At 42.8% G+C, this 100701-nt stretch carries 76 protein-coding genes, 1 tRNA gene and 1 pseudogene (1 of these 78 cut by a window edge); 40 read left to right on the top strand and 38 right to left on the bottom strand.

Features of this window, described 5'->3' with window-relative positions; translation table 11 throughout:
- Positions 1-428: 428 nt before the first annotated feature.
- From V7K30_RS23225 to psbZ, 5 genes are all read right to left on the bottom strand, one after another.
- Positions 429-1694: a glutamate-5-semialdehyde dehydrogenase gene (locus V7K30_RS23225; RefSeq protein ID WP_335003272.1), complete on the bottom strand. Its 1266-nt coding sequence runs from the start codon at positions 1692-1694 to the stop codon at positions 429-431.
- A 4-nt stretch (positions 1695-1698) separates the two neighbouring features.
- Entirely contained in the window at positions 1699-2106 is a 408-nt protein-coding gene (locus V7K30_RS23220; protein ID WP_094348002.1) for a hypothetical protein, read from the bottom strand.
- Positions 2107-3003: 897 nt separating this feature from the next.
- Positions 3004-3075 (bottom strand) — tRNA-Gly (locus V7K30_RS23215).
- A gap of 115 nt (positions 3076-3190) precedes the next feature.
- A complete protein-coding gene (gene ribH / locus V7K30_RS23210) occupies positions 3191-3769 on the bottom strand; it encodes a 6,7-dimethyl-8-ribityllumazine synthase (protein ID WP_335003270.1) in 579 nt (192 codons plus the stop codon).
- Positions 3770-3958: 189 nt separating this feature from the next.
- Positions 3959-4147, bottom strand: coding sequence for a photosystem II reaction center protein PsbZ (psbZ, locus tag V7K30_RS23205; protein ID WP_179068007.1), 189 nt, complete (start codon positions 4145-4147; stop codon positions 3959-3961).
- Positions 4148-4354: 207 nt separating this feature from the next.
- On the opposite strand from psbZ, the gene V7K30_RS23200 reads away from it, so the two are divergent.
- Together V7K30_RS23200 and V7K30_RS23195 are read left to right on the top strand one after the other, a co-directional pair.
- Positions 4355-4588, top strand: coding sequence for a hypothetical protein (locus V7K30_RS23200; protein ID WP_335003268.1), 234 nt, complete (start codon positions 4355-4357; stop codon positions 4586-4588).
- A gap of 438 nt (positions 4589-5026) precedes the next feature.
- On the top strand, positions 5027-7735 hold the full coding sequence (locus tag V7K30_RS23195) for a CBS domain-containing protein (protein WP_335003266.1): 2709 nt from the start codon (positions 5027-5029) through the stop codon (positions 7733-7735).
- Between the two features lie 44 nt (positions 7736-7779).
- Here the strand turns inward: V7K30_RS23195 and V7K30_RS23190 are convergent, their stop codons facing one another.
- Positions 7780-7965, bottom strand: a complete 186-nt coding sequence (locus V7K30_RS23190) for a hypothetical protein (protein ID WP_335003264.1) — start codon at positions 7963-7965, stop codon at positions 7780-7782.
- A 109-nt stretch (positions 7966-8074) separates the two neighbouring features.
- Between V7K30_RS23190 and V7K30_RS23185 the strand changes: the two genes are divergently transcribed.
- The 5 genes from V7K30_RS23185 to V7K30_RS23165 all read left to right on the top strand — a co-directional run bounded on the left by V7K30_RS23185 (position 8075) and on the right by V7K30_RS23165 (position 12417).
- Positions 8075-8254 carry a hypothetical protein gene (locus V7K30_RS23185; RefSeq protein ID WP_335003262.1) on the top strand — a complete coding sequence of 60 codons (180 nt, stop codon included), beginning with the start codon at positions 8075-8077 and terminating at the stop codon, positions 8252-8254.
- A gap of 50 nt (positions 8255-8304) precedes the next feature.
- A complete protein-coding gene (locus V7K30_RS23180) occupies positions 8305-8631 on the top strand; it encodes a DUF6825 family protein (RefSeq protein WP_335003260.1) in 327 nt (108 codons plus the stop codon).
- Positions 8632-8749: 118 nt separating this feature from the next.
- Positions 8750-10435, top strand: a complete 1686-nt coding sequence (locus V7K30_RS23175) for an ABC1 kinase family protein (protein ID WP_335003291.1) — start codon at positions 8750-8752, stop codon at positions 10433-10435.
- 17 nt (positions 10436-10452) lie between these two features.
- Positions 10453-11178 carry a Stp1/IreP family PP2C-type Ser/Thr phosphatase gene (locus V7K30_RS23170; protein WP_335003258.1) on the top strand — a complete coding sequence of 242 codons (726 nt, stop codon included), beginning with the start codon at positions 10453-10455 and terminating at the stop codon, positions 11176-11178.
- Positions 11179-12219: 1041 nt separating this feature from the next.
- On the top strand, positions 12220-12417 hold the full coding sequence (locus tag V7K30_RS23165; protein ID WP_041565841.1) for an NblA/ycf18 family protein: 198 nt from the start codon (positions 12220-12222) through the stop codon (positions 12415-12417).
- Between the two features lie 475 nt (positions 12418-12892).
- Here the strand turns inward: V7K30_RS23165 and V7K30_RS23160 are convergent, their stop codons facing one another.
- From V7K30_RS23160 to V7K30_RS23145, 4 genes are all read right to left on the bottom strand, one after another.
- A complete protein-coding gene (locus V7K30_RS23160; protein WP_335003256.1) occupies positions 12893-14446 on the bottom strand; it encodes a serine/threonine-protein kinase in 1554 nt (517 codons plus the stop codon).
- 887 nt (positions 14447-15333) lie between these two features.
- Positions 15334-16347, bottom strand: coding sequence for a glycosyltransferase family 2 protein (locus tag V7K30_RS23155; protein WP_335003254.1), 1014 nt, complete (start codon positions 16345-16347; stop codon positions 15334-15336).
- Between the two features lie 310 nt (positions 16348-16657).
- Positions 16658-17104 (bottom strand): hypothetical protein, encoded by a 447-nt coding sequence (locus tag V7K30_RS23150; RefSeq protein ID WP_335003252.1) that lies wholly within the window; start codon positions 17102-17104, stop codon positions 16658-16660.
- A gap of 64 nt (positions 17105-17168) precedes the next feature.
- Positions 17169-18491: an anhydro-N-acetylmuramic acid kinase gene (locus V7K30_RS23145; RefSeq protein WP_335003250.1), complete on the bottom strand. Its 1323-nt coding sequence runs from the start codon at positions 18489-18491 to the stop codon at positions 17169-17171.
- Positions 18492-18982: 491 nt separating this feature from the next.
- On the opposite strand from V7K30_RS23145, the gene V7K30_RS23140 reads away from it, so the two are divergent.
- The 3 genes from V7K30_RS23140 (at position 18983) to V7K30_RS23130 (ending at position 23279) form a co-directional block, all read left to right on the top strand.
- On the top strand, positions 18983-19747 hold the full coding sequence (locus tag V7K30_RS23140) for an Npun_F0296 family exosortase-dependent surface protein (RefSeq protein WP_335003249.1): 765 nt from the start codon (positions 18983-18985) through the stop codon (positions 19745-19747).
- 364 nt (positions 19748-20111) lie between these two features.
- Positions 20112-21527: a folate/biopterin family MFS transporter gene (locus V7K30_RS23135; RefSeq protein ID WP_335003247.1), complete on the top strand. Its 1416-nt coding sequence runs from the start codon at positions 20112-20114 to the stop codon at positions 21525-21527.
- A gap of 252 nt (positions 21528-21779) precedes the next feature.
- Positions 21780-23279: a carotenoid oxygenase family protein gene (locus V7K30_RS23130; protein ID WP_335003245.1), complete on the top strand. Its 1500-nt coding sequence runs from the start codon at positions 21780-21782 to the stop codon at positions 23277-23279.
- Positions 23280-23283: 4 nt separating this feature from the next.
- Here the strand turns inward: V7K30_RS23130 and V7K30_RS23125 are convergent, their stop codons facing one another.
- From V7K30_RS23125 to kdpA, 5 genes are all read right to left on the bottom strand, one after another.
- On the bottom strand, positions 23284-24441 hold the full coding sequence (locus tag V7K30_RS23125) for a universal stress protein (protein WP_335003243.1): 1158 nt from the start codon (positions 24439-24441) through the stop codon (positions 23284-23286).
- Between the two features lie 265 nt (positions 24442-24706).
- Positions 24707-25309, bottom strand: coding sequence for a K(+)-transporting ATPase subunit C (gene kdpC / locus V7K30_RS23120; RefSeq protein WP_335003241.1), 603 nt, complete (start codon positions 25307-25309; stop codon positions 24707-24709).
- A gap of 61 nt (positions 25310-25370) precedes the next feature.
- Positions 25371-25511, bottom strand: coding sequence for a hypothetical protein (locus V7K30_RS23115; RefSeq protein ID WP_335003240.1), 141 nt, complete (start codon positions 25509-25511; stop codon positions 25371-25373).
- 148 nt (positions 25512-25659) lie between these two features.
- A complete protein-coding gene (gene kdpB / locus V7K30_RS23110) occupies positions 25660-27765 on the bottom strand; it encodes a potassium-transporting ATPase subunit KdpB (protein ID WP_335003239.1) in 2106 nt (701 codons plus the stop codon).
- A 363-nt stretch (positions 27766-28128) separates the two neighbouring features.
- Positions 28129-29814 carry a potassium-transporting ATPase subunit KdpA gene (gene kdpA, locus V7K30_RS23105; protein WP_335003237.1) on the bottom strand — a complete coding sequence of 562 codons (1686 nt, stop codon included), beginning with the start codon at positions 29812-29814 and terminating at the stop codon, positions 28129-28131.
- Positions 29815-30383: 569 nt separating this feature from the next.
- Here kdpA and V7K30_RS23100 point away from each other — a divergent pair.
- The 3 genes from V7K30_RS23100 (at position 30384) to V7K30_RS23090 (ending at position 38117) form a co-directional block, all read left to right on the top strand.
- On the top strand, positions 30384-31487 hold the full coding sequence (locus V7K30_RS23100) for a sensor histidine kinase (protein WP_442941094.1): 1104 nt from the start codon (positions 30384-30386) through the stop codon (positions 31485-31487).
- An 85-nt stretch (positions 31488-31572) separates the two neighbouring features.
- Positions 31573-32247, top strand: a complete 675-nt coding sequence (locus V7K30_RS23095) for a response regulator transcription factor (protein ID WP_335003235.1) — start codon at positions 31573-31575, stop codon at positions 32245-32247.
- Positions 32248-32717: 470 nt separating this feature from the next.
- A complete protein-coding gene (locus V7K30_RS23090) occupies positions 32718-38117 on the top strand; it encodes a Calx-beta domain-containing protein (protein ID WP_335003233.1) in 5400 nt (1799 codons plus the stop codon).
- A 1-nt stretch (position 38118) separates the two neighbouring features.
- Here V7K30_RS23090 and priA read toward each other — a convergent pair whose 3' ends face one another.
- A complete protein-coding gene (priA, locus tag V7K30_RS23085) occupies positions 38119-40710 on the bottom strand; it encodes a primosomal protein N' (RefSeq protein ID WP_335003231.1) in 2592 nt (863 codons plus the stop codon).
- An 801-nt stretch (positions 40711-41511) separates the two neighbouring features.
- Between priA and V7K30_RS23080 the strand changes: the two genes are divergently transcribed.
- The 4 genes from V7K30_RS23080 to V7K30_RS23065 all read left to right on the top strand — a co-directional run bounded on the left by V7K30_RS23080 (position 41512) and on the right by V7K30_RS23065 (position 45316).
- Complete coding sequence (locus V7K30_RS23080) at positions 41512-42684, top strand: RpoD/SigA family RNA polymerase sigma factor (RefSeq protein ID WP_335003229.1); 1173 nt, start codon at positions 41512-41514, stop codon at positions 42682-42684.
- Positions 42685-43051: 367 nt separating this feature from the next.
- Positions 43052-43546 (top strand): GNAT family N-acetyltransferase, encoded by a 495-nt coding sequence (locus V7K30_RS23075; RefSeq protein ID WP_335003227.1) that lies wholly within the window; start codon positions 43052-43054, stop codon positions 43544-43546.
- A 341-nt stretch (positions 43547-43887) separates the two neighbouring features.
- Positions 43888-44223 (top strand): cytochrome c6 PetJ, encoded by a 336-nt coding sequence (gene petJ, locus V7K30_RS23070; RefSeq protein WP_335003287.1) that lies wholly within the window; start codon positions 43888-43890, stop codon positions 44221-44223.
- A gap of 169 nt (positions 44224-44392) precedes the next feature.
- Positions 44393-45316 (top strand): tetratricopeptide repeat protein, encoded by a 924-nt coding sequence (locus tag V7K30_RS23065; RefSeq protein WP_335003225.1) that lies wholly within the window; start codon positions 44393-44395, stop codon positions 45314-45316.
- 11 nt (positions 45317-45327) lie between these two features.
- Here V7K30_RS23065 and V7K30_RS23060 read toward each other — a convergent pair whose 3' ends face one another.
- Positions 45328-45954 (bottom strand): Uma2 family endonuclease, encoded by a 627-nt coding sequence (locus V7K30_RS23060; protein WP_335003223.1) that lies wholly within the window; start codon positions 45952-45954, stop codon positions 45328-45330.
- A gap of 413 nt (positions 45955-46367) precedes the next feature.
- Here V7K30_RS23060 and V7K30_RS23055 point away from each other — a divergent pair, with 413 nt between their 5' ends.
- Positions 46368-47240, top strand: a complete 873-nt coding sequence (locus tag V7K30_RS23055) for a hypothetical protein (protein WP_335003221.1) — start codon at positions 46368-46370, stop codon at positions 47238-47240.
- 12 nt (positions 47241-47252) lie between these two features.
- Positions 47253-47828, top strand: a complete 576-nt coding sequence (locus V7K30_RS23050; protein WP_335003219.1) for a hypothetical protein — start codon at positions 47253-47255, stop codon at positions 47826-47828.
- A 262-nt stretch (positions 47829-48090) separates the two neighbouring features.
- On the opposite strand, the gene glgX is transcribed toward V7K30_RS23050, so the two are convergent.
- Positions 48091-50217 carry a glycogen debranching protein GlgX gene (gene glgX / locus V7K30_RS23045; RefSeq protein ID WP_335003218.1) on the bottom strand — a complete coding sequence of 709 codons (2127 nt, stop codon included), beginning with the start codon at positions 50215-50217 and terminating at the stop codon, positions 48091-48093.
- A gap of 455 nt (positions 50218-50672) precedes the next feature.
- On the opposite strand from glgX, the gene V7K30_RS23040 reads away from it, so the two are divergent.
- The 3 genes from V7K30_RS23040 (at position 50673) to V7K30_RS23030 (ending at position 54378) form a co-directional block, all read left to right on the top strand.
- Entirely contained in the window at positions 50673-52754 is a 2082-nt protein-coding gene (locus tag V7K30_RS23040; RefSeq protein ID WP_335003216.1) for a TonB-dependent receptor plug domain-containing protein, read from the top strand.
- Positions 52755-53232: 478 nt separating this feature from the next.
- Positions 53233-53529 carry a hypothetical protein gene (locus tag V7K30_RS23035; RefSeq protein ID WP_335003214.1) on the top strand — a complete coding sequence of 99 codons (297 nt, stop codon included), beginning with the start codon at positions 53233-53235 and terminating at the stop codon, positions 53527-53529.
- A 459-nt stretch (positions 53530-53988) separates the two neighbouring features.
- Entirely contained in the window at positions 53989-54378 is a 390-nt protein-coding gene (locus V7K30_RS23030; protein ID WP_335003212.1) for a hypothetical protein, read from the top strand.
- 20 nt (positions 54379-54398) lie between these two features.
- Here V7K30_RS23030 and ptsP read toward each other — a convergent pair whose 3' ends face one another.
- Entirely contained in the window at positions 54399-56909 is a 2511-nt protein-coding gene (gene ptsP, locus V7K30_RS23025) for a phosphoenolpyruvate--protein phosphotransferase (RefSeq protein WP_335003285.1), read from the bottom strand.
- Positions 56910-57003: 94 nt separating this feature from the next.
- On the bottom strand, positions 57004-58200 hold the full coding sequence (locus tag V7K30_RS23020; protein WP_335003210.1) for a hypothetical protein: 1197 nt from the start codon (positions 58198-58200) through the stop codon (positions 57004-57006).
- Between the two features lie 1152 nt (positions 58201-59352).
- Here V7K30_RS23020 and V7K30_RS23015 point away from each other — a divergent pair.
- On the top strand, positions 59353-60531 hold the full coding sequence (locus V7K30_RS23015) for a GNAT family N-acetyltransferase (protein ID WP_335003208.1): 1179 nt from the start codon (positions 59353-59355) through the stop codon (positions 60529-60531).
- 105 nt (positions 60532-60636) lie between these two features.
- Here V7K30_RS23015 and V7K30_RS23010 read toward each other — a convergent pair whose 3' ends face one another.
- Positions 60637-62910, bottom strand: a complete 2274-nt coding sequence (locus V7K30_RS23010) for a cytochrome-c peroxidase (RefSeq protein WP_335003207.1) — start codon at positions 62908-62910, stop codon at positions 60637-60639.
- Between the two features lie 282 nt (positions 62911-63192).
- Between V7K30_RS23010 and V7K30_RS23005 the strand changes: the two genes are divergently transcribed.
- The 8 genes and pseudogenes from V7K30_RS23005 (at position 63193) to V7K30_RS22970 (ending at position 71062) form a co-directional block, all read left to right on the top strand.
- Positions 63193-64116 (top strand): DMT family transporter, encoded by a 924-nt coding sequence (locus tag V7K30_RS23005; protein ID WP_335003206.1) that lies wholly within the window; start codon positions 63193-63195, stop codon positions 64114-64116.
- A gap of 518 nt (positions 64117-64634) precedes the next feature.
- A complete protein-coding gene (locus V7K30_RS23000) occupies positions 64635-66350 on the top strand; it encodes an alpha/beta hydrolase (protein WP_335003204.1) in 1716 nt (571 codons plus the stop codon).
- Between the two features lie 153 nt (positions 66351-66503).
- A pseudogene (locus V7K30_RS22995) lies at positions 66504-66833 on the top strand (histidine kinase dimerization/phospho-acceptor domain-containing protein); the annotation flags it as partial.
- 91 nt (positions 66834-66924) lie between these two features.
- On the top strand, positions 66925-67491 hold the full coding sequence (locus V7K30_RS22990; protein ID WP_335003202.1) for a hypothetical protein: 567 nt from the start codon (positions 66925-66927) through the stop codon (positions 67489-67491).
- Between the two features lie 442 nt (positions 67492-67933).
- Positions 67934-68740: a gamma subclass chorismate mutase AroQ gene (aroQ, locus tag V7K30_RS22985; RefSeq protein WP_335003200.1), complete on the top strand. Its 807-nt coding sequence runs from the start codon at positions 67934-67936 to the stop codon at positions 68738-68740.
- A gap of 172 nt (positions 68741-68912) precedes the next feature.
- Positions 68913-69791, top strand: a complete 879-nt coding sequence (truB, locus tag V7K30_RS22980; protein ID WP_335003198.1) for a tRNA pseudouridine(55) synthase TruB — start codon at positions 68913-68915, stop codon at positions 69789-69791.
- 105 nt (positions 69792-69896) lie between these two features.
- On the top strand, positions 69897-70211 hold the full coding sequence (locus tag V7K30_RS22975; protein ID WP_335003196.1) for a hypothetical protein: 315 nt from the start codon (positions 69897-69899) through the stop codon (positions 70209-70211).
- Positions 70211-71062, top strand: coding sequence for an alpha/beta fold hydrolase (locus tag V7K30_RS22970; protein WP_335003194.1), 852 nt, complete (start codon positions 70211-70213; stop codon positions 71060-71062). Before V7K30_RS22975 ends, V7K30_RS22970 begins: the two co-directional genes overlap by 1 nt.
- Before the next feature lie 92 nt (positions 71063-71154).
- Here the strand turns inward: V7K30_RS22970 and V7K30_RS22965 are convergent, their stop codons facing one another.
- From V7K30_RS22965 to carA, 5 genes are all read right to left on the bottom strand, one after another.
- Positions 71155-71457, bottom strand: coding sequence for a DUF1816 domain-containing protein (locus tag V7K30_RS22965; protein ID WP_335003192.1), 303 nt, complete (start codon positions 71455-71457; stop codon positions 71155-71157).
- An 86-nt stretch (positions 71458-71543) separates the two neighbouring features.
- Positions 71544-72623: a 23S rRNA (guanosine(2251)-2'-O)-methyltransferase RlmB gene (gene rlmB, locus V7K30_RS22960; protein WP_335003190.1), complete on the bottom strand. Its 1080-nt coding sequence runs from the start codon at positions 72621-72623 to the stop codon at positions 71544-71546.
- A gap of 91 nt (positions 72624-72714) precedes the next feature.
- Entirely contained in the window at positions 72715-73194 is a 480-nt protein-coding gene (locus V7K30_RS22955) for a Mini-ribonuclease 3 (protein ID WP_335003188.1), read from the bottom strand.
- Between the two features lie 580 nt (positions 73195-73774).
- Positions 73775-74140, bottom strand: a complete 366-nt coding sequence (locus V7K30_RS22950) for an STAS domain-containing protein (RefSeq protein ID WP_084227153.1) — start codon at positions 74138-74140, stop codon at positions 73775-73777.
- A gap of 168 nt (positions 74141-74308) precedes the next feature.
- Positions 74309-75475, bottom strand: coding sequence for a glutamine-hydrolyzing carbamoyl-phosphate synthase small subunit (carA, locus tag V7K30_RS22945; RefSeq protein ID WP_335003186.1), 1167 nt, complete (start codon positions 75473-75475; stop codon positions 74309-74311).
- Positions 75476-75695: 220 nt separating this feature from the next.
- Here carA and V7K30_RS22940 point away from each other — a divergent pair, with 220 nt between their 5' ends.
- Positions 75696-76745, top strand: a complete 1050-nt coding sequence (locus V7K30_RS22940) for a retropepsin-like aspartic protease family protein (protein WP_335003184.1) — start codon at positions 75696-75698, stop codon at positions 76743-76745.
- Here the strand turns inward: V7K30_RS22940 and trpD are convergent.
- The 3 genes from trpD to V7K30_RS22925 all read right to left on the bottom strand — a co-directional run bounded on the left by trpD (position 76675) and on the right by V7K30_RS22925 (position 79188).
- Positions 76675-77742 carry an anthranilate phosphoribosyltransferase gene (trpD, locus tag V7K30_RS22935; protein ID WP_335003182.1) on the bottom strand — a complete coding sequence of 356 codons (1068 nt, stop codon included), beginning with the start codon at positions 77740-77742 and terminating at the stop codon, positions 76675-76677. The two genes, V7K30_RS22940 and trpD, sit on opposite strands and share 71 nt — an antisense overlap.
- 89 nt (positions 77743-77831) lie before the next feature.
- Positions 77832-78713, bottom strand: a complete 882-nt coding sequence (locus V7K30_RS22930; protein ID WP_335003180.1) for a DNA adenine methylase — start codon at positions 78711-78713, stop codon at positions 77832-77834.
- Between the two features lie 109 nt (positions 78714-78822).
- Complete coding sequence (locus V7K30_RS22925) at positions 78823-79188, bottom strand: hypothetical protein (RefSeq protein ID WP_335003178.1); 366 nt, start codon at positions 79186-79188, stop codon at positions 78823-78825.
- 441 nt (positions 79189-79629) lie between these two features.
- Between V7K30_RS22925 and V7K30_RS22920 the strand changes: the two genes are divergently transcribed.
- Complete coding sequence (locus tag V7K30_RS22920; RefSeq protein WP_335003176.1) at positions 79630-79809, top strand: high light inducible protein; 180 nt, start codon at positions 79630-79632, stop codon at positions 79807-79809.
- Positions 79810-79911: 102 nt separating this feature from the next.
- On the opposite strand, the gene V7K30_RS22915 is transcribed toward V7K30_RS22920, so the two are convergent.
- The 5 genes from V7K30_RS22915 to V7K30_RS22895 form a co-directional block, all read right to left on the bottom strand.
- Positions 79912-81003: a hypothetical protein gene (locus V7K30_RS22915; RefSeq protein ID WP_335003174.1), complete on the bottom strand. Its 1092-nt coding sequence runs from the start codon at positions 81001-81003 to the stop codon at positions 79912-79914.
- 181 nt (positions 81004-81184) lie between these two features.
- Complete coding sequence (locus tag V7K30_RS22910) at positions 81185-84160, bottom strand: molecular chaperone (protein ID WP_335003172.1); 2976 nt, start codon at positions 84158-84160, stop codon at positions 81185-81187.
- Between the two features lie 68 nt (positions 84161-84228).
- Entirely contained in the window at positions 84229-86778 is a 2550-nt protein-coding gene (locus V7K30_RS22905) for a proteasome protein (RefSeq protein ID WP_335003170.1), read from the bottom strand.
- 854 nt (positions 86779-87632) lie between these two features.
- The gene (locus V7K30_RS22900; RefSeq protein ID WP_335003168.1) at positions 87633-88589 is read right to left on the bottom strand and encodes an aldo/keto reductase; all 957 of its coding nucleotides are present in this window, start codon (positions 88587-88589) and stop codon (positions 87633-87635) included.
- A gap of 57 nt (positions 88590-88646) precedes the next feature.
- Positions 88647-88829 (bottom strand): hypothetical protein, encoded by a 183-nt coding sequence (locus V7K30_RS22895; protein WP_335003166.1) that lies wholly within the window; start codon positions 88827-88829, stop codon positions 88647-88649.
- 24 nt (positions 88830-88853) lie between these two features.
- Between V7K30_RS22895 and V7K30_RS22890 the strand changes: the two genes are divergently transcribed.
- On the top strand, positions 88854-89594 hold the full coding sequence (locus tag V7K30_RS22890) for an SDR family oxidoreductase (protein WP_335003164.1): 741 nt from the start codon (positions 88854-88856) through the stop codon (positions 89592-89594).
- Between the two features lie 115 nt (positions 89595-89709).
- On the opposite strand, the gene V7K30_RS22885 is transcribed toward V7K30_RS22890, so the two are convergent.
- From V7K30_RS22885 to V7K30_RS22870, 4 genes are all read right to left on the bottom strand, one after another.
- Entirely contained in the window at positions 89710-90753 is a 1044-nt protein-coding gene (locus V7K30_RS22885; RefSeq protein ID WP_335003160.1) for a cyanophycinase, read from the bottom strand.
- A 535-nt stretch (positions 90754-91288) separates the two neighbouring features.
- A complete protein-coding gene (locus tag V7K30_RS22880) occupies positions 91289-93391 on the bottom strand; it encodes a pentapeptide repeat-containing protein (RefSeq protein ID WP_335003158.1) in 2103 nt (700 codons plus the stop codon).
- 75 nt (positions 93392-93466) lie between these two features.
- Positions 93467-93754: a hypothetical protein gene (locus tag V7K30_RS22875; protein WP_335003156.1), complete on the bottom strand. Its 288-nt coding sequence runs from the start codon at positions 93752-93754 to the stop codon at positions 93467-93469.
- A gap of 100 nt (positions 93755-93854) precedes the next feature.
- Positions 93855-94115, bottom strand: coding sequence for a hypothetical protein (locus V7K30_RS22870; RefSeq protein ID WP_335003154.1), 261 nt, complete (start codon positions 94113-94115; stop codon positions 93855-93857).
- A gap of 115 nt (positions 94116-94230) precedes the next feature.
- On the opposite strand from V7K30_RS22870, the gene V7K30_RS22865 reads away from it, so the two are divergent.
- From V7K30_RS22865 to V7K30_RS22840, 6 genes are all read left to right on the top strand, one after another.
- Entirely contained in the window at positions 94231-94473 is a 243-nt protein-coding gene (locus tag V7K30_RS22865) for a hypothetical protein (RefSeq protein ID WP_335003152.1), read from the top strand.
- A gap of 96 nt (positions 94474-94569) precedes the next feature.
- Positions 94570-94755 carry a hypothetical protein gene (locus tag V7K30_RS22860; RefSeq protein WP_335003150.1) on the top strand — a complete coding sequence of 62 codons (186 nt, stop codon included), beginning with the start codon at positions 94570-94572 and terminating at the stop codon, positions 94753-94755.
- A gap of 344 nt (positions 94756-95099) precedes the next feature.
- On the top strand, positions 95100-96977 hold the full coding sequence (locus tag V7K30_RS22855; protein WP_335003148.1) for an NAD(P)H-quinone oxidoreductase subunit F: 1878 nt from the start codon (positions 95100-95102) through the stop codon (positions 96975-96977).
- 61 nt (positions 96978-97038) lie between these two features.
- Entirely contained in the window at positions 97039-97752 is a 714-nt protein-coding gene (locus tag V7K30_RS22850; RefSeq protein ID WP_335003146.1) for a carbonic anhydrase, read from the top strand.
- 316 nt (positions 97753-98068) lie between these two features.
- Positions 98069-99565 (top strand): NADH-quinone oxidoreductase subunit M, encoded by a 1497-nt coding sequence (locus V7K30_RS22845; RefSeq protein ID WP_335003144.1) that lies wholly within the window; start codon positions 98069-98071, stop codon positions 99563-99565.
- A gap of 134 nt (positions 99566-99699) precedes the next feature.
- Positions 99700-100701, top strand: the 5' portion of a protein-coding gene (locus V7K30_RS22840) for a CO2 hydration protein (protein WP_335003142.1). It continues 306 nt past the right edge of the window; only the first 1002 of its 1308 coding nucleotides appear in the window; its start codon is at positions 99700-99702; the stop codon falls past the right edge of the window.

Here is a 100701-nt window from a genome sequence, read left to right as displayed (position 1 = left end):
AGTTAACACACTGAGTAGCCGTGTGCGGTGAAAGTCGCACGCACGGTTTCGGATGGGAGGGGAAGAGCAGTAACGCTCTCCTCGACCCTACCTTGATACAACGCGGTAGTCACTTTGCCAGCGTTCTGGGGTAAGGTTGCAGCGAACGTATCCCCGGTAAATACCGTCAAAGAATTTAGTATGGGGATTAAAAGAATTTTGTGGGGGATTAGGGGGTGTTTTCAAAGTCTTAGATCCCCCCAACTCCCCTTAAAAAGGCTTGCTCAGAGTCTCTTAAACTCCCTCTTTTTAAGGGGGATTTAGGGGGATCTAAAAACTTAGGAGGCTAAATGAGTAGTATGAAAACCGCCCTACACCCTAACCTAAACAGATCTGCCGCTACAAGCACTCTTGTCAAACCCTTTTCTAATTACGAATTACGAATTAGGTTAAAATCTGCCATTTCCCTGAACAATGTGCTTGACGGTGGTCAAGGTTTCTAGGCTGATAAATCCCCGCCGATGACCTTTTTGGTTAGACATGCCGAGAAATACTGAATCTCCCCGCGAGGGGTTGCGGGAAAAACGCGGGGAAGTGTTGATGTAGGTAGAGGCACTGGTAACTCCCAAGGCAAACTGCCGACTTTCCTGGTAAGATTCAGTAACGATGGAGTCGGCATGACCACTGCTGTGTTCATTAATCCAGGCGATCGCAGCCTCTAAGCTATCCACCAGTTTAAAAGCTACTGTCCTAGTTAAATATGGGTTTGCCCATTCTCTTTCCTTCACCAGCTGCAACTGGGGAAAGGCTTTTACTAGTTCTGCATCCCCTTTAATTTCAAAGCCTTTTTCCATCAAGCTGTTCCACAGAACGGCTATTGATGATGGCAAGGCTTGACGATGAATTAGCACCTTTTCAATGGCGTTGACTTGATCGGGTTCACTTTGATGACTATCAAGAATCATCCAGCGCACCATTTCCAAGCTGCTATTGGGCGACCAGTAGAGATAACAGTTACCCATTGCTGACTTTAAGACTGGGCAAGTTGACTGTCGTACTACCTGCTGCACTAAGCTAGAACGTCCGTAGGGAATCACTAAATTTACGTACTGATCTTGGGTGACTAAATCCCGAATTGAAGCACCATGTTCGGCTGTGATCAGTTCTACACAGCCCGGAGGTAATCCAACTTCCGCGATCGCACTTTGCAGTACCTCAGCGATCACCGCGTTAGAATGGCTAGCTTCAGTACTGCCTTTGAGAATTAGACAATTGCCAGTTTTAATACAAAAACCCGCTGCGATCGCTCCTAAATCGGGAAACGCTTCATAAATAAATCCAATCACTCCCAAGGGCATTAACTGGGTGTAACTTTGGGAATCTTCCAGTTGATAATCAGCGGTTCTGACGCGCCGCAGCGGATCTGATAATTCCCCCAACCGTTGTAAAATGTCCACTGTCATCTCTAGCCTTGTGGGAGTCAGCTTTAGCCAGTCCAATATCAACTCTGGCACTGCCATTTCCCGACTGGCTTCTAAATCCAAGGTATTGGCTTCTAGAATGTCGTCAAATGAGCGCTCAAGAGCCTGTGCCATCGCCAGTACTGCACGACTCCGGTCTGCTCCCTTTGTGATCCCCAACTTTAGGGAAGCTTGATAGGCTCGTTGGGCACTAGTAATCGGTTCGGGGTGGTCATCCAAAACTTCAACAGTCATTGAGTTAACGTCTGTAGGTAAGCCAGACCATTAGTGCTGGTAGGATAGCCAACAGCACCGCCACCATTGCCCAAGCAATAATGCTGGAACCATTTGCCAATCGCAGTGCTAATGGCAGCCATATAATCACTAGCACGAAAATAATGCCAAGTGCTATAGGCAGATAGCTTTCTCCCAAGCGGGGATGGACAACATGCCAACTATTTCCCATCCAACGCCAAGCCCGTTTGTAGGGATAGGTGGTAGAAAGCTGTTCTAGGACATGACCATTATCTTCTACTACAAAGATTTGCTGACAGCGATCGCAACCAAATGCTTCTGTCAGCGTAATCGGAATTAACTGACCCCGGCGACGACAAGGACAGGGGTATTCGGTATTGAAGTCGATTTTTTCGGGTTTTTGAGATTGCACAAGCGTTCTAATAACTTGAGCGTGTTTTACACAAACTGCGAGAATATGATCCCTTAATAAATGCCTTAGAGGCTTCTCTCTTTATGAAGATGGACAGGCAACTCAAACATCGCCATAATTGCAAACAGTTGATGCAGCCGACTATAAATATCCTAATTGCCATATTAGTACGGAGTTCTCTGTTTGTAGTCTTTCCCCGGAACTGGCAATCTTATTTAAAAATTTCCTTCTCTTCATTTGTCGCTTTAAAGGTAATGTGGTTGCGTTTTTGGGCATTTATTGTGCTGACACACCTGGTACAATTTTAAGGATACCTGGCAACCACTCCTAAAACAAATCGTTTGGGAAGGCTACGCTCATAAACAACAGACACCAACAAACCCGCTAATTTTCCTTTGGGTCACTATATATTACTATCCACTTATCAAAGTTAGATCGGGATTACGTCCAATCTTTATTCCTTGCAGTTCCCAAGCGTTTCAAAAGCGGGAATTCCCAAAAAATCCAGAGCGTGTGTCTGACTCTTTGGCCAAATAGATTGTGGCTAACTTCACTGCTAAAAGAGGCTTTGCACCTAACTACACTACTATGTTAACTAGCCACCTTTAGTCAAGTGTAATACACCCTACACAAAATGAATTGATTACACCTATAAAGATTGTAGCCAAGCTAATCCATATCTAGACTACTCTAAAGCTGGGTTTTATATTTCTTAGCAAGTGAGGAACGTGATTTGAGTGGGCGATATTCACATTGGGAGAGTAGACGATTTGTTTGCTCGATCTGTCCACATTGGGAGCGATTCACAACACCGGAGCGCGAATCGAGGAACACTTCAATGCACCTTAAAAATACTAAACCCCCTGGAGTTTTCGACTTCAAGAGGTTTTAGTTGGAAGCGGGTAACGCGATTCGAACGCGCGACATTCACCTTGGCAAGGTGACGCTCTACCACTGAGCTATACCCGCAATCAATCTCCGTATACCAATATCTCAGATTTATTCCTAATTGTCAACCCCTTAATTTAGTTATGAGTGCCGAGTTTTTTAACTCATAACTCAGCACTCATAACTCAGCACTCATCTAGCCCAATTCTTCTGACTCCGCAGTTAAATTGCCTATGCTGGCACTTTGAAAAGAGGCAGGCATTGACTGGCTATTACGAGAATATGGCTCTGCCAGGTTAGAACGCAGTTGCCGCATCAGGCTTGCCATTTCTAGGGCATTCATGGCATAATCCCAGCCATGATTACCTTTGATGCCTGCCCGTTCTAAGGCTTGCTGCATAGTGTCTACTGTCAAAATGCCAAAAATTACTGGTACTCCAGTTTGAAAGCTAGCGGCGGCAATGCCTTTAGAAACTTCTGAGGATACATAATCAAAATGGGGTGTTTGTCCTCGAATGACTGCACCTAGACAAATTACAGCATCATAACGATGGGAAAGTGCTAGTTGGCGAGCTACTAAAGGTACCTCAAAACTTCCCGGAACCCAAACATAGTCTACCTGATTACCTTGGGGGTTAGGGTCTACACCGTGGCGTTTCAAGCAATCTTGACATCCCTCTAGCAGCTTTCCGGTAACTAGGTCATTAAATCGACCAATCACCACTGCAAACCGCAAAGGCTCCGTTTGGGTAAAAGTTCCCTCGAAAACTGCCATGACTGCCTCTTAATCAACTATAGTTCTGGCCAATATACATTTCTTATTTAAATGTAGAGGAGCAGGAAAGCACGGTCAGAAAAAAGGAAATCGGAAAAAATTTCTCCTTTTTTCCTTTGGTCTTTGACCTTGGCTTTTCTGCTCCTCTAGTTCTTATATTATGTGCCTGCGCCAGAGTGAAGCCGTCGTCTACACGACAAAAAAGTTTAACAAACCAACTAAAAATACCAAACCAATCCAGACACCAGAGCCAACCCAGAGCAGTTTTTTAGATTCACCCCAATTTTGGGGAGTGGCGTAAGCAACAGGAACGCCCACTACCAGGACAAAAGACAACAGGACTAGACCTATCAAGGCAAATTGGAATATTATGGTCATTTTTGCTTCTCCCAATACAGCGAAATACTAAGGATAGAATATCGTGACATACTCCTACACTGATAGCAAGCTCTACAGTGTAAGCTTCTCAACCAATCCAGCTATTGCTTAGGAGGCGTTGAGCTTTGTTTTAAGTCCACGGAATGCCCTACCGCAGACTATGAATTTCTTACCTTGTACCCTACAAATTTTACTATCCTGGATGAAATGCTGGCATATTCGCGCTATTGGACAAACCAATCGGTAATTTGTATTAATCAAGATGTGCCGACTTACTTTCATGCTGTGCAACGGAGTCGCTTACCAATAGTCGTTATGCTACTGGACAGAGGCTTATCAGATACCAATGTGGGTGAAGTAAACCACAAGTATTTTACCAGAAAACACTTAGTGAACTACCCCGCCATCTTACGGCGGGGCTTCCCAATTCATCGGGAATAGCCTGTAAAACTCCGTAGCTCTATTGGTCTGACATTCCCTCCAAGGGCAGGAGTCCTGGTTCCCAAGACCCAAATCTTTTTCTTGCAACATCTACCTGTTAGCTTGGTTTTCGCTTGTGGCATTGATGGTCAAGACAGTACATATCTTACCAAAAAATCCTGGGGATTCGTCATGCATCCAAAATTTGTTTTTGCAAAGCAAAAAATCAATTCCAGATGCAATCCTCGTCCCCCGCTCACAATCCCCATCTTAGGGGTACCTTGAAGATGGGGAGTGCGATTCGTTAAATTGGCGAATCGTTGCCTACCCTTTTTCCTCAACGAGTAAGAGTCTTTATTAGTCAGGGGTGGGACTTCTTAACGCCCAAAAATTTATCCTCCGCTGCCCTACGGGTGAGATGTGGGGCAACTTTAAGTTTTAGCTAATGGCTAATGAACTATGGATTTAATTCTTTGCCACACAACAGCAGATTTTGACGCACTAGGAGCAGCAGTAGGGTTAACGCGCCTACTACCGGGAAGTAAGATTGTGCTGACTGGTGGTTCTCACCCTCCTGTACGGGATTTTTTGGCATTGCATCGGGATGAATATCCGCTGATTGAACGCCGTTCGGTGAATCCAGAAAAAATTCGTTCTCTGACTGTGGTGGATACGCAACAGCGCGATCGCTTGGGTAAAGCATCTGAGTGGTTAGATTTGCCCAATCTAAGAGAGATTATAGTTTATGACCATCACTTAGGACAAGAGTCAGATATTCTCGCCACGCGATCGCATATTTCCTCAGTGGGAGCCACTACAACTTTAATTGTGGAGCAATTGCAACAACAGCAAATTTCCCTGACTCCTGCCGAAGCAACTGTGATGGCTTTGGGTATCCATGTTGACACTGGCTCATTGACCTTTGACCAGTCTAAACCACGGGATGCTTTAGCTTTGGCTTGGTTGATGCAACAAGGTGCCAGTTTATCAGTAATTTCTACCTACCGTGACCCTGGCTTGTCTTTGCAATTGCAGCAGCTATTAACTGAGGCGCTGGAAAATTTAGAATATCTCTGTCTACATGGATATACGGTTGCTTGGGTAACTCTGAAAACAGATGGTTTTGTGCCAGGGCTATCGAGTCTGGCTTCGGAACTTGTGGAATTAACCGAAATTGATGCCATACTATTAGCCAATGAATATTCTTTGGGTGAAAGTGATTCCCGCTTAACTGTAATTGGGCGATCGCAAATTCCCAAAACAAATCTCAATCTATTATTCCAACTTCTGGGCGGCGGCGGTCATTCGCAAGCCGCATCGTTGAACCTACGCAAAGTAAATTCGCAGGCAATATTAAAACAACTCCTTGAGGGAGTAAAAGCACAAATTCCCCATCCCCCCACAGCTAGGGATTTGATGTCTTCTCCTGTCCGCACTATTCTGCCTGAAACCACAATTGCCGAAGCCCAGCGTATTTTATTACGCTATGGAAACTCTGGTTTATCTATAGTTGATGCTCAAAAGCAACTGGTAGGTATTATTTCGCGGCGGGATATTGATATCGCCTTGCATCACGGATTTAGTCATGCACCAGTCAAGGGTTACATGACAGTAAATCTTAAAACAATTACACCAGATACGACACTGCCAGAAATTGAAGCGCTAATGGTGACATACGATATTGGACGTTTGCCAGTATTGGAGAACGGTCAGTTAGTTGGTATTGTCAGCCGTACTGATGTATTGAGGGAATTACATCAAGAAAGAGAGGGGGAGAAGGGAAGAGGGAGAGAGAGGGAGACGAGAAGAGGAAGGGAAAGTAATCTTAGTCTCCCTCAATTGGAGAATAAACTTGCTCCGCAACTGTGGCAATTGCTCACCAAAGCATCAGCAGAGGCAGAAAAACGGGGTTGGCATCTTTATCTAGTAGGAGGTGCGGTGCGGGATTTGCTGTTAGCTGACGCCGCAGGCAGCTTGATGATTAAAGATATTGACTTAGTAGTTGATGGCTTTCATAAATCAGCAGATGTTGGTGCTGGTGTGGAACTAGCAAAGGCACTCCAACAACTTTACCCTGCGGCTCGCTTAGAAATCCACGGGGCTTTTCAAACTGCTGCTTTGCTGTGGCACAAAGACCCAGAATTAGATTCTTTATGGGTAGATATTGCCACCGCTAGAACAGAATTCTATCCTTATCCAGCAGCAAATCCAGAAGTTGAGGCGAGTTCTATTCGTCAAGACTTGTATCGTCGAGATTTTACCATCAATGCGATCGCCTTGCGCCTCACTACCCCCCGTGCTGGCGAATTACTTGACTTTTTTGGCGGGTTAATCGATTTACAAGCTAGGCAAATTCGGGTTTTACACGCCAATAGCTTTATCGAAGACCCCACCCGCATTTATCGTGGTGTGCGCTTTGCCGTGCGCTTTGGATTTCAGATTGAACCGCAAACTGAAGAGTTTATCCGCTATGCCATCAACAGTGGTGTTTACGATCGCACTGCTCAAGAGAATAGCAGAACTCCAGCCCTGCAAACTCGACTGAAAACAGAATTAAAGTACATCCTAGAAGCCCCCTACTGGAAATTGGCTTTGCAGTTACTCGATAATTTAGGGGCATTGCAGTGTATCCATCCTACCCTGAAGCTAGACGCAGAACTCCTGCGACAATTACGTTTGCTAGAACGCTGCTTGCGGCGATTTGACCCGCAACCAACCCTTATCCATTGGGAAATGCGCTTAGAAACGTTAATCGCCCACCTAGCAACACAATATCGGGCGAAAGTAGCAAAAAATCTGCAATTGCCAGAGGATAGCATTGCTAGGCTGAAGAACTTAGCTCAAGTGCAAACTGAGGTGATGACATTATTACCCAGTTTGCAACGCCCGAGTCAAGTAGTGCAGTTGCTGCGACACTATGATTTACCAATACTGATTTTAATCGCCGTGCAAAGTCCGCGAGAGATTAGACATCAAATTTGGGAATATTTCACTGTTTGGGCGAATGTGCAGCCACTATTGAATGGCAATGATTTAAAGAAACTTGGTTACAAACCAGGGCCCCAGTATCGGCAAATATTAGATGATGTACTTGCTGCTACCTTGGATGGAGTGATTAAAGATAACAGAGAAACTGAGGAATTTTTAGCCAAGCATTATCCCAAATAAATGCGCCATTTTCTTGGCGTCAAAAAATAAGATAATTTCTATTTTCACAGATAGCGCCTATGGCAACTCGAACCAGCTTGAGCAAAGCAAAACTGCTTTATTACCATCTGTTCCCCTGTATCAACTTTTGATGCTAGCCAAGTAATCCTTCCTCCTTCGCGATTACGTCCCAATTCTCGCAAAATTTGATAGCCGTGTTCGCTGAAATCTGAATAAGGATAGCTATTCATAAGTTCAAGGGCAATAAATAAAAGATGCCAAGTCTTTTGTGTATTACGCAAATACACTTAAATTAGCAGGGGTAAATCAATTAATCAATCTTTTTAAGATTAGTTATAGATGCGACACATCTCTATCCAAATTCCTCCTGAAACTCTTCCCTCTGCGTTCTCTGCGCCTCTGCGGTTAAAAATCTACCACAGAGGCGCAGAAAAAAAAGCGATGCGCGAATTCTATTCACCAAAGCAAAAGTCGCACATCGCCAACCCCAAATGTCTAACTCCCCAGCAGAAGCCGTAAAGCATACGGGCAAGTTATAATTCTCTTGCGGATCAACGTAACAAAAATTTATGAGTAACCCCCTTGTGCAAGCCTTTTTCGTAGGCAGAGCAGTAGCTGAAGTAGTTAATGAGCGTTTAGAGGTCGTCTTGACCGATGCTTTGAGTGATCTGGGCAAATTTGATGCGGAAGCTAGAGAGCAATTGCGCCAGTTTACAGAAGAAGTCCTAGAGCGGGCAAATCGGTCAGCAGAAGCGGCTAATGCTGGTCAACCTACTACAGGTAGTGGGCAAACCAGTTCTGATTCAGGTGACGTACAAGCAGATATTGATGAATTGCGAGCAGAAATTGCCCTGTTACGAACAGAATTGCAACATTATCGCAGAACTTCGGCATAAATTTAGTCATTAGTCATTTGCTCAAAGGACAAATGACACTTGATCAAAAACAGTTTAGGAATCAGAGTGTCTTTTCTTCCAAGTGATTCGGTTGCAAACCAACGGTACACAAAAGTATATGGAACAAGGTTATTCAGATAAGGCATACCGTTGGAATCGGGAAAAATACTCTAGCAGACGGCGTTTTGTGGACATTTGGTCTTTTGTCTTGACCTTATTGTTCAAACTTTGGCTATACAACAAATCTTGGAGTTATCCGGGTGGTGTGACTGAGGTAAAGCAAGCTGCAAGACGCAAAACCCAAGCGGTCTGGATTCGCAATACGCTGCTGGATTTAGGGCCAACCTTTATCAAAGTTGGGCAATTGTTTTCTACCCGTGCTGATATATTCCCTGGTGAATATGTAGAAGAATTAGCCAAGTTACAAGACAAAGTACCGGCATTTAGCTATGAGCAAGTAGAAGCGACCGTTGAGAAAGAACTAGGCAAGAAAATTCCTGAACTATTCCATAATTTTGAACCTATTCCCTTAGCTGCTGCTAGTTTGGGGCAAGTACACAAAGCTGTGCTGCATACTGGGGAATCGGTTGTTGTCAAGGTGCAACGTCCTGGACTAAAAAAGTTATTTGAAATAGATTTACAGATTCTCAAGGGAATTACCCGCTACTTTCAAAACCATCCCAAATGGGGACGGGGGCGAGATTGGTTGGGTATTTACGAAGAGTGTTGCCGCATTCTTTGGGAAGAGATTGATTATCTCAACGAAGGTCGTAATGCTGATACTTTTCGCCGGAACTTTCGCGGCTACGATTGGGTGAACGTCCCAAGAATATACTGGCGTTACGCCACGTCCAGAGTACTCACCTTGGAATATCTCCCTGGAATTAAAATTAGCCAATACGAAGCTTTAGAAGCAGCAGGTTTAGATCGAAAGGCGATCGCTCGTCAAGGCGCTCAAGCCTACTTAATACAGTTACTCAACAGTGGCTTTTTCCACGCCGACCCCCACCCAGGCAATATTGCCGTTAGTGCAAGTGGGGCTTTGATATTCTACGATTTCGGCATGATGGGGCGGATTAAAGCCAACGTGCGTGAAGGACTGATGCAAACCCTGTTTGGTATTGCCCAAAAAGATGGCGATCGCGTTGTTCAGTCTCTGATCGATTTAGGCGCGATCGCCCCAACGGATGACATCGGCCCAGTGCGGCGTTCCGTCCAGTACATGCTGGATCATTTCATGGATAAGCCCTTTGAAAATCAATCGGTCGCGGCAATCAGTGACGATCTTTACGAAATAGCTTATAATCAGCCATTTAGATTTCCAGCAACCTTCACTTTTGTGATGCGAGCCTTTTCTACTCTGGAAGGCGTAGGCAAAGGTTTAGATCCAGAGTTTAACTTTATGGAAGTTGCCAAACCATATGCAATGCAGCTTATGACCGATATGAATGGTTCTGAGGGGAATAGCTTTCTTAACGAATTAAGTCGTCAAGCAGCTCAGGTAAGTAGTACTGCGTTTGGTCTACCACGTAGGTTAGAGGATACGCTAGAGAAGCTAGAACGCGGAGATATGCGCTTGCGCGTTCGGTCTATAGAAACTGAACGGCTGTTGCGGCGGCAGAGCAGTATTCAGCTCTCAATAAGCTATGCTCTGTTAATCAGTGGTTTCACACTTTCAGCTACGATCTTAGTGGTTAACAATTATGTATGGTGGGCACTAGTGCCTGGTTTAATTGCAGCAGGGCTTTCAGTGATCGTGATCCGACTACTTTTACGCCTTGACCGTTACGATCGTATGTATTAATTGTTGCAAAAAAATTTATGAAACTTAATTTCACGGGTTTTAGCGATCCGGGACTTATTCGTTCTAATAATCAGGATGCTTACTATATCGACCCAGAGGGGCGGTTTTTCGTTGTCGCCGATGGTATGGGTGGTCATGCGGGAGGTGAGGAGGCAAGTCGGATTGCCACTAAGGAAATTCAGGCGTATTTGGTGGCAAATTGGCAATCTCCTAAGTCTTCCCAAGAATTGCTAGAGCAAGCTTTGTGGGGTGCCAATGAAGCGATTTTGCAGGATCAGCAAAATCATCCCGAACGCGCCGACATGGGTACAACGGTTGTAGCTGTAATTTTGCGCTCCCCAGAGTCGCCCTGGTGCGCTCATGTTGGCGATTCGCGGCTGTATCGCTTTCGGGAGTCGCAATTAGAACAGGTAACGGAAGACCACACTTGGGTAGCACGGGCAATCAAAATCGGTGACATCACCTTAGATGAAGCCCGATTACATCCTTTTCGTCATGTATTATCGCGCTGTTTGGGGCGTGAAGACTTGCATCAGATTGATGTGCAACCACTGGATGTAAAAGTTGGCGATCGCTTACTGTTATGTAGTGATGGTCTCACAGAAGAACTTGTCGAACAGAAGATTGCTAGCTGCCTCCAAGACACTCCTTGGCTTGATAAAGCCGCCATCTCTCTAGTTGAGGCTGCCAAAGAGCACGGAGGGCACGATAACATCACAGTTGTCATCGTCTCACTCGACTAAAAAGTTATGAGTCATTCAATTTTAGATTTTGAATTTTGGATTTTGGATTTTGGTGAAGCAGCCCGGTCTTCTCCCTACAGCCCTTCTCCTTTAGGAGACGCTCTTGCGTTCGGTCATCCTACGGCAGGCACTAGCCTCTCCCTTTGGAAGAAGGGGAGACGATGCCGCGCATCGCGCAGCGTAAAGCCTTCTCTTCTTAGGCTCCGCCAACGGGACGCTGCGCGAACAAGAGGCTTTTCTGCGACACGCTCTTGCTAGCTTGCTTAAGAGTAGGGGTACGCCAACGGCATAGCAACTCTTAGAGCGAGCCTGTGTCCCTTGCGCGTCTCGTAGAGAGCGTCTGGGGGTTTCCCCCACCAGCGACTGCACCAAGCCGAAGGGATTGAAGGAAAAATCTCAAATCTCAAATTAGCAAAGTTATTAGTTTTTACTCCTAACTCTTATTTGGTAGATATACTCAGCAATTTGTTCAGCGTGAGCATTTTTCCTTTTTACAATTTGATACAAATACTTTTAGCCTCCAAAGTGACTTAAGGAGGCTGAATTTGCATAAATTGATAAATTGACATCTTGCACGTAATAAGGTAAAGCGACTATAATTCACGCTTATTACCATTCATTCTCCAATCTCCTTAAAATCCCCACCCTCTGAAGCTTCCTCAATACTGGGGAAGACAGCATCTTAGTTTTATCTGTTTAAGAAAAAACTATTAGGGTTAAGGATAACACCTAAGCTTCTCCTCAAAGGAGAGTTGTGCAAAGCGGGAAGGAGTCAGGGAGGTAGTTATACTTAATCTGAGTTCAAACAGAACCTATTTTCCAGAATATGGTTCGCCTAACTTGGGTGGTATATCAATAGGGTTAGATGCAAGATATCAGAGCAGAAAAAGTCCCCGCTCAGGGTGTGGGCAATCTGTAAAACAATTGTTATCTTTCTTAATACGGAGGAACAAATGTTGGACAGATATAAGTCCAAATATCATCCCATTTGGACTTCTGTGAGCGATATCATCTTTACGCGTTGTTTTTTCGGAGTTAACTATGAACCAACCAATGAAACTATCCTTGGAACAGCAATTCAGTATCTGCTCATTTGCTACTCAGGTGCAAAATATGAGCCACGATCAAGCTAAAGACTTTTTGGTCAAGCTCTATGAGCAAATGGTAGTGCGCGAGGCAACTTATCAAGAGCTTCTTAAGCACCAGTGGGGCTTAGATTCCGGTTCCACTATGGCATAGAGTCGTTCTACTGTCGCAGTGGGCGACCTCCTTCTCTTGCTTGGTTCCAAGGAGGAAAACAGCTGGGGATGTCGGGGCGTCAACTTCGATAACTAATTCCACAAGAGCGGCACAAAAGTTAAATTCACAAAATTAACTAAGAATGAGTAAACATTATCTATGGCACATCTGCTGGATTCTAGACTTAGCTTTAGCTTTGTAGGCTAAACTAGCTGTTTGCTTTAGCCAAACTTATTTTTGTTCTGTCTAGTGTAAGAATTACACCTGCGTAAATTTGCAATCCCCCAGAATATGTACACAGCAAGACTCACAGAGAATTTAGATCGCCCTATTTTAGGAGTTAGTCATTTCACTCTTTATACATATAACTAGAACTTACATCTTTATATATATTTTGTTTATAAAAGTTTACATTCTTTGAGTGACCACCCCTTAGTTCCATCTAAAACACGTAACATTAATTAAGAAATTATGCCTAACTGGAAAGATCGTATGGAGAATCTGTATCAATACTTTCCAGTTTTGCCAGAATTTGAGGCTTAATCTTTTCGTACTCGCTTTTGAGTAAGCTTTTACTAATTTGCGGGTCGGCAGAGGATATCAACGTATTGCTCATTGCGACCCACTCTTGCAGTCGTTGGCGCTGGGCAGAAGCAACGCTGGAAAGTAAGATATGGGTACAGCGATTTGGTGTTTCTCGTGCAAAGAACAACAGGCGGTAGTAACCTGTATGCTGTAATAACCGGGTAATTTCTTGACCAAGACTGGTTTTGAGATCAAGGTAATAAGGTAACCATTTAGCGCCATATTTGCGGTTGTAGATGACAGTAATCCATAGCAGCATGGGATGAGGAATAGAGATGAAAAGAAATTGGTTATAGCGGGTACAGAGTAAGCGCTTTTGAATTTCTTCTTGCGGTAGCATCACCCACAGAGCTGGTAAAACCTCTCCATTGGCGTTAATGGTCTGCGGAAAGACAATATCGGCAATAGGTTTATTTTGGGGCCAAGAAATGGCACGAGCGATTTCATCGTTTGACCAGGATGCCCGCAAATCGGCTTTTGTCTTTTGTTCAAGCTCAGTGCTAACTGTAGTTGCAGGAACTAGGGCATGGCTGTCCTGCTTAATTTTGCGTGTATGTTCAGGCTTTTCTAGAGATGCTAAAACCTTAAGAATTTCAGTGATGGTTTGGGGGCGATCGCGTGCTACTTTAGCTAGACAACTCATCACCAAATTTTCGATTTTTTTTGGTAGTTCTAATCCCGGCGCAACCTCAGCAAAAGAACGTGGTTTTTGATAATGATGTGTTTTATACCATGCTCCAAAAGAGTGAGTTGGTGCCACCAGTGGCATTTTGCCTGTGAGCATCTCAAACATCATGACGCCCAAACTATAAATATCAGCACGGTTGTCTAATTCTTTACCTTCCATCTGTTCGGGAGAAGAATAAGCCAATGTCCCCAAATAGAATTTTGTATGGTCGCCATCTGACTGTAATAACTTAGCAATACCAAAATCTAGAACCTTGACCAATTCTCCAAAACTGGGATCTTGAATCACCAGCATATTGCTTGGCTTGACATCGCGATGGATAATTGGGCAAATAGTGCCCTCAACTAGAATGCCATCATGAGCGCACTGTAACCCCAGGCTGAGTTGACGCGCCATACTCAGGAATCTTGGTAAAGGCAGTCGTTGCTTGCGAATAATATTGTTCAGGCTTTGTCCTTGTAGGTATTCCATGACGTAGAACGGGGTGTTATTGTCATCTACGCCATAGTCCATAACTCGGACAATGTGGATGCTTTTTTGCCCTAGTAAAGCACAGGTTTTTGCTTCTCGCTCAAAGCGGTCTTGCAATCGCATCTTTTCATTTTGGATTGATAGCGCGAGAAACTTAACCGCAACAGGTACACCTCCCAACAAAGTATCTTTGGCACGATAAACCCGACCCATTGCTCCAGTACCGATTAACTCCTGGAGTTGGTAGCGTTTGCTGAGTAAGCGACCAATGTTGGGGTCTGACATAGAGAATTTGAATCCAAAAGCAGGTTGTAAGTGTTTGGGAGGAAAAGTGCATTCAAACTGATATCTGAATTATTGCGCCCAGAAATGACTTTATAGGCTCGTACCGCAAGGCAGAAGGCGGAAATCAAAAAGCTTATAGGGTAGGCTTTTGGGCGATTTCCAATCGTTGCTCTATTTAGGAAGTGCTGTACTAGCTTTTTTCAGTCCTCTAAAAGAGGATTGAAATCATTCTCTGGCAGTTTGCAAGCGAGACGGTTATTACAACTGGTGCAATATACCAGATTAAACAAGCAGAAAGGGTAGATTTATCATGACGCTTTGTACCATTTTACACTTTCATTGTGGTGTAGTTTTAGTTTGCCCAATTTTGACTAAATAGATAACTCTAGGATCTACCAAAAACCTTAATTAGGCAGTACCACACTCACCACAGAGTTCTGATAACTGAGTAATAGAGTCCGGAGTTTTGAATCTCAATAAAGCCTGAGGGGGCGACATGAAGCCCTACTGGGCAGATTTTATAAGCTCTAAGCCCTCATGCCTCGTAAATAATGCTCTAGCTTATTAGGATTTATAACTGTTATTTTAGTGGTCAATGACCCACAACTAAAGTTTTGCTTGATCAGCAATTTCTTCCTACCTCCAGCAAGACTATCCTTTGCCTTTGTTTTGTAAGTAGGGATAATGACAGATACTTATTGCCTGACCAGTTGTTTAACCTTCTGGCTTATTCTGACTACTAACGAATGTATTATTTCTTGATAATGCTGTGATTTGGGACTCCGGTTTTGTTAATGAAAACTTTTTAAGATCAAAGCCTTATTGGACAAATCTTTTAGTCTCAGTATGTTGATCATTATTAAAGTCTGATTTCTATAGCTATAGTATTAATTGATAGTTTTTCGTTTTGTATGTAGGTTATAAGACATGTCAAAAACTGATTTATTACCCTTTATATAGTATTGAATTCGACGTTCGATAATATTGTTAAATCGGGAAATAAAATCATAAAAAAAGTATGGATTTTTTATAATCTCTGTCAATGCTGTTAACCATTTACCTTGCTTTATAAGCACTACGACTTGAAAGTAAGCTAGATTTTTCTGATAAACTGCAAGATTATGAGACAGTGCACGCATTAAAGCTGGATTATTTTTTACAACGTCTTGTTGAATGAAAGAATTAGTAGCTATACAGCATTGATTTAGACGTGACAATATGCTTTGACGTACAAGAGAAATAGGGCGTGAGCGGTAGAAATAATAGGGTTTTGGCACAAGAAAAAAGCGAGCGCCATTGATTAAGCATTTTAGATCAAGCCAAAAGTCCTCAGCTATGCTGACGGTTTCATCGTACAGAATGCCGTGCTTAACCAGAAATTCTCGTTTGAATATAGGCTTGCTTAAACCAAGACGCAACCCTGCTTGTCCATAGACATCAGTTTCCACAAAAGAAACGAGATCAATTTGGAGAATTTTATCTATATCTTCTCCACTTTCTTGAATCAATGTACTCCAAGCAGATGTTGCACCATCTTTGATTAAATAAAGATCGTCAGCAATCATGTCTGCATTTGTTTCCTCTGCCAGCAACACAAGCTTTTCTAATCTTTCTGGAGCATACCAGTCATCTGAATCAAGAACAGCAATCCATTCTCCTTGGGCTGCTCTGAGGGCACGATTACGCGCAGCAGAAACCCCAAGGTTTTGTTGATTAACTATTACTTTCAGACGTTGGTCAGTAAAACTTTTAGCGACTTCTACAGTTTTATCACTTGAACCATCATCGACGATGATAACTTCAATATCAGTGAGCGTTTGCTCTAAGGCTGACTCTATTGCCTTCGCAATATAAGCTTCAGTATTGTAAGCAGGGATAATTACAGAGACTTTAGGATTCACGAAACTGAACTCCAGATTACATGGTTAGGTAAGAATGCTAAAATCCTGACGATAATTTGATAAATTCTTTTTTACTATAGCAATCCTAAATCATTCCTACAGAGGAAAAATCTGAAAAACTAATAAATACGTATTTTTATCTCCGTATTTTATCACGATTTAATTTAATTCGGATTGCTATATACAACTCAATAGGTCGGTGAGAATAAACGATGACTCCTTAAGGTCAGGCATGAGACATTTAACTTAGGAAACCAGTGCGTTGCCAGAGTTGTTTGAGCGATTGGCTTCCAGTCTAAACACACAGCGCTTAGGTTGACTGGCGCTCTAGGCTAGCTTCCATTGTGTTAGTTAAAAAATGACCAGCCAAGATACCGCTACTGAGATAGTATGTATCTTGCGAAACCCGGTGCAGGGTTTCAAAGCCACTACGACGCTGACGATCGCCTAGTACCCAGTAACGCTGCACAATAGTATCTAGACCAATCCAGCCTTCGCCTTCAACCTGCCCTAAAAGATTATGTTGTAGTAAAAAAGTATACTGACGCTCTCCCTCATGTAATCGCCCCTTGTATTGTAGAGAGATTTCGGAGCGATCGCTACCAGGAAATATCAGTTTTGTGGCCATAGTGAACCAGTTATCTCGATTCCAAGCTACCAAGGTCATACCCTTGACGCTGATTGGCATACCATTACGTTCCAGCCAATTTCCTTGCATTGCCCAGCGTCCTGGTTCTAATAAAAAAGTATGAGCCACCTTATATATTCCCTGTCTTGATCGAGTGCCGCCAAGACTACAGTTATAGCAGTGCTGAGTTCCGTTAGCGGATAGCTATGGTTTGGCCCGTGCTGAATACTGAGTCATAACCTTGGTGAATTTCTCCCAAAAGCACTTCTTGAGGTGCCCCAGTGGCAGTAGGTAGGTTGCCAGGAATACCCAAATGTCGCCAGTAGGCTAAAACTGCAAAGGCGATCGCTTCTTTAAAATCTGCACTCAAGCCGACTTCATCTGTAGTTAAGACTGGTATTGATGTCAACAACAACTCTAATCGACGTTTCAAATAGAGATTGCGACTACCACCGCCACATAATAGTACCCGTTGTGGCATTTCCGGCAAAAAAGTGCGGTAACTATGAACAATTGAAGCAGCTGTAAGTTCCGTGAGAGTTGCCAGCACGTCGGCAGGATTGAGTTGGTATGCTTGGGCATCTTTTAAACACTGACGCAGGTAAGTCACACCAAATAACTCTCGACCAGTAGATTTTGGTGGCGGCAGATGAAAATAGTCTTGGTTGAGCCATTGTTCTACCAATGGATGGCAAGGAGTACCACTCGCTGCCCAATTGCCATCTTCATCGTAAGTTTTAGCACCAGCGCTTAAATGCTCCACCGCCAGATCCAACAGACTATTTCCTGGGCCAGTATCCCAAGCGCGAATTTTTGAGAGCCAGTCGCCATGCCGAGGCGGAATATAAGCAACATTACCAATACCACCAATATTTTGAATACAACGCCCCTCCTGGGGATGACTGAGTAAATAGGCATCTACTCTTGGCACGAGAGGCGCACCATGTCCACCAATAGCGATATCAGCAACGCGGAAGTTGCTCACAGTTGTAATACCCGTAAGATGGACAATTAATGCACCGCGCCCTAGTTGCAGACTATAACCCAAGGGAGTGCTGTTAGCGGATAGCTGTTGTTTAGCCCGTGAGAAGTCAGAAATTAAGATTTCTCTGCTCCCCTGCTCCCCTTGCTCCTCTGCTCCCCTGCTCCCCTTGCTCCTCTGCTCCCCTGTTCGCCCAGGTGGTCGATGATAAACCGTCTGACCGTGGGAGCCAATGAGAGTGGCTGGGGGATGACCAATTTGAATATTTTGGGCGGCTTGAGCAAAGACTTGAGCGATCGCATCATCTATTTCTGCCAATTCTGCCATTGAGATGGCAACGCCTGCACCAATTGCCAATATTCTTTCTCTGAGTTCGGCTGGATAGGGATATGTTGCCCCGGCTAGCAACTCAACTTTGAGATCCAAGTCTGTACCGGAAATCTCTACGAACGCAGCGTCTATGCCATCTACGGATGTGCCACTAATTAAACCGATAACGCGAGTAGGAATAGCAGCTTCTTCAGTCGGATGCATTGATAAAGATTCTTTTGTTGATTGCAAGAGGTAGTTTAATTCATGTTACTACCCATGTCAAAACAAACTAAGGTGGCATCGTTGACTGGGGAAAGATGAATAGGCAGAGCAAGGGAAGAATGTCAAAACCAATAGCAATGACCACGAATCTATTTCTATTTATCAAGAAACAGAATTCTCAAAGACTGTCCGTTATCTTTATTAGTCCTTAACAAGGACAACATCCGAAGATACAAATTCTTAATATGCATGGTCTAACTTTACAACCTTTTTATCTTCAGATAAAGAACAGAAGCTCCATCCACTTTTTCGTCAAGTAAAACTACTTATTTAGCTTATAAATAGAGCAAAATATTTCCCAAGTATATGAATTTATCGGCAAATGCAAATCCAGTAATTTCATCCTGTTATTTCTTCGAGAAGACATTACATAATGAATTCAAATCGCACAACGAATTTATCAACAAGGAAAATTACAGGTTCCCCAAATTATGTCTCTTAAAAAAATTGCTTGCATCGCTGCTCTATCTTTATCTGCAATCTCCTCATTTATCTATGCGGGTTCTGCCCAGGCTATTTCCTTTCAGGTGGACACAGGGATTGCAGGGCCTAATGGAGAAACTAACCAAGGTGCTTTTTCTGAGTTTAGTCAGCTTCCAGGAACGACAACTATTAACTTCAATAATGGTCAAGCACCAACCACTGGTTTCGCTAAGTACTCATTTGAAAACGGTCAAAGCAGCAGTGTTAGGTCAGATGTATGGGCACCTGCCGGGGCAAACGGAGAAGTTAATAACTCCAGCTATCTGGCAGTTTTCAACGGTGATAAAGTCACAATTAGCCTTGACAATTACCTCAATTATTTTGGTATTGACTGGGGAGCTATCAGTGCCAATAACACCTTCTCCTTCTATAATGGCGATGCTCTGATCAAATCATTTTCAACTAAGGATGTAGACTCAGTTGTTCCAATTCATGCGTCACAGCATGGTGGTCAAGGAAATGGCTACCTTCACTTCTACTCCGATAGTAGCAACGATATTTTCAACAAGATTGTCATCTCCCAAGCAAGTACAGATGGTGGTGGATTTGAAAGCGACAACCATTCTTTCCATTTTGGAACTGACAGATTTACAGGTTTTGACCCTAAATCTGTTCCTGAGCCTAGTGTTACTTTAGGTATGCTGGCTGTAGGTGGGATGTTTCTCCGCAAGCGTAAGAACGAGAAGTTGCAAAGCGTAAAGCAATCTTATTAAAGACACCAATTCTAGCTCGGTAAGATTTGCCTGATTTTCTCTATGCCCTACTTCCAGGCTCCACGTTCGCGTAGTATGCCGTAGGCGGATTTTAAAAGTTCTAGTGAAAAGTCAACATAAAATACAATTTAGGGCGAGTTTACCTAAGTAAGCTCGCCCTAATTCATTTGCCATTTATTTTATGATTCAGCCGCTCTACAAGACTTGGATAAAGTTGGACAATGGCCGGATTGCCTCCTGCTTCAGCTTGGAGATGTTGGCATTACCCAGTTCACAGGCTTTTGGGATAGAGCTGATCTTAAAGTCCAGGTCTGAAGAATCGGTATGATAGAAAAGTAGATAAAATTTAAAAAATATTTATCGAATGGTGCTTCAATCATCTGGCTTATCCAAGGTCAAAGACTCATTAACACAAAAAATCTTCTTGGGTAATGAACCCAATGCGGAGTTAATTGCAATTCTCACCGTTTACTTTGTCCAAGGAATTTTAGGGTTATCGCGTCTAGCCGTTAGCTTTTTCCTCAAAGATGAACTGCTGCTAAGTCCAGTCCAGGTGTCGGCGCTATTGGGAATTGTCTTTCTACCTTGGATGATTAAGCCGGTGTTTGGCTTTATCTCTGATGGCTTGCCGATATTTGGCTATCGTCGGCGTCCTTACTTGATTTTATCCGGGATACTGGGATCTGTTTCTTGGGTGAGTCTGGCCACAATAGTTCATACTAGCTGGGCAGCTACCTTAGCGATCGCTCTTAGTTCTCTATCTGTCGCCATGAGTGATGTGATAGTTGACTCGCTGGTTGTGGAACGAGCTAGAGGCGAATCGCAAGCAAAAGCCGGTTCACTACAATCTCTATGTTGGGGTGCTTCTGCGATCGGAGGTTTAATAACAGCATACTTTAGCGGTCTGTTGCTCCAATACTTTACTACCCGTACTGTCTTTGGAATTACCGCCTTATTCCCTCTCATCGTTTCAGGAGTAGCTTGGTTAATTGCTGAATCCCCCGTTAGCAAAGATCCTAAAGATAGTAATCACAGCAACTCTTTACCAATCAAACATCAATTGGGGCAGCTACGCCAAGCCATTAGCCAAAAATCAATTTGGCTACCAACGGCGTTTATCTTCATCTGGCAAGCTACCCCAAATGCGGACTCAGCCTTTTTCTACTTCTCTACCAACGAACTCCACTTTCAACCAGAATTTTTGGGGCGAGTCCACCTGGTAACAAGTTTCGCTTCTTTAGCAGGTGTTTGGATTTTTCAACGTTTCCTCAAAAGCATCCCTTTTCGGGTGATTTTTGCTTGGAGTACCGTCCTTTCGTCAGTTTTGGGGATGACGATGCTGTTGTTAGTGACTCACACAAACAGGCTGTTAGGTATAGATGACCACTGGTTTAGTTTGGGTGATAGTCTTATTCTCTCTGTGATGGGGAAAATTGCCTTTATGCAAGTGATGGTGCTAGCAGCAAGGCTTTGTCCCCCTGGTGTGGAAGCAACATTATTTGCCTTGTTAATGTCGGTGTTTAATTCAGCAGGAACGGTTTCTCATGCATTCGGGGCATTAATCACGTATTGGCTGGGGATAACCGCAACGAACTTTGACTCACTTTGGCTATTGGTGCTAATTACTAACCTCAGTACGCTGTTACCCCTACCATTTATCAACTGGCTACCTGCTGCTGAAGAACAAACTGAGACATCAAAAGCTGGGGAACAACCGTTTTTGCCTGATTTGATGTCTGAGTTGGTACTAAGAGAATCAGAGTCAAAAATAGTGGAATAGTGTAATAAATCTCACGCACTGGCGTAGCAAAGTTGCAAAGAAATTGTTTTTAGCGCAATACGCTTGGGTTAAGGCTAAAAACTAAAACTGGCGTAGGCGTAGGTTGGGTTGAGGAACGAAACCCAACATTATCAAAGCTTTGTTGGGTTTCGCTGTTGCTCAACCCAACCTACTATTCTAGCGTAGCAAAGTCGCAAAGAAATTCTTTTTAGCGGCTACATATTTTCGTCCAAAGTAACAAGAAAAAACAAAGTGCAGATTTTTAAAAGTCAAGAAAGCCCAATTACAGAAAAATCCTACACTCGTGCAGACTGGCAAGGAGGATATAAATCTCTCACCCAAGAGTTTGATTATTGGATTGATGATATAGAAGGGAAAATTCCCACAGAGTTACAAGGTACGCTGTTTAGAAATGGCCCCGGTTTGCTGGATGTGAATGGGCAGCTTCTTCATCACCCATTTGATGGGGATGGGATGATTAGCAAAATCACCTTTACTAATGGCCGTGCCCATTTTCGCAACCGCTTTGTCCGCACAACTGGCTATTTGGCAGAGCAAAAGGCGGGAAAAATTCTCTATCGCGGTACTTTTGGTACTCAAAAACTCGGCGGTTGGCTAGCTAATATCTTTGACTTCAAACTCAAAAATATCGCTAATACAAATGTTATCTATTGGGGTGGTAAACTGCTAGCACTGTGGGAAGGGGCTGAAGCACATCGCCTCGATCCCTACACTCTTGAAACCTTGGGTAATGAATATTTTAATGGTGTTTTGTCAGCAGGTGAAGCTTTCGCAGCACATCCCCGCATTGAAAATAATTGTTACCAAGATGGGGGCGCACCTTGCCTGGTAAATTTCTCGATTAAGCCGGGATTATCTACCAAAATTACTATTTTCGAGCTAAACCAAGCGGGTGAAATTGTCAGACAGCAGGCTCATAAGGTTCCAGGTTTCTCTTTCATTCACGATTTTGTGATTACTCCCAATTACTGCATCTTCTTTCAAAATCCTGTCACCTTTAATCCCATACCTTTCGCCTTGGGAATACGTGCGGCGGGAGAATGTATCAAATTTAAGTCAAATCAGCTAACTCAAATTCTAATTATTCCCCGCTTCCCCAAAGAAGGGCAAGAAAAGATAAAAATTCTGGAAACTGATTCGGGTTTCGTCTTCCACCACGTTAATGCTTTTGAGGTAGGAGAGGAAGTTTTGATTGACTCCATTTGCTACCAAGATTTACCAGAAGTCGAACCTAAAAGCGATTTTCGACAAGTTGATTTTGAGGCGTCTTCACCTGGGCAACTTTGGCAATTTTGTCTGAATCTTAAGAATGGGACAGTCCGGCGGGAATTGATTGATGGCCGTTGTTGTGAATTTCCCAGCATACATCCGGCGAATGTGGGACGCTCTTATCGATATTTATATATAGGTGCGGCTCATGGAGAGACTGGTAATGCTCCCTTACAAGCATTGCTGAAAATTGATTTAGAGTCTCTTGAAAGACAATTTTGGAGTGCTGCACCCCGTGGTTTTGTAGGTGAACCGATTTTTGTCCCGTGCCCAGGTTCCGAAAAGGAAGATGATGGTTGGGTATTAGCTTTGGTTTATGATGCTGCTGATCACTGTTCAGATTTGGTAATTTTGGATGCTAGTGATTTCTCTAAAGGAGCGATCGCTCGGCTACATCTTAAGCATCATATCCCCTATGGTTTGCATGGAAGCTTTACTTCTGAGGTTTTTGGGGAAATTTGATCCCCTATTTGGGTGAAACCATTTTTTCGCTGGCAATGATATGCAAATCGATGTTTTTGAGCAAGCGTACCAATTTTTGCGTCAAAGATCCTTTGAGGAACATTTGCCAGCGCGATCGCTGACTCTCTCCAATTACAATTTGAGTAATCCGATATTTTTCAGCGACTTCAGCGATCGCATTAGCTACGTTACTGTTGGTAACATGAAGAAAAGTACCTTCAAATTCTTTACAGAGTTTCTCACAAGTGTAGATGTGTAAGCTTTCCTCCTTGGTGAGGAAGCGCTCTGAATTGGCCACAAACAAGGTATAAAGTGGTGCGTTCATATAGTTAGCCAGCCTCGCACCCCGGCGTAACAGTTGCACTGAGTTGGGATAGGTGGATACACACACCAAAACCCGCTCGTGAATATTACAGGATTGCCCGTTGGGAGTGGAGGCGATCGCATTTCCTTCCACGTTGTCTGCTACTTCGCGCAAAGCCAACTCCCGCAAAGCAATCAAGTTACGGCGTTGGAAAAAATTATCGAGAGATTGTTGGATTTTTTGGGGTGCGTAAATCTTGCCTTCTAATAACCGTTCTTGCAGAGTTTCCGGTGTGACATCTATTAACACAACTTCATCTGCTTCATCCAAAATCCTGTCAGGAACTCGCTCACGGACTACAACCCCAGTAATTCGTGCTACTAGGTCATTGAGACTTTCCAAATGTTGCACATTCATTGTGGAGTAGACATCAATACCTGCTACCAAAACTACTTCTACATCTTCGTAGCGTTTTTCGCGTGGGGAACCAGGGACGTTAGTATGGGCAAGTTCATCGATTAAGACTAATTGGGGCGATCGCTTTAAAATAGCATCTGTATCCATATCCGTTAGCGTCAACTCACCCCGAGGATATTGCTTGCGGGGTACAATCTCCAGTCCCTGTGCCTTCTCAGATGTCTCCTTGCGTCCGTGGGTTTCCAAAAGCCCAACGACAACATCAATTCCTTCGTGTTTAAGTGCGTGTCCCTCTTCCAGCATCCGGTAGGTTTTGCCTACTCCAGGAGCCATGCCAATAAATATTTTATGCTTGCCCCGCCGTCGTGCCGGATAAAGCGAGTAACTTGCAGAATTTAAAGGTGCAGTGCCAGCGGAACTAGTATTACTATTATCTGACATTTTATTTTTGGTTCTTATAGCAATCCTATTTCATCGGAAAACGGCGCTTTACCCATGCCCCACAGGGGTGCTGAGTGCTGAGTGGCGAATCTTACTTCTTTACTCAGAACTGGGAAAAGAGGAACTGTTTTGCCCAATGCCCAATACAACTCTTGGAGAGGCTGCGCCTTAAGCGAAGCTATGCCGCAGGCTTTACGGCTTCTCTACGAGACGCACTCGCGTTCGCTCAGTACAAGTGCCCCATGCCCCATGCCCCATACCCAATTTATTGATTTTGCTGACGATTAATATCTTGCAAATCAAGAGCATAATTCAATCGGAGAACATTGACTCCCGGTTCGCCAAAAATCCATAAAAATCTGTCATCAGTATACTTATTAATTAAACGTAGGATCTCATCTTCTTTGACTCTCCGCGCACCAGCAACCCGCGTCAATTGCTGCCGTGCTGCTTTGAAGGAAATATGCGGATCTAAACCAGAACCAGAAGTATAAATTATATCAGCAATCGGTTGAAGATTTTCGTCTCGCAATTGATTTGCCTGCTCTAAAATCCGCTTTAGTAGCTCTGGATTGCTAGCAGCGAGATTGCTGGCTCCAGATATGCCAGTTGGCTTGGCTTTTCTTCCTTGGCTATATCTAACAGTACTGGGACGAGGATGGAAATATTGCTCAGATGTGAACACCTGACCAATCAAAGCCGAACCAATTGGTTCATTATTTAGATTCAGCGTGATGCTGCCGTTAGCTTGATAGGGCAAAAAAACTTGACCTACTACAAGGATTACCAGAGGATAGATGATTGCAGTCAACAACCAAAGCATTAGAGTTATGAAAATTGCTCTGATGGTTTCTCGAATAATAGCCATAAAAAGTTTTCCAATTGCTCCTAGAATTTAATTTTTAATTTTTAATTTTTAATTTTTTTGTCTACGCAGCAGTACGTTTCAGGGTGCTGTTAGCAACAGCATAAACAACTGGGGCAACTACCACATTCAAGCACAGCAGGATAAAAATAGCGAGTGGTAGGTGTTGTTTACGCCATTGCGACCAAACAAAGGATATGGCCAAAGCAGTGCTGAGTTAAAACTATGTTTATTTATATTCTTCTTGTTCCCTCTCTCAACAGGTAAAAGTAAAAATAAAAAAGCTAAAAATGTTTATTATTTTACTTTGTTCAAGATGCGCTCGTTTCCCAGCGTCTCTACTTTTGCTGTCCTTAAGCCAAGCCTACAACTGTAATCAGTAGATCGATCAACTTAATGGCAATAAACGGCGCAATTATTCCACCTAAGCCATAAATTAAGATATTGCGTTGGAGTAGCTGATTAGCTGTCAGCGGTCTAAACCGCACACCCTTCAATGCCAAGGGAATCAAAGCGGGAATAATCAAAGCATTATAAATCAGCGCTGATAGTACAGCAGACTTAGGGCTAGTCAAATTCATAATATTCAGGCTTTGCAGGTTAGCAGCGACAAATATCACTGGGATAATTGCAAAGTATTTAGCAATATCATTAGCGATAGAAAATGTCGTTAATGCTCCGCGAGTAATCAACAATTGTTTGCCAATGCTAATGATATCGATCAGCTTTGTGGGATCGGAGTCCAAATCGACCATGTTGGCGGCTTCTTTTGCAGCTTGCGTTCCTGTATTCATCGCAACGCCGACGTTAGCTTGGGCTAATGCTGGAGCATCGTTAGTCCCATCTCCTGTCATGGCAACCAGTTTACCTGCTGCTTGTTCTCTTTTAATGACGCTGATTTTGTCTTCTGGTGTGGCTTCGGCAATGAAATCATCAACCCCAGCTTCTTTGGCAATGACAGAAGCTGTAATCTGGTTGTCTCCAGTCAGCATGATGGTACGTACTCCCATCCGTCGCAGTTGCTCAAAGCGATCGCGGATACCAGGTTTCACAATATCTTTGAGATAAACAATCCCATAGATTTCGTTATCTAGGCTGACTGCTAGGGGTGTACCTCCCAGGCGAGAAACTCGTTCGTAGGCAGCATCCAATTCTGGCATATCGTGTCCGTTGCGGGAACGGACAAATCCTTTAATGGCTTCTACTGCTCCCTTTCTGGCCTCATACCCACCAGGTAAGTTAGTGCCACTCATGCGTGTTTTGGCAGAAAAACTAACTCCTTCTGCCTGACTAGAGTCAAAATCAAACTGTGCGCCCAACTTTTCTGCTAGTCGGACAATGGATTTACCTTCTGGTGTATCGTCAAAGACACTAGCCGCCCAGGCAACATTAGCAATTTCCGACATTGAATGACCGTTGATGGGAATAAACTCTTCCGCCAAACGGTTGCCGAGGGTAATTGTACCTGTTTTGTCGAGAACTAAAGTGTTGACATCACCACAGGCTTCGACTGCTCGTCCTGAGGTGGCAATGATGTTAAATTGGGCAACTCGATCCATACCAGCAATGCCGATGGTACTTAGTAAGCCGCCAATGGTTGTAGGAATTAACGCTACTAATAAAGCAATCAAAATTGGTACGCTGACTGGACTGTTGACATAGTAGGCAATTGCGGGCAGAGTTACCACGACTAACAAAAACACTAAGCTGAGAACTGCCAACAATACCGTTAGGGCAATTTCATTGGGTGTTTTGCTCCGTTCTGCCCCTTCTACCAAGGCAATCATCCGGTCAATAAAGCCTTTGCCTGGGTCAGTAGTAATGCGGATAATTAGCTCATCTGAGATAATCCGCGTTCCACCAGTGATGGAACTGGCAATATCGGAGCCTGATTCTTTTAATACTGGTGCGGATTCCCCAGTAATTGCCGATTCATCTACCGAGGCTACACCCATGATTACTTCGCCATCGGCGGGGATGATATCGCCAGCAACGACGTAGATGTTATCGCCCTTTTTGAGGCTGGTGGATGAAACTTCACTAAGTGTGCCATCGGCAGCAAGTTTTTTAGCGATCGTCTCTGATTTGGTCGATCGCAAGGCATCGGCTTGGGCTTTACCCCGCCCTTCTGCCACTGCTTCGGCAAAATTGGCAAACCAAACTGTAAAAAATAAAATCCCCGACAACAAGCCGTTGAAAAGTTGCGGGTTCTTTTGAAGGGCTGGGCCAAATAGGTTGGGATCAATCGTTAGCAATAGGGTGATGATTGTCCCTACCCAAACCACAAACATCACTGGATTTTTGATTGCATACTTAGGGTTGAGCTTGATAAAAGCATATCTAATTGCCCTTAAGTACAGCCACTTATTACTTGCCCTGGCCTTTTTACGTGCTTGGCGGCGATCGCCAAGACGAGAATTCGGGCGTCTAGCTTTGGAGTTAGTTGCCACTTGATTCATAAATAAAGTTAGGAGTTAGGAGTAGAGACGCGATTAATCGCGTCTGTACAAGAGTTAGGAGTAGAGACGCGATTAATCGCGTCTGTACAGGTGAGTTTTGTATTCATTACTAGCTCTGAACTCGGAAGTTGAGCTTCTGAACTCGGAAGTTTCAAAATTCTAAAAGAACAAGTGAAGATTTTGTTTGAACGAATATGAAATTCAAACTACATATCACCTTGACAGGGCTAGAGTTAGGAGTTATTAGGAACTTCCAATAAAAAAAAGTCCAACCTGTAGGGTGCGTTAGTAACGCACCCTACGAAACCGGATAATTTATTTTTTAGTATTCTCTTAATTCCAAACTTATAACTCATAACTTTTCTAACTGCCAGATGCTAGTTTCAAACCCTCAGCTATGGGGCCTAAAGCCAGAACGGGAAAGAAAGTCAACACTCCTAAAACCAGTGTCACTCCAGCCGTGATACTAGTAAAAACCAGAGAATCAGTTCTTAGGGTAGCAGGGGTTTCAGGGACTGGTTGTTTGCGAGACATGCCGTCAGCTAACAGCAAGATGGCAATCATCGGAATGTAGCGTCCTCCTATTAAGCTAACTAAAGTACTCAAATTCCACCACAGGGTGTTATCCCTCAACCCTTCTAAGCCGGAGCCATTATTTGCTGCTGCTGAGGCGTATTCATAAACTACTTGAGAAATACCGTGATAGCCAGGGTTGCTAATTCCAGATAGGGAGATGGGGTAAGCCAAGGCGATCGCACTGGGAATCAAAACTAGAATTGGGTGAATCAACAGCACCACGCTGGCCAGGACGATTTCTGGCTTTTCAATTTTGCGTCCTAAAAATTCTGGGGTGCGTCCTGCCATTAATCCAGTTAGGAACACTGTGAGAATTAAGTAAATGAATAGGTAAGCTGTTCCAGTTCCCTGACCACCCCAGATAACCTGAATAAATAAGTTGAAGAGAGTCGAAAATATTCCTTGCGGCATCAAAGAATCGTGCATCCCATTCACAGCACCAGACATAGTAGCGGTAGTCATAACTGCCCAAAATGCCGTTTGTGCCCAGCCAAATCGAACTTCTTTACCCTCTAAATTGGGCTGTTCTAATCCAAAGGCGGTATTAACAAGGGGATTACCTTGCAGTTCTCCCACGGCTGTCACTCCCACCAAAACTACAAAAATCACAAACACCATCCAAAAAAGTAGCCAAGCTTGTTTGATGTTGTTGGCAAATATACCGTAGGTATAAATCAAGGCTGCTGGTATAGAAATCATGGCGATCATTTCTATCAAGTTAGAAGCGCCATTGGGATTTTCAAAAGGGTGGGCTGAGTTGACGCCAAAAAAGCCGCCGCCGTTTTCGCCCAAAAGTTTGATCATTTCAAAGGATGCCACCGGCCCTCTGGCAAGATATTGCGTCCCGCCCTCCAAGGTTTTTATATCCAGAGTCCCAGCTAATGTTTGTGGTACACCTGCTAGAAGCAAGGCGATCGCTCCAATAATCGAAATCGGCAGTAATATTCGCGTAATTCCACGGACGAGATCAACATAAAAGTTTCCCAGTCTTCTACCAGTTAACCCGCGAATAAAGGCAATTCCCACAGCTAATCCAGTGGCTGCGGAGGTGAACATCAAAAAGCCTAAAGCCGCTACCTGGCTAAAATAACTTAAGGTTGTCTCACCTGCATAGTGTTGCTGGTCAGTATTGGTCACAAATGAAATTGTTGTATGCAGTAATACATCCCAGGTAGGCGCACGAAAGCCGTTAGGATTCCAGGGTAAGAGTCTCTGAAAATATATCAATAAATATACTGAAGCGCCCATGACTATATTGCTGCATAGTATAGCCTGGATATACTGCCAAGCGGTCATATCATCTTTTCTGCGGACACCCGCTAGTATGAACATACTTCGCTCTATCGGGTTCATTAAAAAATCAAGTAGTGTTCTTTCTCCCAAGAAGACACGCGCTATGTATCTACCCAATAGCGGAGTGATTGCTATGACAATACACAGCGTTAAGCCTATTTGCAAAAAACCTTGTCCCATATATTCCGCGCTCAATTAAATTTAAGTGCTAGCAAGCCAATTCTTAGAAATAACAGATTAACTGTTGGAGTATTTGATTTCGAGGGATTTAGTATTTTCAGTTCTTACTATTTTCCAGATACTTTTTAAAGTTTTTGTTAAGAATATTTAATTTTTACTCTTAATTCATCTATCTCACTAGTTAGGATTATTTGTTTATACAATACATTTTCAAAGTTTGCTACTTTCAAAGAATATAAAGATCCCAGAAGATTTTATGAATGGGATTAGGGATTGGGAAGATTGTAATAGATACCCCCCTCTTTGTATGCAACCACCCAGTCCCCAGTCCCCAGTCCCCAATCCCCAATCCCCAGTCCCCAGTCCCCAGTCCCCAGTCCCCAATCCCCAGTCCCCAGTCCCCAATCCCCAGTCCCCAGTCCCCAGTCCCCTTGACTGCATCTGGATAAACGTAATTTGAGGATTAATTCTCAAGTTGGCATTTGCAGATATAGATTGGAGATAAATCATCATTGGTGAATTAAATAGTTATACAGATTGTATGAGCACGATTTTTTAGGAAATCACAAATGACGATGTTAAGTCGATTAGTGACCGTGAAAGAAGCTTTAAATGAGCGTGGAGAGACATATGGGCTAATAGCGATCGCCTTTGCAATCGTGATAGTGCTGGAATATATAACACCACCTGAATACGTATTTGGCTATCTCTACACAGGGACGATTTTGTTAGCAGATTCTCGATTGAATCGGAGAGCAGTATTGGGGATCACTCTTGCAGCTACAGGATTAACATTGTTGAATTTGTTTGTTCCCGGAGGAGAAATAATTGCTCCCCCAACGTTGGCAAATAGGTTGATTGCAGTATTGGCATTGGTGGTAACGGGTTGGTTAAGCGATCGCAACCACCGCAATGAAGAAGCGATCGCTTATACGCAAGCACAATTACGCTCCCAAGAACAATTAGCTATCATGCGTGAAGATTTTGTTTCTACCCTAACGCATGATTTGAAAACACCCCTGTTAGGAGCAATTGAAACGCTGAAATATTTTCAAAATGAACAATTTGGTGAAATTACGCCAATGCAAGCAAAAGTCCTCCAAACAATGGCTCGTAGTCATCGGAGTACACTGCAATTAGTCCAAACGCTTTTAGATGTGTACCGCAATGATGCCGAAGGGCTAAAACTACAGATATCACCTGTTAACTTGGTGACAGTGGCGGAGGAGATCATAGCTACCCTGAGTGAATTAGCGAAAACACGACAGGTTTATATTTCTCTCCATTATGGCGAATCAGATTTTCGGAGCTTTCTCTGGGTAAATGGCGATTCTTTGCAACTTGGGCGAGTCTTCACCAATCTCCTGAGTAATGGCATTAACCATACTCCTCGTGGCGGTAAAGTGGAAGTAGTATTTGAAGGTTATTCTAGCGATCAGGTAGTAAAAATACTCGATACTGGTTCCGGCATTACCGAAAAAGAGTTACCCCACTTATTTGAGAGGTTTTATCAAGGACATAGCGATCGCCATGTTTCAGGATCTGGATTAGGGCTTTATTTAACCAGGCAAATTATTGCTGCTCATGGGGGTACAATTTGGGCAGAGAATCGCTCACCACGAGGCGCATTGTTTGGTTTCCGACTTCCTGCTTGTCCACCACCAGGGAGTTGAGGAGTGGAGGAGTGGAGGTAAGGGAGGTAAGGGAGAGAATTCCTAACTCTGATCAATGACCAAAATGACCAATGACCAATAACAAATGACAAAAATCTTACTCGTTGAAGATGATGAATTATTTCGGCTTGGTCTGCGGATGCGGTTGCAACAAGAAACCAGTTTGGAGATTGTTGCAGAGGCAGAAGATGGGGAACAGGCTGTAGAATTAGCAAATCGCTATCCCCTGGATTTGGTCTTGCTGGATATAGGTTTACCGGGGATTGGCGGGATTGAGGCTTGTCGCCAAATCAAGCAGAAGCACCCAAATTTACCAATTCTCGTTTTAACATCTCGTTCTGAAAAACCCTTGATTTCACGGTTAATTGCCGCTGGGGCGCAAGGTTACTGTCTCAAAGGTATTCCTGCTGAGTCTCTGATCTTGGCAGTGCGATCGGTTGCAGCAGGGGCTTCTTGGTGGGATCAAACGGCAACAACAGAAATTAGAGCCGCTTTTGAGGGCAATTCTACTGTAGTCCTGCCCGCAAAAATTGACGAAACCTTAGAAAATCCCCTAACGAAGCGGGAGCAAGAAATTTTGGCACTGGTAGCAGCTGGCAAAAGCAATCAAGAAATTGCTGAGATTCTCTACATTGCCCCTGGTACAGTGCGGGTTCATGTCCATGCTATTTTGCAGAAACTAGAAGTACGCGATCGCACTCAAGCCGCAGTTTTAGCTATCCAAAAAGGATTGGTCGCACCAGAATTGTTGATTAATTAGCTTCATTCACATCGGGCTAGTTGCTAAGGCTGATTTAAGTGCAAATACAGTGGTTTTTTACTTAAAATAGGATAATTTACTTTTTATAAATAAAAGCGATCGCTAACTCCTAAAAATAAATCGTAAGTAAAGACGCGAAATTTCTAAACCGTATTGGAGTCACTCTGAACTATTTAAGTATAATTACGCTTGATTGTATCTTTTATACAGTATAAATTTTATTATCCTAGAAAAATATAGATAGAACATAACTTAGTTTTTCTAGGGTGTATTTGATCGTATAACGATTAGAAATATTGCGGTTTTTTCCAATAAACAAGAGGTTTTGTTACCAATTCGATTTGGGGATGGAAGCGAATGTTGAGTCATTCGCTTCCTATTTAGTCTTGTGTGATAAATGCTATTAACGTAAATGCTTAGAGCTAACAAGTCTCGTATTCAACCCAGAATTGTATTAGATAAAAATAATTATGACGACAGAAAATATTCACCCTGAAACCCAAAATAATTCCGCCAAAAAGTTATTAGAAGCAGGCAGAAATATTGTTTTTATAGATACAGCAGTTCTCGATTACCAAAGCCTGGTAGCTGGTATCACACTGGGTAGTGAAGTGGTTATCCTTGACCATAATCGAGATGGTTTAACGCAAATCAGCGAGTATCTAGCAGGGTGTCAATCTAACTCAGTTGAATCAGTTCACATTGTCTCCCACGGCGGTGAGGGGAGTTTGCAATTGGGGTCAACTTACCTTAGCCTCACCAATCTCAATAGCTATGCAAATCAGTTACGAAATTGGGCAAGTGTTTTAACTGATAAAGCTGACATCCTACTTTATGGCTGTGATGTAGCCAGTGGGGCAGGCAGCAAATTTGTGCAGCTTCTGAGCCGAATTACTGGGGCAGATGTTGCTGCTTCCACTGACAAAACAGGAAGTGCAGCTTTAGGTGGCGACTGGGATTTAGAGGTGAAGACGGGGAAAATTGAGGCTTCTCTGGCATTTAAACCTGAAGTAATGCAGGCTTACCAATCTATTTTGCCAGCTAGTTTTACTGGCATATACTCTCAAAACTTTAACTCATTAGCGAATTCTGGAACATCTATTCCTTGGGTTGATGATTCAACCATTTCCGGGTGGTATGCCACAAGAACAAATTACATCCCTGGTAGTGGCAGTAATAATACAGGTGGATTGTATAGTTTTGGTACGACCGGAGATCGGGCACTTGGTTCTGTCTCTTCTGGTACTACAGGAACTATTTATTATGGGTTGCGCCTCCAAAACAACACAGGTTCATCAATTACTAACTTGCAAGTAGGTTATACGGGCGAACAATGGCGTAATGGTGGTAATACATCGCCGCAACAGCTGAAATTTAGTTATCAAATTGGGTCAACTCTGACAAATTTGACAACAGGAACATGGAATTCTGCCACATCGTTAGATTTCACCAGCCCAATTGCAACTGCAACCGCAGCAGCCTTAAATGGCAATCAAGTTGCTAATAAAGTTGTTATCACACCTATAACAATTACCCTAGCTACCCCAATAGCTAACGGTGAAGAGATTATATTGCGTTGGGAAGATATAGATGATGGAGGCAACGATCACGGTTTAGCGATCGACGATGTATCTGTCAAAGTAGATAACAGCACCTATGTAGTAACTAACACTAATGACAGCGGTGCTGGCTCGTTAAGGCAAGCTATTATCAATGCCAATAACGATCCGGGGATTGAGACAATTATCTTTGATCCGACTGGGATATTCGGTGATGCTACCCCTGATACTATTACCCTGACTTCTGGGGAATTGAATGTTACTGAAGGAGTGATAATTCAAGGAACTGGAGCTAATAAACTCACCATCAGTGGTAACAATGCTTCCCGTATTTTTAATGCTAGTGCCTCTCTCTCAATTGATGGGTTGAACATAACTGGGGGAAATGCAGGAAATAACAATGGGGGCGGCATCTACAGCACCAGTAGTGTCACACTCAGCAATAGCACTATTTTTGGCAACACCACGAACATTAGCGGCGGCGGCATCTACAGCAGTAGTCTCACACTCAGCAATAGCACTATTTCTGGTAACACTGCAAATACTTACGGCGGCGGCATTTACAGCAGTAGTCTCACACTCAGCAATAGCACTATTTTTGGCAACACCGCGAACAACAACGGCGGCGGCATTTACAGCAGTACTAGTCTTAGCATCAGTAATAGCACTATTTCTAGCAATACATCTAAAGTTTCTGGTGGCGGCATCTACACCAATAATGCCACAGTCAGCAATAGCACTATTTTCGGCAACACTGCTGATAGCGATAATAATAGCCAGGGCGATGGTGGCGGCATTTTTAGATCTGGCGGCACGGTGAGTATCAGCAATAGCATCATTGCTGGCAATATCGATCCAGGTAATCAAGGAGCCGATGTCTATGGTTACAACTTCAATGGTAATGCTTACAACCTGATTGGCAAAGTTACAGGTAAATTATCCGGGACTTTGGGCACGGGTACAGATATTATTAACCCCAACCCCGGACTCAAACCACTGGGAGATTACGGTGGTTCTACACAAACTCATGCCCTAAACTCTTCCAGTCCTGCCAGAAATGCTGGTGATCCGGGTTACAGTGGTGGCTTAACTACCGACCAACGTGGCCCGGGTTTTAACCGGATTGAAAGCGGTAGACTTGACATTGGAGCATTGGAATACGTGCTTCCAAAAGTCAGCTTTGGTGCTGCTACGTACAATACAACAGAAGATAGTACCGCCACTATAGTAACTATTCCTGTTAGCTTAAATGCCTCTCCAGAAACGGCTGTCACAGTTCCTATTGTCGTCAAAAGTAATAGCACGGCTACTAGTGGCAACGATTACACCTTTTCCCCAACTAGTATCTCCTTTGCTGCTGGGGCGACAGGCTCAAATTTAACAAAGCTAATTACTTTTACTATTAACCCAGACGACTTACCTGAGAATGCAGAAACAGTTGTACTCAACTTCGGCACGCTAATAGGGGCTGATTTGGGGACAATAACTGAAACTACTCTGAGTATTGCTGCTAATGATTCGATTCAATATGCAATTTCTAGCGCCACCTCAAATTTGACTGAAGGTAATAGCGGTACTCAAGCTGTTACCTTCACGGTTACTCGCAGTGGTGGTATTGGCGTGGCTAGCACCGTAGATTATGCTTTTATCGGTACGGCAACTTTTGGTAGTGACTATAACAATATTCAAGTTACAGGTGGAGGAATTGCTGCATCTGGGACTTTAAGCTTCGCTGTTGGGGAAAAGACAAAGACAATTACAGCCGATGTTTTGGGTGACAACATCTTTGAACTCAATGAAGACATGACTGTTAACCTAAGTAACCCCAACCTCACAGCTGCACCAGCAAATTCCACAATTACTAACACTTCAGCTACAGTAAATATCATCAATGATGACAGCCAACCAACTATCAGCATCTCGGATGTCTCTGTTACTGAAGGCAATACAGGGGCAACAACTAATGCTAACTTTACTATTAGTCTCTCTAATCCTAGTTATCAGCAGATTACCGTAAATTACAACACGAATGATGGTACAGCCGAAGCTACTGACTCTGATTACAACTCTGCTTTAGGAACAATTACTTTCGCTCCTGGCGAAACCAGTAAAACTCTTAGCATTGGTGTCATCGGCGATAACAAGTTTGAAACCAATGAGGCATTTGCTGTCAACCTTTCGGGTGCGACAAATTCCACGATCGCAGATAATTTAGGAGTTGCCACCATCATTAATGATGACAGCCAACCAACTATCAGCATCTCGGATGTCTCTGTTACTGAAGGCAATACAAGCACAACAACTAATGCTAACTTTACTATCACTCTCTCTAACCCCAGCTATCAGCAGGTTAGTGTAAATTACAACACGAGTGATGGTACTGCTCAAGTTGCTGACTCTGATTACAATTCTGCTTTAGGGACGATTATTTTCGCTCCTGGGGAAACTAGCAAAACTCTTAGCATTGGTGTCATCGGCGATAACAAATTTGAAACCAATGAGGCATTTTCTGTCAACCTTTTGGGTGCTACAAATGCCACGATCGCAGATAATTTAGGAGTTGCTACGATCATTGATGATGATAACCAACCAACTATCAGCATCTCGGATGTCTCAGTTACTGAAGGCAATACAAGCACAACAACTAATGCTAACTTTACTATCAGTCTCTCTAATCCCAGCTATCAGCAGGTTAGTGTAAATTACAACACGAGTGATGGTACTGCTCAAGTTGCTGACTCTGATTACAATTCTGCTTTAGGGACAATTATTTTCGCTCCTGGGGAAACTAGCAAAACTCTTAGCATTGGTGTCATCGGCGATAATAAAACTGAAACTGACGAGACATTTGCTGTCAATCTTTTGGGTGCTACAAATGCCGCGATCGCAGATAATTTAGGGGTTGGTACTATCATCAACGATGACAACCAACCAACTATCAGCATCTCCGATGTCTCTGTTACTGAAGGCAATACAAGCACAACAACTAATGCTAACTTTACTATCACTCTCTCTAACCCCAGCTATCAGCAGGTTAGTGTAAATTACAACACAAGTGATGGTACTGCTCAAGTTGCTGACTCTGATTACAATTCTGCTTTAGGAACGATTATTTTCGCTCCTGGTGAAACTAGCAAAACTCTTAACATTGGTGTCATCGGCGATAACAAGTTTGAAACTGACGAGACATTTTCTGTCAATCTTTTGGGTGCTACAAATGCCGCGATCGCAGATAATTTAGGAGTTGGTACTATCATCAACGATGACAACCAACCAACTATCAGCATCTCGGATGTCTCAGTTACTGAAGGCAATACAGGTACAACAACTAATGCTAACTTTATTGTCACTCTCTCTAATCCCAGTTCTCAGCAGGTTAGTGTAAATTACAACACGAGTGATGGCACTGCTCAAGTTGCTGACTCTGATTACAACTCTGCTTTAGGGACGATTATTTTCGCTCCTGGCGAAACCAGTAAAACTCTTGGTGTTGGTGTCATTGGGGATAACAAAACTGAAGCCAACGAGACATTTGCTGTCAATCTTTTAGGTGCTACAAATTCTACGATCGCAGATAGTTTAGGAGTTGGTACCATCATTGATGATGACAACCAATCAACTATCAGCATCTCGGATGTCTCCCTTCTTGAAGGTAACGCAGGTACAACAACTAATGCTAACTTTACCGTCACTCTCTCCGCATCCAGTTTGCAGCAGGTTACTGTAAATTACAACACGAGTGATGGCACTGCTCAAGTTACTGACTCTGATTACAATTCTGCTTTCGGGACGATTACTTTTGCTCCTGGCGAAACCAAAAAAACTCTTGGTATTGGTGTCATTGGCGATAACAAATTTGAAGCCAATGAGACATTTTCTGTCAATCTATTTGGTGCTACAAATGCCACAATAACTGATAGCTTGGGAGTGGCTACTATCATAAATGATGACGAACCCCCCGCCATCAGTATTGGAGATGTCTCACTCAATGAAGGCACCACAGGGATGATAACTAATGCTAAATTTGTCGTCACCCTCTCCAATGAATTTTATCAACCGATAGTCGTAAATTACAGCACGAGTGACGGTACTGCGAAAACTTCTGACTCTGATTACAATTCTGCTTTAGGGACGGTTGTTTTCAATCCTGGGGAAACCAGCAAAACTATTAGTATTGGTGTCACAGGTGATAACAAAGTTGAAAGCAACGAAACATTTTTTGTCAATCTCTATGGTGCGGCAAATGCTAGGTTTGCTAATAACCAGGCGATAGGTACTATCATCAATGATGACAGGGATTCTTTCTTGTAATTCACATAATATTTAATGGGTCTACATCAATAGTTAGGCTAACAGATGAAGGACAAAGCGATCGCACTTCTTCCCAATCTGGCAATTGTGGCAATGCATCCGGGGCAAATTTAATCAATATCTGCCAGCGATAACGATTAGCTACTCGTAAAATACTCGCTGGTGCTGGCCCCAATATCTCGAATTCTTCTTGGGTACTCAAGGCTGTGGCGATAATTTGGGCTGTATTTTGCACTTGAATGGGATCGAGACTACTTAAACGCAATAAAATTAACCGCCCGTATGGGGGATAATTGAGGGCTTGGCGTTGTTCTAATTCAGCTTGGGAGAAAGATTGATAATCGTGCGATCGCACTGCTGCAATTACCTGATGTTCTGTAGTATAAGTTTGTACAATCACCCTCCCCGGATCGTCGCCTCTACCAGCCCGTCCAGCGACTTGAGTCAAGGTTTGAAATGCCCGTTCACTGGCGCGATAATCTGATAAATTTAGCAATCCATCGGCGGCGACAACGCCCACAAGTGTCACCTGTGGTAAATCCAAACCTTTGGTGAGCATTTGCGTACCTACTAATAAATCCGCTTCGCCGTTGGCAAATTGCGTGAGTAGAGTCCGGTGTGAGCCTTTGTTACGGGTGGTATCGCTATCAAAACGAATCAAGCGCAACTCTGGGAATTGTCGCGCTAATTCTTGCGTGACTCGCTGAGTACCGCTACCGAAAAATTTTAGGTAAGGGGAACTGCAATCAGGGCAATATTTGGGATGCGATCGCGCATAATTACAGTAATGACAGCGCAATAATTCCGGCGCTTTTTCTTCGGTGTGGTGATACGCTAACGACACATCACAGTGCGGACATTCCAACACATATCCACAACTACGACAAGAGACAAAAGTACTGTGTCCCCGACGATGGATAAATAAAATTCCCTGTTGTTTTCTCTCTTGTAACTGTTGCAAAGCTGCTTGCAGCGATCTACTAAATATAGAACGATTTCCCTGCTGCAACTCTTGCCGCATATCGACGATTTCCACTGGCGGTAGAGGGCGCGAGTTGATGCGTTCGGGCAAACTTAAGTAATAACTCCTGTCTGCTGACTTCTGATTTAGGAGTGATGAGTCAAAATTTCTTTCTTGTCCCCCCTCTCTGCTTGCGGAGAGGGGGCTAGGGGGTGAGGTTCCGATGCTTACCCAACTCTCCAACGAAGGGGTAGCGGAACCCAACACCAAGGGGCAATTTTCTAATTCTGCTCGCCACTGGGCGACGGTGCGGGCGTGATACGTGGGTATGGGGGAGTCTTGCTTAAAGCTGCTGTCGTGTTCTTCATCTAAAATAATTAAACCCAATTTAGGTAAAGGAGCGAAAACGGCGCTGCGGGTACCAATCACAACTTGAGGTTCTCCTGTGAGCATTTGTCGCCACGTGTCGTAACGTTCACCATCTGAGAGGGCGCTGTGATAGACGCTGACTTTATTGCCAAAACGGGCGCGAAAACGATCAGTTAGCTGGGGTGTGAGTCCAATTTCTGGCACTAAGACAAGGGCGGATTTGCCTTGGTTGAGGAGGGGTGCGATCGCTTGCAAATATACTTCGGTTTTTCCTGAACCTGTCACCCCATGCAACAAAACTTGAGCAAATCCATCTAGTGTCTGGATTGTTTCTAAGGCGCTAGCTTGGGCAGCAGTTAAAAATTTAGCGCTATCGCCAGCTAATGCTGGCCCCTGTTCGGTTCGCAATACTTCCCGTTCTTCAATGACGATGTAACCCTTTTGTGTCAACGTCTTGAGGATAGAGGAACTAGCATTACAAATTTGCAGTAATTCATTTTGCCACAACTCCCCACCACGCCGCCGCAGTACTTCCAAAATCTCTCGTTGGCGAGTAGTTAAGTCGTGGTCGATTGTACCTGTGAACGTGACTGCTTTTTGCAGCTTTGGTCGAGTTAGTCGTGGCGGTTCTAAGTAGCTTTCTACTAAACCGAATCGCAACAACTCTCGAATTCCCCGATAAGCAGATTTGACTTTTTGTTGGAGGTAGACGAAACTGTAGTCTCCCGCCGGCTGCGCTTGTAAAAGTTCCCAAATTTGCCGCGCAGTTGGAGTCAAAAAAGTTGAAGGATTGGGAGATGCAAGTAAATAATTACTCCTCTCCTCCCCTCTGCCTTTAATGACGCGGATACGACGCTGCGATCGCCCCAGCAACCCTGGTGGTAGAGCAACCCGGATCACTTGAATCAAGGGTGTATAGTAATATGCAGCGACTCGATTGAGTAATTCCCAATAAGCACTTGGGAAAAATCCAACGCTCACTATATCTTCTACTTCGCGGATTTTTTCTGGTGCTAGATCAACATTTGGTTTTGCCAGTAACCGAATAGCGATCGCTCCTAATTGTTGTGCCCCAAATGGCACGCTCAAAATATCCCCTGGTTTTATTTCTAACTGGGCGGGCAATCGATAAGTAAATAGTCCTGTACTTCCTGGACAGTCTACCAGTACTTCAACCCACCTATTAAGAGTTGCACCTGACTGGTATGATTCACTAGCTTGGGCCACCACTAAAGGAGATAATTTTACGTCATTAATATACATAGTTGCTGACTTTATAGTTAGATATTTTCCTCACATCGCTGGTCAAATTTAACCTGGCTAACTCAACCTAGTTTTTTGCTTTCTTAAATTTAAATAGTATTTCTCAATACTGTTATCCTTCATAATACTTGATAAGTTTCCTCTTATGTAATCTACTAGACAAATTCGTATCAACTATACATGCAATAAATATTTGGTGCCCACTATACAAATAAAAGCATGTCGGCTCTTGCTGCAACAGTTGCTCTATCTACTAAATAGGGAGTAGCCTTTTTCCGCCTATCGATAGATATTCAAGCCTTTCTGCATATGAGATGCTTTTATACAAGTAAGAATATCCCAAAAATAAGCTGCCATTATTGTAATTTGTATCATCTGGGTAACTGAAATCGGGAATGCATAACCCCAGCACCAGGTTTTCGATTTATCCAGTGACTTGCAATACCTCAAAATTAAAAATATATATTTAGAAAAATATATGAAAGTTTAAGAAATTTGCATGGTTAGCTGAGATTTTTATGTTTGTTAAGGTTGAGAAAGTTTGAGGGGGTTTGACATATTTGGTAATTAAGAAAAAAATGAATAATATAATCTGTTAGGAGCCTGAGAAGAAAGTCTTGTTGGGTGCGAAGACCAGTTTAGTTATAGGTTGTATCTAATCGTAACCTATGTTTGGTAGGTAGATACGGGTTTTTATTCTTGAATAGAAATTAACAGAAGCTTGTATTTTGCTATATAAACGGGTGCATTCGTCTCTTAGGGAAAACTACCAAGCCTCAAACGAGTAGCTGTAACTAAATTATGTACCAAACAAAACAACAATCCCTAAAGGAAACTATGAATATTGTTGAATTGGGAAAAATGGAAATACTGGAGAATACTGCTGATAGCGAAGAACCATCACTCGATAGTTTAGATGCAGTGGCAGATGAAGAATCTCCAATTGTAATAGAAAATCTGGAATCAGAGGAACGAGATGGAGATGAAATGGCGGCGGCTCGTCCTTCGGGATACAATAAAACCGAACATGATGATGCCGTAGGCGCGTTTTTTAAAGAAATGGCGCGTTATCCGCTGCTAAAAGCTGATGAAGAGGTAGAGTTAGCGCGGCGAGTCAGGTTTCTAGAGGAAGTTAGGGAATTACAAGCTGCCTTACAGTTAAAACTGGGACAGGAACCTAGCAAACTAGAAGTGGCTTCCGAGCTAGAAATGACCGAAAAGCAATTAGAAAGTCGCTTGTATCAAGGTAGAGTAGCGAAACGCAAAATGATTCGCTCGAACCTGAGATTGGTAGTTTCTATTGCCAAGCGATATCTGAATCGGGGAGTGCCTTTTCTGGATTTAATTCAGGAAGGAGCAATGGGTTTAAATCGCGCTACAGAAAAGTTTGATCCCGATAAAGGATATAAGTTTTCTACTTACGCCTATTGGTGGATTAGACAAGCAATTACCAGAGCTATAGCTAATGATGCGCGAACAATTCGGCTACCTATTCATATTGTTGAAAAGCTTAACAAGCTGAAAAAAGCCCAACGCGAACTCAAACAAAAACTCTCTCGTAATCCCACCGAAGCTGAAATGGCAGAAGCTTTGGAAATTAGTGTTCAACAACTACGCCAGCTACAACAACTACGGCGTCAAGCACTTTCTCTCAACCACCGCGTCGGTAAAGAAGAAGACACGGAATTGATGGATTTGCTAGAAGATGAAGATAACTTGTCTCCAGAAGCAAAAATGAATGAAAACATGATGCGTCAGGAGATTTGGGAAGTCTTGGGTGACGTGTTAACTCCACGGGAGAAAGATGTGATTTCTCTGCGTTATGGTTTGACAACCAGCGAACCCTGTACCTTAGAAGAAGTTGGCAACATGTTCAATCTTTCTCGTGAGCGAGTGCGACAAATTCAAAGCAAAGCCATGCGGAAATTGCGGCGTCCCCACATAGCCAAACGTTTAAAAGGTTGGTTAATTTAATTACATTTATGAAGATAGAGATGCAATCCCTGAGCTAATTAGCTTCACTAACGAACATGGATAAAATAAAGTGCAAAACTTTAAATTTCGTAGGGTGAGTTACGGACATTTGTCCTAACACACCTAAAATTCAGGATGGTGCGTTCCGCTACGCCATAACACACCCTACAAAATTTGCTCTTTATTGAATCCACATTCCTAACGAATTTAGAGAGCTTGTATCTGTATATTTCTTGGGCTTCACCGACTGCAATTCGCAAAAACCAGGTGTTTTGTACCTTTTTTTTGGCTTTTGTTTAGTCATTACTCAAAAAAACTTACACAGTTGCCTATAGACTGTGGACTATGAACTATGGACTATAGACTAATGACTTCGTGTAGTAATTTGATTGTGCGTTTTGCTGAACCAGCCGATTACAGCGTACTGTTTAAATTAATTCAGGGGCTTGCAGAGGATGAAAAATTATCTCACGCTATTACCGGCAATGCTCTGGCACTTAAAGAGCATTTATTCGGTTCACGGAGGTATGTAGAGGCAATCTTAGCAGAATCTGCGGGTCAAGCTGTTGGTTTTGCCCTATTTTTTCATAATTATTCAACATTTCTAACTAAGCCAGGAATTTATTTGGAAGATTTATTTGTTTTACCAGAATATCGCAGACAAGGTATTGGTAAGGCTCTCCTTACTAAAGTAGCCCAGATAGCTGTAGAACGTGATTGTGGGCGGTTAGAGTGGAGTGTGTTGGATTGGAACGAATCAGCCCAAGCATTCTACCGTAGTATGGGAGCATCTATATTAGATGATTGGCGAATATGTCGTGTTACAGAAGATGTGCTTATTAAGTTAGGAACTGTGAAATAAAAAATAAAGAATGAACTATAAAGGATGAAACGAGACAATTTTTATCTCCAATATTTCATCCTTAAATTTTTATTATTTATTGGTTATAAAGTATTCAAACTTACATAAATTTATATTTTAATCATCAATCTAGATGCATCCTCCTGCAAAGCAGCAAGCTACGCATAGCGTCTCGACATCGCTGCGTACTAACAACTCTAAATCTCCAAATTTGACCATTCAAAATTCAAAAAAGTTTAGGGCGAAGTTTGACAGCTTGTCATTTGACTATGGCAGCGGCTCAACTGACAATTATGGAGGATATTGCACTGAATAAGCCGTTATTCCAGAGAGAACACGAAATGAAAAAAATTATGACAGTAATGCTGTTAGGCATAGCAATCTTCACCTTTGCCTTCAGTAGTCCAGCATTGGCAGCAGATGCTGTTAGTGGAGCTAAAGTATTTAGTGCCAATTGTGCCTCTTGTCACGCGGGAGGTAAGAATCTGGTTCAAGCGCAAAAAAACCTGAAGAAAGACGCTTTGGAAAAGTATGGTTTGTACTCAGCAGAAGCGATTATTGCCCAAGTTACAAAAGGTAAAAATGCCATGCCTGCTTTCGGCAAACGTTTGAAACCTAATCAGATTGAAGATGTCGCGGCTTATGTGCTTTCACAAGCAGATAAGGACTGGAAGTAGACTAAAATCTAACTTCAAGAATTAACAATTTGCGGGGCTTTTTGTCCCGCTAATTTTAGGGTTGCCGAAATTGTCAAATAGGATGCTTATACCAATTTTGGATTAAGAGTCTTGACAAAAAGACTGTTCCAAAAACATCAAAGAATACTACCTATCCTAATTTGGTATTATGAGTGATTTCTGGCGATTATTTATCAGTGTAATTATTGCTTTACCTTTCATTTTTTTGACTCCATCCGCACATTCATCACCCATTTTAATCACGCAAATTACAGCAGGTGATTTCTTGGAATTGGGTGTATATAAGATGCGGCACGGTAATTACCACCAAGCAATAGAGAATTTCAACCAGGCGATTGAACTTGAGAAAGATTTTGCTGTAGCTTATAGCGATCGCTGTCTTGCTTATCTCCAATTACAAGATTACCATCAAGCTGTTACAGATTGTACTCAAGCCATAAATTTTGCACCGGATAACTTTGAGGCTTATCTGAACCGGGGAGTAGCACTCTACAGAGAAGGGGATTATCCAGCTGCCATAGTCGATCATAATCGAGCTATCGCACTTAAACCTGATGATTTTCGAGCTTACTACAACCGAGGGCTAGCCCGTGCTGGGGAGGGGAAAGACTCGGAGGCAATTCTTGACTTTAATTTAGCCCTAACTCAAACTAAGAGAATAAGCAGCTTACTGCTTGCAGATATCTATAATGATCGAGGTCTAGCACATTTTGTCTTACAAGATATCCAAGCAGCTATGCTCGACTTTAATCTAGCAATTCGTCTCAATGCTAACGATTATAGAGCATACTTTAACCGGGGTTGTGCTTGCGGACGAAATGGAGATGACTTTGGTGCAGTCCGTGATTTTTCTCAAGTCATCAGACTTAACCCAAGTAATGCCCAGGCTTACGTTAATCGCGGAGTAGCTAGTTATCGCTTAGGATATCATTTAGGAGCGATCGCTGATTTACAAAAAGCATCTGAGTACTTTGAAAACCAAGGAAAGAGAGTTGCCTACGAAAAAACTCTAGATTTACTGAAGAATCTGCGACAACAAATTTCGTTTGCAACTGAAATAGCTTTTCTCTAGCATTGTCAGATTTATGCAGAGTATCCACCAGCTTGAAAAATCTGTTCGGCGGTTAAATTTAATTCGGGGAAAGTAGGTGAGATAATGCGATCGCTACCTTGAAACTGACTGACTTGATATTCTCCCTCAATTAAGGTGTAAAGCGAGACAGTTGGTTGTTTGGGATTGCCAATAAATCGCCTACCGCCTAAAGCAGCATAGTCTACAATCCAGTATTCTGGTATACCTACAGCCTCATAATCAGCAGCTTTTTTTAAATAATCATCACGCCAATTGCTACTCACTACCTCAACTACTAAGGGTATTGATTCCGCTTGGCTTACAGTAGATTCTTTTTTCCATAGAGGTTCATTTACCAAATTAGGGAGATTTAATATCAATACATCTGGTGAGTAAGCCGATTCACTTTCAGGCGGTTTTACTAATACTGTTTTAGCGATGCCATAAGGTAGGCTGATACGACTATATTCTAGAAGAAATTTCTGAACTAAAAATACGATAATCTGTTCATGCTCGCCTGTTGCTTGGGACATTTCGACTATTACTCCATCATGCAATTCATAACGTTTTCCTGTGTTGTCAGGATATTTAGCAACGAATTCATCGAATGTAACTAGTTTGCGTAAGGTTTGAATCATTCTATTGTGTTTGCGAAGCTTCAAGTTTTCTCAATGCTAACGTAGTTCGTAATTGCTACAAGAGAATAGAATTTACGTAAAACTACAGGCTGTAGGGGCAATTCATGAATTGCCTCTACCTGGAAATCATTCTTTTCGCCCATTGTTTGCGTAAGTCCTGGAGAAGAGGCTTTGAAGCTTATTCTCCTTAGCCTTTTGGAGCCTAGCTTGCTTATGAAGCTCAATATCTCTAGCCCTTGGAGTCGCACGTCTGGAAATTTGAGCGCCTGAGACAGAATAAAACATATCTCAACCCAGATTGAGATCATATTACCAGTAGAACCGAGATCACACTTTAATTAGTTGATCTCGGCTAAACTCAATATTTATACTTAAATATAAAAAATGCTCACATAGGAACTTAAATTATCACAATGAAAAGAGCAGATCGCAGAGATTCTAATTATGAAAACGCTATTAATAATCTTCGCTCACAGCAAAAAGAACCAGCTTCTTATCATGACCTAAAAGTTTCATTGATGACTGTTCGCGCCAATTTTGAAGAAACTGTATCTCAACGCGATGAGGCAGAAAAACGTGCAAAAGAATATCAAGAAGCTGCAACCCAACTAGTTCATGTTCAGCAAGATATTCAAAGTTACCAAATCGAGGCTAATGAACTAAAAGAGCTTGTTAATAAAAATTATCTATTTTATATTGATGAGCAAGAAAATCATCAAAAGACGCTCTATCTTTATAATGAAGAAAAAGCTAAAATATCCCAACTAGTTCATGTTCAGCAGCGAGAAATTCAAACTTGTCAACTCGAAGCTAATGAACTAAAAGAGCAAGTCACTCAAAATTATCGATTTTATATTGCTGAACAAGAAAATCATCAACAAACGCTCTGCCTCTACAACGAACAAAAAGCGAGAGCGACTGAATTGCTTACCAAATATGAGGCAGTAAACTCTGAACGAGAAATGTATTTGAGTTTATACAATGATGCTAAAGCAGAACTCAAACATGAGCGACGTTCCAAAGCTGGTATTAAGGGATGGGAAACTCGCCGAAAAGCCGAGAATGAACGACTAAAACGGGAAATTGCCCAAATGGTTCTGCTACTGCGTGAATCCTTAGAAAGTAAAGATGAAGCAGTAAACAGTCTTTACGTTGTAGCAGAGCGGATGGATCGGATTCAATCTCTAGTTGATTCGGTGGAAGAAGAAACAACTAACAATCCTATGGGTTTGGTACAAAAGTTTAAACGCATCTGGCTGGCTATTAAAGATATACTTTCTGAATAAATAAGCATACTCATGAGCAAAAAATCACTCCTAACCACGCCAAAACAAGGTAAAGCAAGGCTGGGAGATCAAATTCGCAGTATTGCCGATCGCCTTAAACAAGAGACTGATGTACAAATAAAAGCAACTTCTCGGATTTTAGGGGCTGCTGCTCAGATTGCCGAAAATCATGACCGACTTATTAGTGAAGTAGTTGATATGGTTGAGTCAGACCTGAATGTAGAGAAACAGGTATCTCAGAAGCATATTTATACTGTTGATATTCTGAAGCAACAGTTTAAAACATTACGGGATGCAAAGGCTCACTTTAACCTGAAAGTTAGTAGTTGGGAATCACTAGTTAATAAATTAAATGCTGCATCTTCCCAAACAACCATAATACAGAATAAACCTGAATCAAATCAGAGTTTGACAGACACTCATGTGATAAATGGTGAAGATAATTTCAACAATATTGAAAAATTGACAGTTTTTTTAGAACCTGATGTTGCCGAAATGTTTCCCAATTCAGAAGCAGTAAATGAAGGTCTGCGTTTTCTAATTAGAGTAACGAGTAAAAATCGTTTTTTTAATTGTGATGATGTTTAATTTATTGGTGTAGCTGCAAAATGTAGGATTAATATAAACCAATACGCTTGGATTAAGGATAATTGTAGGTTGAGTTGTAGCTTGCTTCCCCGTAGGGGTACGAAGTGAAACCTAACAAAGCACCACAAATATTGGGTTTCGTTCCTCAACCCAACCTACACAGTTTAAGGTTTTTGCTGCTAACCCAAGCGTATTGTAATATAAACTTACCGTGTCTCTATAGATGCAGCAAAAAGTTGAGTATCTTTTTCTGATCGTACTACTAACTAATAAGGCGTAACAGCATCAGAGAGCGATCTGTAACTGGTATACTTTGAGAGCCTGAAACTAATTTTCCCCGATGTAGGAAGCGAGGTTCATTAGTGTCAATTACTATCTCCCATACCTTTTCTTTAAAGTCATTGGGTAAAGCAAACTCAATTAACTCGTAGTGAGCGTTAAAAAATAGCAGGAAACTTTCATCAATAATCCGCTCACCACGAGTCCCTGGAGTAGCAATTCCCTGCCCATTCAAAAAAATCTCCATTACTTTGGCATAACTAACTAGCCACTGTTTCTCAGTCATTTCACTGCCATCAGCATTAAACCAAGCAATATCATTAATTCCTAAACCGTGGATGGGGCGACCTTGAAACCACTTACGCCGTCGGAATACTGGATGCTGATGGCGAAAAGCAATTAGTTCACCTGTAAAATCTAGTAAATCTGCGTTCGCTTTGTGCAAATCCCAATGCCGCCAGGAAATTTCATTATCTTGGCAGTAGACATTATTATTACCCTTTTGACTACAGCCAATTTCATCTCCCTCTAATAGCATTGGTACACCTTGAGATAGCATTAGGGTTGCTAAAAAGTTTCGTCGTTGCCGTTGGCGCAAACGCATCACTTCTGTATCGTCAGTTTCGCCTTCTGCACCACAATTCCAGGATCTATTATGGCTTTCACCATCTCTACTATCTTCCCCGTTTGCCTCATTATGCTTTTCGTTGTAGCTAACCAAATCATTTAACGTGAAACCATCATGAGCAGTTACGAAATTAATACTTGCATTTGGGTTGCGCCCGTTTGTTTGATACAGGTCAGGGCTACCCGTAAAACAGTAAGCAAATTGTCCTAAACTATCATCTACACCACGCCAAAAATCTCGTACTGTATCCCGATATCTACCATTCCACTCAGACCAACCCAGTGGAAAGTTCCCGACTTGATAACCTCCTTCACCTAAGTCCCAAGGTTCAGCAATGAGCTTCACATCTGCTAAGATTGGGTCTTGATGAATAATGTCAAAGAAAGCTGATAGGTTATCTACCTCATATAGTTCCCGTGCCAGCGCCGAGGCCAAATCAAATCGGAAGCCGTCTACATGCATTTCTGTTACCCAATAGCGCAGGCTATCCATAATTAACTTCAGAACTTGAGCATGACGCACGTTCAGAGAGTTACCGCAGCCTGTGAAGTCCATGTAGTAGCGAGGATTATCCTTTACCGAGCGGTAATATACAGAATTATCAATACCTCGCAAAGATAGTGTTGGCCCGAAATGATTTCCTTCGCCAGTGTGGTTGTAGACCACATCTAAAATCACTTCAATTCCTGCAAAATGTAGTGCCTTGACCATTTGCTTGAATTCGGTGACTTGTTGCCCCGCAGTCCCACTAGCACTGTAACTAGAATAAGGGGCAAAATAGTTGATGGAATCGTAGCCCCAGTAATTGGTTAATCTTTTTTCTTCTAAATGTCCCGGATTAGATAAAAAGTGATGTACTGGCATCAACTCAACTGCTGTAATTCCTAATTGCTGTAAATGTTGAATTGCAGCTGGATGTGCTAACCCAGCATAAGTACCACGCAAGTGTTCTGGAATAGCTGGATGTAGTTTAGTAAAACCTTTGACGTGAGTTTCATAAATAACAGTTGTATGCCAAGGTGTGCCCAGCAGTTTATCATTTTCCCAATCAAAGGATTCATCAACTACAACACACTTGGGCATTATTTTGGCATCATCTAGTTCAGAAAAAACTAAGTCTTTTTCTGGAGCGTCTAGACAATACCCAAAGACAGATGGATCATTACTAAACTCACCGTCAATTGCCTTGGCGTAGGGGTCAATCAATAGTTTGTTTGCATTAAATCGATGACCTGCTTCTGGTGCCCACATCCCATGCACTCTAAACCCATACTTTTGACCGGGGCCCACTCCTGGTAAGTAACCATGCCAAACAAAATTGTTTTTTTCTGTCAAAGGCAAGCGAATTTCGTCGCCATCGTTATCAAATAAACAAAGCTCTACCCCAGTTGCATTTTCCGAAAATAAAGCAAAGTTCGTCCCTTTCCCATCCCAAGTTGCACCTAAAGGATATACATTCCCTGGCCAGATAGCTATATACATAAGTAAATTTTCAATAATTACTTTTTTGGCAATTAATCAAGTTTGATTATTTTGAATAATTAGTTAAAATTCAAAGTTCCGAATAGTTGAGTTAAAAGCACTAACACTATAACTTAACTTAAAAATAATATTATTTGCTCTATCAGTAGTAATAGAAACCTCTATTCCTTAAGTCTTAAAAATTGAGGCAGACGGCAACAAGCAGGAGGAAAACTGCCCTCTGCTTCAGTAAAGCGACCAGAGGGAGCAAGGGTTTAATAATCCCCACTAAACGGCTCTTTACGTGGCTCCTGCCTTCTTTAAATGCGGCGGGTCTGGAGTTTAACCCATAGTCAATGAATTGACCAACAGATCATCTGAACTGTGGAAATATGACAGCGTGTCTTTTGACACGATTTTACTATTACAGCAACAATACTACGTAGTGACTGTTTTTAGTTGGTGTGAAAGAGAACGTGAAAAAGGATTTTTTGTTGCTAACAGTTACTTTACCGAGTTTACTGATAGCGTTTCCTGGCTTGGCTGCTGAGAGTGAAATTAAGGAAAGAAATACTGATAAATCAACTGAAGTAATTTCAGATATTCCGAGTTTGAGTGAAATTGAGCTATCTGTCACAAATGCCGAATTATTAACTCAACAATCTGCACCGAGTGAAGTTAATCTAGAAACAGAGCAAACTCCAACCGATGATGTAGACATTTCTATAGAAGCGATCGCAGAACCAGACAACCTACCTCAATCTACACCAACTTACGTAATTGATAAAGAAGAAATTCAAAAGCAGGGCGCTAGCAGTTTAGCCGATATTTTGAAAAGAATGCCTGGTTTTGCGATCAATGATGTAGGTCATGGCGCAGATACTCACACAGGTACATACTACCGGGGAGCCTCAATTAATCAGTCTGTATTTCTGATTAATGGTAGACCAATTAACAATAATGTCAACACTTATCATGGTGGAACTGACTTAAATAGCATTCCTGTAGAAGCTATTGAGCGTGTGGAATTATATAGCGGCACAGCCTCAGCTTTATATGGTTCCTCAGCCTTTGGGGGAGTTGTGAATATCATCACCAAGGAAGGTTATGGCAAACCGAAATTGAGTGCTAGTGCAGAATTTGGCTCATTGAGTTTAAATAATCAACAAGTGAGCTATGGTGGTTCATCTAATAATGTCAAATATAACTTCAGCTTTGAAAGATTCTTTACAGATAACCGTTACCGCGTCCCTGTAGGTGCAGCAAATCGTGATAGTCAGGGGTTTTTATCAAATGCAGACACAGCTACAAGTACTTACTTTGGTAGCATTGGACTAGATTTAGATAAGAAAAATTCATTGAATTTAGATGTTACTGCACTTAGCAGTCGTCGCGGCTTAATTTATTTCGGGTTCCCTCTTCAAAGAGATAGATTAGACCACGATGGTTTAAATGTTGGCTTATCTTGGAAAACTCGGCTAGGTAATGGCGAAAGCTCTAACCTTACAACCTCAATTGGTTATAACCAAGATTATTTCAGCACCTATGGCCCTATAGGAGCATTTTACCGTACAGGAGCTTTAGATACAAAACAACTCACAGCCAGGGTAGATCATGAGTGGAAAGTTACTTCCAATGATAAATTGCGCTGGGGATTAGATTTTAAAAATACCGACTTAACTGGTGATGTTTTGAGTACAAATCCTAGTAGTATTGCCAAAAACGAAACTGAAGATAGGAGTTTGTTTAATACAGCTTTATTTGCTGTCAATACTTGGAATATTAGCGATAACTTTCTGATAGATTTAGGGCTAAGGCAAAGCTTTGATAGCCAGTTTGGAAATTATCTCAACCCTAGTGTTGGGTTACGTTATGCCGTCACTCCAATAGTAGCAGTGCGTGGAAGTTGGGCAGGGGCACAACGCAATCCTGGGTTAGATCAGTTGTATGTTTATGATACAGTTCATGGTTGGGAACCTAACCCTGATTTAAGACCGGAAACTGGCTCGACTTGGAGTGCGGGAGTAGATGTCAATTTTTCGGAAAATCTGATTGGACAGTTTACTTACTTTGGTAGTAGTATAGGCGATCGCTTGGGAGTCATCGCCGGAAAATGGGCAAACATTGGGCTAGTAGATACCAATGGTTTAGAGGCTGCATTGCAATTAAGAATTGCGGCTGGCTGGTCAACTTTCCTCAACTATACTTATACAGATGCTCAAATAAAAACAGGAGCAGAGAGAGGTTTGCAGTTAGGTTTGATTCCCTACTCTGTACTCCAAAGCGGTGTAGGTTATGAAAATGCGGGATGGCAGGCTAATTTGTATGTTACTTACAATAGTGGCGCTCGTAGATCCATCTTTGCTAACCCTGGCGACAAGGCTACAGATTTTGCACCATCTTTTGTGAATTTAGATTTGAGCGGTCGTATACCTTTAACTAGCAATTTAGGAGTGACAGTTTATTTAGAAAATCTACTCGGTGAGCAATATGAGCGAGTTAATCGCATATATAGCCCTGGATTCACTTTCCGTGTGGGTTTAAACGCCAATTTTTAGGTATTAAATGTAGAGATTTTGTAATCGGAAAGTCTCTACATTCTTGGGATAAATAGGATTATTTGAAATTCTTTAAAGACTTTTTAAACATCGTTTAAAAAAGCATTTATAAAGTAAAAATAAAATTACTGTGGGGGAGTCTGTGCGTTGCTCTGGTTTGAGAGTTATAAATCAATACGCTTAGGTTAAAGCCAAAAACCAAAACCAGCTGAGGTTGGGTTGAGGGACGAAATCCAACATTTTCGGGACTTTGTTGGGTTTCGTCCCTCAACCCAACCTACAATTATCCTTAACCCAAGCGTATTGAGTTATAAGTAGTCGGACAGGATTAATTACACATATTTCGATATAATTTGTAACCAAAAACATAATCAGAGCGCCTAACGCACCGCGATACAACATGGTGCGTTAGGCTAAAGCCGTAACACACCCTACTTAAAATTTACTTTTAATCTAAAATTTAAAATCCAAAATTGCTATGAGAGCCAGAATTGAAAATAAAATACTTTTTATCCACCACGAAGATTTACCAGAGTTTAAGAAGGGTGGTTCGGTGGTGCGGAACTCTTATTTCTGGGCGCTACGTTCAATTGCTGGTCAAGCTTCGCGCTATCGTGATTGGGAATACGAACCGGAGGTTTGGCTAGCACTTTCACGAATGCTTTTGTCGTTTGCTGAATCTGGGTATTTGGGTCTTAGAGAAACCTTGCTGGAGTTTCCTTTCTCTCAAGGGGAAATTCCTAGTTTGCTGCGAGATGTGTCCACTTTTGAATAGGGCTGCATAGCTTTTGTTTGCGGAAAACACCGAAATGAGTAAGTCAAATGCCATTTTGCTTGCGGAAAACCCCAAAATGAGTAAGTCAAACGACCCTTTGAGTAAGTCAAATGACCTTTTGCTTGCGGAAAACACCAAAATGAGTAAGTCAAACGACCTTTTGAGTAAGTCAAATGACCTTTTGTGAAAGCATTTAAGTATTTTGAGAAAGTAATCAGGTATTTTGAGAAAGCAATTAGGCTTTTTGATAAAGTAATCAGCAAATATACGTGATGCTTAAAAATTGCGGCTGCACACTGCTGTAATTAATATTACATTACCAAAATAATCCTTGAACTCATCGGGCACTCAAATGAGGTTCAATCCGTCACGATTAGTCATCATAGACAAACCTTAGTTAACAGCAAGGGTAGTTGTGAGAAAACAATTAAGATGCAACAGTTAGTATAGGAAAACAACGTGAAAATAGCGATTATTGCTAAAACATTAATTACATCCATAGGTTTGTTAGCTTTATTTGCCCCAAGTCAAGTATCGGCTCAACTTATACCGCAACCTTGGGTTTCAGTCGGTGGAAAAGATGGTGATATAACCTATGCTGTAGGAGCTAGAGCTTTAAATTTTGGGGTTGAGTTAGGAACTGGCCCTGATGGTGCTACGGGAGTAGATGTTTTGAAATTTATCAGTTTGCCTGTAATTTCACCTTATGTAGGAGTTGGACTTTATTCAGAAGATAAAGGTGTTGCAGTTTCAGGTGGCGTTCAGGTAAGTGCTACTGATAATGTTTTTGTAGGTGCTGGTTACAATTCTATTCGTGGCTTTAACGGGCAACTGGGAATAAGATTTTAACGATTAATTATGAATTAGTATTACGTAGGGGGAGTAACTGAAGTTGAGATTAGTTCTCTGACATGAACTGCGGAATCTTGTTGTAATGCTGATGCCACGATCGCTTCACTTTCAACTATACTTAACCGAGCGATCGCTTGCTTCACTCCAGCTATACTTTGAGGATTCACGCTCAACTCATCCAGCCCTAAACCTAATAAAATTGGTGTTGCTAAAATATCTGCTGCCAATTCTCCACATAATCCTACCGAAATCCCCGCCGCATGGGCAGCTTGGACAGTTTGCTGCACCATTCGTAACACGGCTGGATGTAGCGCATCAACTAAATTTGCCACGCGGGGATTAGTGCGATCGCTAGCCATGACATACTGACTCAGATCGTTAGTACCTATACTAAAGAAGTCTACTTCAGCGGCTAACTGATCTGCGATCGCTACTGCTGACGGAACCTCCACCATAATCCCCACTTTCATCGCTGCATCAAATGCGATACCAGCTTGATTTAGTTCCGCCTGCACTTCACCCAAAATTACCTTAGTTGCACGTACCTCTGTCACAGTAGCAATCATCGGTAACATGATCTTAATTTGGTGTCCTACACTGGCTCTGAAAATTGCCCGTAACTGAGTTTTGAAGAGTTCTGGATGATCCAAACAGAAACGAATTCCCCGCCAGCCTAAAAAAGGGTTAGCTTCTCTTAACCCTACTCTCACGTAAGGAAGTGGCTTATCACCACCTACATCTAAGGTACGAATAATCAACGGACGATTATCTAAAACTTGGGCGATCGCCTGATACACTTCTAGTTGTTCTTCTTCAGTGGGGGCGCTTGTCCTATCTAGAAACAGAAACTCAGTGCGGAGTAGCCCCACACCTTCTGCACCGCTTGCCACAGCAACTTGGACATCACTTATACTACCAATGTTGGCGAAGACGCTAACTTGCCGACCATCACGAGTAATTGCTGGCTGGTGTGCCGTAGCTAGTGCTTCAAGTTGTGCAGTTTGCCAAGCTTCTCGCTTTGCCTCTAGTAAATCCAGGATATGTGATTCTGGTTCTACCCAAGCTCTACCACTTTCACCATCAAGTGCCATAAGTGTACCATCTGCCAAGTGCAACACCTGGGCATCCACTCCTAAGACTGCGGGAATACCCAATGTCCGGGCGATAATTGCGCTGTGAGAAGTGGCGCTACCAGAAGTTGTACAAATGCCCAGCACCTTTGTCGGATCAAGTCCAGCGGTATCTGAGGGGGTTAAATCAGTCGCTACTAAAATCGATGGTTCCTGAAGATGCAGGTTAGCAGGGGCATTCCCAGCTAGTAATCGTAGTACCCTTTGCCCGATATCTACAACATCGTCAGCTCGCTCTTGCAGATAAGAATCCTCAAGTGTGTGGTAGGAAGTTGCTACTTCATTTACTACGGCTTGCCAAGCGGCTTCAGCATTTAGATGGTTTTCTAAGATGCGCTCTTTAGCCGCTTCCAACAATACTGGATCTTCTAAAAATAGTAGTTGGGCATCGAAGATGGCGGCTTCAGCGTCACCAATTTGAATAGATGCTTGTGAAAAAACTGCTTGAATTTCCTGTCTGGCAGTGTGAATTGCTGCCTGTACTCGTTGCCACTCTGCCTCAGGATCATCTACGTGGTATTCCGTAATCGCAATGTGGGTGGGTTGATAATGAATAATGGGTGCGATCGCTACTCCACTAGAAGCTGCAATTCCCAAAAGTTCGCCGTGAGTTGCTGGAGTAACTTCATGGTGAAATGCTGGTGGAGAATTCAAGGCAACATTATCTTCACCAAAATTATTTGCGAATAATGCCTGTAATGCCGCTAGCGCCTCATCTGCATCAGAACCGGTGGCAGTAATCACTAGTTCATGTCCTTGACGCACCCCTAAAGTTGTGACTTGGTTAATACTGTCACCCCTGACTAGCTCAGTATTTCTCGTTAAATTCTGCACCAGAATTTGGGATTGAAACCGGGCTGCGGTTGCCACAAACTGCGCTGCGGGACGGGCGTGTAATCCTAAGCGATTGCTCACAATCAGCCGGATTTCTGGCGTTGGTGATTCTACATTGGTTGTTGTTGGGGTGACAACTGACAACGGACTACTAACTACACCCAATTGAGTCGCTTTTGCTAGGAGTGCGCCGCGTGCTTCTGCCATGACTTGATGAATGTCGCTACCAGCTGCCGCAGCAACAACAGCAGCGATCGCACCTTCTACTAGAGGTGCTTCACATAGATACACTTTTTGCTGCTGTGCTTCTGGCAGAAACTCTATTGCCATTTCTGCACTCAGCAAAGCACTACCCAAATCCATTAACACCAAGACACCATCATCAGAGAAAACAGAAGCGATCGCTTCATAAACCTGAATTGGATCTGTACCCAGTGGATTTTCTGGATCTTCAATACCTGCTGCAACAGCGATGGAAACTTGGCCCTGAACCATTTGCGCGGCGAGTTCCCGCACACCCAAAGCTAGTTGTTTACTGTGAGAAACGATGACAATTCCGATCACTGCCACACCGTCAACCTTGTTGAGAGGTTTGCGTTTAGCTAGTTATCCATTTCATTTTCCCATTCCGCACCGCTAAAAACAGCGCTGATCTCTATTACAATTGCAACTGCCCGAAAATATTCCGGTCTTTCCAGCTAGAAATGCGAACAAAATAGCCTTCTTTTACGGGAATACGTGGTGTCCACTCATAAACTCCATCGCTAGCAGTACGGGAAGAAATGTTTTGGATAAGTTTGTTTCCATCGTACAACTTAATCGAGACATCACCATCAAAATTATCCCGCCACAATATTAAATAAGGCTGATCCTTCTTTGGAAGCACTTTCGCAACTGGCTGACTGATCAAAATTTTTGGCGCAACCTGATTTTTGCTTTTCTTACGGAATCCCAGATAATGAGGTAGGTGTCGGAAAGCAGGATTTTCTTGCGGATTAGACAGTTGTGGAACAATAATATTTCCCTTCTGGGAATTGAACAAATAAGTTGATCTGCCGCCGTCAACGGTAATGATATCGCCTTTGACTCCTAATTTACGTAATAAATCCGCTGCCTCATCCAGAGTTGCTTGGTTCACCGTCATAATCAACAACAACTCATTACCCTTAACCCCATCTTTGTCTAGAGTGCCGATGACTTGATATTTATTTGCTTGGTTTTGGGCTAATACTTTTGCTGGATGATCGCTGTATCGGTAAGTGACGATCGCATTCTTCACTGCTTTTTGGTTGAGAGGCGCACCGCTAACTTGGTCGTAATCGGTAATGTCTGCCTGCTTATCATCCCAAACTAAAGCCTTGAGGTGAATATTACTATAGTATTTATCTTTTGGTTGCTTGATTGGGCCATAAGGGCTAGTGCCACCACTGATGACTACACCATTTAGTTTAATTGGAAAGGATAGTTGACTACTAGATTGGTATTGCTCAAAAAAAGAACAATTAATCATCGAAAAAACGTTGTTTGCGTAAAGTTTCTTATATTCGTCTGTTACTTCAGAAAACAACTTGGTTTTGAAAAAAGGGCTGTAATATTCACCTTCCCCTTTATAATACTTCCCTTCATTCAGACCCATATTATCTACCTCTCCGGTAATTTGGTCTATGTGCATTTTGCCCAGATCAATAACTTGTAAATAGGCTTCGTTACCATTCGTTAATTGTTTTTTATATAAAGCCGCCCCGTTTATAGCCTGGAGAGGCTGATAAGAAGATAGAGGGTTGAAAGTTTGGGCAATCAAAAGGCTACTCAGAATTGGCAGCAAAAAAAGCAATAAATTGATTACAACATTCATCGTTTCTTGACCGAAATTCCACAATAAGTTGTCGTTACCACTTTAAGGCTATAGCGGTTCTCGTTTACGTGAGGTACACCCGTAGGGGCACGGCATTGCCCATAGGTGTCAATTTAAGCTCAAACCCCTTTAAAACCTCGTTTCCAGCCTGTGGCTGGAAATGTTGATCATTGCGGCTCTGCCGCAAGTCTTGAGGCAGCAGCCCCCACATTAGGCATTCCCAGTCGGAGACTGGGAACGAGATAACCTATAAAAGCTGGTTCTAGACTGGCTTTTACGTTAAGTTGACACCAATGGGCAATGTCATGCCCCTACACCTGGCGATATAATCTTGTACGGCATCTGCATGGGAACCGCTATTAATGAGTTGCGTAGGCGTAGCCCGTCGTAGACATCGCATCCATAAAACTTTAGTTAATTTCACTTATGAATGTGAATTAAATAACGTCCAAATATGGTTTTTAACCTCACCCCGCTTTTAACTTTCGTCAAAGTCTCCCCTCTCTTTACTAAGGAGGTGAGGTTTTGTATTTTATTAAATCCGCGTTCCTTAGGGAAGTTTTGAATTTTAGGTAGTAAATAGATTTATAAGTTAATTACAATGATTGCTGCAATGATTTAAGCGTTGCTTATAAATAAAGCAACATTAGCTGCAAACGTTAAAGCGTTTGCAGAACTAATTTATACATTTCCTGCAATGACTTAAGCATTGCTTATACATGTAATAGCATTTGTTGCAAAAGATGAAGTATTTTTAGCAATTGATTATAGCTGATCTGCAAATGCTTAAACATACCTTATGAATGATCTAACATTAGCTGCAAACGTTTAATTTTTGACAAATAGTGTTTGAATGGGAGCAATGTCTACGATAAGCTACGCCTACGCTGTTTGGTTAGTAGTTGGTGATCATGAGTTGAGTGAAACTCAAGATGAAGCGATTTTGTACACCATTCTGGCAGACACGACATTGTGATATCTACTGCTATCCAATGTCATACCCAGAGCTATATAGCCATTATGAACCGCGTACACCAAAACACATAGAAAATCTTTCTTCCCCAATCCCCAATCCCCAATCAGTTGGTGAAGCATTGAGGCAACGCTTGCTGTAGTATGATTGTGATTTTCTCCTACTTAATGGTATAAGAGATGACGGCTCAATTTGAATACAGCACTCTTGCCCATCCACAGGATATTCAGCAGTTGGGTAATATCCTTGAGCAGTGTTTTATCAGCGGACTTGGTGGCGAGGAAGCTTACATTAACCTGATTGGCGTAGAAAATTTCCGCATTATTCGTAAATTGGAGCAAGTAGTTGGTGGATTGGCAACTCTCGATATGGGTCAGTGGTGGGGTGGTGTGCGTGTACCAATGACAGGAATTGCCGCAGTAGGCATTGCTCCAGAGGATCGTGGATCGGGAGCTGCGATCGCTCTAATGCAGCACACCCTCAAAGAACTTTATGCTAGGGGTGTAGCAATCTCTGCTCTTTATCCAGAAGTTCAAAGCTTGTACCGAAAAGTAGGGTATGAGCAGGGAGGTAGCTGGTGTATTTGGGAAGTTGCGACCAGGAATATCCAGGTGCGGGAGCAACCCCTACCTTTGGAACCAGTAGTGAGCATCAATCATGAAGTTTTTCATGAACTATATCAGCAGCAGGCGAGACAAACGCATGGATATTTAGACCGACATCCAGCAATCTGGGAGCGAATAATCCAACCAGATGAGAAGGAAACAGCCTATGCCTATTTTATTGGTACTAAAGACCAACCCCAAGGCTACATCATCTTCACTCAAGAGCGAACAGAGGATGGTAAAATCCTCTGGGTGAAAGATTGGGTACTCCGCACAGTTGCTGCTGCACAAACTTTCTGGTCTTTTCTAGCAAATCATCGTTCCCAAATTCACCAGGTGCGATGGAAGAGTTCTGCTATTGATTCCCTGACATTGCTGCTACCAGAGCAAACTGCCAAGATTAAGCATACGTATCGTTGGCTGCTGCGGGTAATAGATGTAGTCAAGGCGCTAGAAGTCCGGGGTTATCCATCGGGAATCGAAACTGAACTGCACTTAGAAATTCAAGATAATTTGCTAACTGGAAATAATGGTAAATTCATTCTTTCTGTCGCCAACGGACGTGGTGAAGTAACCAGAGGTGGAAAGGGTGAGTTGCAGCTAGATATTCGAGAATTGGCACCATTGTATACAAGTTTGTTCACCCCCTACCATTTGCAACTAACGGGAAAACTGGATGGGACAGAAACGGCTATTTTAGCAGCTACGCAAATATTTGCAGGTGTGTCGCCTTGGATGGCTGATTTCTTTTAAAGGGAGTGGGGAGTGGGAAATGGGGAGTTAAAAGTTTTCTCCTGTTCCCCCATCTCCCTCATCTTCTTCATCTCCCATGCCTGAGTTACTAACTCAAATTGCTAGTTAGTTCAGGAAATTTCGAGTACCAGTACCACCATTCCTACCAACAGCAGGAATTTCCAGTAGACTATCCGTGGCTTTGCCAGTACCGTCATTGGTAACAGAGGTAGAGTTACCCGGATGTCCATTAGGAACGAAAAGTTGCGGATGATCAAATGGCGCTTTCTCATACCGAACTCGGTCATCAGTCAGTCCCTTTAAAAAGGCGACCAATTGCTGTTTTTCTTCTGGTGAGAGATTCAGTGGGGGAAGAACTCCAAAGTCACCACCCCGATTGTAAAAATCAACCACTTGCTCTAAAGTCGCCTGACCTCCATTGTGAAAGTAGGGAGCAGTGAGTTCCACGTTGCGAAGTCCAGGTGCTTTGAAGGCTCCGTTTGCAGACACAGTTTCACTAGGATTCAACGGTGGAGTCAGAATGGGGGGGTTTTCGCCGAGGAGAAGCTGAAATTTCCCCAACTGAGCCAATCGTGCCTCTGAAAGCGGATTACCTTGGCCGTTACCAGATAAACCGTCATTACCACCCAAACCGGGGTCGTCCGTAACAGGTCTGACGCCGATATTGAAGAAGCCATTGTCTTCAGGGGATCTTGCACCGAACGGCGCACGTTTGATTCGTCCGTCTTTCTTAACGCTGCTCACTGAAGCAGCGGTTAATTCTGATCCAACATGGCAACCAATACATAGAGCTTTGCCCTGAAACAGTTGTTTACCTAGTTGCTGCTGCTTAGTTAGGGCTGTGGTGTTTCCTTCCAAGAAGCGATCAAAGGGCGTATCGTTGGCAATGAGTGTAGACTCGTACAATTGAACTGCAAGACCAAAGAATAGCGAGAAGTTATACTCCAACAGCGTGTACTCATCGGTTTGGGAAGAGTTATCAGGCGTGTTGACAAAAGTCCGTCTACCTTTGGCATCAACTTGGATGAGTCGATTAGACTTCCACCACTCCGGCTTAAAGGCATCTTTGACCAGCTGCTCGTAGGTTCTATTCTTCAGTCCGGGTTGAGGGGATCTACTGTCTGCACCTAAAACGCTATCTTGTGGATGCACAACCTGTTTGCCTAGCGGTCTGAGGCTAGATAACTTTTGCGCCAGTACTCGGGGGAGCTTTGTACCCGTAATTGACAGAACATCTTGCAGCAGTCCGCTGATAGATTTTATATTGTCAATTTCCCCGAACCGATCACTAATTTGTTGAATGGAATTGAGTAGCGGGCCGACCTGAATATTATCTTGCTGCTGTCCGCTGATAGATTTTGTGTTGTCAATTCGCCCGAACTTATCACCAATTTCTTGAAAAGTGCGACCATCAGCAGACGTCTCGAAGGAATTGAGTGGTGGCCCAAGCGCCTGTGAAGCCAAAGCCGAATTATTTAGGCTGACTTTGACAAATTTGAGCTGATTTGGGTTTTCTGCTTTCACCACGGAGGCGTTAGGGTCTCTTAAACCGAAGGGATTCACTCCATTAAAGATGTTCTGTGCCCTTCCATCCCAGAAGTTGCGGAAGTTGAATGCTGCATTAATTACGCTTGGCGTGTTACGCGCCTGGACGCGGCGCACATTCGTACCTCCCACGTTAAACACCGGATCTGGCTCGGTTTTTACTTCGTCTTCCGCGCTACCAGGTTTAATATCAACAAACTTAGCATTGGAGACCCCCTGAGAGGAACTGACATCGTTACGGTCAGATACAACGGTCTTAGGATCATTCGGGTTTGACAGCTTGTGGAAGGGAAAATCTTCTGGTTTAAGCTGGTAGTTTGGCGCGCCACCTACATTAAAAACTGTATCTGGATTCTTTGTACCATCAGCGTTAATCCGCAAAAGCCCAGGAGAAATCTGATTTTTGGATCTATTGTCGGCTCCAGCATGGAAGTGACAACTAGCACAGGAGGTCAGTCCGTCGCTCCCAACCTGTATATCCCAGAAAAGAGCCTTTCCTAACTTGATGGCGGCTGGTTTGTTTTGTACGAAGTCTCCAAGATTGTTAGGCTCTGGAACCGATACGCTCTTGAGCGAAGCTAGAGGCGGCGGCGTAACCTGCGCCGAGACAGTATTTCCAGCTATTACTGCTGCCAGAATAATGGCGGCAATTGTTATAGTTTTTGAAAATCTTGATCTCAGGCGGTTAAGCTTGCCAGATCTGAATCTCCAGCCTTGGCGCTTTATTTTTGTCACCAAAGATTTGAGCAAAAATCTACCTCGTGAGGTCAGTAGCAAGGAAATTGATAAGCCAGTAATAAAGACTACTAAGCTTATTATGGGTATAATCCCCATAGTTTTTTCCAATAGAATAACACCGAAATAAATTATACATTTCCGAGTAAGTTTTAAATTTAATATTCATGTAAAGTAATTACGCAATTTACGAGTTTCATGTGAATAAAAAACGCCCTAGTACTACAAATAAATTCAGTAGGGTAGGTAAGCTATTCTATATTTAACTTGCATTAACTAAACTGTTAACATCCTTTCTCCACAAGAGTTGGATAAAATTTAGATATGCAAATTAGATATGTTTTAGCTTCTTCTCAGCCCTACTTTGAGTAGGAGATTTGAATGTCACTACATCAAAGTTCTGGTCGGTGGCGCTTAGGGCTAGCGTTATCGCTATTGACGGTCTTATTGTGGGGAATTTTACCTATTGCTCTGACGGTAACTTTGCAAGCACTTGATGTCTATACCGTCATTTGGTTTCGCTTTTTGGTATCTTTTTTACTACTTACTGTGTATTTAGGAATACGTGGTAAATTACCAAAGTTAGAACAATTGCGTTCTGCTTCTTGGAAGTTATTAGCGATCGCTACACTCTTCTTAGGGATTAATTACTTTCTATTCATGCAAGGTTTAGCACTAACATCGCCTGCTAACGCTGAAGTTCTCATTCAATTATCTACCCTTTTATTAGGTTTAGGAGGGTTAGTGATTTTTAAAGAACGTTATCGGCTATATCAATGGATTGGTATAAGTGTAATGACTTGCGGTTATCTTTTATTTTTTTGTGAACAACTAACAAATTTAATTACAGCACATGGCACATATATACTAGGTAGTGTTTTGATTGTACTAGGAGCAGCAGCATGGGCTATTTATGCTTTGGCACAAAAGCAGTTATTACAATCTTTATCTTCTCCTAGTATCATGCTGATTATTTACGGGGGCTGTGCTTTATTATTCACTCCTCTAGCCAGAGTAAAATCACTTTTTATACTTGATAGTTTCCATTTAGGAATGTTGGCTTTTTGTGCTTTGAATACTTTAATTGCTTACGGTGCTTTTGCCGAATCATTAGAACACTGGGAAGCATCACGAGTAAGTGCAGTATTAGCTTTAGCTCCGATTGTAACATTAATGTCAATCGGAGCTGTATCAGTTTTTGCACCTTCTTGGACATCACCAGAACACTTTACTTTCATCGCAATATTAGGAGCGGGTTTAGTAGTCGCGGGGTCAGTAGCGATCGCCTTGGGAAAAGCTGATTAATAGGAATGGTTTTCAGGATTTTTACTGGGTTTCTCATCTAGTAAATTTGTGCCCTATTCAAAGCTACAACATTAATACTGAGGCAGAGGATTTTTTATTTGTTATGATTTAATAGTGAAGGCAAACTACTGGAGTCAGCCTTTTGCAGATGGATAGTTTACCCATCTATGTGACTCTGTAGTATTTAATTGTTGACCTGATAGCCAAAAAAATCCTTGAAGAAGAATTCATAAATCAGAATTCAGGAGTCAGAATCTATTACTGGGAGATTGGTATCCACCACTTTTTTTGACTACTAAATTCTAGATTTGGTGGAGATTCTGAAACCATTTCTACCCCTGGTCTTAAGCAAGCTACATTCGCAATTCATCCAGAATTAATTCTGAATTATCACTCCTGACTCCTAAATTCTGTTTTGAGAAAATTGAGGCTAATAACTTTAAGTAAACCAAGCAGGGCGCCCGAATAACTACCAAAGCCAACACCTGACAAAACCAGACCACCGAAACAGTTGAGCGATGAATAGTTTGTTTGGTAATTGGGCCAGCACCCTAAGAAAAAACTCCTTATTGCTGGTTCTTTCAATGGTGCTGCCAACGTTCGGAATTAGTAATTCTGTCTTGGCAGCAGAGCGAATTTATGCATCTTATTCAGCTTTGGAGCTTTCCATTTCAGTCACTACTTTAGAAAACTACGCCAAAACAGGTGTAATTAACGAAGACTTAGCAGCTTATCAGCAATATCTGCCTCTACAACAGCTTCAAGAATTACGGCGGATTTTACTCAATCGGGTGAAAGTTAGCCCAGTAGTACTTTCGCAATTTCTCTACACACCGCAAGGAGAATTTTTGCTGCATCGGTTGGCGCAAGTGATTAAAACCCAATCTCATCAGCCAGAACCAGAATTTAATGCTTTGCGTTCGGCGGTAATTTTAGCCTCTGCTGAATCAGGAGGCTTAACACTTTTGAATGTGTTGCGTAAATATCCCACCAACAGCATTAACCTTGATGTAGTACAGACTTTGGAAATAGCTACAGAATTGGAGAAACTTGTTAATAAAACCCATCGGGCGATCGCAGCAGTTTCCCAAAAGTCTAAGATAGAAGCTACTATCATCAAACAACCTAATTTATCACAATTGCCCGATTTACAGGTTCCGGGAAAGTTGAAGTCGCAAAAATACACCCTAAACTTTTTCGACTCAACACGCAATCGGCTTTTATTAACTGATGTTTATATTCCCAATATCCAGAATGCTGTACCCGTAATTGTGATTTCTCACGGCTTGGGTTTAGACAGCAGCAACTTTCAATATTTAGCTACTCACCTAGCTTCCTACGGATTTGCCGTCGTCGTTCCCAATCATCCTGGTAGTGATGCTAAACAATTACATTCTCTGTTGAATGGACGCGCCAGTGAAATAGCAGAACCAGGTGAATTTCAAGACCGACCAATGGACATAACATATATACTGAATCAACTAGAAAAAGGTAATCAATCTGATTCGCGATTTAAAGGTCGGTTAAATCTGCAACAAGTTGGAGTATTTGGTCAATCTTTGGGAGGCTACACAGCGTTGGCTCTAGCAGGCGCTAAAATCAACTTTGAGCAGCTAAAACAAGACTGTCAACCAGCAGCACTGCAAAATACCTGGAACATGTCTTTACTTCTCCAGTGTCGGGCTTTGGAGTTGAATATCAGCAAGTCTGGCAAGGATTATAACTTGCGGGATGAGAGAGTTAAAGCTGCGATCGCAGTTAATCCTATTACTAGTTCTATTTTCGGCAAAGCTGGCTTAAGTCAAATTAAAACTCCAGTGATGATTGTCAGCAGTAGTGATGATACAGTTGCACCAGCTTTATCTGAGCAAATTCTACCTTTTTCCTGGTTTACAAATTCACAAAAGTATCTCGTCATGCTTGTAGGTGGCACCCACTTTTCCACCATTGGTAATGGCAATCCTGCGAATCAACAAGTAGCATTACCTGCTGATATGATTGGCGATGCTTCCCAAGCGCGTCGTTACATGAATGTTTTAAGTTTACCTTTCTTCCAAACCTATGTTGCAGGAAGGACACAATACACCCCTTACCTTAACGCCGCCTACACTCAAAGCATTTCTAGTAAATCTCTTGGTTTGAGTCTCGTCAAGTCATTGGATACAACCGAATTAGCACAATTGCTGGATATAAAAGGAGCCAAAATCGCAAAAAAAAAGTTCCCAACACCATAGTCAGCTTCGGATTTTGGATGTTGGATATTGGTGTTGCATTGCTGCATGTAATGATTTTTATTTGATTTTAACAGACGTAATTAATTACGTCTGTGCAGTTTATTTTATTTAGGTCTTTATAAAATTAGAGGCTCAATTTTTGCTTGCACTTCTTCAATCCAAGAACTAGCATCCTTTGCCTACGCGGCTTCTCATGACCTCAAAGAACCTTTGCGAGGCATTTATAACTTCTCGAGAGTGCTGCTAGAAGACTATGCCCAAGTTTTAAATGATGACGGAATTGAGTGCTTGCAAACAGTAGTGTCCTTGTCTGTACGCATGGAAACTCTGATTAATGCTTTGCTGCAACTCTCGCAGTTAGGACAAGCACAACTACGAGAGCAAGCAACTGATCTCAACGAATTGCTCAATCAAGTAATTGATGTTTTTCGTGCTAGTCGTCATGACGCTCAACTTGCTGATATTCGCATTCCTCGGCCTTTGGTATCTGCATCAGAATAACTTGATGCTAATTCATAGAAGTCAGCAAAAGCTTCTAGAATTTCACAGCCATTATTATGTATAATTATTAACTATGAAATTATTCAAATACCCAGTTAACCTTGCTTCATCTTGCGTTGTCGCCTGTATTATCGCTTCTACGGCTGCGGTAATTGCTCAACCCAAAGCTTCACAAACCAATTCGGTAATAAAATTAACACCGACTCAGTTAAAAGTTTTGCGATCGCTAGGGTTAAAAGTAGCATTGCCAAGTTACGTACCCGCAAATTTTCGTGCCGATAAAGTATTAGTTGAGGCTGGGCGCGAAAATGTTGATGGCTTGCGTTACTTAGTTGTTTACCAAAATTTAAGTGCAGATAAATGCTTTGCAATTGAGTCAGCATCTGGTGGTATTGGCGACTTGCCCTCTGGATCGCGCAGTTACCCGATAAATTCTCCCATATTTGGAAAAAGCGTTTTGGAGCAAGGATTATACGGTAATGCCAAACAACCAACATTGCTATCGCAGTGGTTGGGAGAGCAAAATGGCCCCTTTTACAGATTTGTTGGTACGGGAGTAGTACCAGAATTGTCTAATTGTAGTAACGTCACTCCCCAAGAGGCAGTCAAAGTTTCGCAGTCGATTCGATACTTGAATTAATCGACTACGGTTTGCAATACAATCGTGCTTTAGCTAGTCGTGGGGTTGTTATTGAACACGTCAATCGACATTTGAAGGTTTCGACTTTGAGTTCTTGGTGGTATACCTTTTGCTTGAGTGAGTGTTAGTAGGATTTGATCTTCATTTGGTGACAGGTCAACTTTTAAAGGCGCTAGCATCATGTCAGGGATAAAAATATCTGCGCCTAATATCTGCGACTAGAAGAGATTATCGCAACTTGATGTGTCATTCTGGTCGCCCGTCACCGATTATAACGGGTGGTGAACTATTTTCTCTGCACTCAGCACACGCAACAGCTTTTGGTGGTGAACTTGCTTTTTGTCAGTAAGTATGAGATATTTTGTCTGAGATTTAAAATACTGTATTCCTATAGGTTTACTGAAAAATTCTGTTAAGTATTAGGCTGTATAAACTTTTTGACATGAATTTAACTTTTCTCAGAAAGCATCCACTGTTATTTGTGATCATAATTTTCTTTGGGCTTTTGTTCGGTAGTAGAGTAGTTGCTGCCAACTTAAAATTAGATTTCGCTGCCCAGAACTCTGGGTCATTAAAATCAGAAAATCCTCAAGGTATTACGATCGCAGAGCAACAATTACCTGTAGATAAATTACTAAAATTGATCCAGCAACGATTGCTAATTGCACATGATGTAGCCCGGTGGAAATGGAATCACAAACGTCCTATTGAGGATCGAAAGCGCGAACAAGAGTTACTATTAAAGGTTAGGCAACAAGCAACAACCTATAGCCTAGAATCCGATAGAGTTGCAGCATTTTTTCAAGCCCAAATAGAAGCAGGAAAACTCATTCAAACAGTTGATTTTCAAAACTGGCAAAAGCAAGGCATTAAATCTTTTCCTCACGTGCCAGACTTAAACCAGACATTGCGACCATCTTTAGATAAATTAAACACAGAATTTCTCTTTGCTTTAACAGAATTGACTCCTGTTCTAGGTTGTCCGCAGATACGGGAATTAATTCAGTCACGTTCCCAGGTGATTATTCAGGGAAATGGTATTGTGAAGCAGGTGCAAAGCCTAGCAATTTCACCCCTGCTGCAATTTCAAAGCACTTCTTGCAAAGTCAGTAGACCGAAAAGTTCTGCGATTCCCTTCTCCTTCCCTACGGGACGCTCTGCGAACAAAGACGAAAGCAGCGAACGCTACTTCAGCAATCAGCAGAAATCATCGAATAAAAACTGTGGAACTATGGTAAACCAGCGCTGAACTAGTTAACCTCAGTCCGAATGAAACCATTTTGCGAGGCCGAATAGCCCGCCGCGCCGTACCCCTACGGGGAAGCAAGCTACGCGTAGCGTCTCGTAGAGTTGGCATCACCGGAATCTATATTAAGGCAATATAAGAGAATGCCTAATCGTCAAACTTATAAAATTACGCTGTGCAAGGTTTTCTCAACTTAAACAAACCATTTGACTGGACTTCCCACGACTGCGTAGCGCGGGTGCGAAAATTGTTGCGCCTCAAACGTGTGGGACATGCGGGAACCTTAGATCCAGCAGCTACTGGAGTTTTACCGATCGCGCTTGGTAAAGCCACAAGATTATTGCAATATCTGCCAGAAAACAAAGCTTACAAAGCCACCATTCGGCTGGGTGTGCGTACTACAACCGATGATTTACAAGGTGAAATCATCACTTCTCAACCTTGTGCTGGATTGAGTTTGGCAGAAGTGAAAACTGCACTAGCACAATTTGAAGGCAAGATTGAACAAATACCACCAAGTTACAGTGCAATCCAAGTGGATGGTAAGCGTCTCTACGACTTAGCACGCCAAGGGAAAACGGTGGAAGTTCCAGTGCGAACAGTGGAAGTTTTTCAGATAGATATTTTGGACTGGAGAGAAGGAGATTTTCCCGAATTGGATGTGGCGATCGCCTGTGGTTCTGGTACATATATTAGAGCGATCGCTCGTGACTTAGGTGCAATCTTAGAAACTGGTGGTACTCTTGCGGCTTTGATCCGCACCCAAAGCAGTGGTTTCGATTTAACAGATAGTCTCACTTTGGCTGACTTAGAAACTAAACTGCAAACCGAGACATTTCAACCTTTTGTATCTGATGCAGCCTTGAAACATCTATCATCTGTGACTTTACCAGCAACATCTGCTCAAAAATGGTGTCAAGGTCAGCGAATTTCTCTAACTTTCGATGTTTCTGAAATTGTGCGAGTTTATGATCAAGAGACTCGCTTTTTAGGTATTGGGCAATTACAAGATGAAGTGTTGATTCCCCAAATGGTTTATGAACCAATTTCTTAAAACCCTCAAAGCAGAATTAGCTAGTAGTTATATTGGCTTTACTCACAAAGAATCCTTCGCTACTAGCCGTGTGACACAATTAGAAGAATAATATAAGTAACTGCTATGACAGAAAGGTTAGACCGAATTGAGGCAATCCTAGATCGGACAGCACAAAGGGCTGAAGCGAATACGGTAGCTATAGAAGGCAATAGAGTAGCCATAGAAGCTGATAGAGTTGCGATCGCCCAACTTCACTCAACCGTAAATTCCTTGGTGCAGGTAGTTGAGATACATCAGCTAAACCATGAAGCAACTGGGCGTAACTTTGAAGGGATTGTAACCGAACTCAGAGAAATTAAAACTGAAATTAGAGGCTTGAGAACTGGGAGCCAAAGCATTTTAGAACATTTGTTCGGCAGACAGGAGAAGGGCGAGTAATGAGCGATCGCCATAGTCGTACTACTGCTGCACGTCTCAATGTCTACATCCAAGGTCAAGGATTCCCCATTTTGGGCCTACATGGTCATCCTGGTACTGGTCGTAGTCTTTCTGTATTTACCAATCATTTATCAAAACGTTATCAAACTTTTGCCCCTGATTTACGTGGATATGGCAAAAGTCGCTGGAATGCCAATTTTGATATGAATGACCATTTGACTGATTTAGAAGCGCTGCTAGACCGCTTTGAGATTGAAAAGTGCCTAGTATTAGGATGGTCACTTGGGGGCATTCTGGCAATGGAATTGGCATTACGTTTGCCAGAGCGCATTACAGGGCTGATTTTGGTGGCGACAGCCGCAAAACCCCGTGGCAGTCATCCGACCATCACTTGGCAAGATAATTTATATACTGGTGTTGCTGCCTTACTAAACTATATAAAACCGAGTTGGCAATGGAATATTGAAACTTTTGGCAAGCGATCGCTTTTTCGCTACCTAATCCAACAACATACATCTACCACTTACAACTACATTGCCACCGAAGCAGTACCAGCTTATTTGCAAACCTCTCCTGCTGCTACTCGCGCCCTCTATAGTGCAATTCAATCGGGATACAACCGACTTCTAGATTTGCAACAAATACAATGTCCTAGTTTAGTCCTTGCTGGTGATCAAGACCGCCACATCACATCTGATTCCAGCTTAGAAACTGCTAGACACCTCCAAAATTCTCAGTGGCAGTGCTATGCCAACACCGCCCATCTTTTCCCGTGGGAAGTTCCCCAGCCGATGCTGAATGACATTGACCATTGGCTGGAAGAACATCCGCAGGTAATTGGTAGTCAATAGTCCAAGGGCTTTTGACTCTTAACAAGATAATTCGCAATTAGAACTCGAAACTACGAATTACGAATTACGAATTATCTTGACTCTGGCCTAACTTAAATTTGACCGCCAAAGGCAGGCTGTACTTTGCGGTCAAATCTTTCCCCCAAGTCGTCAGCGATTGTTAAGGTATTAGGTTTGCAGCGCTTGACATGCACAGCAATTCCCGTAGCTCCTTCGACTTCCAAATCTTCTATATATCCAGTGCTTGACAATCTTGCATCAGAAGAACTCAGAAATGGCCCGAAATAGTATGTACACCGGGGATTCTGCGTCACAATCTCTACCCACCAAGCCAAGCCGAGGTAGTCGAATGTGTTAATCAACACTTCCTTGAGGTTATGCCAAATGGTTTTCATGATTTTCGCCGATTTCTAAACGTCTACAGGGTGTTAAACGATATGCTGCTTTATTATCTTTTACATTTCTTTATACTCTGTTACTGTTATTTTTTCAAAGAAAATTTTTGTAATTTATCTAAGTGCAGCGTATTTAGCGATCGCTGCCGATAAATTTCATAAAGCGCCATACCCGCTGCTACCGAAGCATTGAGGCTGGGAGTCTTACCCTGTAGAGGAATCGATACTAAAAAATCACAGGAGCGTTGAGTCAACATACCCAGACCTTCGCCTTCTGAGCCGATTACCAAAACGATTGGGCCAGTAAAATTGACTGTATGCACGGGTTCGCTGCCACTTGCAGCAGTGCCGTAAATCCAAAAGCCAGCTTCTTTTAATTCTTCTAAGGCGCGGCTGAGGTTTATAACTCTAGCTACAGCAAAATTTTCTAAAGCACCTGCTGCCACTTTCATGACAGTGGAAGTGATCCCAGATGCCCTTCTTTGGGGAATCACCAATCCTTGAGCGCCTATTGCTTCGGCGGTGCGAATAATTGCTCCCAAGTTGTGGGGATCAGTAATTCCGTCAGCCACTACAATTACGGCATCGGTTACAGATTTGGACTGTTCAATCAGATCCGGCAATTCGATGTAGGCGTAGGGAGCAATTTGTGCCGCCACACCTTGGTGATTGGCCCCGTTGGTGAGATAGTCTAAGCGCTTGGGTTCAACCTCATCAATAACTGTGCCATTTTCCTTCGCTTGCAGGAGAAAATGGTGAAAGCTGGGATCGTATCGCAGACGGGTAGTAATCCACAGACGGTTGAGATTGCGCTGATTTTGCAATGCACTCAATACTGGATGACGACCGTAGATGAGATCGTTATCTTCTTCTGTCGGTTGTGTAGATACAGACGGCTGGGAGAAGTTGCTATTTCGTTGGCGGGAGTTGCTAGAGATGGGGTTGCTATCTATTTTCCGGGGATTGCGAGTGGGATTAGCAACAGAGATGGGGTTGCTATCTATTTTCCGGGGATTGCGAGTGGGATTAGCAATAGAGATGGGGTTGCTATCTATTTTCCGGGGATTGCGAGTCGGGTTAGTAACAACACGCTTACCTTGAATTTTTACGGGTTGTCCACGATTTGGTTCGCTAGAAGTCTTGATTTTTCTTGGTTGATTCTGCATTTGAGTTATGGATATAGGTATGGTTGATCATCCCGATTACCTCAATTTCTTGAACCTAATCTACTGGTGTGGCTACTGTGAAATTGAGTTCTCACTCTTTTTCTACATGAAGCATTTGCAACAGTTCGGTTAGACGCTGGTAATCGGTGAGATATAAGTAGCCAATTAAGGTTTCTAGACTAGTTGCCTGTTGATAAATTTCGGGATTAAGTCGCTTAGGGCGTCCTGTAGCGGCGTTTCTACCCCGTCGGACAATTTCTAATTCGGTGTCCCTGAGATGAGGAATCAGCGATCGCAAATGTAGCGCTTGTGTTTCCGCTCTTACCTGCTCCACTACCAGACGATGGTAAATTCCTGACCGCTGCAATGGCACCAGATAGAACATTCTAACATACAACTCATAAATTGCATCCCCCAAATATGCTAAAGCACTAGGAGAAATTTGTTGCACTTGTGAAAGGGAAATCTGTTGGAATGGCGCTGTGGTTGCCAAGAGTGCTTGAGTCCAAGATAAACTCTGTTTCGGAGTTTCATCTTGTCCATCTAATAGCTCTTCCTCCTGTGACTTCACAAATAAATCATTCCTTAACGGGCTACATTTGGCAGGCATTCTTTGCAAAGACTGATTTTTCTGAAGTAAGCCCTGACAGTATACTTAGCATAATGAATACTATCAAAGTTACTTCCTAATTTCATCTTTTTGATTGAGAGTTGGCATTTTAAATCACCCTGATGTCAACGCCTATAAACCAAATTTCGCCTACTTCTTGTGGTCTGTGCCTAAGATAGGGTAAAATTTGGACATCAAATTCACCTTTTTACTTGATCACATTGCCATGCTTACTTAGTAAGCGACAAATTTTAACTATACAGTATCAAGTCAAGTTTATATATAGACAAATCTGCTGGCTTTGTATTTGCTACGACTTTTTCAGACTTGATTGTTTATCTGAATATTCTAGCCGACGATTACATACTCAATAACTGGGTGTCTATATCTTTAGTTATTACTCAACTTTAAACATAATAGCTCAACTGGCTTTGTGCCTCTCCCACAAGGAGAGAGGTTTTCTGCCAGAATTTTTAAAAATTAAGCTATCCGATCTTGAATCTGGATAGCTAAATTTAACTCTCAGGTCGAGCAATCAAGACTACTTGACGTTTTCTAGAGCGTCTTCAACTGATTTTTGCAGGGAGAGAAACTTCTCTAGGCGAACAAGCTTGACCGTTTGAGTTACGCGGGCATTAGTGACTATTTGCAAAGTGCCATCAGCAGTTTGAGCCTGCTTGGCTAGCTGTACCAAAGCACCCAGACCAGAGCTATCAACAAAGTCGATTTGTGAGAGATCCAAAATAATGTGCTTAGGACCCTCGTCAATCTTGCTGCCAAGTGTCTTGCGAAATGTCGGCTCAGAAAAAGCATCTAACAAACCTGTGAGGCGGAATAGCTGACAGTTATCCCGGACTTCACGAGTGCCCCTCAGGCTAACGGTTAGATTCAGTGGCTCAGCAATAATTCCCTCCTCATGAGTTAAAGTGAACGCTCAAGTATAGATGGTTTTTGAGCAAGTTGTCTACAATCTGCTGGAATAGGGGATTGGGGATTGGGGATTGGGGATTGGAGAAAAGACAAGGGAGAACTTATTCAATAATTTCCCCTAGTCCCCAGTCCCCATTCCCAATTTTTACCTTACCTCTGCCACGGATTGACGTGCTGTTCGCATAGCTTGAACAAATTGCTCAAACAAGTAATCAGCATCGTGAGGGCCAGGACTGGCTTCTGGGTGATACTGTACGGAGAACACAGGTAGAGATTTGTGACGTACCCCAGCAATGGTGCGATCGTTTAAGTTTAGGTGGCTGATTTCCACAACTGCCGTAGGTAAAGAATCTGGGTCAATAGCAAAACTATGGTTTTGGCTGGTAATTTCTACCCGTTGTTGTGAGCCAGCAGGCTGATTTAAACCACGATGACCAAATTTGAGTTTATAGGTTTCTGCCCCTAGTGCATGACCTAAAATTTGGTGTCCCATACAAATACCAAAGATGGGTTTTTGACTTAACAGGAGTGCTTTAGCAGTTGCAATCCCTTCGGTGACGGCAGCAGGGTCGCCAGGCCCATTAGAAAGAAACACACCATCTGGATTGTAGTTGAGAATTTCTTCTGGTGACGTATCAGCAGGCACAACAATCACCCGACAACCGTAACTTGTTAGGCGACGCAAAATATTGCGTTTTACGCCAAAGTCAAGGGCAACAACGGTAAAGGGTTCCCCAAGATTTTCCGCAGCCTCAGAGTTGAATTCCCAAGCTGGAATTGTGGGATCAGACCATTCATAAGCCGTTGGGGTGGTGACTTCACGAACTAGATTCAATCCTGCCATGTTAGGAGCCGCCTGTACCTGCTCTAGCAATTCCGCCTCATCGAGAATGGCTGTAGAAATGCCACCGTTCATTGCTCCAAACATCCGAATTTTGCGGGTGAGGGCGCGGGTATCGATGCCGTAGATTCCTGGTACTTGGTTCTGTTTCAGGTAGTCAGGTAAAGATTGTGTCGATCGCCAGTTACTTGGTCGGTGACAAATATTGCGGGCGATCGCACCCTGCACTTGGGGCCCATCTGATTCTTCATCTTCAGGATTGACGCCAGTATTCCCCAATTCAGGATAAGTAAAAATGACTATCTGACCGCAGTAACTAGGGTCAGTCAGGACTTCTTGATAGCCGGTCATGCCAGTGTTGAACACCACTTCTCCGATCGCGGTTCCCGTAGCACCGAAAGACCAACCGCGATAAGTGGTTCCATCTGCTAGGACAAGTAAAGCTGGTATTGCTGCGTCAGTCAGGGGCATAATATAGATTGGGGGTTGGGCATGGGGCATTGGGCATGGGGCATTGGGAAAACTCTTTCCTATTCTCTATTTTCTATGCCTCATTCCCTAATACTGCGATTGTTAATTATCCCATGAGTTGAGCTATTGGGAGTTTTTAAGATAGTTAATTAAAATTAAAAGGGAATTAAATAAAGTAGCGGGAGTGGCTTTGGCAAAGCTTGGGCAGTTAAAATTAATTATGCTTCAGTCTTTTTTATCCCGTGCAACCCTAATTTTTGTATCAAGCGCTCTAGCGGTTTTGTGTGTTGCCTGTAGTGAAGACAAACGGAACACTGTGACTGGTGGCAATGAGCAACCCACGCCAATTGGGGATCTGGCATCAGTACAGCCTGCTGTCCAACCAAGAACACCAGCAGCTACCCCAGAAGCGCAGCCGCCAGATCCGTTTGAAAGTGAACCAAGTCTTTTTGAGATGGGGCGAGATAAAGCTGTTGGCGCTTGGAGTATCAGCCAATCTGCTCAATCTCCAGATGACTGGAATTTGGTGGCGAGTCAGTACCAGGATGCGATCGCGCTGATGCAAAGAGTGCGGCGAAAAAGCCCAGAATTTGCGATCGCTCAAACTAAGATTACTGAATATCGGCGGCAAATCAAATATGCTCAACAGCAAGCTATTCCTCGCCCTGTGCGCGTTGCCGAACCGAAGAGGATAGTAGTTGTCGTTCCCCAGAGAGCAACCACACCAAAGTTCACCTTGCCTTCATTACCTCCTGTAGAAACAAAACCGTTATTACCAGAGCCAGGTTTGCCCTCATCAGTAGTGCTGATTCCAGATCAGGAAGTATTTACAGCCCCGATTAAAAGGCGGATTGGTGGCACGCCAATTGTCGAAGTCACCTTCAATGGCCAGCGACAATTTGAGATGATTGTGGATACCGGAGCCAGTGGCACTGTCATCACCCAAGAGATGGCAAATGCTTTGGGAATCGTGGCAGTGGGGAGAGCTAAAGCAAATACCGCTAGTTCTAGAGCTGTAGAATTCCCTGTGGGCTATGTTAATTCGATGGCAGTTGGCGGGGTAATAGTGAATAAAGTAGCAGTAGCGATCGCAGGTGCGGAACTAGAAACTGGACTTCTAGGACATGACTTTTTTGGCAACTACGATGTCACAATCAAACGGAATGTGGTAGAATTTCGTCCGCAATCGCGATCGCAAATCAATTCCCCAGAAACTCAACTAACTGCTCCAACTTCGTCCAAGCTGCCCCACTTTGTAGGATATCCTTAGCGATTTTAATCCCTTGGGCGTGATCTAGCAGTGCGATCGCCCCCGCTACTTGCAGCGCCAAGGACGCATTCAACGCTACTGCATCCTGTTGTGCCTGAGTTCCCTTTCCTTGGAGTACTGCCTTGAGAATCACCGCATTCTCTTGGACATCCCCACCCCGAAGCATACCTATAGAAGCAGGTGTTAGATCCAAATCCAGGGGATTAATAGTAGTTAACTGCACTTCTCCATCTGATAAAACCGCTAAGTCAGTTTCATCTCCTAACCCAGCCTCATCGAGTTTTTCTCGCCCGTGCAGCACAATTGCCTTTTCCTTGCCCAAATTCTGTAAAGCTTCGGCAACAGTTGCCAAAAGTTTGGGAGTAAATAAACCCACCACCTGCCCAGTTGGACGCAAGGGATTTACTAACGGCCCAAGCAAATTAAACACCGTTCGCACCCTGAGAGTTCGCCGCAATTGGGCAACCGCCTTGAGGGCTGGATGCCAACCAGGCGCAAATAAGAAAGTGATCCCCACCTCTTGTAGTGCAGCTTGCACCTTTTCACTAGAGGCACTCAAGTTTACACCCAAGGTTTCCAATACATCGGCACTCCCCGTGAGACTTGACGCTGAACGATTGCCGTGTTTGGCGACGGGTATACCATAGGCTGCGGCGACAAATGCAACTGCTGTAGAAATATTAAAGGTTGATGAACCATCTCCACCAGTGCCACAGGTATCTATTACAGTGCTAAGTGCTAATTTCTGAGTGCTGAGTGGGGAACATTGAGATTGTAATACTTCAGCCATGCCGGTCAACTCGTCGGCAGAAATGCCTCTAAAATTCAGCGCTGTTAAAATTGCTCCCGATAACTCTGGGGGAACCGCTTCACTTAGCCAACCTTGCATCAATTCAGCAGCTTGAGTCCGGGATAATGATTGGCCATCTATTAATTGTTGCAGCAGAACATACCAACTAACAGAGGATTCTTGAGCAGGGATTGGGGAAGTTGTCATAGCTAAGGTTTGTGGTGTTGTAGGGTGTAGCTAGGTTGAAGGGCATGGGAGCTATCCTACCGGAAAATTGGCCGCTATCAAAGTTGGGTTCAAATATCAAGGCTCAACTGCAAAGCTGGATTAACAAGGTTCTCATTTTGTGCTTTTTTCTCCAAATAAAGTTTAACTTCGTAATTAGTAATGAATAACTCTTTTCCTTTCGCTGCACCACTCTGCTTATAGTTATTCATGCCATACTGCAATTCCCATGCTGAGATATTAGCCCATTGAAAATTTTCTCGAATTTGCGATGAGTCGTCGTAGGTAATTAGCCAGCGATGATGGCATTGTTGCAGAAGTTCAGCAAATCTCTGATGCTCAAAAGAAGTGTGTAAGTCACCATCTTTACCATATAACTTTGATTTTGTAGCACTAAAATATGGTGGATCTAAAAATAAGAATACATCTTCTCCTTCTGATTTTAATAAGTGACTGTAATCCAAATTAGTAATTTTGACATTTTGTGATAAGATATTTTCTAACTTTTCTAGTCGTTCTATTGAAGAATCAGTAAAGCGTTTATGGAAAGCTTCTTGCGAAAAACCACCTGATTCTACAGTCCCGGAAAAAGTAATTCTATTGAGGACGAAAAAGCGAACGGCTCTTTCTAAATCAGATAAATTATTGACATCTACCTTAGTTAATTCTGCAAAGAGGAATTTGCCATCTGTATATTTAACTTTAATATGCCGAATTTCTTTAACTAACTGAGCTAGATCAGATTGAGCAACCTTCCAGAATAAGAAAAGTTCGCGGTTTAAATCATTAATCCAAATTTTGATATCTGGAAACTTTTGTCTTAAATAAATGAATACAGAACCACCACCGACAAAAGGCTCTCGAAACTCAGAAAAGCTCTCTGGTAAGTATTCAGCTATTTGATTTATTGCTTTCGACTTACCGCCAGGATATCGGAGAGGACTTTTGAGCATAACCAAAAATTATAATGTTTAAAAATTACCGGATACTTCTATTTTAAGTTTTTTTCCTGTTTCGTAATGAGCAAGTACTATTCCGAACTTGATATTATTCGTAGATGCCTTAAAAGAACACTAGCTTATATGTATCACCAATTTTACCAATAGGAGCAGAAACTGAAATATTTGTATATTCGTCTTGATAGGTTAGATTAGCAATACACTCAAGCTGTACTTTGTCAGCAAGCCTCTTTAAAAATCTCTCTCTATCTGACTCTGACAGTTCAACTTCACTTATCGTTACTTGCAAGTCTTTATCCTTAAAGCTAATAAATGGAAGTACAAGCATTTTCTTAAATACATTGTCTCCACCTAAATTATTAAACTCTTCAAATGCATTGTCAGAGAAATATATTAGTTTTAGTATGTCTTCTTCAGTTCCATTTTTGATAGTTGCAGTCAACTCTTGGATGAAAACGTCGAGATTCATCTTGCTTTTACTTCAGAATTAGCTTGAATCATAACAGGTGGAAAAGTGTAATTACAACCAATAGGAAAAAGTAATATTTATAAAAATAAAACCACCAGTGTAAAAAGCTGGTAGTTTTTGTTTCAATCTAAGAGTTCTACCTTGTTCTCTGGTCAGAAATATCCTTAAACGGCTACCCATATCCCTGTTACTTTGGTAGATAAATTATACGTCTTTATTTATCTTTACACAGTTTGTTTTTTTCACCTCGTTCTACTTAATTCGCTGTTGCTGCGTAGCTTGCCGCAGTGGACATCACAAACCTGTTAAAATAAAACTACGAACCCGTAATATATAGTACTGAATTTTGCCTTGATTTCATGTTGCATTCTCTTCAAAATCTGTTACATTACTTTACATGCAGTCATAACTGTTACAACATAAAAGCTCGGAGTGTTATTTATGGCAAACGTTAAGAAGACTACGGCTTTGGTTCCAGAAGATCCTAATGCTTTGCGCTGGGGCTTCACTCCTCAGAGCGAAAACTGGAACGGTCGTTTTGCAATGATTGGTTTTTTATCTGCCGTTGCACTTGAAGTGTTTTCTGGTCAAGGGATTTTACACTTCTGGGGCATCCTCTAGATTTAAACGTTTTTACCTTCATTAGATTATGAGGCAAGGCGGGGATTAACAAAATTGTCTACCTTGCCTCATAATCTCAAGAATTAGAAAACTCGCCAGCAACTAACGTGATGAGCGAAATATTACACGGCCTGGAGATTCTTCTTGATTAATTCGCGCATATACCCGAAGGCAAGTTAAGACTTCGCCAGGAATACCACCACAGTCTAGTTGTAAGTCATCCTTGGATAAAGCACAGATATCTGCATAAAGCCCTGATAATTGGCGAATTCGCACTTCATTACCTGCATTAATAGCTTCATCAGCGACTTTCTTCAGGATGCGCCGTGATTCATGTTGTAGCTTTCCCCACCAAGAATAGCGTTCAGCCGGTGGTACAAATACTAGGGAATGTATGGCCTCATCCATGTCAATCCAAGCACGGAGAGTTGACAGGGGATCAGTGTTTTTCTCTGCTTTTTGGGTGCGTTGGAAGCGATCGCTTAAAGCATCAATATATTGATGGCGCTGTTCTGGTTTGGAGTGTAAGGAAATGACATCGAAGCTAAAAACGCTCTTTAAAGCATGATGTAAATCTGGGTCTATTTCGATAAAATTCATATATAAAAATAGGAATGCTGCTGGTAAATCGGATGCATTACCTTGAGTAATTTGAGAATTTGAAAGTGCTTGTTGATATAAGCACAATCCCTGAGTTTTAACAGTACCACTCAGACCGGGGTAGATAATTTCATCGCGGATAAAGGGAAGTTGATAAAGGTTAGAATTATCTGCGATCGCACCAACTTCTTGAGCCAGATCCAAGGTACGCTGTTGCCAAATTGCAGCCAAATCCTCTGGGACTCGCAGCAGTTTGCGTTGAATTTCATTCCACAAATCAGAATCCGTTGTGCTTTGCAGTTGGGAATTACCCAGATAATAACTAAGTTCTGAGTCAGAATCGAAAGCTTCCCGGAGGTGACTTAGTTTCAACTCATTTGGCGCATCTTCCCAACCAATATCTGGCTGCGGGGGTGCAGGTTGCAACAGGTTATGAAGTTCTTGCAGCACCTCATCACACATTTTAGATCCTGGATCTAGTGGAAATTCTGTGCGAGCCTGATTTAAAGTAGCCTCTAGTCCATACAAACTAAACCGCAGTAACTGGGCTAATTCTGAGTTTTCTATCTCTAATAATTGACGCAAGTGCTGCATAAATATCACCTCCAAATATTTTCGTAGCGAATTAAACTTGGCAAAACTCTGCGCCCCTTTGCGTTTACTCTGCGCCCCTTTGCGTTTAAAAATCTTAATTTTTTCAACGCAGAGGAACGCATTCGCAAAGCGTCTCGTAGAGAAGGTTAGCGCAGAGGAACGCAGAGGTTTAATGCAAGAGTTAATGTATGCCGCAAAAGGGATCGCGTTCTTTATCAACTTCATTAGGTTGCAACTCTAATTCAGCAATATAAATGCATCCCTCTTCTTTTAGGCATTCCTGATTTTGTGATGTCCAGTAAGGTACTTCACCAGCGTGCATCCGCAGAATGCCTTGATCATCAAGAGTTACACGATATTGGCAAGGGTAATCTGTTGTCACATCTGGTTTGCTGAGTGCGCCAATTCGTATCCATTTTTTACTGTTGGTTTCGGCATCTGTTTGATAAACATAGAAGGTGTGCTGTCCAATTTGTGGGAAGGGAGGTAAGGGATTACTAATTAACCCAATTCCTGGTTGCGTCACGCCATCGCGCAAATAGTGAAATTTTTGGAACAATTTACTACCATCATTTCCTACTTCAAATACAAGATGATAGGCATCTGGTTGATCAACAGTTGCTGACTCAATAACATTGACGGCAATATCACCATCATTCAAGTCTTTATTGAAGCGTTCCACAGCAATATTCCAGTTCAATTTACCATCAGCAAATAGTGCTGATGTTTCTGAAACTACCGATTCCAAATCAATGCCAGGAATATCAATTAAATAATGGGGATTTCCCTGACAAAGCAATACGTTAAATTCGAGGGTTTGGTCAATCTCAAACTGGACTTTGATTTTTTTCAGAAAATCTGCTTCTTGCATTCCCAGTTGATTCATCAGGTTTTTGCCGTCAAAACTACCCCATAGTCGTAAATCTCCCTCTTCGTAATCCTGACGGTAGATAATATTAGTTAATTGGATTCCTTGCCACGCAGTACGAACTTTGGCGACAGTTTCCCAAGGTGCAAGTTGATAAAGTTCTTGTCCAGCCTTGAATATAGTCAGCAAATCGTTACTTTGGGTTTTGCGTTTGAAGTTGCAGGGCAAATAATAAAACAGGTTTTTGACATCAATTTCTAGCTGGTTGGCTCCCTTACGCAGCAAGCTTTTAGACTCTTCTGGATCGAATCTCAATCTTCGTAGTTTCTCGGCATAGCAAGCACCAGCAGAGGTGGCTAATTTGGTAAATTCCAACACAAAGGTAATTCGTTCTGGATTCCAAACAAAATATGGAGACTTACTAAATTCTTGGTATATTTGGCGTTGCACTATGTCCAAGTTACAAGTTTTTCCAGACAGAATTAACCAATCAACTTTTTGGGAATTCCAAGAATCTTTGGTGAGATCATCGGCACGCAAACGACTTTCCATTAATCCTTTAGCAATCCCGATCGCTTCTTTAATTCCCGAAGCGGCGGCTCGTTCAAATTGCTGGTTATCTAGGGTAACGCAGATGCTATTTGGATCTTTAACTTGTAATTTAACGGCGCTTTGGGTGAGCAGTTCAGAAATTTGCTGCTCAGAAAGTGTGAAGGTTAATAGAGAATTCTCTGCTGGTGGCTTTTGCCCAAGTTTAAGTTTAGCAGCTTCCGCATGATCCCAGAGAATATAAAAGGATTGTAGACGTTGGGGTGCTTGTTGCCAACGAGTAGGCAATACTTTTTCGGCAGTATCTAGGGCATCTTTATAAGCAATATCACCTTCTGGATTCTCTCTATCCAGACATTTTAAAAGACTACCACTTTTGAATTTGCCTTGTTCTAAAAAGCGCTCGTTTAACTCAGAGTTAATCAAATCTTCTAGCTTTTCGCTTTCTATATCACCTGTTGTTGCGGCTGTCAATAAAAAGTCTGCGATCGCAACTTTTAATAATCTAAAAATTCGCAGTGTAATTAATTCACCACCTAGCTGTAAATGACCGGATGAACCTAATAGTTTGGGAGTAAGTTTATAGTAACGTCCTCCTAAACCCCGGTCTTCATAATCAGCAAAAGTTGGGGTTTTATCTTCTAAAGTCAGTTCAATTAAAGCTAAGTCTGTGGTTCCCCCGCCAATATCCAAGACTAGGACATTTTGTGACCATTTATTTCCTGCTTGGCGACAACGGGTTTTGAATGACTCGATGCCAATGTTGAGATTACCACCAAATTCTCGCCACAAAAAGAATATCGCCACAGAAACGGCTTCATCATAAGCAGTTTGCACATCATCGATCCCCAACTGCTCAACTAATTCCCTAACTTCCTTACGAACAACTGGTGGGGCGACGGTTGGGTAGGTGACAACTGCTGTTAAAAAATCTCCTTCAGAAAATCTGCGTCGGGCGTGTTGGCGGTAGTCTTCAGTTAACTCGATTAAATGCGCCCAAGCAGATTGTATTAACTGATTAGCGGTAATTGTTTGTTCTTCACCATCCAAAATAACTGAAAACGATCGCTCCTGACCAAAATAACGCTTGGGTGAATGGTGAAACCTGCTGATAATTTCCTTTAAAGAACCGCTTGTACCTTGAGCGATCGCTTTTTTTCTGTTATCTCTAGCTTCCCTACCCATCCGCAGTTTTAAGTCCCCTAACTGCGAAATTTCGGACTCGCTAGGAATTTCCGTATCGCGGCGATCAATATCCAGCACAACTGGGATCAGATTTTGCGACTCTAGGGTGGGGACGCGGAACACCTCATGATAGATTTGGTAAAGTTTTTTGCTGACAGCCCGACGGAACCTCTCGCTGTTTCCTAAAGAAAGTTCAATTTGGCGAATTGCTTCCAAAAATCGCTCTTTATTATCACTTTCAAATACTTCACTCAATCGGCTGGGTTCTATCTCCAGGTTTTTGCTAATTTCGGCGATAAACTTTTCCCAATCATCAGCGCTGACATCTGGTAAAGCCACTGAGGCGGGAGAACTTAGCCATTGCGATAAGCGATCGCGCAACCGCATTTCTTGTTCTTTGGGTAAAATTTCTGCGATCGGGACTTCAATAGGATCGAAAAGTGTAACTGTCGAATTCGACGTCCCAAAATCTAAAGCAAACCATCCTGGAAATCTTTTTTGTTGTTTCTCGCTTGGTTCTTGATCGCTATATTTGTTCAATTTGAAAGGGTTCATTATAGTATTAAATGATTCTGTTGATCACTGGCTTTTTTATCTAGCGCGATTGCGGCAGTTAAGCCGCGTCATCTCAAATCCAAATCATCTGAGTAAGAAACAGCCGCAATTTCTGAAATAATCTGCAACCAAGTAGGAATTGCTATCTCAGATGGCAATTCTCCAGCCGCCAAATATCTGAGCAAAGTTTCTTTTTTTGAAAGGTTTTGCAGACTAGGAATAATTTGATCCAAAATTCCTTCTAGCTCGGAATTAATTTGCTGATTAACTTCGCTAACATACTGGACAAGATGGAGGCTGGCGCTAGCAGTAATTTCATCTCGCAGTCGCAGTACTAAGAGTTGGTGATTACTCGATCTGGGTAAGCCTTGGCTTTTCTCTGGTGCCCAATCAAAGATTTGACCAACGTTGTGTTTATCGTCTTGACGCGCTAGAGGAAAGATCATTTCGGGAGCAACGGTTTTGTCTTTGCTACTGATTTCAGAGATGATTGCCTCTTTCCATTCGTTAGGATCGCATCCTAGTAATAATTTGTAAAAGAGATCGGCATCTTCAAAACCAAATTTTTCTTCAATTTCTTGTTCCATTTCTGGGTGGAAAAAGGCCTGCAATTGTTCCCGTTCTGGGGCGATATGATTTGACAATTGGTTCAACAAATCTACCACTGCTTGCTGGATGCGATCGCGGGCAAAATCTTCTACTTCTTTAACGGTTTTCTCAAATACTGGATAAAAATCATCGCTCTTAGTCGGAAGGGAACTATTTACGCGGTTTCCCCGATCAAATAATTTCCCGGCTGCACCTTTAGATTCTGCCAGAGCGATCGCTCCATTGTTGGCTTTGTTGAAGAGTAAAGTCCACTGGTTCCAATTGAGGATTCTAAAGGTGAGTTCGTCTTTCACTACATCGCTGACAACAACACCGCGCCGGTCTTTGAGTGGTTCTTTTCCTAAATCTTTTTGAAAATTCCTGTAGATTTTATCCAAGCTTTCGACCACAAAGCGCAACTCGATAAAAGCGGGACTGTCTCCTGTGGGGATGCCTTGCTCGTGAATTTCATCTATGATGTCTTTCAAATGATCTTGTTGCTGACTCACCACATCAGCAGCTCTTTTAGTATCTTCATGCAGTTGCTTTAGACCATGAGTCGCTACGTGGGTTTGAATCAATTCCCGCAGCTTATTAAGTCCCCCATCTTGAGCAAAGTAACCTAGCTGTTTGCCCAAATAGCTGCGGGTGTCAGATTCTAGCAACCGTTCACTTAATAGCTCCCATTTCTCTTGTAGCCGTTTAGACCGATCTAGGTAATCAGGATAGTCTAAGTTAGCCAAAAAGTCTGGTGAGCCTGCTTTGACTGTAGTAGAACGTTTTGCTAATTCAGCCAATCCCAACAGTGGCGACAGTAAAACGATGCGGTCTTTTTGGGTTGTAAACGCTTCTGCACCGTCAATGGTAGTTTGCAGAACTTTGAGTTTTTGGAAAACGGTTTCTTCCTGCAAATATGGGCTATCTTCAATCAGTTGGTCAAGTTCTCTTTCGCCACCTTCATTGTCTAGGGGTAATTGATCGAAGCGACCTACACCTACGAGAATTAAATCTTTCAGGTCTTGTCCCGGTCGCTGCTGCTGCATCATCGTAAAGATTTTATTGGCGCGATCGCTACCAGGAGATTTACCATTGAGCAATACCAAAATCGTCTGTACTTCTGCCAATTCCCGCAGTGACAAAAAGGTATCTCTAGCCCCCGAATTAGCAGCCCCTAATCCCGGAAAGTCGATGAGAATAAATTTAGCTGCGTCTGCAAAATCCCAAATTTCCCGTGAGATTTTCACATCGATATCTACGCGGCGAATGAGTGGGAAACTGTTTTGCAGTAACTTTGTTGGTAGCCTCTGGGGTGGACTCGGTAATCGGATGTGCGCTGGCGGTAAATCCTCAAATTTCAGAGTTTGGATTGCCATTGGCTGTTCGACTAGCTGTAGCCCCTCACGGGCGGTGATCGCATCAATCTGGTAGTGCCCACCACACATAACTTCCCCGTAAGCGTGATAAGCCCGCAGGAATAATACCAACTCCCGGAGTAAATAACGTAGCTCTAAATTGTTACTGCTATTCCATGCTTCCTCACACCAGCTAATAATATCTTTGCCAGAGTTGAGTTTCGATACTGGTATAGGAGGAAGCCCTGCTGCTGTTGTCCGTTTATTGGCTTCCCCTAGCATGAAGCGTAGACACTCATGTACTCCTTCATGAGAAAGATACTCTACCGTAAAATTACTTAATTGGGTGGTCGCAAAGTCGTCTTGCGGGATGATATGTATGGCGGTAACATTACCTGTAGTGGGATTTTCACTGACTGGCAAAGCATCTGCATATCCAATTAAACTGCCTAAAAGTAAAGTTTTCCCACTACTGAATTCCCCCATCACCCCAATTTTGACAGGCGAAGTTGCAAGGTCTACAGTTTTCTGGGCAGCTGAACGCAGACGAAGGAGACAGTCATCAAGACTAGCTGGAACCCAATCTTCTTGTTTAGAAGGGGACTGGGGCACAGAATCTATCTTTCGGAGGATGAATTCGCCGTACTCCTTAAAACGGCCTAGTTTATCTGGTTCCATAAAGTAGTTTCCGCCTAACATTAATTTCTGTGAGCTTTATAACATATAAAATGTGATTGCCAGCCATTGTTGCAACGTGTTGATATCACATTTAGCATTTCTATCATTTAATTTGCGATTTTGGTATAAGACGTTTTGAAAGGTCAAGACAATTTTGAAAAATCGGGTTTTGCTGGGAAAATTAAAAAATAATACATTCGTCATCATCCAGTATTCAGAATGAATCAAGTGGAGTTCTATACCACCAAATGATTGAATACTGCCTAGTAAATATGTGGGTATTAAACTCTTTTATACACCTGATTTTAAGAGGATGTCCGAAAAGTATTAGGTGAATTCAATGAGACTGTTGGCTAATTAAAAGAGGGTAAAACTAGACATCTCACAATGATGGCAGAGGAATTATGATCAGGCAAAGGGAGTAGTTGCCGTAACCATTAGACCTCTGGCAAAAGTCCCTAACACCGCACCCCCAACCCCTCCCGGCTCTTCGGGAGGGGAGCGTTTACTTTCCTCAAATGCGGGGTGGAGTTCTTAATTTTTGATTTATGCAAAAGGTCTATTCTGGACTTTAAAACTCATACAAAGCTGACAATAAGTGATGACCATCATCACCAATTGTCAGTGCCAGAGATTGCCGTTCTGTTTTCGGCTTTAGTATGCGGTATTACTCAATTATCGTTGCCTAATGTGAGTATCAATCTGCCTCGCCTGCATTCACTTCGCTATTCTGATAGGTTCCAATGGGGAAATGTAAGCAAGCGTTCTTGATAAAATTTGTGGATTTTCCCGGATGGCATTTTCCTGGGTTAGTACCGTAGAAATACCAAAGTTGATGATTTCTATTAGAGATTTTATGGATTCTCGCGTAGGAAAGTGCCAATCTGATCTAGTTCCTGCTGATTGAGGCGAAATTCCCCAGCACCAATGATTCCTTCCACCTGCTTTGGATTGCGTCCGCCAACGATCGCCGCCGTCACCGCCGGATTGTTTAAAGTCCAAGCGATCGCCACCTCACCAGGGGAGCGATCGTGTTGTTGACCAATGTGCTGCAATACCTCAGCTAGCTTCAGGTTACGAGATAGACGTGGCTCCTGAAATTCACTATTATTCTTGCGCCAATCATCATCTGGGAAATTAGCAATCCGCTCAGGTGTCATCTTTCCTGTAAGCAAGCCAGATTGCATAGGTGAATAAACAATTACACCTATGTTATTTTCCTTACAAAAAGGCAGAATCTCCTTTTCGACATCGGGCTTAACCAGTGAATAAGGCGGTTGCAATGAGGTAACTGGTGCAATCTTCTGGGCACGTTTCAACTGTTCTACATTGAAGTTTGAAACCCCAATATAGCGAACCTTGCCCTCATCCTTTAGCTTGCTGAGAGTTGTCCAGCCTTCTTCGATATCTGAGTCAGGATTAGGCCAGTGGATCTGGTAGAGGTCGATGGTTTCAATATCGAGTCGGCGCAGACTGGCTTCAACCTCCTGGCGCAAAGAATCTGCCTTGAGGCTGTTACCAGTTTTGCGCGTTTCATCCCAGATCAGTGAGCATTTAGTGAAAATGTAGGGGCGATTAGATCGACCTTTGAGCGCCTTAGCAACAACCTCCTCCGAATGCCCCAAACCATAGACAGCTGCGGTGTCAATCCAATTAACGCCGAGGTCGAGAGCGCGATTGATTGCTGTGATCGATTCCTGGTCATCTTGCTCTCCCCAACCAAAAGCCCACCCACCTCCACCGATCGCCCAGGCTCCAAAGCCGATTGGGGTAATGTGAAGCTCCGAATTACCAAGCTGTTTGGTTTGCATATCTGCTTTCTTCAAGAATTTTTGAGTCAATTGCTAGTGTAAGCTGCAAATATTTTCTCAACCGCTATCTGAGGTGTGAATGACTACTGCTAAATTTTGAATGTTGTGTTTATATACACTATTACACTGTGGTGTGGCGGAAAATAAGGGACTTAGAGCAACTTGTCTGGTTAAATTGATACCTGGATTTACGCCGTCCTGTACTAGACTTACTTGCTTGAAGATGGTAACAGTTGTCAATCTTTATCAAAAGAGAGAAGTAATATGTCAGAAGATTTAAAAGGCAAAGTTGCGCTGATCACAGGTGCAAACAAAGGTATCGGGTATGAGATTGCACGCCAATTAGGTTCTAGAGGTGCTATTGTTCTTGTTGGTGCAAGAGATATAGGACGTGGTGAAGAAGCGGCGAACAAACTTCGTTCAAATCAGATCGATGCCCGAACAATTCAGCTTGATGTCATCGACCAAAAAACAATCGACTCTGCGAGTAAACAAATCGAGAGCGAATTCGGAAAACTTGACATCCTTGTGAACAATGCTGGGATAATAAGTGATGGCGATCGCCTTCCACGCAGTCAAGTTGATATTGAAACACTGCGACACACTTATGAAACAAATGTATTTGGAGTGTTTGCAGTTATAAAAACGCTGTTGCCACTCTTAAAGAAGTCAACAGCAGGGCGAATAGTGAATCAATCAAGTGGTTTAGCTTCTCTGACTCAACACTCTGACCCAAATAGTGAGTTCGATGATTCTAAGTATCTTGCTTATAACTCATCAAAAACAGCACTGAATGCGATCACAGTTTTGTTGGCCGCTGAACTTAAAGATACCCCGATTAAAGTCAATGCTGCTGATCCTGGTTTCACAGCAACTGACCTTAATCAACACCAAGGGCACCGTACTGTTGAGCAGGGAGCGATCGCAGCAGTCAGACTTGCCACTCTACCTGATGATGGTTCTAGCGGAGGGTATTTTGATGAAAATGGCGTGGTTCCCTGGTAGTGGTAGAAAGTAGGGGGATGGGGCATTGGGCATTGGGCATTGGGCATTGGGCATTGATTATTTCCTCCCCCACTCCCCACTCCCCACTCCCCACTCCCCACTCCCCACTCCCCATTCAATAAGGATTTGAATCAATCCGTCCCCTTTTGACACTCCTGAGATAGTACCCAGAGGTTGGTCGGTTTCTCAAGTTAAAGGTGTCGCCACTGCGAACTTTCCAAATTTTGTAATTGGAAAAGGTCAAAGGCGTTCGGGGTTCGCATACTTCCGGCAGATGATTGCCAAGTACAAAGTATGCGGCACCCCTACCTATAACTTTCACCAAACCGTTTTTATCCACAAGAACCGATGTACTTTCACTAACTGCTATGCCTAAAACACTGCTAGATACACCGTCCTTAATTTGACGGGCAATGAAAGTCATAATTCGACCCATTCTTTCCCGCCTGTCGAAGTGCGTATCTACGATGGTTCCCTTCAAATTACTCCAATTGAAAAAGTTGTAAGTAAAGGTGATGTCCCGGTAAGGATCTTCGAGTGCATCCCTAGTTTCAATGCCTTTTTCCGAAGAAGCGCAAGCATCATAGACACAATCACTTTGGATCATCGCACCCGCACTGGTGCCACCAATACCACCTCCCTTCAGGTAAACTGATTTAACAGCAGCCTCAAGCTTGGTATCTTTCCAGTTGCGGATGTATTGACATTGGTCGCCGCCAGCAAAGAAAATCACATCAGCTTTTTTGACTTTTTCAAAAATATCGGCTTTGTTTGCCTCTTGCCTATTGCTAATCACAAGAGTTTCCACAAAGTTTACGCCCTTCATGGCATAAATTAGCCGATTGTAATCGTGATTACCATTAGTGCGGATAACTACAACATTAACTTTAGTAGCGGAGTTAGTACCTCCCCTAACTTGGTTAATCATCCACTGGATAGCATCATCGACATCGGGGCCACCCCCACCTAAGCTAAGAACTGGGCCCCCCAAGGAAGGACGGACATCAAAGGAGGGGGAGGGGCGGACATCAACAGTGTCACCCAAGAAGTAGCGTTTCCAGTTTTCGATAAAACGGTTTATTAGGAAGGTTCCCATATTCAACAACTTGATTCCTGTACTTTTCAAGCGCCTTGCTATGCTTGGGAATGCCTTTGTCATACTAAGCTTCTGGAGCAAACTGCAATTATTGCTAGGCTGTTACGCATTTTAATTGCTTATTTATTCGCGATCGCCCTTGATCATTAGTCGTTAGTCACTTGTATTTACATTGGACTTTGGACAAATGACTAATGACAGTTTTAACGAAAAAATGTGCAATTTAGACGCGCTAGCTTAACTCTGGCACTAGAGAGGGTAGAATTTCCAGCGTACAGGGCTTGTACTGTTTTTTAACGCGATAATAACCCAGAGTAATTATTAATTCTCTGCCCTACTCTGTGAAAATCTCCACATTGCTAGTGTCCTTTATAGTGCTTCTTTTTTGGATACAATCCACCACGATACACGGTAGTGACTCACAGTTGTGTACTGGTATTAACTTAAGAGGATGTTTTAAAAGTGGTAGCTAATGGATCAAAAATTTTATATCCTCCTAAATCCTCCTTAAAAAGGAGAACTTTGAGAAGGTTATTCCCCCCTTTTTAAGGGGGTTGGGGGATCTCTTCTGCGTAAGTCCTAAAGCAAAAGCGATAAATTATCCTAAACCGAATAATTTAGAAATCGCAGGGAATAATTTATTACCCGCTTCCACCACCGAAGCGATGCCTTCGGCGGGCTTCGCCAACGCAGGTAAGCCTGTAAATATCCCTTTCAACATGGTGATTGCATTTTTTGCCATTTTTTGCTTAGTCGATTCTTGAGGACTTTTACCTGCTTCTGCCAAAGCCTTCACCTGTTCTAGCGCTTCGGCTTTGTCTTCTTCTGGCAAATATGAGGACTGGATGATTGCATCTTGCAACTGCGACAATAATTCTTTGATTCCTGGTTTCTCGGCATCCGGTGAATCAGGTAACTCATTGAGGGCAATACTCACATTACCGCTAATGGTTCCTAGATTAGCAATAGAACTATTGCCAGCGATACCGCTAACATTACTGCTACCTTGAATATTGATGCCGCTGATATCAGACATGATGGTATTTCCTTGTGTATAAGATTTAGGATGCTTAAGTGCAGTTGTAATCATATTTTTTAAATCACTGATATAACTATCTTTTTCTACAAGCAATAATTGCTGACTCTGCGATAAAGCTTTGAGTTGATTATAGTCATCAAAATATTCTGCACTGAGTTGAGATTTATCGCTACCTGCTGCGGTTTTGGCTCTGAGCAAGATTTTATCTTCGCCGCGTTTCTCCATTGCCACAATTTCTAACTCGGCTTCGGGATGATTTTCGGCCAGGTTTTTGAAGGCGATCGCAACCGCGCGAGGGTCAACACCTTGATTATGGTAAAGGTCAAGGGTATCAAAAATTGGCTGGATAAACTCGGTAAAATCCCCGTCTGCAAATACCTCTTGATTATTATCAGGTTTGCGGAGCGGGTCAGGGTTTTCTTTGGTAGGGACGCGCATGTAGACATATTCACACCTCACCCCATGCAATTTAGTTGTATTTGTAATTCCCCAATCTTCAATGTACGCGCCGGTGAGAGTTGCACCTGTTAAATCAGTTGCGTCTAGTTGCGTTTGCTTCAGCTTTGCTCTTGACAAATCGGCATCTTGCAAATTGGCTTCACTGAGATCGGCGCCAATAAAGCTGGCATCTGCTAGGTTAGCTTTTTTTAAGTTGATACCCCGGAGCTTTTGACCGTCAAAGTTTTTGTCCTGTCCCTGTCCTGTAACCAGCAGTTGACGTACTTGTGAGTTGTGCAGATAAGTCAAACCAGGACGAACACGTTCAAGCATTTTGGCTTGATGCCAACAGCTACAGATAAGGATAGTGTTTCGGAAATCTGTACTTTTGAGCGTAGCTTGGGTGAAATCAGCACCTGTTAAGTCAGCGCCACGAAAGCTCGTACCTCCTGTAGCTGCAAAGGTAACAGCCATATTACGAATCAAGGAGTGTTTTTCGTCTCCTTTCATGGCTCGCCAACTGATGTAGATGCTAAGTAACGTTCCAGAGCCGGCTCCGGCGAAGACTAAGGCTAAGGCTAAGGGGAAGACTTTGGTTCCGGCGAAGGCTAAGGCGAAGGCGGAGGCGAAGGCGGAGGCGAAGGCGAAGGCTAAGGCGAAGGCGACGGCGAAGGCTAAGGCGAAGGCGACGGCGACGGCGGAGGCTAAGGCGAAGGCTAAGGCGAAGGCGGAGGCTAAGGCGACGGCGGAGGCTAAGGCGACGGCGACGGCGAAGGCGAAGGCGAAGGCTCCGGCTCCGGCGAAGGCTCCGGCTCCGGCTAAGGTGACGGCTAAGGCTAAGGCGACGGCTAAGGCGACGGCTCCTAAACCAGCTACTACTCCTTGGCGAATTGTGAAGAAGAAAAAGGCAATTAATACGATTAGGACAGTCCAGCCGGCAATCTGATTCTCTAAGCTGGAATTAAATATTAGTGACACCAAATAACCGTTGAAAGCCCATAAAAATCCTGAAAATCCCGACAACAGCCACGAGACAAGGACTAGTAAAATTGCCCAACGGCGTTGCAGTCCAGCTTTGGCATGGCTGAAATTTGCACCTGTTAAATTAGCGTTGGTGAAGTTTGCCCCTCGGATGTCGGCATAGCTAAAGTTTGCACCCGCAAGGTCTTGTCTACCTTTGAAGTTGCGTCCTCGGAGATTTTGCCCGGAGAAGTCTAAAGCCATGTTCCACTTTACAGAGGTGAGCAAATTTTACTACACGCTCACCCCTGTAAATTCAGGAATGGTTAAATATATTTGTTATTTGAGCTTCAAAGGCGCAACTTCGAGGATCAAAGGTGCAATTTCGAGCTTCAAAGGTGCAATTTCGAGCTTCAAAGGTGCAACTTCGAGCTTCAAAGGTGCAACGTCGAGCCTCAGAAGGTCATCGTTGAGCTTCAGAAGGTCAACATCGAGCCTCAGAAGGTCAACGTCGAGCCTCAGAAGGTCAACATCGAGCCTCAGAAGGTCAACGTTGAGCCTCGGAAGGTCAACATCGAGCCTCGGAAGGTCAATGTTGAGGTTCAGAAGGTCATCACTGAGGTTCAAAGGCTCATTTTTGCACTTTTTATTAAAAGCGACTTAAATGATTTACCGCTGTTCGATGCGTCACAAGTTCAAGATTTTTGCGGTTTGTCAAGAGTCAAAACTAGGTAACTAGCTGAAAGCTCATACCTACACAATACGGTTTGGTTAACATGTTTGTCTCTCGAAGATCCCCCCAACCCCCCTTAAAAAGGGGGGCTTTTTTGATATTTACCCCCTTTTGAAGTGGGTCGCCGCTTTTGGTGGGTGGGTTGGATGCTGGTGATGGAGTACCTGCAAGTTTTTGAACATACTGCAACACGTCTTTTAGGTGCTGCTCTGGCAGTTGTTCTATTGCGTCAAAGATGGCTTGTTTGGTTGTCATGGCAATGGCTCAAATTCCTGATAAATCACAGACTGCAACTGCGCTGCTTCTTCGTCGCTGATAATGCCTGCAAACTGTAAATCAACGGTAAAAAACATTAGGTATAGAAATAACTATGGAATTAAAGCAAGATGACATTATTATTCTTCAGGAAGCTGAAAAGCGTTTACGGCGACTGTCTCCAGAAAGACTGCGGGTAGTGAGTGATTTTCTGGCTTATCCAAAAGAAAGAGAAGAAAATGAGGCGACGGCAGAATTTTTGAATATCCCTGGTTTTGAGCAAACTTTGCGTGAAGCTATGCAGGAAGCTGAGGCTGGGGAAGTCGTGCCATTTGGCAGTATTCGTCGTCATGTATGAACTAACGAGATGTCTATCGTCAAGTGTGTCATGTGTTTCTCAAGTATTAATGTAGAGATAGGCACAGCACAATAACTTGCATTACAGGAAATACTGATGGAACGTTCAAAAATAATTGCTATTCTTACAGGTGCGATTTCGGTTATTTTAGCGATCGCCTACCTCATCCTAGTCCAACTCCTGGACTACCGGGACATGAAACCCGCCCCCATTAGTCAAGTTGACTCACCGCCTGCGATCGCTATCTCTCACTGGCAGCTTGACAAAATCACCCAAATATAAATTACATTAAGTGGATTTGTAGAGACGCAATCAATTGCGTCTCTTGTCATTTATATCAATTGATAAAACTAATGATCACCATTGATTCCTTCCTGATTCAATGCATAGATAAAACTTAATACCTATTATTCGTTACTTGAATAGTTTCTTATATAAGAAATAATTAGAGTTATTATCTCAAATTTATTTAGATAAAGTAATTCCATTTTGACAGATATAACGGTAAGCTGTTTCTAACAAGATTAAATAAAGATAAATTTGTCTGCTCTGCGCTCGGGTTAACAGGGATCAACGCTAGTTGATTCAAAACCCCTAACTTTTGATGAAAATATAGAGGTAATTTGATGGCTCAGTTTCTACTAGAGACTGTTTGGCTAGTTCCGTGCTATGCCTTAATAGGTGGCTTTTTAGCGGTACCTTGGTCGCCCGGAATCATTCGCAAAACAGGGCCAAGACCGGCGGGTTATGTCAACTTTGTGATGACATTTTTGGCGTTTGGGCATAGTGCGATCGCTTTACAAGCAACTTGGAATCAGCCAGCCCAAAATGTATTTATTCCTTGGTTATCTACGGCTGGTTTAGACTTAACCATTGCTTTGGAAATTTCCTCGGTGACTGTCGGTGCTTTAGTTGTGATTACTGGCTTGAACTTGCTGGCGCAGATTTATGCCATCGGCTACATGGAGATGGATTGGGGTTGGGGACGCTTCTATTCTTTGTTGGGATTATTTGAAGCAGGACTATGCGCCCTTGCTCTGTGTAATAACTTGTTCTTCAGTTATATAATTTTGGAAGTCCTCACGCTGGGAACCTACCTGCTAGTCGGCTTATGGTTTAGTCAGCCGTTGGTAGTCTCAGGTGCAAGAGATGCTTTTTTAACCAAGCGGGTGGGAGACTTATTCTTGCTGATGGGCGTATTGGCATTATGGCCTCTCGCTGGAACTTGGAATTATACAGAACTAAGTCAGTGGGCGGCTACTGCAAATGTTAACCCGACAACAATGGCACTCGTAGGTTTAGCCTTAATTGCCGGGCCGATGGGTAAATGCGCCCAGTTCCCCCTGCATCTATGGCTAGATGAAGCGATGGAAGGCCCTGTCCCTAGTACAATTTTGCGGAACTCGGTAGTAGTCGCTAGTGGTGCATGGGTGCTGATTAAACTGCAACCTGTGTTAAGCTTGTCGCCCATAGTTTCCTCGGCGATGGTGGGAATTGGTGCGGTGACAGCCGTGGGTGCTTCTTTAATTGCGATCGCTCAAATTGATCTCAAACGCTGTCAATCCTATTCTGTCAGTGCATACATGGGTTTAGTGTTCATTGCTGTGGGAGTGCAGCAAGACGAAGCAGCACTGTTGTTAGTACTCACCCATGCTATATCGGCAGCACTGTTGGTAATGAGTACTGGGGGAATTATCTGGAATAGCATCACCCAAGATGTCACCCAATTAGGCGGACTGTGGACACGCCGCCCGATTTCAGGAATAGCCTTTATCGTCGGGACTTTGGGGTTAATTGGTTTTCCCCCCTTGGGTAGTTTTTGGGCGCTGATAGAATTAGCCGATGCGTTGTGGGAAACGCAACCTTGGTTAGTGGGAATAGTGATAATGGTAAATGCTTTGACAGCCGTGAGTTTAACCAGAGAATTCGGTTTAATTTTTGCTGGTAAACCTAAACAGATGACCGAGCGATCGCCTGAAGCTCACTGGCCAATGATTCTGCCAATGATAATATTACTTGCCCTGAGTCTACATCTTCCTTTGGTGTTGCAAAGCTTATCACTTTTACCCGATTGGGTAACTCTAAATAAATATGTTGCACTACTTTTAATTTGGTCGAGTATTTTCAGTTGCAGCATCACTGGCATGATTTATTTAGGCAATATTCCTAAACCGATTCGTCTCCCTTGGAAAGGTTTCCAAGACTTGCTAGCATACGACTTTTATACTCCCAAACTCTATCGGATGACCATTATTTTCAGCATTGCCAAAATTTCCCAAATTGCCGATATGATTGACCGCTTTGTAGTTGATGGCATCGTTAATTTAGTTGGTTTATTTTCCCTATTAGGTAGTGAAAGTCTCAAATACAGCACTTCTGGACAAACCCAGTTTTATGCCTTAACTGTTCTTCTAGGAGTGAGCGTTTTAGGAATGTGGGTAACTTGGCCATTTTGGGGAGTGCAGTTTTTAAATGTGATTTCTCAAATTTCAACAGTTGGGTAGTTAAATACCGTTTTATTACAAGCAAGCAGACAGTTTAGTTTAAAATTTGCAGGATAATTCCATGAGCAGACAACATCACCAAATCAATCTTTCCAGAAGAAGTTTATTCAAATTCGGTGCAGGTGCGATCGGTACAGGTGTATTGACAGCCGGAATAGGTTCAAACTTACTGGCGTCACAAAAAGCCTTGGCAGAAGATGATATTACTCCCGATAAGGCATTGCAAGAATTATTAGATGGCAATGAAAGATTTGCCAAAAGGAAACGTAAAAGTCCTCATCAAACCTATTCACGTTTAGTCGAAGTTGCCAAAGGTCAAAAACCCTTTGCTTCTATTCTCAGTTGTGCAGATTCACGAGTGCCTTCAGAGATTGTTTTTGACCAAGGACTTGGAGATTTATTTGTCTGCCGTGTAGCTGGTAATATTGCTACACGAGAAGAAATTGGTAGCCTAGAATTTGGCAGTTTAGTATTAGGTTCTAAAGTCATCATGGTAGTGGGACATGAAAGATGTGGTGCGGTAGATGCTGCGATCAAAGGCGCTCAAGTACCAGGACAAATTGGCAGTTTACTTGAGGCAATTAGACCAAGCGTAGAAAGTACAAAAGAGCAATCAGGAGATAAGGTAGAAAACGCCTGTAAAGCAAATATTTTGTCACAAATTAAAAAATTGAAATCATCCACAGTTTTATCTGACTTAATCAGTGCAGAAAAGCTGACAATAGTCGGAGCTTATTACGATTTAGATACTGGCAGAATCAGTATAGTCGGTTAGCTTTTAAATCTCATTCTCAGTCCGAGACTGGAAATGCACCTCATTGCGGCTCTGCCGCCAATTATAGGCTTTTGGTGCTAACCCAAGCGGATTCAATACGGTTCGGTTAAGGTTATTTGATGAAAATAATAGACCCAAAGACGCGATAAATCGCCGTCAAGACGAAGGACTAATTATTGTAAAGACGGCGATTTATCGCGTCTCTTGCCTTAACCGAACAGTATTGCAAGCGAATTGAATTATAGAGGCTCCGCCTCTGAATTTGCATTCCCAGTCTGAGACTGGGAACGAGGAAAAGACAAAGGACAAAATTACCATGTTAAGTGTTTTGATTTGGCTCCCGATTTTCGCTGCTATTTTCATCGCGGTACTACCTCTAAATATCCCTAAACATCGCATTCGTTTAACAGCATTAGTTTGTTCTGGGGTAGTTTTATTCTGGAACCTTTTTCTCCTGCTAAAATTTGATATCAGCAATCCAGAAATGCAATTTAAAGAGTATTTACCCTGGAATGAAACCCTTGGCTTGAGCTATCAATTAGGTGTTGATGGGCTTTCTATATTGATGTTGGTGTTAAATAGCCTGCTCACCTGGATTGCTATTTACAGCAGTAGTAAAGAAACTGAACGTCCTCGGCTGTTCTACTCGATGATTTTATTCGTGAGTGGAGGAGTTGCAGGTGCTTTTTTAGCAGAGAACTTGCTGCTATTCTTCTTATTTTACGAACTAGAATTAATCCCTTTCTACTTACTCATCTCCATTTGGGGAGGGGAAAAACGCAGTTATGCTGGGATTAAATTCCTGATTTATACTGCCGTTTCGGGAGCATTAATTCTGGCGACATTCTTGGGTATGGTGTGGTTGAGTGGTTCTACCAATTTTGCTTTTGATGCAGTCTCTACAGAAAATCTGTCAACAGCAAAGCAAATCCTTTTACTAGCAGGAATAGTATTAGGTTTTGGCATCAAAATTCCCTTGGTTCCCTTCCATACTTGGCTACCGGATGCTTACGTTGAGGCTTCAGCACCAATAGCCATTCTTCTTGGTGGTGTGTTAGCAAAGCTGGGAACCTATGGATTGCTGCGATTTGGGTTGGGTATGTTTCCCCATGCTTGGAGTATTATTGCACCGACTCTGGCAATTTGGGGAGCAGTCAGCGCTATCTATGCGGCAGTAATTGCGATCGCTCAAAAAGATATCAAGCGCATGGTAGCATACAGTTCCATCGGTCACATGGGCTATGTATTGCTAGCTGCTGCCGCCAGTACTCCCTTAGCACTCGTTGGGGCAGTAGCCCAAATGTTTAGCCACGGCATCATCCTGGCGATTCTCTTTCACTTGGTGGGAGTAGTGGAAGCCAAAGTCGGCACCCGCGAGTTAGATAAACTCAATGGTTTGATGAGTCCTATACGCGGCTTACCTCTAATTAGTGCCTTACTAGTTTTAAGCGGTATGGCTAGTGCTGGTATTCCCGGTTTAACAGGATTCATCGCCGAATTTATCGTCTTTCAAGGCAGTTTCTCTGTCTTTCCCATCTCGACAATTTTGTGTGTAGTCGCTAGTGGATTAACCGCAGTTTATTTCGTTATCCTCCTCAACCGTACCTGTTTTGGCAGACTCGATAACTTCGCCTACTATCCCAAAGTTTTATGGTCTGAGAAAATCCCAGCTTTAATTTTGGCAGCTTTCATCATCTTTTTAGGAGTACAACCCACTTGGTTAGTGCGTTGGAGTGAATCCACAACTACAACAATGGTGGCTGCAATTCCCTCCTTAGAAAAAACCGTAATCTCTCAAGTAGCGCTGAAATAGAAAATACATCAAAACACTTGTAGAGACGGCGATTTATCGCGTCTCAAAACCTATCCCCCCACACGCAATTTATCGCGTCTCAAAACCTATCCCCCAGACGCGATAAATCGCGTCTCTACCAATTTCCGATTACCATGACAGCAATTAAAACAGCAATTAAATTACCTCCTTCCAAACACGAATTTGCCGAAGTAATCCACCGCTTAGAAGCGGGCGGTGCAATGTTACCCGATACTCCAGAAAATTTGATGCAAATCATCGGTTTATATAAAGCTTATGCTGTACCGATGGATTTTTACTGGCGTGACCTACTTTATATTGCCGAACGCGAATTTTTAAACCCGCTTCCCTTCTTTAAATACTTCTTACCCAAAGAGTATTTAGAACTGCATAATCATTACGCTGGTGATGATGCCGATTTACGAATTTGGCGCGGCGAAGCTAATGCACATCCAGAACTTTTGGCATTTATTGAGAAGGGTGAAACTTTCAAAATGCCAAAGTTGCTGCACCACTTGTTCCACGATCGCATTAACATGGAATTTGCGGAAGCTTGTATGCGGGCGATGCTGTGGCATAGAGGGATGGGTGGGCAATTTGACCCTTACCTAGACTCAGAAGAATACAAAGCCAACGCTGACAGGGCAATTAAAGCTTATTTCCAAGGCAACCCCGTCATGCTGGGACTGTACAAGCTGTTCCCAGATATGTTTTTGGAACAGTGTCGCCAGATGTCATACTACGCTAATCTGGGCTTATTCTGGGAAGTTATGGCCCCGGTATTCTTTGAAATGTCCGACCGCTATGACGAAGGCACGATTACCAGCGTCCCAGAGGCGATGAGTTTCTTAGTTAATGGTATATTTGCGATCGCAGGTCGTCCCATTTACCATCACGTTTATATTCGTGGTGAATGCTACGAAATTATCCCCAAATCCAAGGGTTTCATGTGGCTATATGAAGCCGCATTACCCTATGTAGAAGCAGTTTTCTACCGCACTGCACCCTTCCGAGGGACAAAATCTTATAATGCTCAAGCGCGTCAAGTACCGGAAGATCAGAAAGACTTTCACTATGGTATTCTTTACGCTGATGTATTTCCAGTGGGTACTGCTGGCATTCCCCCAACATTATTA

This window comes from Nostoc sp. (genome assembly GCF_036917655.1).
Lineage (GTDB): Bacteria > Cyanobacteriota > Cyanobacteriia > Cyanobacteriales > Nostocaceae > Nostoc.
This window is presented reverse-complemented; position numbering and strand designations above follow the sequence as displayed.

Bases quoted from the DNA above. Each gene is read 5' to 3' on its own strand.
- V7K30_RS23225 (WP_335003272.1), bottom strand. From the start codon at position 1,694: ATGACTGTTGAAGTTTTGGATGACCACCCCGAACCGATTACTAGTGCC.
- ribH (WP_335003270.1), bottom strand. From the start codon at position 3,769: ATGGCAGTTTTCGAGGGAACTTTTACCCAAACGGAGCCTTTGCGGTTT.
- psbZ (WP_179068007.1), bottom strand. From the start codon at position 4,147: ATGACCATAATATTCCAATTTGCCTTGATAGGTCTAGTCCTGTTGTCT.
- V7K30_RS23200 (WP_335003268.1), top strand. From the start codon at position 4,355: ATGCTGGCATATTCGCGCTATTGGACAAACCAATCGGTAATTTGTATT.
- V7K30_RS23195 (WP_335003266.1), top strand. From the start codon at position 5,027: ATGGATTTAATTCTTTGCCACACAACAGCAGATTTTGACGCACTAGGA.
- V7K30_RS23190 (WP_335003264.1), bottom strand. From the start codon at position 7,965: ATGAATAGCTATCCTTATTCAGATTTCAGCGAACACGGCTATCAAATT.
- V7K30_RS23185 (WP_335003262.1), top strand. From the start codon at position 8,075: ATGCGACACATCTCTATCCAAATTCCTCCTGAAACTCTTCCCTCTGCG.
- V7K30_RS23180 (WP_335003260.1), top strand. From the start codon at position 8,305: ATGAGTAACCCCCTTGTGCAAGCCTTTTTCGTAGGCAGAGCAGTAGCT.
- V7K30_RS23175 (WP_335003291.1), top strand. From the start codon at position 8,750: ATGGAACAAGGTTATTCAGATAAGGCATACCGTTGGAATCGGGAAAAA.
- V7K30_RS23170 (WP_335003258.1), top strand. From the start codon at position 10,453: ATGAAACTTAATTTCACGGGTTTTAGCGATCCGGGACTTATTCGTTCT.
- V7K30_RS23165 (WP_041565841.1), top strand. From the start codon at position 12,220: ATGAACCAACCAATGAAACTATCCTTGGAACAGCAATTCAGTATCTGC.
- V7K30_RS23160 (WP_335003256.1), bottom strand. From the start codon at position 14,446: ATGTCAGACCCCAACATTGGTCGCTTACTCAGCAAACGCTACCAACTC.
- V7K30_RS23145 (WP_335003250.1), bottom strand. From the start codon at position 18,491: ATGCATCCGACTGAAGAAGCTGCTATTCCTACTCGCGTTATCGGTTTA.
- V7K30_RS23140 (WP_335003249.1), top strand. From the start codon at position 18,983: ATGTCTCTTAAAAAAATTGCTTGCATCGCTGCTCTATCTTTATCTGCA.
- V7K30_RS23135 (WP_335003247.1), top strand. From the start codon at position 20,112: ATGGTGCTTCAATCATCTGGCTTATCCAAGGTCAAAGACTCATTAACA.
- V7K30_RS23125 (WP_335003243.1), bottom strand. From the start codon at position 24,441: ATGTCAGATAATAGTAATACTAGTTCCGCTGGCACTGCACCTTTAAAT.
- kdpC (WP_335003241.1), bottom strand. From the start codon at position 25,309: ATGGCTATTATTCGAGAAACCATCAGAGCAATTTTCATAACTCTAATG.
- kdpB (WP_335003239.1), bottom strand. From the start codon at position 27,765: ATGAATCAAGTGGCAACTAACTCCAAAGCTAGACGCCCGAATTCTCGT.
- kdpA (WP_335003237.1), bottom strand. From the start codon at position 29,814: ATGGGACAAGGTTTTTTGCAAATAGGCTTAACGCTGTGTATTGTCATA.
- V7K30_RS23100 (WP_442941094.1), top strand. From the start codon at position 30,384: ATGACGATGTTAAGTCGATTAGTGACCGTGAAAGAAGCTTTAAATGAG.
- V7K30_RS23095 (WP_335003235.1), top strand. From the start codon at position 31,573: ATGACAAAAATCTTACTCGTTGAAGATGATGAATTATTTCGGCTTGGT.
- V7K30_RS23090 (WP_335003233.1), top strand. From the start codon at position 32,718: ATGACGACAGAAAATATTCACCCTGAAACCCAAAATAATTCCGCCAAA.
- priA (WP_335003231.1), bottom strand. From the start codon at position 40,710: ATGTATATTAATGACGTAAAATTATCTCCTTTAGTGGTGGCCCAAGCT.
- V7K30_RS23080 (WP_335003229.1), top strand. From the start codon at position 41,512: ATGTACCAAACAAAACAACAATCCCTAAAGGAAACTATGAATATTGTT.
- V7K30_RS23075 (WP_335003227.1), top strand. From the start codon at position 43,052: ATGACTTCGTGTAGTAATTTGATTGTGCGTTTTGCTGAACCAGCCGAT.
- petJ (WP_335003287.1), top strand. From the start codon at position 43,888: ATGAAAAAAATTATGACAGTAATGCTGTTAGGCATAGCAATCTTCACC.
- V7K30_RS23065 (WP_335003225.1), top strand. From the start codon at position 44,393: ATGAGTGATTTCTGGCGATTATTTATCAGTGTAATTATTGCTTTACCT.
- V7K30_RS23060 (WP_335003223.1), bottom strand. From the start codon at position 45,954: ATGATTCAAACCTTACGCAAACTAGTTACATTCGATGAATTCGTTGCT.
- V7K30_RS23055 (WP_335003221.1), top strand. From the start codon at position 46,368: ATGAAAAGAGCAGATCGCAGAGATTCTAATTATGAAAACGCTATTAAT.
- V7K30_RS23050 (WP_335003219.1), top strand. From the start codon at position 47,253: ATGAGCAAAAAATCACTCCTAACCACGCCAAAACAAGGTAAAGCAAGG.
- glgX (WP_335003218.1), bottom strand. From the start codon at position 50,217: ATGTATATAGCTATCTGGCCAGGGAATGTATATCCTTTAGGTGCAACT.
- V7K30_RS23035 (WP_335003214.1), top strand. From the start codon at position 53,233: ATGAGAGCCAGAATTGAAAATAAAATACTTTTTATCCACCACGAAGAT.
- V7K30_RS23020 (WP_335003210.1), bottom strand. From the start codon at position 58,200: ATGAATGTTGTAATCAATTTATTGCTTTTTTTGCTGCCAATTCTGAGT.
- V7K30_RS23015 (WP_335003208.1), top strand. From the start codon at position 59,353: ATGACGGCTCAATTTGAATACAGCACTCTTGCCCATCCACAGGATATT.
- V7K30_RS23010 (WP_335003207.1), bottom strand. From the start codon at position 62,910: ATGGGGATTATACCCATAATAAGCTTAGTAGTCTTTATTACTGGCTTA.
- V7K30_RS23005 (WP_335003206.1), top strand. From the start codon at position 63,193: ATGTCACTACATCAAAGTTCTGGTCGGTGGCGCTTAGGGCTAGCGTTA.
- V7K30_RS23000 (WP_335003204.1), top strand. From the start codon at position 64,635: ATGAATAGTTTGTTTGGTAATTGGGCCAGCACCCTAAGAAAAAACTCC.
- V7K30_RS22990 (WP_335003202.1), top strand. From the start codon at position 66,925: ATGAAATTATTCAAATACCCAGTTAACCTTGCTTCATCTTGCGTTGTC.
- aroQ (WP_335003200.1), top strand. From the start codon at position 67,934: ATGAATTTAACTTTTCTCAGAAAGCATCCACTGTTATTTGTGATCATA.
- V7K30_RS22975 (WP_335003196.1), top strand. From the start codon at position 69,897: ATGACAGAAAGGTTAGACCGAATTGAGGCAATCCTAGATCGGACAGCA.
- V7K30_RS22970 (WP_335003194.1), top strand. From the start codon at position 70,211: ATGAGCGATCGCCATAGTCGTACTACTGCTGCACGTCTCAATGTCTAC.
- V7K30_RS22965 (WP_335003192.1), bottom strand. From the start codon at position 71,457: ATGAAAACCATTTGGCATAACCTCAAGGAAGTGTTGATTAACACATTC.
- rlmB (WP_335003190.1), bottom strand. From the start codon at position 72,623: ATGCAGAATCAACCAAGAAAAATCAAGACTTCTAGCGAACCAAATCGT.
- carA (WP_335003186.1), bottom strand. From the start codon at position 75,475: ATGCCCCTGACTGACGCAGCAATACCAGCTTTACTTGTCCTAGCAGAT.
- V7K30_RS22940 (WP_335003184.1), top strand. From the start codon at position 75,696: ATGCTTCAGTCTTTTTTATCCCGTGCAACCCTAATTTTTGTATCAAGC.
- trpD (WP_335003182.1), bottom strand. From the start codon at position 77,742: ATGACAACTTCCCCAATCCCTGCTCAAGAATCCTCTGTTAGTTGGTAT.
- V7K30_RS22930 (WP_335003180.1), bottom strand. From the start codon at position 78,713: ATGCTCAAAAGTCCTCTCCGATATCCTGGCGGTAAGTCGAAAGCAATA.
- V7K30_RS22925 (WP_335003178.1), bottom strand. From the start codon at position 79,188: ATGAATCTCGACGTTTTCATCCAAGAGTTGACTGCAACTATCAAAAAT.
- V7K30_RS22920 (WP_335003176.1), top strand. From the start codon at position 79,630: ATGGCAAACGTTAAGAAGACTACGGCTTTGGTTCCAGAAGATCCTAAT.
- V7K30_RS22915 (WP_335003174.1), bottom strand. From the start codon at position 81,003: ATGCAGCACTTGCGTCAATTATTAGAGATAGAAAACTCAGAATTAGCC.
- V7K30_RS22910 (WP_335003172.1), bottom strand. From the start codon at position 84,160: ATGAACCCTTTCAAATTGAACAAATATAGCGATCAAGAACCAAGCGAG.
- V7K30_RS22905 (WP_335003170.1), bottom strand. From the start codon at position 86,778: ATGGAACCAGATAAACTAGGCCGTTTTAAGGAGTACGGCGAATTCATC.
- V7K30_RS22900 (WP_335003168.1), bottom strand. From the start codon at position 88,589: ATGCAAACCAAACAGCTTGGTAATTCGGAGCTTCACATTACCCCAATC.
- V7K30_RS22890 (WP_335003164.1), top strand. From the start codon at position 88,854: ATGTCAGAAGATTTAAAAGGCAAAGTTGCGCTGATCACAGGTGCAAAC.
- V7K30_RS22885 (WP_335003160.1), bottom strand. From the start codon at position 90,753: ATGACAAAGGCATTCCCAAGCATAGCAAGGCGCTTGAAAAGTACAGGA.
- V7K30_RS22880 (WP_335003158.1), bottom strand. From the start codon at position 93,391: ATGGCTTTAGACTTCTCCGGGCAAAATCTCCGAGGACGCAACTTCAAA.
- V7K30_RS22870 (WP_335003154.1), bottom strand. From the start codon at position 94,115: ATGACAACCAAACAAGCCATCTTTGACGCAATAGAACAACTGCCAGAG.
- V7K30_RS22865 (WP_335003152.1), top strand. From the start codon at position 94,231: ATGGAATTAAAGCAAGATGACATTATTATTCTTCAGGAAGCTGAAAAG.
- V7K30_RS22860 (WP_335003150.1), top strand. From the start codon at position 94,570: ATGGAACGTTCAAAAATAATTGCTATTCTTACAGGTGCGATTTCGGTT.
- V7K30_RS22855 (WP_335003148.1), top strand. From the start codon at position 95,100: ATGGCTCAGTTTCTACTAGAGACTGTTTGGCTAGTTCCGTGCTATGCC.
- V7K30_RS22850 (WP_335003146.1), top strand. From the start codon at position 97,039: ATGAGCAGACAACATCACCAAATCAATCTTTCCAGAAGAAGTTTATTC.
- V7K30_RS22845 (WP_335003144.1), top strand. From the start codon at position 98,069: ATGTTAAGTGTTTTGATTTGGCTCCCGATTTTCGCTGCTATTTTCATC.